Source organism: Citromicrobium bathyomarinum (genome assembly GCA_001306305.2).
Classification (GTDB): domain Bacteria; phylum Pseudomonadota; class Alphaproteobacteria; order Sphingomonadales; family Sphingomonadaceae; genus Alteriqipengyuania; species Alteriqipengyuania bathyomarina.
On record CP155577.1, the window covers coordinates 2,305,977 to 2,415,759 of the forward strand.

Here is a 109,783-nt window from a genome sequence, read left to right on the forward strand (position 1 = left end):
AAGCGCGCTGCCGACAGCGCGGCAGCGCACGGGCTCGATCCGCTGGGTCACCGCTAGACCGGGTCCTGCGCCGTCCCGTCGACGGTCCAGGTCTGGCCACCGCTGAGCAGCTTGGCGAGGTTGGCTTCCTTGCCGCTCACCGAAGCTTCACGCTCCGCAATCACCGCGCTTTCGTAAGTCGGCGCGGGATCGTCGTAGAGCACGCCGAGCGGCATGGGGAATTCGCCGAAGGGCAGCTCCGCAAGCAAGTGCGCCATCACGCGGTTCTTCACGTTGTGCACGCGCACGCCTGCCGCCTGCCAGTCACCGTCGACGACATCGACCACGGTGAAGTGAAGGTTCTCGGCATCGAAGGCGAGGCCCTTCTCCCCCTTGTCGAACAGCATCGGCTCGCCATCGGCCAGCCACAGCTGCTGGCCTTCTGCACCCTTGGGCGCGGCGAAGGCGTCGAATACGTCCTTGTTGTAGACGATGCAGTTCTGGAAGATCTCGACGAACGCCGCACCCTGGTGGGCGTGCGCGGCCTTAAGGACATCGGGCAGGTTCTTCGACACGTCGATCCCGCGCCCGACGAAGCGCGCACCGCTGCCCAGCGCGAAGGCGCATGGATTGGCGGGATGGTCGACCGAGCCGATCGGGCTGGTCGGCGTGCGCGTGCCTTCGCGGCTGGTGGGCGAGTACTGGCCCTTGGTCAGGCCGTAAATCTCGTTGTTGAACAGCATGATCTGCATGTTCACGTTGCGGCGAAGCACATGCATCATGTGGTTGCCGCCGATGCTCAGGCCATCGCCGTCGCCGGTCACGAGCCATACGTCGAGGTCCGGATTGGCAAGCTTCACGCCCGTCGCCACCGCCGGCGCGCGACCGTGGATCGTGTGGAAACCGTAGCTCTCGATGTAATAAGGGAAGCGGCTGGAGCAGCCGATGCCGGAGATGAACACCGTGTTCGCCGGATCGCTGCCAAGCTGCGGCAGCGTGCGCTGCACCGCCTTGAGGATCGCATAGTCCCCGCAACCGGGGCACCAGCGGACCTCCTGGTCGGTTTCCCAGTCCTTGAGCGTGGTTTCGATTTTAACGGGTGCGTTCATTCTTTACCTCCGAAATCCTTCAGAGAGGACGCAAGCGCCATCGTATCGAAGGGCGGTCCAAGCGGAGCCGGTCCAGCATCGACCACACTTTGTCCGCGTGGTACTAAGCGTTCCTGCATCGGGCTGAAGCGAGGCTTGGGGGGGCTGAGCAACTGAAGCTCGGGATCGCTCCCTACAGCCACCGGTTGCCGCTCGTTGTTGTAGAGAACACCAGCAATGAAGGTACCCAGCGGGCCGCTTCCGTTCGCACGGAACAGGTGTTGCTCAAAGAGGTGACCCACTGGCTCCCCTTCTTCGTCGAAAAGCCAGCGCCCTTCCCTAGTACCGACTATGGTGCCGTTTTTCCCGCGAAGATAATCCATCACTCGCTCTCCACCGGACTCGGCAGCTGCTGTTCGTTGGGCTCGACCTCGCCGCCGGTGTTGCCGGGGACGCCATCGAAGTAGGCGCAGATCGCCTCTTCGAGTTCGGCGATCTGGAACGGCTGGCCGCTGGTCTTGGTCAGGCTTTCGGCATCGACCAGCAGCTGGTCGCGCAGCACGGTCTTGAGCTGGCCGGTGTTCATCTCGGGCACCAGCACGCGCTCGAACCCGCTCAGCAGCTCGCCGAGGTTCTTCGGCAGCGGCCAGATGTGGCGGATGTGGATGTGCGAGACCGAGCAGCCCTTGTCGATGCTGCGGCGCACCGCCTGTTTGATCGGGCCGTAGGTCGAACCCCAGCCGACAACCGCCAGCTTGCCGGTCGTCTCACCGAAAGCCACTTCCTGATCGGGCACGGGGATATTCGCGATCTTGTCGCGCCGCGTGTCGGTCATCAGCTGATGGTTGGCCGGATCGTAGGAGATGTTGCCGGTGGTGGCGTCCTTCTCGATCCCGCCGATGCGGTGCATCATGTGCGGCGTGCCGGGCTTGATCCACGGGCGCGAACCGTTTTCGTTGCGCTTGTACGGCTCCAGCACCTCGCCGCGCGGTTCGGTTAGGAACTTGGCGGGGAACGGCTCGAAGCTGCTCGGATCGGGCACCTTCCACGGCTCGGCGGCATTGGCGATGTAGCCATCGGTCAGCAACATCACCGGGGTCATGTATTTGACCGCCAATCGGCACGCTTCGATGGCGACCTCGAACGCGTCGCCGGGGCTGCGCGCGGCGATCACCGGCATCGGCGCATCGCCGTTGCGGCCATAGACCGCCTGATAGAGGTCGCTCTGCTCGGTCTTGGTCGGAAGGCCCGTCGACGGGCCGCCACGCTGCGAATTGACCACCACAAGCGGCAGCTCGGTCATGATGCCGAGGCCCAGCGCCTCAGTCTTCAAGGCGATGCCCGGACCGCTCGAACTGGTGACGCCCAACTGGCCCGCGTAGCTCGCGCCGATCGCGGCGCACACGGCGGCGATCTCGTCTTCCGCCTGGAAGGTCGTAACGCCGAACTCTTTCAGCCGCGCGAGGTGGTGCAGGATCGCCGAGGCGGGCGTGATCGGATAGCCGCCGAAGAACATCGGCAGCTCGGCCAGCTGCGCACCGGCCACCAGGCCGAGCGAGACGGCTTCGGCACCCGTGATGGTACGATAAAGTCCCGGCTCGGAGGGCGCAGGCGGCAGGTGGACCTGTTTGAGCGGCGCGGAAAGCTCCGCCGTCTCGCCATAGGCGTGGCCTGCGTCGAGCGCGGCGATGTTGGCCGCGGCAATGTCGGGCGCCTTGGCGAACTTCCTGTTCAGCCAGTCGTGGAGCGGCTCGCGCGGACGGTCGAACATCCACAGCGCGAGGCCAAGCGTCCACATGTTCTTGCAGCGCAGGCCATCTTTCTTGCCAAGGCCGAAGGGCTCCACGGCTTCCAGCGTGCGCGCGGAAATGTCGAACGCGAGCACATCGAACGGCGCAAGAGTATCGTCGTCGAGCGGATTGGCGTCGTACTTCGCCTTGTCGAGGTTGCGCTTGGTGAACTCGCCCGTGTCGACGATCACCAGCCCGCCGGGCTTGAGCGCGGGCAAGTTCACCTTCAGCGCCGCCGGGTTCATCGCCACCAGCACATCGGGCGCGTCACCCGCGGTGTTGATTGCCCTCGATCCGAAATTGATCTGGAAGGCGGAGACGCCGAACAGCGTGCCCTGCGGCGCGCGGATCTCCGCCGGGAAGTCCGGGAAGGTCGCAAGGTCGTTGCCCGCCAGCGCGGTCGACAGCGTGAACTGCCCGCCGGTGAGCTGCATGCCGTCGCCGGAGTCGCCGGCGAAGCGGACCACGATCGCATCGGGAACGTCGGTTTGCGTAGTGGTGGAAGCGGGAGGCGCTTGAGTCGCCATTTTCTAACTATCCTTCGGGTCTTCGTGGCGCTTTGGAGACGCGCCTTGAACCGCCGCCTACGTGGCCGTCCGCAGCCGAGCAATCAAGTTTTTCTAGTCCGGGGTAAGCAGATCGGTGGACAGGTTCATGTGCGAAAGCCTATCCAGCCCGGCCCGATTGATCGAAGGATACGACCATGGCCGACGCTCCCAGCCCCAATGTCGATGGCGAACCTTTCGTGCGGCCCGATACACGCGCCCTGCTCGATATGCTGAAGGCGATGAACCGCCCTCCGGTGGAAGAAGCGGGCGCAGTCGCAGGGCGCGAAGGCATGCGCGCGATGGCGCAGATCGGCGAGGCTCCGGCGCGAGAGATGGCGGTGGTGAAGGATGTAAGCGTGCCCGGTCCGGCAGGCGATATCCCCTGCCGTTTCTACGACACGCGCGAATCGCGCGAGGCTGGGCCTGTGGTGCTGTTCCTTCATGGCGGTGGCTTCGTGATCGGCGATCTGGAAGTCTACAATGCGATCTGTACCGAATTTGCCGCGCGGCTCGACCTGCCGGTGCTCTCGGTCGATTACCGACTCGCACCCGAACACCCCTTCCCCGCCGCGCCCGACGATTGCGAGGCCGCGGCCCGCTGGCTGGCCTCCTCGCCAGAAGAGCTTGGCCGCGAGATCACCGGGCTGGTCATCACCGGCGACAGTGCGGGCGGAAACCTGACGATCGTCACCACCAATGCGCTGCGCGACAAGCCGGCGGATGTGCCCGTGCTGGTCCAAGCGCCGATCTATCCGGTCGCGGACGAGGCCGGGCAGCACGAGAGCTTCCGCCTCTTCAGCGACGGATACTTCCTCACCGGATCGACGATGGCGTGGTTCACCAAGAGCTATGCCGCCGATCCTCAGAGCCCGCGCAATCTGCCCATGCTGGGCGACTGCAGCGATGCCCCGGCAACCGTGCTGTGCACCGCCGGGCTCGATCCGCTGCGCGATTCGGGTCGGAGCTATGCGGCCTCTATATTGAAGAATGGGACCGAGGTTACCTATCTGGAGTTTCCCGGCATCATCCACGGATTCTTCACCATGAGAAAGGCAATCCCCAGCGGCCAGGCCGACGTCGAGGCCTTTATCGATGCGGTTGGCGCAGCACTGGAACGACGCAAATGACCATGACTCAGGACCGCGACATCAACCAGCTCGGCTATCGCCTCTGCGTAGGGGTAATGCTGGTCAATTCAGCAGGCGACGCCTTTGTCGGCCGGCGGATCGACACCAAGGAAGGCGACTTCTGGCAGATGCCGCAGGGCGGCGTCGACGAGGGTGAAGACCTGCGCGAGGCCGCATTGCGCGAACTGTGGGAAGAGACCGGCGTCATCGCGGACAAGATCGCAATCATCGGCCAGACCCGCGAACCGCTGCGTTACGACCTGCCGGACGAGCTGATCGGCAAGCTGTGGGGCGGCCTCTATCGCGGGCAGGAGCAGCACTGGTTCCTCGCCCGGTTCGAAGGGACCGACGACGACGTCGATCTGGAAGCGCACGAAACGCCGGAGTTCTGCGAGTTCCGCTGGGTTCCTGCATCCACGCTGCCCGACCTGATCGTCCCCTTCAAGAAGCGCGTCTACCGCGCCATCGTGACCGAGTTCGCCGATCTGATCTGAGGGCCCTTCCCGCTCCGCCCCGGCGGCGGGGCGGGAGGTCCGAGCCCTGTAATACCCTACCGCGCGCCGCCGTCCGGCTTGGCGAGGTTCTGCGTCACCACCGCATCGGGCATCACCGCTTCGGCGGTCAGCACCTTGCTGCTGCGCGGACCCTGCGCGATCGCGGTCGCGAGCGCGCGGGTCTCGGGGCAGCTGCCGCCACACAGCGATTCGAGCTGCGCGAGATTGCGCTGTGCCCGCTCGATCGCGCCCTTTTCCACCATCGCCGCACCTTCGCCCGCGATCGCGGCGTAATTGCCCGGATCGCGGGTCAGCGCTTCGCGGTAATAGCGGATCGCCTTGCCCTGCAGCCCTTCACGACGCGCGGCCTCGGCCAGCGAGAGCAGGATCGGGGTGTATTGCGGATCGACCGCGAAGGCGGCCTCCAGCAGGTCGACCGCGCGCTGCGGCTGGCCGTCTTCCAGCGCGGTCTGCGCCTGAGCGATCAGCATGCCCGCACGCGGATCGACCTGAGCCTCTCTGGCCGAGCCAACACTCGCGGTCACCGCGACCAGCAGCGAAAGGGCGGCGGCGGCGGGTGCGAAACGCATGGCGGTCTCCTTCAGGGATGCCGGAAAAGTGGGCGACGGTTCGTCCATAGAACCGCAGGCTATCACGGCAAACGGCCCCTTGCGACGAAAAATCCGTCCGTGCCGTCGTGGAACGGGGACATGCGGATTCCCTGCGCATTCTCGCCCCCGCGCGGCCTCCCCAGAGGCAGCGGCGGGAGGTCCGCGCGCCAGCCATCGTGGCTATCCAGAAAGCGCGCGAATCGATCCGCGCCCTCTTCGTCGAGCAGCGAGCAGGTGATGAACACCAGCCGCCCGCCCGGCTTCACCAGCTTTGCACCCAGCGCCAGCAGCGCGTCCTGCGTTGCGGAGAAGCGCGCCAGCCGGTCGGGCGTCAGCCGCCACTTGGCCTCCGGCTTGCGCCGCCAAGTGCCGGTGCCAGAGCATGGCGCGTCGATCAGCACGCAGTCCGCCTGCCCCGCCAGATCGCCCAGCGCCTCCATCTCCTTGCCAGGATCGAGCAGACGCTGTTCCACATTGCTCGCCCCGGCACGCTCGGCCCGGGGACCGAGCTGCGAGAGGCGGCGCTTGTCCGTGTCCGACGCGATCAGTCGTCCGCGGTTCTCCATCGCCGCGGCGAGCGCCAGCGTCTTGCCGCCCGCACCTGCACACAGATCGATCACCGTCTCGCCCGCGCGCGCCTCTGCCGCAAGGCAGGCGATCTGGCTGCCGTGGTCCTGCACCTCGATCCGCCCTTCGCGATAGGCGGGCCACTGCTCGATCTGCGTGCCTGCCTCGAACCTGAGCGCGTGCGGCGCGGCGAGCGGCTCGCCCGGCTCGGGCAGGTCGATCGATGCGCGATCTGCCTTCAGCGCGTTGACCCGCACGTCCAGCGGTGCACGGCCCATCAGCGCGGCCCCTTCCGCGCCCTTCACATCCGAGGCGGAGAGGCGCTTGGCCAGCCAGGCCGGTGCGAACCCGCTTTTAGCCACAGGCTCCTCGGGCTGGATCGCTGCGGGGCCATATTGCGACCCATCGAACAGTGCGGAGATCGTGGTGTCCCGCTTCGCCAGCGCAAGCATCGCCGCCCGCCCGCTTTCGGGCACCGGGCCGCAATGGCGGATCGCGTCATAGACCAGCTCGCGCACCGCGCGGCGGTCCTTCGATCCGGCATAGCGGTTGGCCTTGGCCCAGTCGGCGACGATGCGATCGGCCGGAGCGCCCTGCCCCTTTGCAGCTTCGATCACCTTGTCGAGGATCGCAATCGCCGCCTGAACGCGCGCTGCGGGCGTCATGCCCGGCCACCGATACGCGATGCGCCTGACACACCTGACACACAGTCCAGAGGGAGAAAAATCGCGGGGCCGGAGAGCGGGGGATGCTGGGTTTCGCGAGCGGACGGATGGGGCACGTTCATGCGCCCTCCTTGGCACGGTGCGCCCCGGTAGGAAACGTCTAAGCCCGCGTGGATAACCGGTCTTGTGAGAGATTGGCGGAAGATGTTGGCAGGGGAAACCCTATGGTCTCGTCGCCCCCGCGCAGGCGGGGGCCCAGATAACGCGGGATTTCTGGTCTGATATCTCTGGGTTCCCGCCTTAGCGGGAATGACGAAGAGGGGGGCGGGGCGGGCGTTGCCCCTCCCCCTCTCCAACTGTTCAGGGTTCGAGGGACCTCAGTCGGGAGCGCGCTCGCGCCTCAATGCGGTGGCATAAGGCGACACCACTTCCCATCCAAGCGATAGATAGAGCAGCCGCCCCTCCTCTGTAGCGACCAGCAATTGGGGCAGGTCGTCCCCGTGCCGGTTTCGACCGATCAACCCCATCAGCGCTTTCCCGAGCCCGCGGCGTCGGAAGGCAGCTTCGACCACGATGCGATCATAGACAAACGCCTCGGCACCCCGCCCCCAGAACCCGCGTGCGGCGAGTACTCCGTCCGTAGTCGCGATGTCGATCCTGCCCGAGTCACCGCCTTGCTCGGTACGTGCCACGAATCCATCGGGAAGGTCGGGCAGCGCAGGGGTGCACCGGCAATGCATGAAGTACCCGGTATCCTGCACATCCCAGCCGGACGGCAGGAACCCGGCCAGATCGCGTGCGGGAATGCACGCCTTGATCGGTTCACGCGGACTGTCGATCTTCCCCGCCAGCTCGCCGATCCGCATATCGGCAGTGGGGAACACCCACCGGCGCAACTCGGCCGCGCCGTTCGTATCGACCCGAAAGCCGCCGTGCGATGCGACTGGCAGCGGCAGACCGCGGGCAAGCGAGCGCCCGGTCAGCCAGGCTTCGAGGAGCGCCGGTGCCACTCCGCCTTCCGGCATCAGCGGGTCGGGTAGTTCGGCGCCTCGCGGGTGATCGCGACGTCGTGGACGTGGCTTTCGGTCAGGCCGGCATTGGTGATCTGGACGAACTGGGCGCCCTTGCGCAGATCCTCGATCGTGCGGCTGCCGGTGTAGCCCATCGCCGCCTTGATCCCGCCGACCAGCTGGTGGATCACCGCGCTGGCCGGGCCTTTATACGGCACCTGCCCCTCGATCCCTTCGGGGACCAGCTTCATCGCGGAGACGTCCTGCTGGAAATAGCGGTCGGCACTGCCGCGCGCCATCGCGCTGACGGAGCCCATGCCGCGATAGCTCTTGAAGCTGCGACCCTGGTATATGAAGGTTTCGCCCGGTGCCTCTTCAGTGCCCGCCAGCATCGAGCCGACCATCACGCAACTCGCCCCGGCGGCCAGCGCCTTGGCCGCATCGCCGCTGGTGCGCAGGCCACCATCGCCGATCACCGGAACGCCCGATTTCTCGGCTTCCTCGGCGGCATCCATGATCGCGGTCAGCTGCGGCACGCCCACGCCCGCAACAACGCGCGTGGTGCAGATCGAGCCCGGGCCGATGCCGACCTTGACCGCATCCGCGCCCGCATCGATCAGCGCGCGCGTCGCCTCCGCCGTGGCGACGTTTCCGGCGATGACCTGGACCGAATTGCTCAGCGTCTTGGCCCGTTCGACCGCTTTCAAAACGTCGCGATTATGGCCGTGTGCGGTGTCGATGATGATGACGTCGACTTCCGCATCGACCAGCGCCTGCGACCGTTCGAAACCCTTGTCGCCGGTGGTGGTGGCCGCCGCGACACGCAGGCGGCCCGCCGCGTCCTTGGTCGCGTTGGGATAGGTCACCGCCTTTTCGATGTCCTTGACCGTGATCAGGCCGATGCAGCGATATTCGTCGTCGACCACGATCAGCTTTTCGATCCGCCGCTGGTGCAGCGTGCGCCGCGCCTCTTCCTGCCCGGTGCCCAGCGGCACGGTGGCGAGGTTATCGGTGGTCATCAGCTCACGGATGGGCTGCGCGGGGTTTTCCGCAAAGCGCACGTCGCGGTTGGTCAGGATGCCGACCAGCTTGCCGCCGCGATCGGTCACCGGGATGCCGCTGATGCGATTGGCGCTCATGATCGCCTGCGCTTCGCCCAGGGTCGCGTCGGGATGGATCGTGATAGGGTTGACCACCATCCCGCTTTCGAACCGCTTGACCGCGCGCACCGCAGCGACCTGTTCCTCGATATCGAGATTGCGGTGGAGCACGCCCATCCCGCCCAGCTGGGCCATCGCGATCGCCATGTCCGCCTCGGTCACGGTGTCCATCGCGGAGGAGATGACCGGAATGTTGAGCGCGATCTCGCGCGTCAGCCGGGTGCGCGTGTCGGCCATGCTGGGCAGCACCTCGCTCGCGGCGGGGCGCAGCAGCACGTCATCGAAGGTCAGGGCGAGGGGGATTTCCTTGAAGGCCACGGGGGGGCACCTTTCGCAAGCTGGTCTGCGATTTCGAGCCCCGGCCTATGGCGGGCGACTCGGAGAATCGCGGGAAGTTCGAACCACTGTCTTGCAGGCGGCCCTTAGCGAGCCCGTCGGCAATCCGCCAGTGGGCGCAGAGCAACTATCAGCCGCCCTCTTCCATCAACCCGTGCTTCTTGATGCAATGGCGCAGCTGATCGTAGCTGAGGCCCAGCGCCTTGGCGGTCTGCCGCTGGTTCCAGCGATGCTTGCCAAGCGCATGTTCCACGATCGCGCGTTCGTGGCTGTCGACCGCGGCGCGCAGGTCGGCAATGTCGTCGAAATCGAGGCGCTGCGCGGGTTGTGGCGCAGCCGCGGCACCCTCTTCACGGCGGGCGGATGCGGGCATGGAGGCGGGCTTCCACGGGCTGTCGAACGGATCGTACACGATATGCGCGACCGGGCGTTCGGGATCGTCCCAGCGATAGATCGCGCGTTCGACCACGTTGCGCAGTTCGCGCACATTGCCGGGCCAGGCGTATTCCTCCAGCTCCGTCTGGACATGCTCGGCATAGCCAGGCCACGCGTCCCACCCCAGCTCGGCCGCCATGCGCCGCCCGAAATAGTCGGCCAGCACCAGCACATCGCCCTCGCGCGCGCGCAGCGGCGGCAGGGTGATAACCTCGAAGCTGAGCCGGTCGAGCAGGTCGGCGCGAAACTCGCCCCGCTCCGCCTTCGCGGGCAGATCCTCGTTGGTCGCCGCGACGATCCGGCAGTCGACTCTGACGGGGCGGCTGGAGCCGATCCGGGTGACCTCACCATATTCGACCGCGCGCAGCAGCCGCTCCTGCGCGGCCATGGAAAGCGTCGCGAGCTCGTCGAGGAACAGCGTGCCGCCGTCAGCCTCCTCGAACCGGCCCTCGCGCGCGCGGGTCGCGCCGGTGAAAGCGCCCGCTTCGTGGCCGAACAGCTCGGCCTCGATCAGCGTTTCGGGCAGCGCGGCGCAGTTCATGGTGATCAGCGGCTCGCCCCAGCGCGGGGACAGGCGGTGCAGGCGTTCGGCAATCAGTTCCTTGCCCGTGCCGCGCTCGCCGATGACCAGCACCGGGCGCTGCAGCGCGGCCGCGCGGCTGGTCCGCTCGACCGCATCGAGAAAGGCGAGCGATTGCCCGACGAACTGGTTCTCCCGCTCCATGCCCCGCAATATAGTGCCACAGCCCAAGCCTTGGCAATTATTCCCAACATGCTGTTCGTCGAATTTTGCGACATCGGCGGAAAACCGCGTTTTTCATAACTTGGCACGCCGGTTGCAAAGTGTGGGGCAACGGATCGAAACACCCCGGCAGGAGGCCACTAACATGACCGAACAGACCCAATCGCAGCGCCACTTCGGCAAGGCCGTGCTGGTCACCATCCTCGGCATCGGGGCGCTCGTCCTGCTGAATCCGCAGTCCAACGATGCGCCGCACGTGGGCAGCGGGTATATGGTATAGGTGGTGGAAATCGCATGACCGACCACACCGATCCCCCCGGCCGCGACCGCCGCCTCTCGCGCCTCGACACCGAGGTGGAGCAGCTGCGCCGCAGCCCGACCCCCACGCAGAGCGGCCGGTCGAGCGCCGAACGCGCTGCCGACTGGACAAACCCGGACAAGGTCAACGAGAAGCTCAACACCTTCATCTCATACGGAGCACCCTTCATGGGCATCTTCAGCCGCACCCGCGACATCATCGCGGCCAATTTCAACGAAATGCTGGATAAGGCAGACGATCCGTCGAAGATGATCCGGATGATCATCCTCGAAATGGAGGAAACCCTGGTCGAAGTGCGCGCCAGTGCCGCGCGCACCATCGCCGATCAGAAGGAAATGCACCGCCACACGGTCAAGCTGGACAAGCTGCAGGCCGACTGGGGCGAGAAGGCGCAGCTGGCGCTGAGCAAGGACCGTGAAGACCTCGCCCGCGCCGCGCTGGTCGAGCGCAAGAAAGCCGCCGACATGAGCGAACAGCTCAAGGCGGAAATCAGCGTGCTCGACGATTCGCTGCGGGCTTACGAGGAAGACATCCACAAGCTGCAGAGCCGCCTGCGCGAAGCGCGCAGCCGCCAGTCGCAGATCGCGGCCCGGCTCGAAAGCGCGGAAAACCGCGTGAAGCTGCGCAGCCTGATGACGACCGAGCGGGTCGACGAGGCGCTGACCCGCTTCGACGCGCTCGAGCGCCGGGTCGATTACGCGGAAGGCCGCGCCGACCAGCTCAAGATGGAAAGCGAGAGCGGCAAGCTGTCGCTGTCCGACGAAATCGCCGCCCTCGCAGGATCGGACAAGGTCGACGAGGAACTGGAAGAAATGAAACGCGCGCTCGGCAAGGGAGCCGACGACGCCAAAAAGGGGGATTGAGCCATGGGAGACTTTTTCTTTCCCATCATCATTTGCAGCATTCTCTTCATCGGTCTGCCGTGGGTCATCCTGCACTACGTGACCAAGTGGAAGACCGCGGGCGGTGGCATCACCACCGATGACGAGGCCCTGCTGGAAGAGCTCTACGCGCTCACCAAGCGGCTCGACGACCGGATGGATACGGTCGAGCGACTGGTCGCCCACGACCACGCCGACTTCAAGCCCGCCCGCCTGATCGCCGACAACAAGGCCGACAACGAGGAACTCGACGAACTGGAAGCGCTGCTCGCCCGCAAGCGCGCCGAACACAGGGAGACCCGCGCATGAACACGTCCCGCACCACGCTCTACAAGGACAAGCACAACGCCAAGCTGATGGGCGTCTGCGCAGGGCTCGCCGACTATACCGGGATCGATGCGCTGTGGTGGCGGCTCGCCTGGGCGGTTTCGACCATCGCCGGTGCCGCCCCGGTTACCCTGCCCGCCTACCTCATCATGGGCCTGCTGCTGAACCACAAGCCCGAGCAGTTCTACACCGCCGACCGGCAGGAGCAGAAATACTGGCAGGGCGTGCGCGCCAATCCGAAGCGCACCGCGCGGGAAATCCGCGGCAAGCTGCGCGAGATCGACCGTCGTCTGGCGAATGTGGAGGAGCACTATGTGAGCTCCAACCCGCGCCTCGACGCCGAGATCGAACGCCTGCGCTGACACCAACCGAATTAGGGGAGATTACCAATGGGAGAACTGATCGGCCTTGCTGCGGTCGTACTGATCTTCGGCATCCCACTGCTCGCGATATGGACGTCGCACCAGCAAAAGATCGCCAAGATGCAGGTCGAATCCACCGCCGAAACCACCGCGGAAAAGGCTGCGCAATACGCCACCCAGATCCAGCGGCTCGAAGACCGGGTCCAGGTGCTCGAACGAATCGTCACCGATCGCGGATACGACGTCGCCACCCAGATCGAAGCGCTGCGTGACAGCCGCTCGGTCGAGGATCGCGACAGCGGCATGCCGCTGACCTCCGGTTCGCGGGAGCGTGTGTGATGGGTGAGTTCTTTAGCGGCCCGGGCATGATCGTCGCCATCATCGCGCTGACCACCGGCGGATGGCTGATCAACAACTGGATCCGCGCCAAGCATGGCTACGATCTGGAAGACGAATGGGGCGGCAAGACCTCCCGCGCGGACAGATCCGCCGAACTGGACGGGCTGCGCGGCGAAAACGCGAAGCTGGTCGAACGGCTCAATGCGCACGAAGACCGGCTCAAGGTGCTCGAACGCATCGTGACCGACCGCGGCTATTCGCTGTCCGACGAGATCGAAGCCCTGCGCCATGACGACAGCAGCGGCGTACCGCTGAACACCGGCAAGAAGGAACGCGTGTGATGCCTTTCGAAGTGACCGATGAAGTGATCGTCCTGGTCGGCATGGCCGTCGTCGCAGCCTGGGTCCTCACCACCTGGATGCGGATCAAGCACGGCTACCCGCTCGAAAACAGCTGGGGCAAGGCGGTCTATCCCAAGGACAGCGAAGAGCGCGTGAAGCTGCTGACGCAGGAAAACGCCCAGCTGCGCGCCGAACTGGGATCGATCAAGGACCGGCTCGGCAATGTCGAGCGGATCGTGACCGATAGCGGCTACCACCTGACCCACGAGATCGAGACGCTGCGCGAGAAGCAGGAGACCAACTGATGAGCTGGGCCGCCGCCATCGTCCTGATCGTACTGATCGGTGCCGCCGCGAGTGTTCTGCGGTCGCGCAACAATGCACGCAACGGCATCACCGAAGACATGATGGGCAATCAGACGATCACCCACCGGCCCGATCCTACGCCGCAGGCCGACGAGGAGGCCCAGCGCGAGATCGCCGAACTGAAAAAGCGGATCGCAGTGCTCGAACGCATTGCCTACGACAAGAACACCAGCACCGCGCGCGAGCGGGAGCGGATTTCCGCCGAGATCGACGCGCTGCGCGACAGCCAGGACTGACGCCGCCCCTGATTTTACCGGGCGCCCCAACGAGAGCACGACAGGAGGATTGAAGTTATGGAGCCGACACTCGTCATTGCCGCCACCTCGCTTCTCGGCCTCGGGCTGGTCGCTGCCGCGCTGCTGCGCGCTTGGGAAGGCTGGCTGGCGCTAAAGCGCCGCGAGCTGGACGCGATCGCCGCCGGACACGACGCGGGCGAGGAGACGCGCGGCGCGGGCCGCATCGCGCTCGCCGACCTGCGCGAACGCATCCGCAAGCTGGAAGCCATCGCGAACGGTATGGACCTGTGAGCGGCGCGAAAAGCCAGGCCGCACAGGCCGGCATCGGCCTCGGCAGCGCGATCGCGGTCGCAATCTCGTGGTCGCTGCACAAGTCGATCGTATGGGCGATCATCCACGGCTTTCTCAGCTGGTTCTATGTGATCTACTACGCGCTCACCCGGCCCGGCGGGCTGAGCGGATAATATCCCTCTCCCCGTTCGGGGAGAGGATAGCGCAGATTGCTCCGCAAGGAGCTAGCGAAGCTTGGAGAGGGGCCCTGCCCTCGCCAACACGGCACACCCCTCTCCAACTGCGACCGCGACGCCTGACGGCGCCGGGTCTGCGTATCCTCTCCCCTTGAGGGGAGAGGGTTTATCGCTACATGCGACCGCATGCGCAGCCTCGACGACATCCGCGAAGAATACGAATTTCTCGAAGGGGACGAACGCTATCGTCTGCTGATCGAGCTGGGCCGCGATCTGGAAGAGATGCCCGACGCGCTCAAGACCGACGCCACGCTGGTGCGGGGCTGTTCTGCGGCGGTATGGGTCTATCCCACAGGGGAAGGCGACAAGCTGCATTTTCTGGCGGACAGCAACGCAGCGATCACCAAGGGGATCGTCGCGCTGGTGATCGCCGCCGTGCAGGACCGCCCGGCCGCCGAAGTTGCGCAGATGGACGTGACCGCCGCGCTCGAACCCTTCGATCTGAAAAACCAGCTTTCCAGCAACCGGACGCAAGGGGTGCCAAACATGATCGCGCTGGTTCAGGAACACGCACAAAGGATCGCCGCGCAATGACCCGCATGTTGTTCGCCATTGCCGGGGCCCTCGCGCTGGTCGCGTGCGGCTCTGGCCAGGATGCCTATTCCCCCTCCCCCGGCAGCGATTCGGGCGACGGTTCTGCCGGCGAGACCGCGCAGCAATTGCCCTTCGGCTTCAGGCTGTTCCCCGACGCGCGCGTGCTCAACAGTTTCCAGCAGGGGCTGACCGTCACCATTGGCTCCGACGCAAGCCAGCAGGAAATCGCCGCCTTCTACGAGAGCGAGCTGGAACGGCTCGGCTGGAGCGAGGTGTCACAAAGGGGTGGCGAAGAAAGCGCGACCATCATGCTGGAAGGCCGCGACCCGACCCGGCCCGGCAAGGTGCTGGGCGTGGGGATCACGCGCAGCGGCGAAGGTGCGGACCAGACCGCACTCAGCTTCATCGAATCCGATGTGCCGGTTGCCCCCGAGCCTCCGCCGGAAGAGCCGCTCGACCCGCTGGCGGAAGGCTAGCGCCCCGGCTCAGCGCCGATCGGTATAGTCGATCCGGATACGTACCCAGCTGCCGACCAGCGACTTGCCTCCACGCCGCGGCGGGCGCACCCGGAACTGCCATGCGGCGGCCAGGATCGCGCGGTTTATCATCGAGCCTTGCGGATATTCGCTGAGCGCGACGCAGTCGACAACGCGAAATTCGGGCGCGGTCTTGCATGCGATCAGGCCCCAGCCCGGGCCGGATGCGGTGGAGAGATAGCCTGCCAGCTCGCTGTCGTCCGGCTCGCGATACCAGCGCGCCGCGTAGAGCGGCTGCCCGTCGGGCGCGGTGCCGACCACTTCGGAATCCGCGACGCCCGACCGCGAACCAGTGTCGACCGGCCCGTACACCTGCTTGGGCGCAGCGGGCTGTGCCGGGCGCGCGGGAGCCTGGCGGGACGGCAACTGGAACGGCGTCGGAATGACGGGCTGCGGCACCGGCTGGGTGGGCGCTATGTCCGGCTGCACCGCCTCGGGGCGCTCGATTTGCGGGTCCGAGGGCTTGGAGCGCTGCTCGGGCTGCGGGGCGCTCTCGCTCGGCTCCTGCTCGGCCTGTTCGCTCTCATTCGGGGAATCGTCCTGCGCCTTCAGGTCCACCACGGTGAGGCTGCCCGGCGCCGCGTCCGGCTCGTCGTGAATGTTCAGGGTGAGCAGGACGATCAGCAGGATCGCCTCGATCAGTAGCGCGGCGATCAGCCCGACCACCCGTCGCCCGCGCTCGCTGCGCAGGGGCTCGAACAGCGGGTGGTCGCGAAGGGACTGTGCTTGGGGCAACGGGCCTCGGGGGAATGAGTCGGGCGGAAGTCGGTCGCAAGCCTAAGGCGGCTGAATAGGTTCCCCGCGCCGGAGGGGCAAGCGCGCAGGTATGCGTGACGAGATCAGTCAGACGGTGGGCACTTCGGTGCGAACTGAAGACAGCTAGCGGGTCAAAGGGGCATGCTCGACGACGCTGACTTCCTCCGGCGACGCCCAGCTCACTTCACGATGCATCTCGAAGGTACCGTATAATTCCGCCAAAAACCAAGTTCCAGAGATTGACTGGCCATCATCACTCAGATGTCCGCTGTAATCGACGGGAGTGTTGTAAGCAGGTCCGGCGGATAGATAGGTTTTGATAAAATCGATTGCCTTGCCCGATCTTATCCCTTCCACCAGCGCTCGCGCAGTCATCGGGCGAAACTCGTTGGGCTCAATGATCTCACCTGAAAAACGGGCCCCAGTTTCGGAAAAGACTGCCACAAATGGGGTTTCCGGACCAAGATTGTCCGAATAACGATAAGTCCCATCCCAGCGTCCCGTCACGTCCAGCGGAGCCGCCATGACAAAACGAGGCGCCTAAGCCCCCGCGCTCTCGCGCACCACCGCTTCGCCCGCTTCGCGCTGGCGTTTGAGTTCCGCCTTCAGCTTGGTCGGGTCCTGCGGCCAGACGAAGCCGAAGCTCACCCCGCCCTCCTTGCCGATGGTCGCGTGGTGCAGCTTGTGCGCTTGCACCAGCCGCTTGGCGTAGCCGCGCTTGGGCACGTATTTGAAGTAGCGCTGGTGGACGAGCCCGTCGTGCACCAGCGTGTAGATGATCCCGTAGCCAAGGATGCCCAGCCCGATCCACGTCGCGGGGGGCCAGGCATAGTCACCCGCAACCAGCGGACTGCCGAGCATGAACATCGAAATGCTCATCCCCGCGCCGACCACGCCATACAGGTCGTTCTTCTCGAAGCGGTTATTATGCGGCTCGTGATGGTCGCGATGCCAGCCCCAGCCCCAGCCGTGCATGATGTACTTGTGGCTCGCCCACGCGACCCATTCCATGAAGGCGATGGTCGCGATGACGATTGCGATGGGGATCAGCACCTGCATGGAACCGATGTAGTCCAGCATTTATCGAAATGCGAGCGCGAGGCTCACTCCTCCGGATCGATCAACCGCGCCCGGGGCTGTCCGCCGCTGACTTCCACCGCCCAGGTGCGCTTGGGTTCGATCGTGCTCACGAAGATCGGCAGGCCACCCGCGAAGGCCGAGAATACGTGGATCTCGGTCGGCACGGGGTCGAGAATGTGGACGATCCCCACAGCTGCGGGCGTCTTCCCGTCAGCGCCGCCCTGCGCCGTCGGCAGATCGATGCAGCTTTTCGAGAATGCGCGCTGGTCTACCACTTCACCGCCGCGAACCTCGTACCGGTAATGGCCACCCAGCGGCATGGCGGAGAGCGTTTCCTGCGGTGTCAGCCAGTAGACATAGGCGCTGCCGTCCCCCTTCCCGGTGGGCATGACCACCGAGTTGAACGGCTTGGCGCTGCACCGGGCGACGTCCTTGGGAAATGCAATCTGGCGCGCCTTCACAAGCGCGGACTGCGCCTGGTCGAGTGCAGGCGCATTGTCGGGGTGAAGCGTGCGCGAAGACACGCCATCTGCGGAATAATCGGCCGAATAGACCGGGAAGAACGCATCCGCGTCCTGCCGCCAATAGATGACGCGCAAACCGTCCCCGACCGGCTCGACGATCCACCCGCCGATCGTGCGGAGCCGATCCTCGGGCACGTCTTCCAGCATCGTGTCGGTGGTCTGCCACGCCGCCTGATCATACTGGTACAGCGTCAGCCCGCGATTGAGAGAGCCTTGCAGCGCCTCGCGTTCCGCATCCGAAACCCCCGGCATTGCGGGCTCTTGAGCGGCTAGTGGTGAGAGCGTCGCTGCGAACAGAAGCACAGCCGCGAAAACGAAACGCATCATGCTCCCCCGGCTACAACCTATTCCGCGGGCGGGAAAAAGTGGCGGGCGATCTCTTCGCCGATGCGTGCGGGGCGCAGGCTCTTGGCGTCGATGCAGCACCAGCTGGACTTGACCTCGGCCAGCACTTCCCCACCCCGTTCGATCACGGTGTGGTAGAATGCGCGGGCACCGCGCGTGCTTTCCAGCACGGTGCGCGCGATCACGTCGTCTTCGAGGAAGGCGGGCTTGCGGTAAGTTATCTCGTGCTTGAGCGCGACCCACGCACGCTCCGCCACGGCTTCCGCAGGCGCGAATTTCTGCCAGTGCGCCAGCACGGCGTCCTGCACCCAGCCGAGGTAGCGCGCGTTGTTCACGTGCCCCATGAAGTCGATATCGGAGGGCTGGATATCGATAGGATGAGCATATGGCTTTGCTGACATAACTGTAAGTTAGCCCCTAATGCCTTACATTACCATGACCGGAGCGTGCTTTCGGCAGGATTTTTTCCAGCCCGTGCCCGCGCGGCTTGCAACGATTTGGCGGCCCATGCACTAGGAAAGGCATGAGCAAGAGCAACAAGAGCCTGACCGGCGTCGCCATCGCGACCGGTGCCGCCATCGGATCCGCCGCTATCGCCGCCGCCCTGCTATACGCGGGCAAGCGCCGCAAATCGGGCGATGGAGAGGCTGAGCCCAAGCAGCTGCCGCCGATCCCCTCGGGCGAAGATCCGCAGACAGACTGATCCAACGCAATTAGCCAGAAACTGGGAGGAGAGACCCGATGAAAGCCGTGCTTACCAAGGAAGTGGGCGGGCCCGAAACGCTCGTCGTGGAACAGATCGATGCAGTGCAGCCCGGGAAGGGCGAGGTGCTGGTCGATATTGCCGCGTGCGCGATCAATTTCCCCGACACGCTGATGATCCGCGACATGTACCAGTTCAAGCCGGAGCGCCCCTATTCGCCCGGCGGCGAGATTTCGGGCACGATCGCGGCGGTCGGCGAAGGCGTTGACGGCTGGCAGGTCGGGGACCGGGTGCTCGCCGGTATCGGCAGCGGTGGCCTGCGCGAACAGGTCGCGATCGACGCCGCCAAGCTGTTCAAGGTGCCCGAAGGGGTCGATCTGGTCGAAGCCTCCGCCCTGCTGATGACCTACGGCACCATGATCCACGCGCTCAAGGATCGCGGCGACATCAAGCCGGGCGATACCGTGCTGGTGCTCGGCGCGGCAGGCGGCGTCGGGCTCGCCTCGATCGAGCTGGCCAAGGCCTATGGCGCGCGCGTAGTCGCGGCGGTCTCCAGCGATGAGAAAGCCAAGGTCGCCAAGGATGCAGGCGCGGACGAAACCGTGGTCTATCCGCGCGCGCCGTTCGACAAGGACCAGTCCAAGGCGCTGGCTGGCGCGTTCAAGGAAGCGGTCGGTGCGAATGGCGCCGACATCGTGGTCGACATCGTCGGCGGCGACTATTCCGAGCCCGCGCTGCGCTCCATCGCCTGGGAAGGCCGCTTCCTGGTGATCGGCTTCCCCGCAGGCATCGCGAAAATGCCGCTCAACCTCACCCTGCTCAAGAGCTGCGACATTCGCGGCGTCTTCTGGGGTGCGTTCGCCGCGCGCGAACCGCAGCGCAATGCGCAGAACATCGCCGAGCTGTTCGAGATGTGGAAGGACGGCAAGATCGCCCCTCAGGTGAGCGAGACCTTCAGCCTCGACGACGCAGCCCGCGCGATCGAAAAGCTCGAAAACCGGCAGGCCATCGGCAAGCTGGTGGTGGTAATGGACAAATAGCAGCTCGCTTGCGGCTTCGGCCGCCCACGACTATCTGCGAGACAAGATCTCCGGCCCCTGAGGGGGCGCTTATCAACAGGCAACGACACACATGACCAGCTTCAAGGATCGGGAACGCGGCGAGGAAGCCAAGTACGCGTTCGATGAGGAAACCTCTTTCAAGATCGCCGCGCGGCGCAACCGGCTGCTCGGCGAGTGGGCCGCCGACCTCATGAATCTGACCGAGGAAGAGGCCGACAGCTACAAGAAGGCTGTCGTTCAGGCCGATTTCGAGGAAGCGGGCGAAGAAGACGTGATCCGCAAGGTTCTCGGCGATCTCACCGCAGCCAGCTGCGATGTCGACGAAGCCGCAGTGCGCGCCAAGCTCGCCGAGTGCGAAGTCGAGGCACGCCGCCAGCTGATCAGCGGGACGTAAGCGTCATGCCGATGGCAGCCGACGAAATCGAAGCGATGATCAAGGACGCGCTGCCCGGTGCCGAGGTCGAGATGCGAGACCTTGCCGGGGATAACGACCATTGGGCAGCCAAGGTCGTCGCGCCCCAATTCGCGGGGAAAAGCCGCGTTCAGCAGCATAAGCTGGTGTACGAGGCGCTCGACGGGAAGATGGGCGGCGTGCTCCACGCCTTGCAACTGACCACCGAGCCTCCCAAGTGACCCCCAAGAGCTAAAGCAAACGGCGGTTTACAATCATGGCAGATACCAAAGAACGCATCTCCGGCATTGTCGGTGAAAACGAGGTCGTCCTCTTCATGAAGGGCACGCCTCTGTTCCCCCAGTGCGGCTTTTCCAGCCGCGCGGTTCACATCCTCGATCATTGCGGCGTGACGTATGAAAGCGTCGACGTGCTGCAGGACATGGAAATCCGCCAAGGGATCAAGGCCTATTCCGACTGGCCGACCATCCCCCAGCTTTATGTGAAGGGCGAGTTCGTGGGCGGCAGCGACATCATGACCGAGATGTTCGAAGCCGGCGAACTCCAGCAGATGTTCACCGACAAGGGCGTGAAGACGGCCGATTGAACCGGCATGACCTGCCTTTCGGCGGGCCGCGCCTGTCGGCGCACCATATGGAAAACTTCGGGGAGGCGGGGCCGGGAGACCATCGGCCCCGCCTCTTGTACGAAGTACAGGGACGCATATTCCTATGCACCTCCCGTGCCAGTTTTACCCGATGCAGCCCGCCTGCGGTATGCGGTGGTTAACGCATCTGGCACCACCAGGGGCATTGTAAGAAATCCCGACAGCAGGTTAGGCAACGGATCATGGCTGGCAGCGTAGAACAAGATGCCCCGCGCGATGGCATCCCCGCCGCAACGGTGGTGATCTTCCGCCATGCGCCCGATGGCGGCGCGCCGCAGATCCTGATGCAGGTTCGCTCCCGCTCGCTCGCCTTTGCGGGCGGCATGGCGGTGTTTCCCGGCGGCCGCGTCGACCCCAGCGATTACGACCTCGCGCGTGAGGCTGGCTACGTCGACATCGATGAAGCCGCGCATCAGATCGCCGCGATCCGCGAAACGCTGGAGGAAACCGGCCTTGCACTGGGCCTGCGCGGCACGATCGACGCACAATCCGCTGCCGAGGCGCGCGCGATCCTGCTGGAAGAGAAAAGCCTCCTTGCGGTGCTGGAGCGCATGGGCTGGAGCATCGCGCTCAACGATCTCGTCCCCTTCGCGCGCTGGTTTCCAAAGAACGAGCGCCTGCCCCGCATTTTCGACACGCGCTTCTATATCGCCGATCTGGGCACCGGCGCGGTCGATATCGCGGTCGATGCGCAGGAGAACACGCGCCTGTTCTGGACCAGCGCGCGCGATGCGCTGGCAGGTGCCGATCGCGGCGAGATCGACGTCATCTTTCCCACCCGCCGCAACCTTGAACGGCTGGCGCAGTTCGACGATTTCGGACAGGCCAGGGACCACGCACAGACGACGCCGCTCCCCACGATCGTCCCATGGATCGAAGAACGGCCGGAAGGCCGCAGCCTGTGCATTCCAGAGGGTTGCGGCTATCCGGTGACCTCCGTTCCGCTGGACGACGCCAAACGGGGCTGAGGCTCGGTCGAGGGCGGGCCTTCACGCACTTAGAGAACATTCTTGAAAGATTGCCGCGGGCCTGCGGCTGCCGGTGCACCCTGCGCACCGGCAGGCAGCACCATGCGGGGCAACGCAGCCTCAATCGGCGCATATCAAAAAAGGCCCAGTTCCGATGAAGGAACTGGGCCTTTTTAATGGCGCGCCCGAAAGGATTCGAACCTCTGACCCCCAGATTCGTAGTCTGGTGCTCTATCCAGCTGAGCTACGGGCGCCCGTGAGGCGCCGCACATAGCAGGGCAGACCGGCTTGGCAATGGTTTTGTGACGAAAATCCGGAATGTTTTCCCACAGGGCGGGTCAGACGAACAATTGCGCGGCGAGAACCCGGTCGAGAGGCGGCATGGCGAGCCCCTCGATCTCGCCCCGTGTACACCAGCGCCACTGCCCTCCTTCGCGCGAGGTCGCCTCCCCTGCCCATGCAGGACAGCGGAACAGCAGCAGCAGGATCGGTCTGCCGCCCTTGCCCTGCGCCGTCTCCTGCGCGGCAAAGCCCGCCTCGACCATCTGCGCCGGATCGACCTCCAGCCCGCACTCCTCTGCAATCTCGCGCACCAGCGCCGCACGGGCGCCCTCGCCCGCCTCTATCTTGCCGCCGGGAAATTCCCACAGGCCGCCATGCGCCTTGTCCTCGGGCCGACGGTGCATCAGCCACCGACCCTCCTGCGGACCGATCGCGGCAGCCACTACGGGCAGGTATGTCGGAATATTTGCCACCTTGGTGCCCTGCTTTACGGTGCCTTAACCCTGGTGCGCCATGAATGCGCCTATTCTCGGCTCAATGCGAGCGGAGGGTGTGCTCGAGGGCACATATTCGTGGGGGCTGCACAATGAACCGCTTCTGGTACCGGCTGACCCGCGACGAACGTGGCGCAACCGCAGTGGAATACGGCCTGATCCTCGCCCTCGTGTTCCTCGCGATGGTCGGCGCGATCGGCACCTTTTCCGACGGTGTCATCGGCACGTGGGACACCGTGCGCACGACCTCGGCCGACGCGGTCGCCCGCAGCGACAGCTAAACCGCGCGCTCTTAGCTCTTTTTCAACGAATGATCCCTAGACCGGCACCTGCTCTTTCCAAGGGGACGTGGGCAGAGCCGGGTAACGAAGACGATAACAGGAGACCGATCATGAAATTCTTCCGTGAACTGATGAATGACGACCAGGGCGCGACCGCCATCGAGTATGGCCTTATCGCAGCCCTTATCGCCGTCGCCGCGATCACCGCGATGGGCAGCCTCGGCAACCAGCTGAGCAACACCTTCACGACCGTGTCGACCGACATGGCGCCGAAGGCTGACTAAGCCTTCTCGCGAAAGCGAACAGACAAAGGAAACGGCGGGGAGCGATCCCCGCCGTTTTCTTTTGTGCGCTGCATATCTGCGGCCACGGACGCGCTCAGCGCCCGCGCACCACCAGCTTGACCTGCTGCCCGGCCTGCAGGCCTTCAACGCTGCCCAGCGCATTGAGCACCCGGAAGCGCGCCTCCTGCCCGGTGCTGTAAGCCATCCGGCGCGAGAGCGAGGCAACCGTGTCGCCACGCTGCACGGTGACCACGTCGATCACCCGCGGGACCACCTGGTTCGCCTCTGCCGTGCTGATCCGGCGGAAGGATTCGAACATCGGGGTAAACACGCCCGACCGGCCCGCCGGGGCGATCGCCTGGTAATAGTAGGTCTGCCCGCCGCCCATGTCGTAGGCAAACACCATCACATCCAGCTGGTTGCCGCCCGAATTGGCGCGCGCGATCCCGTAGGCTGCAGGCAACCCGTTGACCGTGGTGGTCTGGATCTGCGGACTGATCGACTGGCCCTGCCCGGCAAGCGACTGAAACGCGCGGCTGACGAACTGCGTCAGGCTGCCACTCGACTGCGCGACCCGCAGCTCCGCCTGGCCCGACTGGCCGTTGATCGAGACCGAGTCCGACCCGTTGACCAGATAGAAGCCCTGCGGCGCGGTGAAGGCGAAGCGCAGGTCGGGATGGATGAACTCGCGCCCTTCGACCACACCCTGCGCCGGATCGTCGCCGTAGGTCAGGCCATCGATATTTCGCAGGAAGACATCGCGGTTGAGCGTCGCCCCCGGCAGGCCCGCGGCCATCGCTGCGGCCTCGCGCACGCGCGACGCAGGGTCCGGATGGGTGGAGGCCCATTCGGGCAGGCTGGCATTGTCGCGCCCCTGCAACTGCGCATCGAGCGCGGACTGACGCGCAAGGCTTTCGAGCACGGTGCTCATCGCCATCGGATCATAGCCCGCCTGCGAGAGGTAGCGAACGCCGAGCTGGTCTGCCTGCTCTTCCTGCGAGCGCGAAAAGCTGAGCGTCAGCAGCTGCGAGCCCTGTAAGGCCGCACGACCCAGCGTGGAGCCGAGCTGGCTGTCGCCCAGAAGGATGCCCGACAGAATCGCTATCGCGGCGCCCCCGAGCGTGTTCTGCTGCTGCGTCTGCTGGCGGCGCTGTGCATGGCGCGCGGCAACGTGGCCGACTTCATGCCCCAGCACCCCGGCCAGTTCCGCCTCGTTGTTCATCAGCGTAACCAGCTGGCGGGTGGTGTAGACATAGCCGCCGGTGGTCGCGAAGGCATTGTTGACCGAGCTGTTGAGCAGCGACACGGTGAACGCGTCGGGCGTGCGCGCCAGACCCGATTCCACCGCAATCCGCTGGCCCACACCGCGCACGTAATTGGCGGTGTTGCCCTGCATGGCACCGCCGAATTCTTGCAGCAACTGCGTGTGATATTCGCGCCCCTGCTGCGCCTCGCTCTGCGTGATCGGGGTGTTGGCGGCAGGGATATTGCCCCCGCCCACTGCCGCGCAGCCGGACAGGCCGATCGCGAGGGCAATGGGCGAAACGAGTGCGAGCGTCTTGCGGCGGATCATGCGGTATTCTCTCCCCTGTCGGTGGCATGTCGCGCGTGCGCTGGATGCGCTCACGCGAGTTAACTGCCTCAACTTTCAGGGTTGCCGCACGGTTCCCGGTCGGCTGGCAGGCCAACCGGATGCCGCCGCTTCAGGTACCGATGGCGAGGAAGCGGTCCGCGCGCCGTTCCTGCAGATAAGTGACGTCCTGCCGTGCGAGCGTCGTCAGCTCGTCGTCGATCGTGTCGGCAAGATTGCGGATCGCGGCCTTGGGATCGCGATGCGCGCCGCCAACCGGCTCGGGCACGATCCGGTCGATCACGCCCAGTTCCTTCAGATCCTGCGCAGTCACCTTCATCGCCTCGGCAGCGTCGGCCGCCTTTTCGGCGGTGCGCCACAGGATCGAGGCGCAGCCTTCGGGCGAGATCACGGAATAGATCGCATGTTCGAACATCAGCACCCGTTCCGCGCTGGCCAGCGCCACCGCGCCGCCTGAGCCGCCCTCGCCCACGATCGTAGCGACCATCGGCACGGGCAACGCAAGGCACGCCTCGGTCGAACGGGCGATCGCTTCGGCCTGGCCGCGCTCTTCGGCCTCGATCCCCGGAAACGCGCCCGAAGTATCGACCAGCGTGACCACCGGCAGGCCGAATCGCCCGGCAAGGTCCATCAGGCGGATCGCCTTGCGATAGCCTTCCGGCTTGCCCATCCCGAAATTGTGCTTGATCCGGCTCTGCGTGTCGTGGCCCTTCTCGTGCCCGATCAGCATCACCGAGCGCCCGCGCAGAGTCGCGAAGCCGCCGATGATCGCGTGATCCTCACCGAAATAGCGATCCCCGCCGAGCGGCATGAAGTCGGTGAAGGCGTGTTCCACATAGTCGCGGAAATGCGGGCGCTGCGGGTGGCGAGCGACCTGCGTCTTCTGCCACGGGCTGAGCGAGGCGTAGAGCCCCTTGAGCATGTCCGCGCTCTTCGCCTCGAGCTTGGCAAGCTCGTCGCCCATGTCGATCTGATCGCCCCCGTCGGCACCCTGATTGGCGGCGCGAAGTTCGGCGATCTGCGCCTGCAGCTGGGCCACAGGCTTCTCGAAATCCAGAAAAGTCAGCATTCGCGGCTGCTATCCCCCTGTCGCCCGCCGCGCAAGCGCCCTTGATCGGCAAGCGGGTGCCTTTCGTTCACCAGCGCGACCAGCCGGGCGGATTCGACATGGGTATAAATCTGCGTGGTCGCGATATCCGCATGGCCCAATAGCGTCTGCAAGGCGCGCAAATCCGCCCCGCCTTCGAGCAGGTGCGTGGCAAAGGCATGGCGCAGCACGTGCGGGCTGATCTTCGCCGGATCGATTCCCGACCGCTCGGCAAGCGCCTTGAGCAATTGATACAGGCGGATGCGGGTGAGGTGCTTGCCGCGCGAGGGGAACAGCCATGGCGACCCTTCGGGGCGCACCGCCAACCAGCGCGACAGCACGGCGCGCGCGCGGGTGCCCAGCGGCACCAGCCGTTCCTTCCCGCCCTTGCCGGTGATGGTCAGAAAAGGCGCATCGCGCGGCACCGCGGAGAGCGGCAGGGTGACCAGCTCGCTCGCGCGTAGGCCCGATCCATAGAGCAGTTCGATCATCGCCAGCAGGCGCAGCGCCGCCGGATCGCCCTCCTCCGCCTCGCGCTCGGCCTGAGCGAACAGCGCCTCGACCTGCGCATGGTCGAGGATTTTGGGCAGCGAGCGGCGTTTCGTCGGGCTCGGCAGTGCGGCGGATGGGTTGTCGCTGCGCAGCCCCTCGTCTTCCAGAAAGCCGAAGAACTGGCGCAGCGCGGAGGCTTTGCGCGCTACGGTCGCGGGCGCGAGATCGGCCCAGGCGGCGCCCAGTCTGGCAAGGTCGGTGCGGGTGGCATCCTCCAGCGGGCCGACGATCCCCACCGCGCCTTCCAGATCGCGGCGATAGGCGGCCAGCGTGTTGGCCGCCGCCCCGCGATCGACCGCCAGTGCGGCAAGGAAATCCTCTATCGCCCGCGCGCCCATGTCAGGTGCGCGCAAGCGCCTCCGCCGCGATCATCCGCGCTTCGGCTTCCATCCCGCTGCGGCGCAATGCGGAGACGATGTGATAGAGGTGGCGCGGGGTCATCCGGCTCCAGTCGTCGCCCTGCATCCCCACGCCCATCAGCATGGTGACCAGCGCGGCATTGCGCACCTCGCCCGCGCGGTCGATCAGCGCGCTCCAGCGGGTTTCGCGGCCCAGCTCCAGGTCCAGATCGCGGTTCCACGCATTGCGGGTGCCGTCCGAAATCCGGCCCAGCCCGGCGAGCCCGGCAACCAGCATCCGCGTGCGCCGCGTGCCCGTGGTCGCATCATTGTCGCGATAGGAATCGATCGCGCCGCTCGAAACCTGCCCGCTCCTGCCCGGCAGGCCGACGGCAAGCAGGCCCCAGCCCGCATCGCCTTCATCGACGATCTCGCGCCAGCGCGCGGCATCGCGATCGAGCCCGGCGGTAAGCATCGAGGCGATTAGCGGCCCGGCGTCGGCGGCGAAACCATCGTTCGCCGGGATGCGTGCGGCGGCATAGGCGGTCAGCACCTGCCGGTCGTAGGGAATCGTCTCCGCATCGCCCCACAGGGTCCGGATCGCGGTCATCCGCGCGGCCGGATCGGGGTCGACATAGGCCGCGCGCAGCAGCGCCGCATCGGTACCCAGAGAGCCTTCATTACCGGTAGCGGCATAGCCCTGCGCGTAGACATCGATCAGCGCGGCGGAGGAGAAGATACCCTCGCGCGCGGCGCGGCGCGCACCTTCGAGCCGCTGCGACAGGGGCAATGCGGGCAAGGAGGCGGAGACGCGCTGATAATAAGGCCCTGCGCCGTCGATCAGGCGGTCGGGTATGTCGATCCCAAGCGCTGCGGCGAGGCCATAGCGCCACGGGGTCAGTTCATCGACATCGTCCCATTCGATGGTGACCGCGCTGTTCCCCAGCCCCGCCGCGCCGGCGAAGCGCTGCGCCAGCAGCACGTCGATCACGTTGCCATCTTCGCCGCTCTGGCGATCGCGCAGCCGCAGCAGGTTGTTGCGCGCCCGCGCTGCTTCGCCGGCATAGGCGCTGCAGATCGAACGCAGCATCTGCCACTCGACATCGTCGCGATATCCCGCGCGCAGCATGGTCAGCGGACACGCCCCCACGATATCGCCGGTCGCGATATAGGCGTCGATCGCGGCATTGGAGAGCCGCGCGTTCCACACATCGACATCGACATCCTGCGCGATCGCGCGGGCCACACCGAACTCGCCCATCCGGTTGAGCAGCTGGGCGCGCAGGCCGGCGAATTCGACTCCGCTCATGCCCTCCGGCGCTGCGAGACGGCTGGCGAGCGCACGGCGCAGCGCAATATGGCCCCAGCGCGAGACGAGCCGCCCCTGTGTTCCGGTCAATGCGGCCCGAACGATCGACTGCGGTTGCCGCGCCAGCGAGGTCGCAGGCAGACCGCCCTCGTCCTCGGCCAGAATGCCGACCCGGGTGGTCGCGCGGCGCTGCGCACTAGGAATGTCGTAGGTGGGTTTGAGGCCGAACAGCTCGTCCAGCTCGTCGGTATCGAGGGCTTCGAGCTCTTCCAGCGTGGGCAGACGGCGGCTGTCGGAGCTGCTGGAGGAGCCCGCCTCGCTATCCGCGTCCGCTCCATCGCTGGCACTTTCCCCCGCAGGCGCAGCGGTTTCTGCCGGTGCGGGTGCAGCAGTGGGTGCGGGAGCGGGCGCGGGCGCGACGGGCGCAACCACCGCTGCCGGATTGGCCGCGACCAGTGCGATCGGTGCCGCGAGCACGAGCAGGCCCGCGCCAGCCAGCAAAGCAGCCTTGCGTTGCAGCATCATTGGGCGGTCCCCGGCAGTTCTATGGTTTGCGTGATCGGTCGCATCGGCTGTTCGCCGCCATCCCACCAGGCCCAGGCGAGAATCGCGATGATCGCCAGCGCACCCACGCCGATACGCCGCCGTGCGGTCTGCGAAATGTCTATCTGCACGCGTCCGATACCCTTTGTTGCCATCGCCCTAGCCCATCTCTACGCCACCGGGCAATGGACCGAGTGCCTTCCCCTGCCGACCGGGCGCGGCTCCGCGCGCTCAAGGAACGCCTCGACCGGCCGATCACCCTGGTGGGCTTGATGGGCGCGGGCAAATCGACCGTGGGCAGGCGGCTGGCGACCCTGCTGGAATGCAATTTCGTCGACGCGGACGACGCGATCGAGGATGCCGCCCGGCTCTCCATCGCAGAAATCTTCAGCGAATTCGGCGAAGACTATTTCCGCGATGGAGAGCGCCGGGTGATCGCCCGCCTGATCGAGGAAGGGCACGGCGTGATCGCGACCGGCGGCGGGGCCTTCGTCAATGCGGAAACGCGCGCGCTGGTGCTGGAAAAGGCGGTCGCGGTGTGGATCGATTGCGACATCGCCACGCTGGTCGAGCGGACCGGACGCCGCAACACGCGCCCGCTGCTGCGCGACGGCGACCCGGAGGCGATTCTCAAACGCTTGCTGGCCGAACGCGCCCCGCATTATGCGCAGGCGCAGATTCGCGTCGAGGGCCAGCAAGGCCCCCACACCCGCACCGCGTGGACGATTATCGAGGAGCTTGAGAAGTGGCTGTCGTAAATGTCGCGCTCGCCGGTCGCAGCTACGAGGTACGGGTTGGCGCCGGGCTGCTCGACGACGCGATCGTTCAGGCACGCGACTTAATCGCGCCATGGTCAGGCCGCAAGGTGCCGGTCGTTGCCGACGCCAATGCGCGTCGGTTGCACGGCGAACGGCTGGCGCATTCGCTCGAGTCAGATGGCTACCAGATCGACTGGTACGAGGTCTCGCCCGGCGAAGGCTCGAAAAGCTGGGCCGAGCTGGAGCGGCTGACCGACTGGCTGCTGGCGCGCGGCGTCACCCGGTCCGATCATGTCTTCGCATTGGGCGGCGGAGTGGTCGGCGACCTCGTCGGCTTCGCCTGCGCGATCCTGAAGCGGGGCTGCGGCTTCGTCCAGCTGCCGACCACGCTGCTGGCGCAGGTCGATTCGAGCGTCGGCGGCAAGACCGCGATCAATGCCAGCGCGGGCAAGAACCTCATCGGCGCGTTCCACCAGCCCTCGCTGGTGCTCGCCGACACAGCCTGCCTCGCCACCCTCCCCCAGCGCGAAATGCGCGCCGGGCTGGCCGAGGTGTTCAAATACGGACTGCTGGGCGATGCGGAGTTCTTCGCGCGCGTCGATAAAGACAGCGCCGCGATCCTCGCCTGCGACAACGCGGTGCTGGAAGCGACGATCGCGCATTGCGTGGACATGAAAGCGCGGATCGTCGCGGAGGACGAGCGCGAGACGAAGGACGCCCGCGCGCTCCTGAACCTCGGCCACACCTTCGGTCATGCGCTGGAGGCGGAGACGGGCTTCGGCGACAGACTCCTCCATGGCGAGGCGGTGGCGCTCGGCATGGTGCTCGCGGCGCGATTCTCCGCCCGGCGCGATCTGATCTCGCTGGCAGACGCGGAAAGTGTGACCGATGCGCTGGCCCGTGCAGGCCTGCCGACCGAGATTTCCGCGCTGGGGCTCGACTGCGACGGCGCAGGTCTGGCCGATCATATGCGGCACGACAAGAAGGCGGGCGGCGGCACCGTCCCCTTCATCCTGCTGCGCGCTCTCGGCGAGGCCTATGTCGCGCGCGATGTAGAGCTGGCGGACGTGGCCGCCTTCATGGACGAGCAGCTACAGGCACATTGAGGCGCACGGCGTGGAAGCGGCCTAGAACAGCCGCGAACCGTCGGGCACTGCCTTATCGGGCGAGAACAGCACGACCTCGCCCGCCTCGTCCGCGAAGCCCAGCGTCAGCACTTCGGACATGACCGGGCCGATCTGGCGCGGCGGGAAGTTGACCACCGCCGCCACCTGCCGCCCGACCAGTTCTTCCCGCGCGTAGTTCGCCGTGATCTGAGCGCTGGTCTTCTTCACGCCGATCGCTGGCCCGAAGTCGATTTCCAGCCGGTAGGCAGGCTTGCGCGCCTCGGGGAACTCATGCGCCGCGACCACCGTGCCGACTCGAATATCGACCTTCAGGAAGTCATCGAAAGCAATCTGCTCCCCCGCAGGCGCGTCGGGTTCGTGCGAGAGATGCACTATTCCAGCTCCAGGATCACCTCGTCGACCGCCAGGCTGTCGCCCTCGGCGGCGTTGATGCTGGAGATCGTGCCTTCCTTCTCGGCGCGCAGGATGTTTTCCATCTTCATCGCCTCGACCGTGGCGAGCGGCTGGCCCGGCTGGACCTCGTCACCCTCGGCCACGTGCAGTTTCACCAGCAGGCCCGGCATCGGGCAGATGAGCATCTTGGAAAGATCGGGCGGCTCCTTCTCGATCATGTGATCGAGCAGCGGGGCGAGCCGTGCGGGCACGGCAAGGCCCTTGTGCGTCTTGCCGCGCGTGGTCAGCGCCCAGATCGCGCTGCTTTCGCGCCGGAGCTGGATCGCCAGGTTCTCGCCATTGCCGTTGGCCGCGGCGAGGACCATGCCCGGCTGCCAGTCGGTCGTGCCGGTGATCCACTCGCCGTCGACGGTTGCCCCACCTTCGCCCAGAACGACGTCGAACTGGCGACCGTCGATCTTCACCACCCAGTCGGACGGCACCTTGGGCGCGCCATCGAGGCGGCCCGAGATCTGCCCTTCGTGCGCCATCACGGAGCATTGCGCCCCAGCGATCAGCGCCGCGACCAGCTTGAGCCGGGGTTCGTCGACCGCCGCGCCCTGGAAGCCGTCGGGATATTCCTCGGCAATGAAGCCGGTGGTCAGCTCGCCCGAGCGGAAGCGCGGATGCTGCATGATCGCGCTGAGGAAATCGATATTGTGCCCCGGCCCTTCGACCCGGAAGGCGTCGAGCGCTTCGACCTGCAGGTCCGCCGCGGCATCGCGGGTCGGGCCCCAGGTAATCAGCTTGGCGATCATCGGGTCGTAGAAGATCGAGACTTCGCCGCCTTCGAACACGCCGTCATCCACGCGGATGCCGCCGCCGCCCATCTCATGCCCGCGCCTCCCGGCGGGGCCGCTCGCGCCGGTCCAGCCCGGAACCGGCGGTTCGTAGCGGACCAGCCGCCCGATGCTGGGCAGGAAGTTGCGATAGGGGTCTTCGGCATAGACGCGCGTTTCAATCGACCAGCCGTCGATTTTGATATCGTCCTGCTTGAAGGGAAGCTCTTCGCCCGCCGCCACGCGGATCATCCATTCGACCAGATCGACGCCGGTGATCGCCTCGGTCACCGGGTGTTCCACCTGCAGGCGCGTGTTCATTTCGAGGAAGTAGAAGCTCTCCCCCGTCTTGTCCGCGCCGCTGACGATCAGCTCGACCGTCCCGGCGGAGAAGTACCCGACGGCCTGCGACAGCGCGACCGCCTGCTCGCCCATTGCTTTACGCATTTCGGGCGTGACGAAGGGCGACGGTGCTTCCTCGACCACCTTCTGGTGGCGGCGCTGGATCGAGCATTCGCGCTCGTTCAGGTAGAGCGTGTTGCCCTGCCGGTCGGCGAGGATCTGGATCTCGATATGGCGCGGGTCTTCGATGAACTTCTCGATAAACACGCGGTCGTCGCCAAACGAGTTGAGGCCTTCGCGCTTGGTCGCCTCGAACCCTTCCTCGACATCCTTGTCGTTCCAGGCGAGGCGCATCCCCTTGCCGCCGCCGCCTGCCGAGGCCTTCATCATCACCGGATAGCCGATCTCGTTCGAGATCTTGAGCGCTTCCTCGGTGGTGTCGATCGCGTCCTTGGAGCCGGGCACGGTGTTGACGCCGGCTTCCTTGGCCAGCTTCTTCGATTCGATCTTGTCGCCCATCGCGGCGATCGCCTTGGCCGGCGGGCCGATGAAGACGATGCCTTCCTTGTCGAGCGCTTCGACGAAGCTCGCCCGTTCGGACAGGAAACCATAGCCCGGGTGAACCGCCTCGGCACCGGTCTGCTTGCAAGCCTCGATGATCTTGTCGGCCAGCAGGTAACTTTCAGCAGCGGGAGCAGCACCGATATGGACCGCCTCGTCAGCCATCTTCACGAAGGGCGCGCGCGCATCGGCATCGGAATAGACCGCCACGGTGGCGATCCCCATCCGCTTGCACGTCTGGATCACGCGGCAGGCAATCTCACCGCGGTTCGCAATCAGGATTTTGGAAAACACTAGCCCGGAAACTCCAGATATTCACGTAGTTGCTTGGTGCGCGCCTCGGTCAGCGCGGTGAGGCAGGTCGACCGGATCAGCGGCATGATCGAACCGCCGCGATACTGGTTCGCCTCGAACGAACATTGTGCGTCGCGAAAGGTCAGCCACGCGCGTTGCGCGGCCAGCAGCTCGCGATGCTGGGTGCCGTCGCCGACATCCTTGTCGACCGACTTGGCGCGCTGCGACGCCTTCTTCCACACCGCGTTGAGCTCGCGGTCGGCGGCCTGATATTCGCGGCCTGCGCAGACGTTCATCTCCATCTGCGTCATCGCGTTGTCGCAATCGACCTGCGGCTGCGCGGCTTGCGCGCTCGCCTGCATCAGCAGCAATGCGGTCAGGATCATGCGTCCGTCTCCTCTTCTCGTGCCTTCGCATAGCCGATAAGTGCCCTAGCGTAAGCCCCCACGCCCCTGCGCTCCACCTCACCATTGAGCAAGGTTGCCAGCCCGCCCGCCAGCCTGCCGACATTGGCGGTGGAAAGCTGGCCCAGCGGGGCGACGTAGATCCCGATGGTGAACAGGATCGCGCCAGTGCGCGGCAGGCGGCGCAGCGTCTGCCGTTCGGAGCGCACGAACAGCGTGCTGGCGGCGTTCTCTGCCGTCACATGCGCGAAGGCCTGTTCGGGCGGCTGCGCGACCCAGCGCATGTCGGGCGTGGCGGCGATGAACCAGTTGGCGCGGCCATAGATCGGGCCGGGTCGCAGCTTTTCCATGAAGCGGTCGACCCCGGTGGCGAGCTGTTCCTCATAGCCCTGAATCGGCGCGTGGAGCGCACGCAACGGCAGCCCCATCTTGTCCGCAGGCGTCCAGTCGGATGGCCACGCAACTGCCGCCCCGACGAGGCGATAGTGCTCCTCGTCATCGCGGCGGGTGAGCAGGCACATATCCTCGTGATGCGCATGGGCCGCTTCGGCCAGCCCGCTCGACACGCCAAGCCCGGTGGCAAGCTCGCGCCCCGCCGCGTCCCCCTCGGGCGTCAGTTGGATGCCCTCGGGGAATTGCGCAAAACCCTCCGCACGCGCGGCCAGGTCGGGATCGGACTGCAGCCACTCGTTCCCGCCCAGCTTGACCAGCCCCATCTTGAGCTGCCCGCCGCCGCGCGCACGGGGCAGCAGCTCGTCGACGGAGAAGCCGAGGCTCACTGCGCGGAAAGCGCCGGCCCACCCCGGTCGCAGCGAAGGCGCAGCCCGTATTCCTCCAGCCAGTCCGCATCGGTCGGCAGAAGGTATTGCAGCGCCTCGGGCATCAGAGCGTGCAGGCTGTTGGAGTGATGCAGGTCGGCGCGCCGGTCGGAGAAACAGTAGGCTTGCCCCTGCCCCAGCTTGCCGAGGAGTGCGAACATGCCCTGCTCGGTCTCCCCACCCTCGTCGGCGAGCGACAGGTATAGCGGCGGACGCCCTGCCACAGGGGCGCTCGCGGTCAGGGCAAGCGACTGGCCATCCCACTGCAGGCTGGGAGAAATCGCCGCATAGCCGCTGAAAAGATCGGGCCGCTCCAGCCAGGTTTCGAGCACGAAATGGCCCGCCGCGCTTTCGCCCAACAGGATGATCCTGCCGTCATTGCGATAGCGCTCACGCAGGAGCGGGAGAACTGTGTCCGCCAGCCATTTACGAAAGGCCTCGCTCTCGCCTGCGGTGGGATATTCCGCTTTTTCACTAGCAATAGACGTAGGGGGTAACAGCTCGCGCTGGCGATCCACGGTCTGGATGCCGACCAGGATTGCAGGCTGGCTGCGGCCCCACAGGCGGTTCCATTTCTCCAACCCGTTGCCCAGAAACAGGTCCTGATCCACACCGCCATCGAGCTGAACCACAATCGGCCAGCTTGTGTCGGGCTGGCCAGCATAATCGGGCGGCAGGATGACGTTGACCGCGCGGTCCTCCCCCAATGCCTCAAGCGTATAGCTCTCGCCCACCACGATCGGCTCAGGCTCCGGCACAGCCGCAGGCTGACCGGAGGCGAGCAGCAGCGCGGCGAGCGCGCCGATCACTCGGCAGCCTCCGCCACCTTGCAGGCGCGTGCGGGCTCTTCCTGCATCAGCGGGGTGAGCCCCAGCTTGGCGAACAGCGCGCCATCGCTGTCGTCGCCCGCATTGGGCGCGGTCAGCAGCTTGTCGCCGGTGAAGATCGAGTTCGCCCCCGCGAGGAAGCACAGCGCCTGCGTCGCCTCGGACATCGACTCCCGCCCTGCGGAGAGCCGCACCATGCTCATCGGCATGCAGATGCGCGCCACCGCGACGGTGCGGACGAATTCGATATCGTCGATCTTGGCGAGCGGCGTGTCGGCCAGCATGTCGCCCAGTACCGTGCCCTTGACCGGCACCAGAGCGTTGACCGGCACGCTCTCGGGATGCCGTTCCAGCGTGGCGAGCGTGTGGACGAAGCCCACGCGATCCTCGCGCGTCTCACCCATCCCCACGATCCCGCCGCTGCACACGTTGATCCCGGCATCGCGCACGTTCTGCAGCGTATCGAGCCGGTCCTGATAATTCCGGGTCGAGATCACGCGCTCGTAATATTCCGGCCCGGTGTCGACATTGTGGTTATAGTAATCGAGCCCCGCCTCTTTCAGCATATCCGCCTGCTTGGGCGTCAGCATGCCCAGCGTCATGCAGGTCTCCAGTCCCATGGCGCGCACGCCCTTCACGATCTCGACGATCGCGGGCATGTCGCGGTCCTTCGGATTGCGCCACGCGGCGCCCATGCAGAAGCGCTGGCTGCCGGCATCCTTCGCCTGCGCCGCGGTTTGCAGTACGGCGCGCACATCCATCAGCTTGCTCGCCTCGACGCCGCTGTCGGCCTTCACCGACTGCGAGCAATAACCGCAATCCTCCGGACACCCGCCGGTCTTGATGCTGAGCAGCGTGCACAGCTGGACCTGTTCGGGCGGATGGTTCTCGCGGTGGACCGACGCCGCGCGGAACAGCAGTTCGGTGAAGGGAAGGTCGAACAGCCCTGCGATTTCTTCGCGGGTCCAGTCGGTGCGGATTTTTGAGAGATTTTGCAATTCAGCGGCTCCAGCGTTTCGCGAGTTTCGCGGTAAGGACATTGGATAGAAAAATAGACGATATCAGCCACACCGCTCCAAGCAGGATCATCGCAATGAAGTCGGAGACAGGTTGAAAAACTTGCGCAATCAAAATTCCGAATCCGAAGACGACCGGGATCAGTAATGCTCCCGTCGCCCCCCAAACCGCGAATTCCAGTAGCTTAAAGCGCCAAAAGCTCACACCATCGTGTCCTCAACTTCGTCACCCCCGCGAAGGCGGGGGTCCCGCTTGCTTCCGCGCCGCACCAAAGAAGAAGCGGGGCCCCGGATCAAGTCCGGGGTGACGGGTGAGGTGTTGGTCACTCCCCCCGCCTCACCGGTCCAGTCGGCGCGGATGTGGCTCATACGGGTTTCCTGGCGAGATAGAGGCCCACGGCCATCACGGCGATGCCCAGGATGCGCTTGGGCGTCAGCGAAGTCTGGATCACGCCGAGCAGGCCGAAATGGTCGATGGTGGCAGCCGCGATCAGCTGGCCGGTGAGGACGAAGAAGATCGCGTTGCCGAGCCCGATCTTGGGCGCGGAGAACGCAATCGCGGTCGCGTAGAACAGCATGAAGACCGAGGCACCGTAGAGCCACGGCCTGTCGAGCGTGAAGTCCGACGCGCTCGGGAAGCCGACGAAGACGAGGACGGTCGTCGAGATCACCAGACCAATGCCGAAGGTGACCGCAGTCGCGGCAATGGGGCTGCCGAGCTGCTGATTCAGCCCGGCGTTGAGCGAGGCGAAGACGGGAATGCCCAGCCCCGCCGCGAACATCATCGCGGCGATGGGCAGGAAGCTCGCACCGCTCTGGGGGGCGCTCATTGTACGGCCTCGCAGGTCGAGTGGGTGCGGGTCTTGGTCACTTCGATACCTCGAATCTGGAGAGAACTCGTTTCGTCACCCCGCGCAGGCGGGGGTAACGTTTGAGGTGGCAGTCATTCCACCAACTCACTCGTCATTGCGAGGAGCCGCAGGCGACGCGGCAATCCATGGAACTGCGCCATGGATTGCTTCGCTCCGCTCGCAATGACGAGTTGATGGACCATCACCAAGCCCCCTCAGCCCGCCGCCGCGAGCGCCTGGTCGAGGTCAGCCTTGATATCCTCGATATTCTCGATCCCGACCGACACGCGGACCACATCCGGCCCTGCCCCCGCCGCGATCAGCTCGGTTTCGCCAAGCTGGCTGTGCGTGGTCGACGCGGGGTGGATGATGAGCGAGCGGGTGTCGCCGATATTGGCGAGGTGGCTCAACAGCTTGACGTTGGAGACCAGCGCCCGGCCTGCCTCGTATCCGCCCTTCAGCCCGAAGGTGAACACCGCACCGCCGCGCCCGCCCAGATACTTGTTCGCGAGGCTGTGATAGTCGCTGTCCCGCAGCCCGGCGTAGGAAACCCACGCGACCTTCTCGTGCCCCTTGAGCCATTCGGCCAGCTCCAGCGCGTTGTCGCAATGCCGGTCCATCCGCAGGTGCAGCGTTTCCATGCCGGTCAGCGCGAGGAAGGCGTTCATCGGCGCGAGCGCCGGGCCGAGATCGCGCAGGCCCAGCACCCGGCAGGCGATGATGAAGGCGATCGGGCCGACCGGCTCCAGCGCATCGACCAGCACCGCACCGTGGTACGATCCGTTGGGCCGGGTGAGCGAGGCGAACTTGTCGCCTCGCGCCTTCCAGTCGAACTTGCCGCTGTCGACGATCACGCCGCCCACCGCATTCCCGTGCCCGTTGAGGAACTTGGTGGTCGAGTGTGTGACGATGTCCGCACCGAAATCGAACGGCCTGCACAGCGCAGGCGTCGCCATGGTGTTGTCCACGATCAGCGGCACGCCGCCCGCATGGGCGACGTCCGCAATCGGGGAAATATCGCTGACCACGCCGCCCGGATTGGCGAGGCTTTCGATGAAGACGCAGCGCGTCTTGTCGTCCATCGCGGCGCGGATGTTCTCGGGGTCGTCGGCATCGACGAAGCGCGTCTCCCAGCCGAACTTGAGGAACGCCTCGCCCATCTGGTTGAGCGATCCGCCATACAGCTTCCTCGCCGCGACGATGTTGCACCCCGGCTCCATCAGCGTGTGGAACGCGATCAGCTGCGCGGCATGGCCCGAGGCGACGCCCAGCGCGCCCACGCCGCCTTCCAGCGCCGCGACCTTCTTCTCCAGCGCGTCGTTGGTGGGGTTCATGATCCGCGAATAGATGTTCCCGAATTCGGAGAGCGAGAACAGGTTGGCCGCGTGATCCGGGCTGTCGAACACATAGCTCGCCGTCTGGTAGATCGGCGTGATCCGTGCGTTCGTGGTCGGATCGGGCTCGCACCCGGCGTGGACGGCAAGGGTTTCGGGGTGGAGATCGGTCATCGAGAGAGTTCCGTTTGGTCGGTGTGGGTAGGTGCTGAGGGGAGCGCTATTGCGAGGCTTGGCGGGCCGGGTGGGGGCGAGTTGTTCTCAACGATCGCACAGCACTTGCAGATTTCGAAATCCGACGAGCGAACCAAATGCAGAATGGAAGTCCGATTATGGCTGCAACAGCACCGTGAAAAATGAGCTCGAACCAGAAGCGTGCATCGCTATCCCAAGAGATGATGTTCAAGTCGTAGAGGTACGGCCAAAGCAGCCCGTATGCGAGCGTGATCAGAAGATTTAGAGCGATGAAGAACGCCAATCCGAGAGCGATGGACCTCTTCATTTAGCAACCTCCCCCACTTCATCACCCCCGCGGAGGCGGGGGTCCCGCTTCCATTCTGCCATCGGAAAGGAACCGGGCCCCCGGATCAAGTCCGGGGTGACGAGGGAGGCAAAGGTCACTCTGCCGCCTCGTCCAGCTCGTCATCGGGCGGGGGCATGTTGTGCCCCAAGAGCCGCAACATGTCCGCCGCGCATTCGACCACGTTGGAACCGGGGCCGTAGATGCCCTGCACGCCTGCATCGCGCAGGAACTGGTAGTCGCTCTGCGGGATCACCCCACCGGCGGTCACCTTGATGTCCGCGCGGCCAGCATCCTTCAGCAGGCGGATCAGCTCGGGGATCAGCGTCTTGTGGCCTGCCGCCAGCGAAGACGCGCCGATCGCGTCGACACCCTCGGCCAGCGCCATTTCGAGCGTTTCCTGCGGGGTCTGGAACAGCGGGCCGGAGACGACATCGAAGCCCATGTCGGCGAAGGCACTCGCGATCACGTTGGCGCCGCGATCATGCCCGTCCTGGCCCATCTTGGCGATCATGATCTTGGGCTTGCGGCCGAGGCGCTGCTCGACCGCGTCGACACCCTGCACGACCTGCTGATAGCGGTTATCCGCCGCATAGGCCTTGGAATAGACGCCCTTCACCGGGGTCGGCTTGGTGTCGTAGCGGCCGAAGACGTCTTCCATCGCGCTGGAAATCTCGCCCAGCGTCGCGTCGTGACGCGCGGCCTCGACTGCCAGCGCCAGCAGGTTGCCTTCCTTCTGCCCCGCGCCGCGTGCCAGCGCGTCGAGCGCGGCCTGACAGGCCATCTCGTCGCGCTGCGAGCGAACCTTCTCCAGCCGCGCGATCTGCGACTGGCGGACCTTGTGGTTGTCGATATCGAGCGTCTCGATCTCGTCTTCCTTGTCACGCCGGTACTTGTTGACGCCGACGATCACCGTCTCGCCCCGGTCGACATTGGTCTGCTTCTCCGCAGCCGCCTGCTCGATCCGCCGCTTGGGTTCACCCGTGGCGACGAAGGCGGTCATTCCGCCCGCAGCGTCCACCTCGTCGATGATCTTCTTGGCTTCTTCAACCAGCTTGGCGGTCAGCGCCTCGACATAATACGAGCCGCCCAGCGGATCGGCGACATTGGTGATGCCGGTCTCTTCCTCCAGCACCAGCTGCGTGTTGCGCGCGATGCGGGCGGAGAAGTCGGTCGGCAGCGCGATCGCTTCGTCGAGCGCGTTGGTGTGAAGCGACTGCGTGCCGCCCAGCACCGCCGCCATCGCCTCGATCGTGGTGCGGATGACGTTGTTGTAGGGGTCCTGCTCCTGCAAAGACACGCCGCTGGTCTGGCAGTGCGTGCGCAGCATCTTGGACTTGGGGTTCTGCGCGCCCAGCCCTTCCATCACGTCGTGCCACAGATGGCGCGCGGCGCGCATCTTGGCGACTTCCATGAAGAAGTTCATCCCGATGCCCCAGAAGAAGCTTAGGCGCGGGGCGAAGGCGTCGATATCGAGGCCGGTATCCATCGCACGCTGGGCGTATTCCTTGCCGTCGGCGATGGTGAAGGCGAGCTCCTGCACCGCCGTCGCGCCCGCTTCGTGCATGTGATAGCCGCTGATCGAAATCGAATTGAAGCGCGGCATGTGGTCGGAGGTGTAAGCGATAATGTCGCTGATGATCCGCATGCTTGGCTCGGGCGGGTAGATGTAGGTGTTGCGGACCATGAACTCCTTGAGGATGTCGTTTTGGATGGTCCCGGAAAGCTTGTCCTGCGACACGCCCGACCGCTCCGCCGCGACGATGTAGAACGCCAGCACGGGGATCACCGCGCCGTTCATCGTCATAGACACGCTCATCGTGTCGAGCGGGATCTGGTCGAACAGGATCTGCATGTCCGCCACGGTGTCGATCGCGACGCCCGCCTTGCCGACATCGCCGACTACGCGCGGATGGTCTGAATCATAGCCCCGGTGCGTGGCGAGGTCGAAGGCGACGCTCAGCCCCTTCTGCCCGGCGGCGAGGTTGCGGCGGTAGAAGGCGTTCGATTCCTCGGCCGTCGAAAAGCCCGCATACTGGCGGATGGTCCACGGGCGGCCGGTGTACATGCTGGCATAGGGCCCGCGCGTAAACGGCTCGAAGCCCGGTAGGCCGGGGTCGATGTCTGCCGTGTCTTCCGCCGTGTAGAGCGGCTTCACATCGAAGCCTTCCAGCGTGTGCCAGGTCAGGTCGCGGCCCTTCACTTCCTTGTCGGCCTTGGCCTGCCAGTCAGCGTAGGATGCCGTGGGGGTCGGGGTCTTGTCGGTCATAATTCCACTCAGGCTTGTGCACTTGGTCGGGCGGACACACGCTGGTGCCAGTCACGCAGGTTTTCGCAATCCTGCGGCATTCCACAACCTATGAATTCTGCGAAATCGGCGGTGGTCAGCAGCAGTATGTCGGCCACGCTGTAACCATCCGTGGCGAGGAAGTCCCGCCCCGCGAGCGACTGGTCGAAGAAACGGAACGCGTCGGCGACGCGGGGCCGGTTGGCCTCGCCCCACGCCTCGTTCCGGCCGGGCAGCGCGGCGGTGAAGCGATGCGTGTGGACCCACACCGCGCCCACTGCGGTCATCAGGATCATCTCGACCCGGCGGCTCCACATCTCGACCTGCGCGCTTTCCAGCGGGGTCGTGCCGAACAGCGGCGGTTCGGGATGCAGCCCTTCGAGATAGCGCATGATCGCGACGCTTTCGGCGATCACCGTGCCATCATCGAGTTCGAGGATCGGCGTCTGCCCGCGCGGATTCTTGGCGAGAAAATCGGGCGCCTTCTGCTCGCGCTGCGGGATCGAGACTTGCTTGGAGGGTAACTCGATGCCCTTCTCCGCCGCGAAGATGCGCACGCGGCGCGGATTGGGTGCGGGCATGGCGCTGTCGTAGAAAAGCATCGCGATTTCCTCTCTCTTATCCCTCTCCCCGCGCCGGGGAGAGAATAGCATAGCTTGGTCGCGAAGCGATCTAGCGGCGCTTGGAGAGGGGCGCAAAACCCTCGCTGCGTAGAACTCCCCTCGCCCAACCCTTTCCCCACATGGGGAGAGAGCTATCCGGTCAGTTCGACCAGTGCGCGCCCTCCTTGGGCGTCTCCATGATCTCGGTCAGCTGGCCCATCATGTCCTTGGGGTGGAGGAAGAAGATCGGCGTGCCGTGCGCACCGATGCGCGTGGGGCCGAGGATGCGCTTGCCCTTCCCCTCGAACCACTCGCGCGCCGCCTCGATGTCTTCCACCTCGTAGCAGACATGGTGCTGGCCGCCGGCGGGGTTCTTGGCGAGAAAGCCGTTGATCGGGCTCGCCTCGTCGAACGGCTCGATCAGCTCGATCTGCGTGCCCTTGCCGACTTCACCCGTGCTGTCGGGCGTATCGACGAAGCAGACCTTCACGCCCTGTTCGGGCAGGTCGAAAGGCTCGTTGATCCGCACCGCACCCATCGTGTCGCGGTAATAGGCGATGGAGTCCGCGATCGAAGGCGTCGCGACGCCGATATGGTTGAGACGGCCGAGTTTCATGCGTCTGCTCCTGTCAATTCGTCATGCTGAACTTGTTTCAGCATCCAGTCTTCCTCCCGCAACGCCCGCCGCTTCGTAATGCTGGATCCTGAAACAAGTTCAGGGTAACGGAATTCGGGGCCTCCGGCAGATCCCAAAGACCGTTGAAGAGGAAGACGATCAACGATTGTCCTCGCTCAGAAAAGCGGACTCGACTTCGCTTAGCCACTCAGGCCCAAGTGACCGTTCAACGCTTGATGTCGTCATCCCGGGATATCCAAAAAACTGCTTTGCCCCTTCGCGCATCATGTCGGCATCTGTCTCGGTCAGTTCGCTGCTCAGATTATCCAGCTTCAGCTTAAGCGCACGATACTCTGCAAACTCGAACCCGGTGATCGTCTGCAATTCGCCGGGCCAATCTGCCCATTCGGTGACAATATCCTCGAGCATCGCTCTCGCTACGTCACAACGGGATATTGTCATGCTTCTTCCACGGGTTGCTCAGAGCCTGACTCAGAAGTTTATGCGATCTGGCAGTGGCTTGCGATGAGGCGGGTGAGGCGGCGGATGTGGGCGATGGTAGTCCATGCGGTGGAACTTTCGATAGTTCTTTCCCAGTCCTTTGCGAGCCGTCGACATCTGCCGAGCCAGGCGAAGGTGCGCTCGACCACCCAGCGGCGCGGGAGCAGAACAAAGCCCCTGGCGGTGTCGCAGCGGCGCACGATCTCGAGCGTCCATTGCCCATGCCCTTGAAGCGCGCCGATGAGCTTGTCGCCTGCGTAGCCCCCATCGGCGAAGAGGTGGCGCAGCCACGGGAAGCGGTAGCGGATTGCCTTGATGAGATCGACCGCCCCGTCGCGATCCTGAATGCTGGCAGCGTGGATGGTGACGAACAACATCAGTCCGAGCGTATCGGTGATGATGTGACGCTTGCGTCCCATGATCTTCTTGCCCGCATCGTAGCCCCGTGGGCCGCCACTCTCGGTGGTCTTGACGCTCTGGCTATCGATCACCCCGGCGCTGGGGCTGGCCTCGCGCCCTTCGATCTGGCGCGCAGCCATCACCAGCAGGTGATTGATCGTCTGCCATAGGCCGCTGTCGCGCCAGGCATAGAAATAGCGTTGAACCGTCGAGAGCGGAGGGAAATCCTTGGGCAGCATCCGCCATTGGCAACCGCTTGTTGCCAGATAGAGGATCGCGTTCATCACCTCGCGCAGGTCGGCGCAGCGCGGCCTGCCGCCAGGTTTCGCGGGCGGCAACAGAGGCTCGATCAAGGCCCACTCGGCATCGCGCAAATCGCTTGGATAACGTAGACCCGGGCGGCTATGCTGCTGCCGGGAGGTATCGGTCCACATCGCTTATTCCTCGGTCGTTTCTGGCGAAACCCCGGAATCAGCGATGCACCAGCGCGTCAAGCGCAACCAGCTGATATCTCCCAACTACTTTTGAAGACAGGCTCTCAGCTCTTTCCCGCGCAGCTTGCGCAGCCCCAGCGCGATCCGCCGCCGCGTCGAGTGCGGGTAGATGACCTCGTCGATATAGCCGCGTGAGGCGGCGACGAAGGGGTTGGCGAAGCGGTCTTCGTATTCCTTGGTCTTCTCGGCGATCTTTTCGGGATCGTCGCGGTTCTGGCGGAAGATGATCTCCACCGCGCCTTTCGCACCCATCACCGCGATCTCGGCGGTGGGCCAGGCGTAGTTGAGGTCGCCGCGCAGGTGCTTGGACGCCATCACGTCATACGCGCCGCCATAGGCCTTCCGGGTGATGACGGTGATCTTGGGCACGGTCGCCTCGGCATAGGCGAACAGCAGCTTGGCACCGTGCTTGATGATGCCGCCCAGCTCCTGGCTGGTGCCGGGGAGGAAGCCGGGCACGTCGACGAAGGTCACGATCGGAATGTCGAACGCATCGCAGAAGCGCACGAAGCGCGCGGCTTTCTTGGACGAGTTGATGTCGAGCACGCCCGCCAGCACCATCGGCTGGTTGGCGACCACGCCCACGGTGCGACCCTCGACCCGCCCGAAGCCGCAGATGATGTTCGCCGCATGCTTGGGCTGGACCTCGAAGAAGTCGCCATCGTCGAGCGTCTTCGCGATCACCTCGTGCATGTCGTAGGGCTGGTTCGCATTGTCGGGGATCAGCGTGTCGAGGCTGTCCTCGCGCCGGTCCCACGGGTCGTTGCTCGGCATTTCGGGCACCGGCTCGCGGTTCGACAGCGGCAGGAAATCGAAGAAGCGGCGCGTCGCCATCAGCGTTTCGATGTCGTTCTCGAACGCGTCATCGGCCACGCTGGTCTTGGTGGTGTGCGTCACCGCGCCGCCCAGCTCTTCCTGTGTGACGACTTCGTTGGTGACGGTCTTCACCACCTCGGGCCCGGTGACGAACATGTAGGAGCTGTCCTTCACCATGAAGATGAAGTCGGTCATCGCAGGGCTGTAGACCGCGCCGCCCGCGCACGGGCCCATGATGACGCTGATCTGCGGGATGACGCCGCTGGCGAGCACGTTGCGCTGGAACACCTCGGCATAGCCGCCAAGGCTGGCCACGCCCTCCTGAATGCGCGCGCCGCCCGAATCGTTCAGGCCGATCACCGGCGCGCCGACCTTCATCGCGGTGTCCATCACCTTGCAGATCTTCTCCGCATGGCGTTTCGACAGCGAACCACCGAAGACGGTGAAATCCTGGCTGAAGACATAGACCAGCCGGCCGTTGATCGTGCCAGACCCGGTGACGACGCCGTCGCCCATGATCTGCTGGTCTTCCATGCCGAAATCGGTGCAGTCGTGGACGACGTAGGTGTCGAGCTCCTCGAAGCTCCCTTCGTCCAGCAGCACATCGAGCCGCTCGCGCGCGGTCAGCTTGCCCTTGGCATGCTGTGCATCGATCCGCTTCTGACCGCCACCCATGCGGGCGGCTTCGCGGCGCTTTTCCATTTCGGCAATATTGGCTGACATACGCGCGTGCGCTCCTGTGTTCCGCTTTGCCCAAGCGGTTAGGCATGGAGGTAACGCAGCGTCAAGCTGGGCGGCCCCGCAAGGCCGCTTCCCTGTCGAAACAGACAGTTCGATGAGGGAAGCGGACTTGCGGGCCGGATCAGCGCATCAGGACCAGTTCTTCGGCCATGGTCGGGTGGATCGCGACGGTCGAATCGAAGTCCGCCTTGGTCAGCCCGGCCTTCACCGCGATCGCGGCGGCCTGCATCATTTCTGGCGCTTCGGGCGCGATCATGTGGATGCCGACGATGCGGCCGGAATCGCCGTCGCAGACCATCTTCATCAGGCTGCGCTCGTTGCGGCCCGCCAGGACGTTCTTCATCGGGCGGAAGTCCGACAGGTAGACCTTTACGCTACCCAGCTGGTTTTTCGCCTCACCCTCGGTCATCCCGACAGCGGCGATCGGCGGGTGGCTGAACACCGCGCTGGGGACGCAGGAATGGTCGACCGCGACCGGCTCTCCGCCGCCGAACACGGTGTCGGCAAAGGCTTGGCCCTCGCGGATCGCCACGGGGGTCAGCTGCACGCGGTCGGTCACGTCGCCCACGGCATAGATATGGTCGACATTGGTCTTGCTGAACCGGTCGACCTTGATCTCGCCGCCCTCGCCCAGCTCGACGCCGGCGTTTTCCAGCCCCAGACCTTCGGTGTTGGGAATGCGACCGACGGCGAACATCACCAGGTCCGCCTTCTCCTCGTCGCAGTCGGACAGTTTCACGAAATAGCCGCCTTCGTCGCACGGCTTGATATATTCGAAGTGCGTGTTGAAGCGGAACTTGATCCCCTTCATCGTGCTGATCTGCAGCAGCCGATCGCGCACCGCCTCGTCATAGCTGCGCAGCAGCCGGTCGCCGCGGTTCACGATGTGAACATCGCAGCCGAACTCGTTGAAAATGCCCGCGAACTCGTTGGCGATATAGCCGCCGCCCGCGATGATGATCTTCTTGGGCAGTTCGTCGAGATGAAACGCCTCGTTGGAGGAGATCGCGTGCTCCGCGCCCTGGCATTCGGGCATGCGCGGGCGCGCGCCGGTTGCGATCAGGATGTGTTTCGCGGTGACCTGCCGCCCGCTCGCCAGCGTGATCTCGTGCGGGCCGGTAATCTCGGCGCGCTCCTTGAAAATCTCCACGTCGTGGCTTTCGAGCGTGTTGGTATAGGCCCCCTCGATCCGGGTGACGTCCTCCAACACGTTGTCGCGCAGCTTGATCCAGTCGAAGCTGCGCTCGCCGATGTCCCAGCCAAAGCGCTGGCAGTCTTCCAGATCTTCCGCGAAATGCGCACCGTAGACGAGCATCTTCTTGGGCACGCAGCCGCGGATCACGCAGGTGCCGCCAACGCGGTGCTCCTCCGCAATCGCCACCTTCGCGCCATGCGCCGCGCTGACCCGCGATGCGCGGACCCCGCCAGAGCCTGCGCCGATGGTGAAGAGGTCGTAATCATATTGGGTGTCGGGCATGTGCGCTCCTGCTTGCAAGAGCGCGGGATATGGCCCTGCGGATGGCGATTGCCAACCGGCAGCGTCCTGCGTTTGCCTACCGGGGGTATCGAACCGGCGGTTCTTCCAGCGCGAGCTTGCGCGCGGTGGAGGCGGTCTGCGCCGCGAACAGGCCGATCAGCAGCACTCCCACTGCCCCCACGAACATGTCGAACCCCGTGAACACGCCGATCAGCGGGGTCGGCCCCAGCACGATCATGGCAAGCGTCAGCCCGATCAGGATCAGCCGCAGCTCGGTCGGCCCGGCCTTGAGATAGGACAGGCGCAGTTCGCCCATAACCCTGACCGAAAGGAACGCGTGGATCGACATCAGCAGATACCCCGCCGGTGCCACCAGCGCCACTTCCAGCTGAACATAGCCCGACGCACCCAGCCCCAGCACGACCAGCGTGGTCGCCAGCCCGTCACAACTATGGTCGAGAAAATAGCCGTAACGTGGCCGCTCGATCCGGCGAAAGCGCGCCAGACTCCCGTCGAGCGAGTCGCCGAACCAGTGGACCACGTATCCGGCGATGGACAGCCACAGCCAGCCATCGCCAAGATTGCTGGCGGCATAGCCGGCAAAGATCGCCAGCGCGCCAACCATCCCGGTGAAGGTCAGCATGTCGGGCGTGACCCACCGGGGCATGCGGGCGCACAGGCGGTTGAGCACCCACCGCTCGCCGCGCGCGAGCATGTTTTGCTGCACACGCTCGATCGGCTGCGCGTCGGCGGGAAGTCCGTTATTCTCTGGGTTCATCCCGAACGCCTATCAGCCAGCCGCGTGGCGCGTGCAAGCCTCGCAGCTTAGCCCTGCCCGCCCGAGCGTGCTCCGCCCGAACGGTTGTTGCGGCGGCGCTGGCCACCACGGTTCTCGCCACCCGGACCGCCACGGCCCTGGCCGGCGCCCTGCGGCTTGCCCTTGCGTGCGGGATGCTTGGCCTTGGGCTTGCGCGCGCCGTCGCCGATCGGACGGGGCGTCACGCGCTGGCCGCGCTGCTGCTTGGGCGCAGGCTTGGTCGGGCCGACGCCTTCGACCACCGCGCGGAAATTGTCCGGCAGCGGCAGACGCTCGAACTCGGCGTCGGTCGTCTTGCGGATATCCTTGAGATACTGGCGCTCGTCCTCGGCGCAGAACGCGATGGCGATGCCATCGGCACCCGCACGCGCGGTGCGACCGATGCGGTGGACATACTGTTCCGGCACGTTGGGCAGTTCGTAGTTGATGACGTGGGACACGCCCGGAATGTCGATCCCGCGCGCGGCGACATCGGTCGCCACAAGAACCGGAGTCTTGGCACGCTTGAACTCGTCGAGCGCGCGTTCGCGCTGCGGCTGGCTCTTGTTGCCGTGGATCGCGTTGGCGGGGATGCCGACCTGCGCCAGCTTCTTCACCACACGGTCGCAGCCATGCTTGGTGCGCGCGAAGACGAGGACACGCTCGAGCTTGCCAGGGATTTCATGGCGGCCCGACAGGATCAGTTCGAGCAGGCTCTGCTTCTCGTCCTGCTGGACCATGAACAGGAACTGCTCGATCCGCTCCGCCGTGGTGCTTTCGGGCGTGACCGAAACCTGCGCCGGGTTACGGCAATACTGGCTGACCAGATCCTTGATCGCCTTGGGCATCGTGGCACTGAAGAACAGCGTCTGGCGCGTCTTGGGCGTCAGTTCGTTGATCTTGCGCAGCGCGTGGATGAAGCCGAGGTCCAGCATCTGGTCCGCTTCGTCGAGCACCAGGATCTCGACCTTGTCGAGGGTGAAGGCGCGCTGGTCGATCAGGTCGAGCAGGCGGCCCGGCGTCGCGACGAGGATGTCGGTCCCGCGGTGCAGCTTGTTGCGGTCCTTGTTGACCGAGGTGCCGCCTACGATCGACTGCACCTTGAGGCCCGCGAGCGCGCCGTAATCCTTGGCGCTCTGGGCGATCTGCCCGGCCAGTTCACGCGTCGGTGCCAGCACCAGCATGCGGCACGACTTGAACGGGGTCTGGTTTTCGGCCTCGCGCAGCCGGTCGATGCTGGGCAGCATGAACGCAGCGGTCTTGCCGGTGCCGGTCTGCGCGATACCAAGCAGGTCGCGGCCTTCGAGAACGGGGGGAATGGCCTGCGCCTGGATCGGCGTCGGCTCGGAATAGCCCTTCATGTCGAGGGCCTGGAGTACGGGCTGCGACAGCCCGAGGTCTGTGAACTTGGTCATGTAAGGTATGTGACTCGCATTAAATGCGTTTCGCGCCGCACACCCGATACAAACGGAGTCCGCGCGCGATCGCAGGGGTTGTAACCGCCCGCGTGAAAAGGGAAGTCTGGAAACAATCGAGGCGCTGCCGGGGCCGCTCGCATCGCGCGGCGGACGCTTCACGCTGGCAGTTGCGCTTCGGTCTTGCGGCAGATGGTGCATCGCGGCAAAAAAGTCAATCGAAGACGTTGCCCGCGCGAAACGCTCGCACTGGCACCGCGTTGACAGGTCGAGACGCATCGAGGGAGGCGGGAGCCATCGGATCCATCACCGACAGCATCGAGAACACGGTAGAGCAAAGCGCCGGCCTGCTTGCCAATCCGCTCCACGCGGCACTCGCCGCAGGCATTGCGGTCGCCGCAGCGCTGGGCCTGCACGCCCTGCTGTTCTTCCTGCTGCGCCGGATCGCTCGCCGGACCGACCAGTCGAGCGACGATATCGTGGTGCGGCATCTCTACCGCCCCACCCGGCTCGCCATCGTCGTTCTCGCGCTGATGGGCGCGGCGCGCTACGTCCCCGAATTGCGCGAGGTGTGGGCCGACATCGCGACCTTCGTGCTGCCCGCAGTGGTCGGCTGGATGGTGCTGGCGATCGTGCGAGCGCTGGTCGAGGCGGCGAAGCTGAAGGCGGATATTTCGGTCGCGGACAACCTCAAGGCCCGGCGCAAGCGCACCAAGCTGACGATGTTCAACCGCATCGCGACCTTCATCATCGTGTTCGTCACCGTGGGCCTGATGCTCCTCGCCATCCCCGGCGTGCGCGATATCGGGGTAACGCTGGTTGCCTCGGCGGGTCTTGCAGGCCTCGCGGTGGGTGCTGCTGCCCAGCCAGCGCTCAAATCGCTGATCGCGGGCGTACAGATGGCGCTGACCGAGCCGATCAATATCGACGATGCCGTGGTCCTCGAAGGCGAATGGGGCTGGATCGAGGATATTCGCACCACCTACGTGGTGGTGAAGATCTGGGACGAGCGGCGGCTGGTGGTGCCCACGTCCTACTTCCTCGAAAAACCCTTCCAGAACTGGACCAAGCAGACCGCCAACCTGCTCGGCACAGTGTTCCTTCACCTCGACCCGAAGGCCAAGATCGGCCCGATCCGCGAGGAATTCTTCCGCCAGGTCGAGGCGAACGAGCGCTGGGATGGCCGCGTAAAGGTGGTGCAGGTGACCGAGACAACGCGCGATTCCAAGGAAGTGCGCCTGCTGATGAGCGCGAAGAACTCGCCCACCCTGTTCGACCTTCGCTGCGATATCCGCGAAGGCATGATGGAGTGGCTGGCGGACAACCGCCCGCAGGATTTCGCCAAATTGCGGCTGGTGGAGGCCGCCGACGACGCAGAGAACGCCTAAGCGGCAGCCTTGCGCCCGAACGGCCCGTTCAGCTTCACGATCTTCCAGTTGAGGATCGCCGCAAAGCTGACCCACGCCAGATAGGGCACGATCATCCAGCTCGCCGCGACCGACCATTCACGCAGGACAATGGTCAGCGCGAGGACGGAGAGCCACAGGAACGGCACTTCGATCAGCGCCCAGTCCGGCCGCTTGGCGGTGAAGAACAGCGGCGACCAGAGGAAATGGAACAGCCCGTTGGCAAGGTAGAGCCCGATCAGCAGCGGGCGATCCCCCTCGGGCGCGCCGTTCCAGCTGAGCACGAAAGCCCATGCGGCCAACGCGAGAATGATCGTCCACGCCGGGCCGAACAGCCAGTCGGGCGGCTGCCAGCTGGGCTTTTCGAGGTTGCGATACCACTCGCCGATCATGGTCAGCAGCCCGCCGCCGCCAGCAAGGATCAGCGCCCAGACGACGGCGAAGATGATCGGGAAGGTCATGGACGCCAGCCTACGCCACATGGCGCAGGTTTGAAACCAAATGCGATGCAGCACGCTGGATAATCGTCATGGAGCTCAATCCCCCCGTTCCCCTCGCCCTGCTCGACGCAGAGATCGTTCTGCGTCTTGGCGTCGCCGCGCTGCTTGGCCTGGTCGTCGGGTTCGACCGCGAATGGCGCGGTCATGCCGCTGGAATGCGCACGCACGGGCTGGTTTGCGTGGCCGCCGCCGGGATGGCGGTTTCGGTGATGGCGCTGCACAACCAGCTGGGCGGATTGCGGATCGATCCGCTCCGCATGTTCGAGGCCGCAGCAGGCTTCATCGGCATCGTCGGCGCGGGGCTGATCGTGTTCAGCCGGGGCAAGGTGCACAACCTCACCACTGCGGCGCACCTGTGGCTGGCGACCGTCATCGGGCTTGCCTGCGGGCTCGGCCAATGGCCGCTGGTCGCGGTGCTGGCGATCATCAGCCTGGTGATGATCACGATCATGCGCTTCGTCGAAGGCTGGTTCGGCCATAGCGACCGCACGCTCGACGGGGACTAGCCACCGCCACTCCCGCGGCCGGACCAGGCAACCCGCCCCATGCAAAAAGGGCGCAGGTCATGAACCCTGCGCCCTCCTGTGTGGCCCGATGCGCCCGGTCGAAACCGAACTCACCGGACCCGGGGAAGCCCGTTATCGCATATCGCTTACGGCGTGCGCGCCGAATTACGGGCGGCCTGGAATTCCGATTGCGAGAGGTAGCTGTCGCCGTCCTCATCGAAATAGAAGAAGGTCTGCCCCGCCTCGTTGATCTGGCTCTGCGTCAGATAGGGCGCCTTGGCGTCGTTGCGCGCAGGCTCGCTCGGGTCGGTCGGCAGGGCCCAGATCGCGTATTCCGCGACGGAGAGTTCGCCATCATCGTTGCGGTCGAGGAAGGCGAAGTCCATCCGGCTGCGCGGCATCATCATCGACGCGCCATCCGAACTGCCCGTCATTGCGTCGCCGCCGGTCCCGGAGGAGCCTGCATCGGCCATGTCGCCGGTGTTCTCGTCCATGCCGCCCGCAGACTGATCAGCAGCGGAACTCTCGCTCATGCCGCCGGCTGCCATTTCTTCCATCATCGCATCGCGATTGCGGTCGTACTCGGCGCTGGCCGCTTCGCGATCCATGGCGTCGAAACGGGACTGCTGATCAGTGTCGAGGTCGCCGCCAACCGGATAAGCATCGTCGCCCATGCCCTGATTGGCATCATCGTCGACAAGCTCATCGACGTCGTCGACCGGCGTGTTCTCGACATCCTCCGAACCGCAGGCGGCAAGCGCCAGCGCGGCGGTCGAAATCAGTGTGGTCATCGCAAGACGATGCTTCATCGTGTCATCCTTCAAATTCGCGTGGGATCACTTACCCAATGCACCAACTCGCGAATGTTTCAGAAGATGACAATCATTATGTTTGGGCGAAAAAATGTAGCGCTCAGCACATTACGCGATTCGTCATTTTCCTACTTTGCAGCCCTGCGATAGAATTTGCGCCGCTCTTTCCATTGTCCACCAAGCACCAGATTCCCACTCAGGAAGCCGGCGTGTTTTGACCCTCTGGACTGTGTGTCAGGTGTGTCATGCCTCGATCGCGGGCGAATGCGATGTGAGACGGGGCTGACGCGCCCCGGCCCGCGTTCACCCCAACCCGCTCGCTTCCAGCAGCGCCTTGGTGCTTGCATCGAAGTCTGCCGCGCCGCCTTCGATGTCCTTGGCCATCTTCTTGCCCAGCTCGACGCCGAACTGGTCGAAGGGGTTGATGCCCATCAGCACGGCATTCGCAAAAGTGCGGTGTTCGTGGAAGGCGATCAGGGCGCCCAGCGTGGCGGCGTCGAGATCGTCGCACAGCATCGTCGCGCTGGGCCGGTCGCCGGGGAACTCGCGCGCCGGGTCCTTGCCGTCGGCGCTCATATTGCCACCCGCCATCAGCGCCGCACCTTGCGCGAAGCAGTTCGTCAGCAGGATGCGGTGATGTGCGGGGTTGAGCGCGTCTCCCGGCGCGATGCTGGCGATGAAGTCGACCGGGACCATGTGCGTACCCTGATGCAGCAGCTGGAACACCGCGTGCTGCGCGTCGGTGCCCACCCCGCCCCATGTGATCGGCGCCGTGGGCCCATCGACAGGCTCGCCTTGCGAGGTCACCCGCTTGCCGTTGCTCTCCATCTCCAGCTGCTGGAGATAGCTGGGGAACAGCGCCAGCCGTTCGTCATAGGCGAACACGGCGCGGGTCTGGCACCCGCGCACACGGGCGTAGTACTGGTCTGCAAACGCCGCACGCAGGCACAGGTTGTCGCGCCCGTCGGTATTGGCGAAATGCTCGTCGACCGCCGCCGCGCCGTCCAGCATCGCGGCAAACTCGTCCAGCCCCGCGGCCAGCGCGACGGGGAAGCCGATGCTCGACCATAGCGAGTAGCGCCCGCCGACAGATTCCATGAACGGCAGCACGCGCGTTTCATCGACGCCCCATTCCACCGCCCGCTCCGGATTGGCGGTCAGCGCGACCACCCGCCCGTGCGGGTCGGTGACGCCGTTCTCGCGCAGCCAGGTGAGCGCGCTGTCGGCATTGGTCATCGTCTCGATCGTGGTGAAGGTCTTGCTGGCGACCGCGATCAGCGTGGTCGCCGGGTCGCACGCCTCGAACGCGGCCTCCAGCGCCACCCCGTCGATATTCGAGACCACGTGGCAATCGACATAGGACAGGTCGCGGGTGAGCGCATTGATCGCCAGTGCGGGGCCGAGCGCGGAGCCGCCGATGCCGATATGGATCAGGTGTTCGATCTGGCCCAGCGCGCCCTCGCGGATCGCCTCGACCAGCATCTGCATCCGCGCGAGCAGCGCCTGCGCCTCCTCAACGCTCGCCTCGCTGCCGAAGCCGCGCTGCGCAGTATGTTCGGCGGCGCGGCCTTCGGTGACGTTGATCGGATCGCCCGCAAACAGCGCGGCGCGCTTGCCGGTGAAGTCGCTTGCTTCGGCCAGCGCCTCGAACCCGGCAATCAGATCGTCGGTCAGGTGCGTCTTTGACCAGTCGAAACGGATGCCCGCCGCGTCTTCGCCCTCGCCCCAGCCGATCCGGCCCGACAGGCGATCGACCCGCGTGTCATCACCCGCGAACAGATCGCCCAGAGTTTCCTGCGGCAATGCCTCGATCTGCTGCCACGCTGCTGTCCTGCTATCGCTCATGTGCTCAAAATCCTGTTGCCTGCCTGCCGCTAGCGCCTAGGTGCTGCGCCGATGGATGAAAAGGGCGAAGCAGGCGAGCCGCACCGGGATGCGGACGACGCGCGCGGGCTCGATCGCGCGTCTGGTGGCGGCATCGTCAACCTGCTGCAATTCGTGCTGCTGGCGGTGATCCTGGCACTCGCACTGCGCACCTTCGCATTCTCGCTGTTCACGATTCCCAGCGAGAGCATGATGCCCGGCCTGCTGCCGGGCGACACGATCGTCGCGAAGAAATGGCCTTACGGCTATTCGAGCAACTCGCTGCCCTTCGACCTGCCGCTGATCCCCGGGCGCTGGTTCGCGCACCAGCCGCAGCGCGGCGATGTGGTGATCTTCAAGCACCCGGTCGACGGCAGCGATTACGTCAAGCGCGTGATCGGCCTGCCGGGCGACGAGGTGGAGCTGCGCAATGGCTACGTCGTCCTCAACGGCCAGATCCTGAGCCAGTCGGCAACCGATGATGCAATCATCCCGGTCACCCCCGATGCGCCATGCGGCTGGGGCGGACGCGAGGCGGCGAGGCCTGCCGGCGGCGCAGACTGCCGCTATCGCCGCAACCGCGAATATCTGCCGTCGGGCGTCAGCTACGAGGTGCTCGATTTCGGCCCCACCCCGCAGGACAACTGGGGCCCGCGCACCGTACCCGCAGGATCGCTGTTCCTGCTGGGCGACAACCGCGACAATTCGATGGACAGCCGCTTCCCCGCCCTGCCCGGCGGTGGGGTCGGCTTCGTCCGGCAGGATCTCCTGATCGGCCAGCCCGGCGCGGTGCTTTGGTCGACCGATGGCAGCGCGCGGTGGGCCGATCCGGCCAGCTGGTTCTCCAGCCTGCGAAGCAACAGGACCGCGCAAGCCCTATGAGCGTTGAGGCCGAATGACTGACTGGAAAGAGACAAAGGCGTGGCTGATCGCGCACGGTTTTGCCGCGCGCGACGAGGCCCTGTGGAACGAGGCGCTCACCCACGGCAGCCTGGGCGAAGGCCGCGATTACCAGCGGCTGGAGTTTCTCGGCGACCGCGTGCTCGGCCTCGCGATCGCCGAGTGGCTGTTCGAGAACCAGAACAGCGCGAGCGAAGGCACGCTGGCTCAGCGGCTGAACGCGCTGGTAAGCAAGGGTGCCTGCGCAAAGGTCGCCCGCAGCATCGGCGTGCCCGACCACCTGCGGCTGGGCCGGCAGGCGCGCGAGGATGGCGGGGCACAAAGCAGCAATATCCTGGGCGATGTGATGGAATCCCTCCTCGGCGCGCAACTGCGCGAGGACGGGTTCGAGAGTGCACGGGCGCTGGTTCGCGCGCTGTGGCGCGACGCGGTCGAAGGCGATGCCGGCCGGGCCAAGCATCCCAAGTCCGCGCTACAGGAATGGGCTGCGGGCAACCGCCGCCGCCCTCCCGAATACGCGCTGATCGACCGCTCCGGCCCCGATCACGCGGCGCGCTTTACCGTGCGCGTCTCGGTGAAGAATGTCGGCGATGCGGAAGCGACCGCCAACAGCAAGCAGGAAGCCGAGACGGCGGCGGCAAAAGCGTTTATGGAGCAGTATGGCTGACCGCTTCGACTCCCCTGTCTGTGCAGGAGATTGGCGGGGGTGGATATACCACCCCGCGAAGTGTGGGGCCCACCTCCACCCAACCTCCCCTGAAGGGGAGCAGAAAAGGTTCTATGACTGATACATCTACCAAATGCGGCGTCGTCGCCGTGCTGGGCGCTCCGAACGCCGGCAAGTCCACGCTGGTCAACGCGCTGGTCGGCCAGAAGGTCGCAATCGTCAGCGCCAAGGCGCAGACCACCCGCGCGCGGATGCTCGGCATCGCCTTGCACGAGAACGACGACGCCAACACGCAGATGATCTTGGTCGACACGCCGGGCATCTTTGCGCCCCGGCGGCGGCTCGACCGCGCGATGGTCAGCGCGGCATGGGAAGGCGCGGAAAGCGCGGATGCCGTGCTGCTGCTGGTCGACCCGATCAAGCAGCGCCGGCACGAGCTGGAGCCGCTGATCGAACAGCTTGCCCAGCGGCCCGAGAAGAAGATTCTAGTCCTCAACAAAGTCGACATCGCGAAGAAGGAACCGCTGCTGGCGCTGGCACAGGAGCTGTCCACCAAAGTCGACTTCGCGGAGATCTATTTCATTTCCGCTCTGAGCGGCGACGGGGTGACCGAGCTGAAAGACGCGCTCGCCGCCGAGATGCCCGAAGGCGAGTGGATGTATCCGGAAGATCAGGTCTCCGACGCCTCCGAACGCCTGCTCGCCACGGAAATCACCCGCGAACAGCTCTATCGCCAGCTGCACGAGGAACTGCCCTACGACTCCATGGTGCGGCCGGAGAAATATGTCGAACGCAAGGACGGCAGCGTAGAGATCCACCAGCAGATCATCGTCGCGCGCGACAACCAGCGGATGATCGTGCTCGGCAAGGGTGGCAGCAAGATCAAGTCGATCGGTCAGGCGGCGCGCGAGGAACTCAGTGAGTTGCTTGGTCGCAAGGTCCACCTGTTCCTGCACGTCAAGGCGACGGAAAACTGGGCTGAGGACAAGGAAATGTTCGAGGAAATGGGGCTCGACTGGGTGCGTTAGCTACTTCACGCACACCTTGTATTCCAGGCGCTCGAAGCTTGCCGGTGGCGAACCGGTATCCTTGTCGATGATCTCCAGTTCGCAGGGACCGGCGTTCTTGCGTCTCTGAATGACATCGTATTTCCCGAAGGGTTTCGGAACGAAAGCAACCTTGTTTGCGCACACTGAGGTGTCGTAGACCGGGCCGACCCCAGCCGCGAATCCGCCTCCCCGAATATTATTGGTGAGGGCGTAGATGATCGTTCGTCTGTTCGCCTCGAGCAGGACGGTCTTTTCCGATCCGGTCATCGAGAAGAATTTCGCACCTCCGGAGAGCGAAGCGCAGGAATCGTCGTAGGCCTTGGTATAGAACTGGTTGCTCGCATTGCTAAATCCCGAGTTCTCGTAACCCTTGAAATAGGTCGCCTGCGCGTAGCTTTCGCCAAAGGATGCAGCCTTCGGAATATCCGTTCCAACAGAACAACTTGTCATGACCAGAGCAGCGATTGCGCAGCCCGCACGTTTAACGCCCATTATACTCGCCCCTCCGAGCCTTCCCACGGGCGCTGATGTTAATCCGCGACGAATTGCATTCACAACGGAAAACTGCGCCGAATTCACGGAAATGTTCGAGGAAATAGGGCTCGACTGGACCAGGTGAAGCAGCCCCGCGCCTTGCCCGCGCGGAACAAAGGCATTCAGCTCTCGTCTCCGTCAGATCGGTATGAAAGCCATGACGTCTCGACCGGATGGACCGGACGGGATAGCCATTGCTGCAATCCAGTTATTGGAGATCTGACCTTGCGCACCCTTGCTAGTCTCACCGGCGTTGCCGCCGCCACACTCTCGCTGTCGGCCTGTGCGCCCTACCCCGATGAGCCGGGCGATACGCCCCCGGCTGCGGGCTGCCCCGCCTACAAGGCGCGCGACTTCAAGGCATGGATCGATACCATGCCCGGACCCGGCGCACGCCCGACGCTGCACATCACCGGCGAAGTCGACATGCCGACGCCCGGCTATTCGGTGAAGCTGGTGGCAGGCCCCGCCGACCGCATGCAGCCGCCCGGCTGGCGCTTCCAGCTGGATGCAAAGAAGCCCGACGGCATGGTTACGCAGGTCATCACCCCCACCCCCGTGCGCTTCGACGGCCCGACCCCCTACCCGCAGATTCGCGAGATTATCATCACCTGCGGCGGTGAGGCACTGGCGACGATCAAGGACGTCCCGGTGGTGCAGTAAGACGTATCGGTCGCTCCGATTATCGGGGCGACCGGTCCTGCGCGTCTATGCGCGCTAAAAAAGCTTCAATTTCTGGATTGGTGAATTCCGCCACCGGATCTTCGGATCGACCGAAGTGATCAAATTCGCCAGCATCGAATGCATCATACACCTCCTGCCAAGCTTGGGGGGTATCGATGGTGGATGCGCCCGGCTGAAGTTGAATCATCAGCTCCAGCATATCGGTATCGATAGCGTTTGCGATCCAATCCGCAGTCTCGTAGTCGAGTTCGCCAGCGTGGTAGGGCCTCGCCAACAGTACCGCGACGGCATCGAAAGCAGCAATCGCAAAGTCTTTGGATTTCCTTAGAGCCTGTCTTCAAAAGTAGTTGGGAGATATCAGCTGGTTGCGCTTGACGCGCTGGTGCATCGCTGATTCCGGGGTTTCGCCAGAAACGACCGAGGAATAAGCGATGTGGACCGATACCTCCCGGCAGCAGCATAGCCGCCCGGGTCTACGTTATCCAAGCGATTTGCGCGATGCCGAGTGGGCCTTGATCGAGCCTCTGTTGCCGCCCGCGAAACCTGGCGGCAGGCCGCGCTGCGCCGACCTGCGCGAGGTGATGAACGCGATCCTCTATCTGGCAACAAGCGGTTGCCAATGGCGGATGCTGCCCAAGGATTTCCCTCCGCTCTCGACGGTTCAACGCTATTTCTATGCCTGGCGCGACAGCGGCCTATGGCAGACGATCAATCACCTGCTGGTGATGGCTGCGCGCCAGATCGAAGGGCGCGAGGCCAGCCCCAGCGCCGGGGTGATCGATAGCCAGAGCGTCAAGACCACCGAGAGTGGCGGCCCACGGGGCTACGATGCGGGCAAGAAGATCATGGGACGCAAGCGTCACATCATCACCGATACGCTCGGACTGATGTTGTTCGTCACCATCCACGCTGCCAGCATTCAGGATCGCGACGGGGCGGTCGATCTCATCAAGGCAATCCGCTACCGCTTCCCGTGGCTGCGCCACCTCTTCGCCGATGGGGGCTACGCAGGCGACAAGCTCATCGGCGCGCTTCAAGGGCATGGGCAATGGACGCTCGAGATCGTGCGCCGCTGCGACACCGCCAGGGGCTTTGTTCTGCTCCCGCGCCGCTGGGTGGTCGAGCGCACCTTCGCCTGGCTCGGCAGATGTCGACGGCTCGCAAAGGACTGGGAAAGAACTATCGAAAGTTCCACCGCATGGACTACCATCGCCCACATCCGCCGCCTCACCCGCCTCATCGCAAGCCACTGCCAGATCGCATAAACTTCTGAGTCAGGCTCTTAGTGGTTCGATCCGTCCCACATCGACGCCTCCGAACGCCGCGAGGTCACTTTGGACGCCAGCGAGGTACTCTTCCGCGACCGCTGTTGCTTCAGGGACCAGCACGACCACCCCACCTCACCACGTTACCGCTTCTTCGCGATCGCGATCTTGTTCTTCTTCGCGAAATCCTTGGTCGATTCCTCGCTGCGGTTCAGCGCCTTGGCGATCTGCTTGAGGCCCTGCCCCTTGGCGGCCAGCGTTTTGAGCTGGCCCGCCTCCTCGCCCGTCCAGGGCTGTTTGTGCCGCTCGAACTTGTCCTTCGCCATCAGTCCTCCGCCTTCTTGGCGGCGGGTTTCTTGGCAGGCGCTTTCTTCGCGGCAGGCTTCTTGGCCGCAGGCTTCTTGGCCGGGGCCTTCTTCTTGGGCGCGGCCTTTTTCTTTTTCTTGGCCGGGCCCTTGGCGGCGCGGGCGTTGATCAGTTCGATCGCCTGCTCCTCGGTCACATCCTCGGGCTTCACGTCCTTGGGGATGGTCGCGTTGGTCGTGCCGTCGGTGACGTAGGGGCCGTAGCGGCCGGGCATCACCTTCATCTCGGCCTCGGAGGTCGGGTGCTTGCCGAGCACCTTGATCGGCTCCGCCTTGGCGCGTCCGCGACCGCCCTTTTGCGCCGCTTCGGCGAGCATCGTCACCGCCGCGTTCATGCCGGTCTCAAAGACATCGGCCGTGCTGGTGAGCTTGGCGTACTTGCCATCGTGCCGCAGGTACGGGCCGTAACGTCCTATCGACGCTTCAATATCATTGCCCGTCTCGGGGTGCTGGCCGACGATGCGCGGCAGGCTGAGCAGCTTGAGCGCCATCTCGAGGTCCAGCTCGGGCACGTCCTTGGGAATGCTCGCGCGCTTGGCTTCCTTGCCCTCGCCCAGCTGCAGGTACGGCCCGAAGCGGCCCGTCTTGCGCTCGACCGGCAGGCCGGTGTCGGGATCTTCGCCCAGCACCGCATTCTCGGCCACCTCGTCCGCGTCCGAACCCGGCTGCGCGAAGCGGCGGGTGAACTTGCACTCGGGATAGTTCTCGCATGCCACGAACGCACCAAAGCGCCCACCACGCAGGTGCAGGCGTCCACCGGCACGCCCTTCCTGGTCGCACAGCGGGCAGAAGCGCGGGTCTTTACCGTCCGCGCGTTCGGGGAAGAGGTAGTCGGAGAGGAAGGTGTCGAGCACCGCCGTGATGTCCGACGGTTTCTGCTCCATCACCTCGTCGGACTTCGGCTTGAAGTCCTTCCAGAACGCCTCGAGGATCGCCTTCCACTCGGCGCGCCCGCCGGAGACGTCGTCGAGCTCTTCCTCCATCCCCGCCGTGAAGTCGTAGGCGACATAGGTGGGGAAGAAGCGTTCGAGGAAGGCGGTCAGCAGGCGGCCCGATTCCTCGGCGAAGAAGCGGTTCTTCTCGATCCGCACATATTCGCGGTCGCGCAGCGTCTGGATGGTGGATGCGTAGGTCGACGGACGCCCGATGCCCAGCTCCTCCAGCTGCTTGACCAGCGAGGCTTCGGAATAGCGCGGCGGCGGCTGGGTGAAGTGCTGGTTCGCCTCGACAGACTTGCGCGCCGGGGCATCGCCTTCGCGCATGTGCGGCAGCAGGCCGCCGTCTTCGTCATCCTTGTCGTCGAAGCTTTCCTGATAGACCGCGAGGAAGCCGGGGAACTTCACCACCTGGCCGGTCGCGCGAAGCGAGTGCTGCCCGCTGCCTTCGGTCAGCGTGACGGTGGTGCGTTCGAGCTGCGCGGTCGCCATCTGGCTTGCCAGCGCGCGCTTGAAGATCAGGTCGTACAGCCGCGCCTCGTCGCCCGATCCCGCCTTGTCCTTGCGGAAATCGGTCGGCCGGATCGCTTCGTGCGCTTCCTGAGCATTCTTCGCCTTGGTCTTGTAATAGCGCGGTTTTTCCGGGCGATACTCGGCAGAGTAGCGATCGGTGATCGCGTCGCGGCAGGCGTCGATCGCGCTCTGGTCCATGCTCACGCCGTCGGTACGCATGTAGGTGATCGCGCCCGCTTCGTAGAGCGACTGCGCGCACCGCATCGTGTGGCTGGCGGAGAAGCCGAGCTTGCGCGCCGCCTCCTGCTGCAAGGTCGAGGTGGTGAACGGCGGCGCGGGGTTGCGCTTGACCGGCTTGGTCTCGATCCCCTCGACCGTGAAGCGCCCGTCTTCGACCGCCTGCTTGGCGGCCATCGCGCTGCCCTCGTCGCCCAAGGTCATCTTGTCGAGCTTCTTGCCGTCGAGCGTCACCAGCCGCGCGGTGAACGGCGTGCCGTCCTGCTCGAAATTGGCGATGATCGACCAGTATTCCTCGGCCTTGAACGCCTCGATCTCGCGCTCGCGGTCGACGATGATGCGCAGCGCGACCGACTGCACGCGGCCCGCCGACTTGGCACCCGGCAGCTTGCGCCACAGCACCGGCGAAAGCGTGAAGCCGAACAGGTAGTCGAGCGCGCGGCGCGCCAGATAGGCGTCGATCAGGTCCTGGTCGAGCGCGCGCGGCTTCTTCATCGCCTCGGTCACGGCGCCCTTGGTGATCGCGTTGAAGGTCACCCGGTCGACATTGGTCGGCAGCGCCTTGCGCTTCTTGAGCATGTCCAGAACGTGCCAGCTGATCGCTTCCCCCTCGCGATCGGGGTCGGTTGCGAGGACGAGGCGGTCGGCATTCTTGGCCGCATCGGCGATCGCCTTGACCTGGCTACGCTTGCGCTGGTCGGAGTAGATCTCCCAATCCATCGCGAAATCCTCGTCCGGCCGCACGCTGCCGTCCTTGGGCGGCAGGTCGCGGATGTGGCCGTAGGAGGCGAGAACCTTGAAGTCCTTGCCGAGATATTTCTCGATGGTTTTCGCCTTTGCGGGCGATTCGACGATGACCAGTTGCATAAGAGTGGGGGCGTTCCTTCACGTGTACGTACGCGCGAGAGTGGGAATCGGGGATGCGGTTCGTCAAGCGGGATCGCTCGGACCGGTGTGATTTATTCGAACACCTCTGCCAGTCCGCTGTCCCCGCGAGCCAAAAGTGAGAAGACCGCCAGACCAATCGATATGCCGGTCGCTTGGGAGCCGTAGATCAGCGCATTGGCGATGAGCGAAGACCACCAAATCGCTGGCCCGGAGCCTTCTGCGGTAAAAATCACCGCCAGGGCTCCACCTGTGCCGATGATGAAGGGCAGCAGGATCGAACCGATGATCGGGCCGAGATGTCCGCTGGTCGCCTCCCAGCTGTCAGAAAGGGCTTCCGTCGCTCCGCGCCCCTCCCCAAGGCCATAGCCGTAGGCGGGTAACCAGCGTGCCCAGAGGATCAATCCCGGCACGATCAGCAGCAGCAGGCCCAGGACGATGGCGATTCCGGACAAGAAAGAAATTCCGAAATAGGTCGAAAAACCACTATTCCCCCGTTGGCCGCCTTCCACGCCTTTCCTGACGATCCTGAGGGTAAGAGCGTAAGCGGCGGCAAGCGAGCCGATACTCACCGCAAGCGTCCCGCCCGCTTCGGGGGCGAAGAGGTCGGCAAGCGTGGACCCGATGATGGTCACGAGCAGATAGATCGCGACATCCATCGGTACTGCCCTCAGCAGCCACCAAGCCTCGCTCCAGATGATGCCGACCCGATCGCCGAACGACGCATCGCGTTCCATGCTCATGCCCCTCGCTCAGGATCTACTCGAACACATCCGCCACGCTGGTGTCGGCGGGCGCAACGAGGTGGAACACCGCAATGCTGAAAGCGAAGCTGGCCGCGTTGTTGAATGCCTCGATCAGGCCGGACACGGTCATCGCAACTCCGAAGAGTGGCGAGAATCCGCCCGACGCCGTGAAGCCTGTCGCTGCGACGATGCCGACCACGATACTGCTCAGCACCGCGAGCCCGACCCACAGGACCAGCCCCGCGCCGAAGATCGACCAGCCGCGCCTGCCGGTCGCCTCCCAGCTGGTGCCCAGCGCGCCGGTAATGCCCTTGTCGCCGCTCAGCAGAAAGCCGTTCGCGGCCGACCAGCGGACCAGCAGGATCAGCCCGGGGATGACCAGCAGCACAAAGCCGATCATCAGCCCGATCATCGCGAGGACCGACATCGCAACATAGCTCAGCAGGTTGCCGCCGCGCGCCGGTCGTCCGATCTGCTCCAGCATCTGCCGCAACAGGAAAAACGCCGCGACGACGTAGAGAACCAGCCCGAGCAGTTGATAAAGCGTCGCTGCAAGGCCGAGTGTTTCGGCATTCAGCACTCCGCTGCGGATGCCGACGGAGAAGACATTGTCGTCCATCTCGGCCAGCCCCGCGAGCCCGCCGATCCCGTTGAACAGCCCCAGCACCACCACGTAGATCAGCACCGCGCGGCCCGCCGCGCCGATCACGTCGACCGTCTGGCTCAAAATTCCACTTACGTCGGCTTCCCGTTCCATCGTCGCGTGCCCCCTTTCGCCCGATTCCGCCCGGGGCTTACCGCGAGGGGGAATGCTAGGAAAGGCTGACCTTGCCCCCGGCGTGCCTTTCCAGCCGTCCGGCGATCTCCAGCTCCAGCAGCGCGAGCTGCACGGCGGCGGAGCCTGCGCCGGACTGGCGGATCAGCTCGTCCACCGAAACCGGCGCGCTGGTCAGCAGCTGCGCGATTTCGACAGGCTCTGCCTCGGCCAGATCCTCGGGCACGGCCTCGAACGCGGCGGAAGGTTCGCGGAAGGTGCTGCGCGGCGCGCCGTCGAATGTGCTGAGCAGCTCGACCACGTCGGATGGCTCCTGCACGAGGACGGCACCTTCACGGATCAGGTGGTTGCATCCGTGGCTGCGCGCGTCGAGCGGGCTGCCGGGGATCGCCATCACCTCGCGCCCGTATTCGCCCGCCAGCCGCGCGGTGATGAGGCTGCCGGACTTCACCGCCGCCTCCACCACCAGCGTGCCCAGCGCGAGGCCGGCGATGATCCGGTTGCGGCTGGGGAAGTGGCTCCCGCGAGGCTCGGTGCCCGGCGGCTGTTCCGCGATAAGCAGGCCTTCGCTGGCGATGCGTTTCTGCAACTCGGCGTGCTGCGGCGGATAGGCGATCTCGATCCCGCTCGCGATTACGCCGATCGTGTGCGGCATCGCGCCTTCATGCGCCGCGCCGTCGATCCCGCGTGCGAGCCCCGAGACCACGACGAACCCTTCCGCAGACAGCGCTGAGGCGAAATCGCGCGCCAGCTTCACCGCCGCCGCACTCGCGTTGCGCGCGCCGACCATCGCCACCACCGGCTTGCTCGCCAGCGACAGGTCGCCCTTGTAGGTGATGATCGGCGGCGCGCCGTCGCATGCGGCGAGCGCTTGCGGATAGTCCGGCTGGTCGTGGAACAGGTAACGCGCACCGTGGCGCTTCACCGCGTCGATCTCGCTTCGGACGGCGTCCTGCTTCGCGAGCGTATAGTGCCCGCCGCCCTTCTTCGCGATGCCGGGCAGAGCCTCGACCGCCGCCTCTCCGCTGCCATAGCGGGCGAGGAGTTGCGCGAAGGAAACCGGGCCTATGCGCGGGGATCGCAGCAGGCGGATGCGCGCGAACGCTTCTGCCTGCGACAGCGCGCTCATTTCTTGGCGCCGACCTTGGGTTCCTCACCCTTGGCGAGCCGCGCGATGTTTGCGCGGTGGAGCCAGATCACCAGCAGCGCGATCAGTACCAGCACCGGCACGAAGGCGGTGTAGCCCAGCAACGCGGCGGCGATCGCGGCGCAGACCACCGCGCTCATCCCGGCGAGCGAGCTGATCCGCAAGGTCGCGAGCACGCCGATCCAGACCAGCGCGTAGGTCAGCCCCAGCGGCCAGGCGAGGCCGAAGCACACGCCCGCATTGGTCGCCACGCCCTTCCCGCCCTTGAACTTGAGCCAGACGGGGAAGCAGTGGCCAAGAACTGCGCCTGCGGCGGCAAACGACTGCGACACGGGATTTGCAACGATGTAATCCACGACCAAACCCGGTTCTGGTTCAGCGACCGCCAAATCATACCAAATTTGACCCGCAAGCCACACAGGTATGAACCCCTTCGCCAGATCGAGCAGCAGCGTCGCCGCCGCCAGCTTCTTGCTGCCGGTACGCAAGACGTTGGTAGCACCGATATTGCCGCTGCCCTGCGCGCGCACATCGCCCAGCCCCGCCGCGCGAGTGAGCAGGTAGCCGAAGGGAATCGAACCGAGGAGGTAGCCGAGCGCGGCAGCGAGCAAAACGTCCATGCCGGTTCCATAGCCCCTCGGCGCCGCTTGTCGAAGCCCACACCGCAACCACACCGGATAAATTCGGCGGTACCAGCAGACCGTACCTTGTCCTGAGCATCTCCAGCGGCAATCCTTCGCCCGATGCCAGCCAATCAGCCCCCCATCTCGACTTCCGCCATTGAGCGGCTGACCGAAAAGGAGCGCGAGTGCCTGTGGCTCTGGCTCGAACACAAGACGGCCAAGGAAATCGCACTGCAACTCGATGTCTCGCATCATGCCGTCGAGAAACGCCTGAAAATGGCGCGCACCAAGCTGAACGTGGCGACATCGCTGGAAGCGGCGCGCGTTCTGGCCCGGGCCGAAGGGTACGACCGGCCCGTAACCGGCTCACCGGACCTTCCTCCGCCGCCCGTCACGCGCAAATCGAGGCAACTCCCAACCATTGTTTTTGGAGCTATTGCCATGTTTGTCACACTCGTAGCCGCGCTCGCCCTCGCCCCGACCACCCCCGCTCCAGAAACCGTGGATCAGACCCGCGAGATCGAGCTGAACGGCAACTCGGAGAAGATTTTCGACGAGCTCGACAAGAACGGCAGTGGCTTTCTGGAAAAGCCCGAGTCGCCGTTCGTCACCCTCGTCTTCGAGGACCGGGATACGATGTCCGATGGCGGAGAGAGCACGACGGATGCAGCCGTTTTCACCGATGCCGAGCAGGGCGAGATGCTGACTGGCACAGCGACCTTGGGCGATGCGAGCGATCCGGTGCAGCTTGCCGAATTCTACGACGCTGCAGACACTGACAAAGACGGACGCATTTCCTTTCGCGAGTATACCAGCTGGAGCCGGGCGCGCCTGGCGGAACTCGGCATCGAGATCTCCACCGTGCTGAAGATCCAGAAACCTTCGGAGAATTGACCAAGAGGGCACGCGGGGCCATGCGATCCAGCGCATGAACCCCGCCGCCCCCATCCTGATCTTCGATTCCGGCGTCGGCGGGCTGACGATCCTGGCCGAGCTACGCAAAACCCTGCCGCAGGCGCCGGTGATCTACGCCGCCGATTTCGCCGGCCTTCCCTACGGCACCAAGAGCGAGGCCGAGGTCGCCGCGCGCGTGTGCGGACTGCTGGGGCGCATGGCGGAGCGTTACCAGCCGCGCCTGATCTGCATCGCGTGCAACACCGCCAGCACCATCGCGCTGTCGATGGTGCGCGACGTGCTGGAGGTGCCGATCGTCGGCACCGTCCCCGCGATCAAGCCCGCCGCGCTGGCGACGCAAACCGGCGTGATCGGCCTGCTCGGCACAGGCGCGACCGTGCGCCAGCCCTATGTCGACCGGCTGGAGGCGGAGTTCGCCGCCGACAAGCGCCTGATCCGCCACGCATCAGACGCGCTGGTCCCGCTGGCCGAAGCGAAGATGCGCGGCGAGACGCTGGCCGAAGGTGCGGTGGCGGAAGCGGTCGCTGGCCTACGTGATGACCCGCAGGCGCAAGATCTCGACACACTGGTGCTCGCCTGCACGCACTTTCCGCTCCTGGCGGACGAGCTGCGCGCGGTGTTCGGGCAGGACATCCAGCTGGTCGACGGCGCACAGGGGATTGCGCGACGGATCGCCTCGCTGACGCAGGGACAGGATTTCGCCCGCGAGGGCAGCGATTTCGCAGTGGCGACTGGCAGCGCGGAAAGCCTGACCACGCTCACCCCCATGCTCGAACGCCACGGACTGATGCACGCAGCGCAATTCTGATTGCAATATAACCGTCACCTTTGCGAATCACTCGCAAAGATCGCGCTGGAAACTGCCGTTTTTGACCATTAAACGGTGCCCACCGTGACGAACTACAGCCATATATTCGACAAGGCGATCGATCGCCTGCACGAAGAGGGCCGGTATCGGGTCTTCATCGATATCCTGCGCAACAAGGGTGCCTACCCCAATGCGCGCTGCTTCCATGGCCATAACGGCCCGAAGCCGATCACCGTGTGGTGCTCCAACGACTATCTCGCGATGGGCCAGCATCCCAAGGTGACCGAAGCGATGGAGCAGGCGCTGCACGATGTCGGCGCGGGTTCGGGCGGCACGCGCAATATCGGCGGCAACACGCATTACCATATCGAGCTGGAGGCGGAGCTCGCCGACCTGCACGGCAAGGAAGCGGCGCTGATCTTCACCAGCGGCTATGTCTCCAACGACGCGACGCTCTCCACGCTGGCCAAGCTGCTGCCCGGCTGCGTGATCTTTTCCGACGCGCTCAACCACGCCAGCATGATCGCGGGCATCCGCAACTCGGGCTGCGCCAAGCGCGTGTTCCGGCACAACGACCTCGAGCATCTCGAGGAACTGCTGGCGGCGGAAGATCCCGACGTGCCCAAGGTGATCGCCTTCGAAAGCGTCTATTCGATGGATGGCGACGTCGCCCCGCTGCACGCGATCTGCGACCTTGCGGAAAAGTACAACGCGCTGACCTACTGCGACGAAGTCCACGCGGTCGGCATGTACGGCGCACGCGGTGGCGGGATTTCCGAACGCGACGAGGCCGCGCACCGGATCGACATTCTCGAAGGGACGCTGGGCAAGGCGTTCGGCGTGATGGGCGGCTACATCGCGGCGGACAAGCGGATCGTCGACTGCATCCGCAGCTATGCGCCCGGCTTCATCTTCACCACCTCGCTTTCGCCAGTGCTGGTCGCGGGCGTGCTCGCCTCGGTCAAGCACCTCAAGGCCAGCAGCGAGGAACGCGACGCGCAGCAGGCGGCTGCCGCCATGCTCAAGCAGATCATGCGCGATGCGGGCCTGCCGGTGATGGATTCCACCACGCATATCGTTCCGCTGATGGTCGGCGATCCGGTCAAGGCGAAGCGGATCAGCGACATCCTGCTCGCCGAATACGGCGTCTACGTACAGCCGATCAATTTCCCCACCGTGCCCCGCGGAACGGAGCGCCTGCGCTTCACCCCCGGCCCCGCGCACACCGAGGAAATGATGCGCGAACTGGTCGATGCCCTGGCCGAGATCTGGGACCGGCTGGAGCTGGAGCTGCTCAAGGCGGCGTAGCTGCGGGCTGATTGCTGCATTGCGGAACCGAGCGGTTGTTTGATCGCTTGGCTACCATGGCAGAGATAACAAAAGTGAAGCCCGGAACTCTCACCGATTTCGGGAACGGTTTTCATCACATCCGCGGATCGTTCAAGCTGGGCGGCGTGGTCGACCTCGGCACGCATTGCGCGCTGGTCGAGCTGCCCGACGGGCGCTTCGTCTTCCTCGATAGCTACACGCTGGACGATGACCTGAAAGCGAAGGTCGACGCGCTGACCGATGGCGGCAAGAAGGTCGCCGCAATCATCAACGTTCACCCCTTCCACACGCTGCATATCGAGTGGATGGCAAATGCCTACCCCGAAGCGAAGCTGTACGGCACCCGCCGCCATCACGAGAAGTTTCCCGGCCTGAACTGGGAAAGCGACTTCTGCGAGGCAGGCGCGCTCGACGGGCTGTTCGGCGATGCGCTGACCTTCTCCGTCCCCGAGGGCGTGCAGATGGTCTGCGACGACGAGAACGTGCATTTCTCGTCCGTGCTGGCCTACCACCGTCCCAGCAAGACGATCTTCGTCGACGACACGCTGTCGTGCATCAAGGCGCCCTTCCCGCTCTCGCTGCTGCCGTTTACCGGCAAGCTGGCCTTCCACCCGACGCTGGCCAAGGCGCTGGAACCCAACCCCTACGCCGCAGACGCATTCCGCGAATGGGCGATCGGCATGGCGCAGGACTGGGCCGATGCCCGCCGCGTCGGCACCGCGCACAACACCACGGTCGATTTCGCTCCGGGCGAGTTTCCCGAAAGGGTCGGTGCGGCGCTTGGCCAAGTGGCAGGCACGTTGCAGAAGCACCGGGACCGGCCTGCGCACAGCTAGGCAGATCGGCGCGGCTGGCGACGAAGTTCGTCGATGGATCGCGCAGGTTCGCACCATCGGCGATGGTATTGCCGCGGGCGCACTCTAAATAGGCGCAATGGATTTGCTGCGATCGGCCTGGTTTCGGGAGAATGTTCCGCTGGTCGGCGTACTGGCGGTGCTGCTGGCGACCTTTGCCGGTCTGGCGCTGGCAGGTGGCCCTTCGGCTGAGCAGCCGCATACGGTCGCACAAGCAGATGCCCCGCCGCCCGAGAGCGTTGAGGCGCTTCCCGCCAGTGGCGAGGAGGCGGACACGCTGAAATCGCAGCTCGCGCCCGACGATGCGCAGGCGCAGAATGCTGCGGTCGACATCGTCGAGGGCGGCCCGGGCATCGCCCCGCCCTTCCGCTTCACCGGCAGCGCCGCCGACCGCACGCGTGCGCGCGACTGCCTCGCGCTCGCCGCGATGGCGGAGGCGGGCTATGGCGATGCGGACCAGCGCGCGGTGATGCAGGTCATCCTCAACCGCACGCGCCACCCCGCCTTTGCCAACACGGTGTGCGGCGTGGTCTATCAGGGGGCGGAGCGGCGCACCGGGTGCCAGTTCACCTTCACCTGCGACGGATCGCTCGCCCGCAGCTACCCCGAAAGCCAGTGGCGCGCGGCGCGGCAGCGGGCGGAGGAAGCGCTTGGCGGGCGGGTCGACAAGACCGTCGGCATCGCGACCCATTACCACGCGAACTACGTCTATCCCTGGTGGAGTCCCAAGCTGGACAAGATCGCCACGGTAGGCCCGCACCTGTTCTTCCGCTGGCGCGGCTTCTGGGGCACCGGCACCGCGCTCAACGCGACCTATCGCGGGGGCGAGCCCGATCCGATGGCGCTGCGCAGCACCGCGCAGGCGGTCGTGCGCGACGAGACGCTGCTGCCCCACCTGCTGGGTGACGAGCGCGCGGTGCGCAGCATTACCGCCACACAGGATGTGGGCGGGCAGGACAAGACAGAGCTTTCCGCGAGCACCTCCGCCGCATCCGCGCCAGCGGCCCCGCAAGGCCCCGGCCCGGGCGCGCATTTCGTGCTGGTCGGCGCGGGCGACGATCCTGCGGCGATCGTCGCGCAGGCACGCACTTTGTGCCCCGGCTCGCGCTTCTGCCAGGTCTATGGCTGGAGCGAGGCGAGCGCGATCCCGAGCGAACTGCCGATTTCGAACGAGGCACGCCGCCAGCTGCGCTTCAGCTACCTCGCGCCGCGCGATGGCAATCCGGAGGCGGTGTTCTTCGATTGCCGCCTGTTCGCCCAGCCCGCGCCCGGTCGCTGCCTGCCCGCCGCGCGTCCCTGACCCGCGCTTCCGTAACGGATTTGCCGCGTCCTCACACCCGCGCTACCCGGTCGGCCTGAAACAGGGAGAGACACGCGTGGCCGGCAATCGCAATCAGACGTATGACGAGGTCGTCACCGGCCGCAGGAGCATTCGCGGCTTTCTGGAAAAGCCGGTCCCGCGCGAGCTGATCGAGGAGATTATCGAACTCGCGACCCGCGCGCCGTCCAGCTACAACAACCAGTGCTGGAACTTCACCGTGGTCACCGGCGATCCGCTCGACGCGATCCGCCGGGGCAATACCGAGGGCATCCTCGCCGGCAATCCCGACACGCGCGAATTCCGCCGGCCCGAGGGCGACCCGCCCGAGCACCACCGCCGCCGCCAGATCGACGTTGCCAAGCAGCTGTTCGGCGCGATGGGGATCGAGCGTGAAAACAAGGAGCGCAGGCAGGACTGGACTCTGCGCGGCTTCCGCCAGTTCGATGCGCCCGTCTCCATCGTCGTAACCTATGATCGCGACATTCTCGGCAGCGACATTGCGCCGTTCGATTGCGGTGCGATCACCAATGCGCTGGTCAACGCGGCATGGTCGCGCGGGCTGGGCTGCGTGATCAACTCGCAGGGGATCATGCAGAGCCCGGTGGTGCGCGAGCACGCGGGCATCCCCGAGGATCAGGTGATCATGATCTGCGTCGCGATGGGCTGGCCCGACCCGGACTTCCCCGCCAATGCGGTGGTCTCCGAACGCAAGCCGCTGGACGAAACCGTCCGCTTCGTCGGGTTCGACGGTTAAGGGGAGAGCCTGCCCGGCCCTCCCCCAACGATCCTACGCGGTAACTTCGGCCATCTCGGCGGCGCAGCGCTCCACCCAGCTCTTCACCTCCGGCCCTGCGGGCAGCGCATCGCCGAACCACTGGAACGGAGAGCTCAGCAGCATGTCCACCGCGCTGAACCGTTCGCCCAGCAGCCACGGGCCGCTGCGCAGGGGCACGCTCAGCGTCTCCAGCATCCGCTCCATGTCGCCCAGCCCGTCGGTGACGACCGGATTTTCGATCCCTGCCCACTGGAGGATCAGCAGCGGCTCCATGATGCCCTGATAATAGGACAGCCACGATAGATAAGCACCGCGCCCCGCCTCGCCCGGCAGCGGGCCCAGCTTGGCCTGCGGGTAGTTGTCGGTCAGGTAGAGCATGATCGCCCCGCGCTCGCGCACATGCTCGTCGCCATCGACCAGGTAAGGCACCTTCTTTTCCGGGTGCGGATTGTCCGGGTCCGGCGCGCCCGAGCCATCCTGCCGGCGTATCGTGACTTCGTGAATGTCCACGTTCGCGCCCAGCATGTGGACCAGATTGACGACCGTGTCCGAGCGTGAGTTGGGCGAATGATAAAGCGTCGGCATGCGATTTTCCTTTCCGTTTGCGATGGCACAGGGATATGCCCGCCCTCCTGACAGAAAGAGGCAGCAGCAATGGCACGGCAGGACAGGTTGATGCGACTGCTCGCCGCGCTCAGGCGGCTGCCCTCGCCCGTCACGGCGGAGCGGCTGGCGGCGGAAACCGAGATCTCGCAGCGCCAGCTCTATCGCGACATCGCCACGCTGCGCGCAGGCGGCGTGCTGATCGATGGCGCAGCGGGCTACGGCTACACGCTGACCGAAGACCCCGCGCTGCCGCCGCAGAGCTTTTCCCGCCTCGAAACAGAGGCGCTGATGCTGGCGGTGGGCAGTCTGGACGAGCTGGGTGACGAGCGACTCGCCAAGGCCGGGCGCGACGCGATGGCGCGGATCATCGCCACCCTGCCCGACCGTCAGGCGCGCCAGTCCATGCACGCGATCATGCGATCGTGGCGCATGCCCGCAGAGCGCCCGCAAATCGCGGTCGATGTCGACCTGCTACGCCAGGCCTGCTGGGACGAGACGAGCGTGACAATTACCTATCGCGATCGGCAGGAGCAGGTCACGCAGCGCGAAATCCTGCCGCTGGGCCTGTCCTACAGCCCGACCACGCTGATGGTCGTCGGCTGGTGCCTGCTGCGCGAAGGATACCGCACCTTCGAGGTCGCGCGGATGGACCGGCTGGAGCTGGGCGAGACGAGCTTCCGCCCCCGCAGGGTCGAGCTGCTGCGCCGCTATCAGGCGATGCGCATGGCCGAATGGGAAGCGCAGAAGGCGGCGCGGAAAGAAGCGACGCCTTGATGGCCGTCCGCTACTCGCCCTCGACTGCCAGCCGCACCTGGTCGGCATCGACCTCGCCAGTCAGCAGCCAGACAAGCATCGCGTCCACCAGCGCCTTCTGGCGCGCTTCGGGCAGGTTGCGCCAGGAATGCTCCATCCCGCGCACTTCCCAGTAGGTGAAAGCGGGATTGCCTGCCGCCTCAAGATCCGCGACCAGTTTCCGGGCGCTTGCGACCGGTGTGCTTTCGAAATCGCGATCGCCATGAACGATCAGGATCGGAACGCGGTTGTCGATCAGCGGGGCCGACAAGCGCGTGCGCAGGCGCGAGGCCCAGGTGGCGTAGCTCTCCCCATTCCACATGTCGGTGCCGTTCGGGTTGGCCTCGATCGCCGCGAAGTCGCTGCGCAGATCGGCAAGGCACGCTTCGCGATCCCCGGCCATGTCTTCGGGGCAGACCCAGAAGCGTTCGAAATGCTCGGCCATCGTCAGACCGCCGCCCATCGCGCCCAGCACCGCACGGTCGATATCGGGCCGGTAGGTGAGGATCTGCGCGGCCACGTCTCCGCCATCGGACCAGCTCCAGACATAGACCTCACCGTTCCACCAGTCTGCATTCGCGTTCAGATGCTGGAGCACGCGCAGGTGATCGAGCACACGGTTCTGGATGGTGTAGTAACGGTGGAAGGCAGCGGAGCACTCGGCCCCGTGCGGGGTCTCGGCAGCGACGCCAGGCTTTTCCACCATCACGCGCGCATAAGGCACCGGATCATCGGCGCCGGGCGCATACGTCCCCCAATCGGTCTCGCGCAGCTGACCCGCGCAGCCCGATCCGTCGACCACCAGCAGCATCGGAAGCTTGCCGTCGGTGGCCGGTCTATCGACGTAGAAGGTAATCGGCCGCTCGTCCGTCGCGGGGATCGAACGTTCTTCGTGGATCAGGTCGCGCGCCAGCAGGGACTGCGGCAGCGCAAGTATAAGCAACGCCAGCCACAGTCCGATCTGCTTCATTAGCGCAGGTTGACCACGTTGTCCGTCTCGGGGCGTTCGCGGCGACCATCGTAGAGCGTCTGCATCGGATCGTCGCCGACCACGATCGCCATATTCGCGCCGAAGCCGTTGAAGTCGGTCTTCATCGCCGCGCCATAGGCACCCAGCATGCCGATCTCGACATAGTCGCCCGCCTTGATATCGGCCGGAAGCGCGAAGGGCCCTTCCATGTAGTCCGCATCGTCGCAGGTCGGGCCGTAGAGGGAGAAATCCTCGCTCGCGGCATGCTCGTCATGGCCGAGCGCGCGGACCGGGAATTTCCAGCCCAGATGCGCCGCATCGTACAGCGCGCCATAGGCGCCGTCGTTGATGTACAGCTCCGTCCCGCGGCGCTTTTCGACCTTTGCCAGCAGCGAGGAATATTCCGCGCACAGCGCCCGGCCGGGCTCGCACCACAGCTCCGCCGAATAGGAAATCGGCAGCGATTCGGACGCGCGGAAGATGACGTCGAAATAGTCTTCGAGCGGCGGCGGCTCCATGCCCGGGTAGATGCTCGGGAAGCCCCCGCCCACGTCGATGATGTCGATCACCACGCTGGACGAAGCAATCGCGGCGCGCGCACGCTCGAGCGCCTGCACATAGGCGAACGGCGTCATCGCCTGGCTGCCGACATGGAAGCACACGCCCAGCCAGTCGCAATGCTGGCGGGTCTGCTGCAGCAGCACGGGCGCGTCGATCAGATCGGTGCCGAACTTGCTGGCGAGCGACAGCTCGGAAAATTCGGAGGAAACGCGCAGGCGCACCAACAGCTTGAGGTCTTTTGCCGGGCTGCCGTCGGGCGCGCGGCAGGCGTCGACGATCTTGGCGAGCTCTTCTTCGCTATCGAGGCTGAAGGTGCGGCAGCCGTGCTGGTGATACGCCTCGGCAATCGCGCTGCGCGGCTTGACCGGGTGCATGAAGCACAGTTCCGCATCGGGCAGCAGCCCGCGCACCAGCCGGACCTCGGCGATCGAGGCGACGTCGTAATGGGTGATCCCGTTGTCCCACAGGATGCGGATCAGGTCGGGCGAAGGATTCGCTTTGACCGCGTAGAGTGCACGCCCGCGAAAGCCGTCCACGAAGAAACGCGCAGCGCGTGCCGCAGCGTGCGGACGGTTCAGGATGACCGGTTCGTCAGGCGAAAGCGCCGCAACTACGGATCGAGCGTCGGGATAAGTGGCCAATTCAAGGGACCCCCAAAACGGTTAGGTTTCAGACAAGGGCTGCCTTGCGGTTAGAGTCCCCTTGGGGCAGCGGAGGCGCGCAAATAGGCGTTCCGCAGCATGATGCAAGAGAAATCGGTATGCGCAGCATCTGATGATTCAACGCTGCCCAGCCTAGGAGTTCCGGAGAGGGTTCCGCAACCCCCGTCACCCCCGGCATGAGCGGGCAGGAAACCGCCCTTTTCGCGTTACGACAGGCGGTTGCGGAATTCCTCGTACCCGAAGCGTTTCACGCATTCGAGCACGTCGGTTTCGCTGTCCCACAGCCAGATCGAGGGGAGCGGGACGCCGTTGAAGGTGTTGGTCTTCACCATCGAATAATGCGCCTGGTCGAGGAAGGCGATCCGCTGGCCCGCTTCGTTTGGCACGGGCAGCGAATATTCGCCGATCACGTCTCCGGCGAGGCATGACGGGCCGCCGAGGCGCACCGGCGGTTCGCCCGCCTTCTCGTGCAGCATTGCGGGCCGGTACGGCGCTTCAATCACGTCGGGCATGTGGCAGGTGGCGGAGATGTCGGTGATCGCAATCGGGCCGTCGTTCTCTCCGGTATCGAGGATCGTGCCCACGAGAATGCCGGCATCGAGCGCGACCGCCTCGCCCGGTTCGAGGTAGATTTCCGCGCCGGTATCGTCCTTCGCATCGCGCAGGAACTCGATCAGCTCCTCGCGCTCGTAATCCGCCCGCGTGATGTGATGCCCGCCGCCCATGTTGATCCATTTGAGCTGGCCGAAATAGGGCTCGATCGCGTCGAACACCCGGTCCCACGTGCGGTGCAGCGGCTCGAACCCCTGTTCGCACAGGTTGTGGAAGTGGATGCCCTCCACGCCCTCCATATGCTCCTCGGTAAGCTGGCTGAGCGGGAAGCCGAGGCGGCTGCCGGGCGAAGAGGGGTCGTAGCGCGGCACTTCGCCGGTGGGCACCTGCGGATTGATACGCAGGCCGACGTCGAACGCCCCGCCGCTTGCCTTCGCCTGCTCCAGGATCAGCGCGGCGCGCCGCATCTGGCCGGGCGAGTTGAAGATCACATGGTCGGAAAGCCGCGCGACCTCCTCCAGCTCCTCGGGCTTGTAGGCGGCACAATAGGTGCTGATCTCGCCATCGTAGAACTCGCTCGCCAGCCGCGCTTCCCACAGGCCCGAGGTGCACACGCCATCGAGATATTCGCCGATGATCGGCGCGGTGCTCCACATGCTGAAGGCCTTCAGCGCGCTGAGCATCTTGATCTCCGCCTCGTCGCGGATTTCGGCAAGGATACGGCAATTCTCGCGCAGCTTCGCCGCATCCACCACGAAGGCGGGCGTATCCACGCGGGAAAGATCGAATTGGGCGAAGGCGCCCGGGTCACCGGCTTTTGTTTCCATGATCACCAGATAGGGAAGCTGTCGGGTGCTGTCATCGGGCGGCGTCATGCATCGGTCGAGGATTTGTGACGCGCGCGCCGTGTGGTGCTAGACCAGCCTGGCTTTGGGGACCTGCGGGGGACGCGAGATGCTGCGCTTTTCGGCAATGCTGTTTTGCCTGCTGGCGCTGGTGGCAGCGGCGGGCGCGAGCGCGGGCGAACTCGACACGTTCGTCGATGCGCAGATGGAGCGCACGCCCCTGCCGGGCGTGGCGTGGGGCGTGGTCGACGGCGATGCAATCACCGCCGGCGCACGCGGCACACTGGAATCGGGCGGCAGCGCCGCGGTGACCGAGGACACGCCGTTCCTGCTCGGCTCGATCTCGAAAAGCTTCACCGCGCTGGCGGTGATGCAGCTGGTCGAGGCAGGAAAGGTCGATCTCGACGCGCCGATCGCGCGCTATCTGCCAGAGTTTGCGGGCAAGCCTGCGGGGGCGATCACCGTGCGTCAGCTGCTCGGTCACATCAGCGGATACTCGACCCTGCAAGGCAACAGCACGCCGGATGACAGCGGCACAGGGGCCGCTACGATTGCCCACCGCGCGGCATGGTATGCAGACCAGTCGCCAGCCTACGCGCCGGGAGCGCGATGGGCCTATTCCAACGCCAACTACCTGATCCTCGGCCGTTTGATCGAGGTTGTCGGCGGCATGCCCTACCCCGACTATATCACCACGAAGATCTTCGGGCCGCTGGGGATGGAGCACAGCTTCGTATCGGGTGCCGGAGAGCGCCGCGCGATGGCCCGGGGGCATACGCCGTGGTTCGGGTCGATGCGCCCGGTTGCCGCGCAAGGCGCAACGCTGGCCTCGGCCCCGCAAGGCGGGATCGTCTCCACCGCAGGCGACACGGCGCGCTATCTGCGGATGATGATGAATGGGCGGGACGATATTCTGAGCGCGGCGGGTAAGGCGCGGATGTTGCAACCCGCGAGCGAGGCAACGCCCGGTTATGGCCTCGGCTGGATGCTCGATGGCGCGGAGGGCACCGCCTATCACACCGGCACCAGCCCCGGCTTCGATACGATCGCGGCGATGATCCCGGCCAAGCGCCGCGCCGTGGTGGTGTTGACCAATGGCAGCAGCGGGATGGGGTTCGCCGAGAGCACCGACCTGCGCCTCGGCCTGATCGCCCGCGCGCTCGACCTGCCGCAGGCCGAGGATACCGGCGCCACAATGCGCAAGGCCAATTTCCTCGCCCTCGCCGCCGCGCCGGTGATCTTCCTGCTGGCGATCATCTGGGCGTGGTGGAAACGCGGCGCACTGCGGACGAAGCGAGCGAACCGCTTCGGCCTGTTCAGCCTGTGGTTCCCGCTGCCCGCGATGGCGGCGCTGGCGTGGGTCTGCATCGCGCTGATCCCGCAGCTATTCGGCGTCTCGCTATCGACACTGCGGGAGTACCAGCCGGATATGGCACTGCTGCTGCTGGCAACCGCGGTTCTCGGGCTGGTGTGGGCGGTGGCACGGCTGGCAATAGCCTATAGCGGGCGTCCGCCAACCGGCTGACCAGTGGCCAGCGTCACCGCTTCTCCAGAACCTCCAGCGCACGTGTAATCGCGGGGTCCGAGCCATCGGCAGCCGTGCTGGCGGGCTCAATCGCAATGTCCGCGACGTAATCCTCTCGCGGGGTTCCGTCGACGTGGAACAGCGCCTCGCCGCCCAGATCGACGCGCGCGCCGCTCAGTTCGAGCTGCTCGTTCCACAGCCCGCCCAGCAGATCGCCCATGTTGGAGCCGATCGTGGTCGCATCGCTCGCCGCGTCCATCCCGATGACGATCCCCTCGCCCATGCTGCCAGTCCAGCGACCGTGCAGCACGACGACGGGGCCATCGAAGCGCGGTTCGCGCGGGAAGACATATTCGACGAACTGGCGCGGCACGGTGAACTCGCGCTCCAGCGCAGGGATTCGGTGCATCTGGTACGGGCTGACCCGGTCGGTGAAGTGCCCGATGATCGAACGGCCGACCTCGGTGTTCCCGCCGCTGGGCGTCTCGCGCATGTCGAGGATGATCGCCCGCGCGCCGGCCCCGATGGCCTCCTTCATCGCCGTGTCGAAGGCGGTGATCGTGCCATTGTCGCCCAGCGAATTGAGCGGCGTGAGCACCGCGACATCGCCGCCAGTGCCGACGAAGGAGAGGTCGACCAGTTTCCGCTCGCGCAGCGAATTGGTCCAGTCCCGCGTCGATGCCAGCTCGAAGCTGCGAACCTGCCCCTTGGCCGACCGGACCTTCAGCGTGCGATCGCCCTTGCGCTGTCCATTGACTGCCAGCGTCAGCCCGTAGTCGAGCTGCGCGGCGGTGGGATCGGGGAGCACTTCGCCGAACGGAGCCTGCGCGGCAGCTTTCGCCGGTTTGCCGCCGATGGAAAGCACTTCGTCGCCCGGCCGCAACCCCGCATCGAATGCAGGCGATCCGCGCCGGACATCGACGATCACCGCCTTGCCATCCGCGAACCGGGCATCGAGATCGGCAGCGGTCATCACGATCGCATAGTCGTCATCCTCGAACGGGCCGACGATCAGGTGCGGGTCCATGAAGGTCAGGGCGGTGCGGTGCATGATCCGCCGCAGCGCCGCCTTGTCGGGTGCCTTCGCTGCCAGCGCGCGGGAGCGCTCAAGCTGCGCCTCGACGTCGATGTCGTCGCGCTCGATATAGGCGTATTTGTCACGCAGCAGCTGCTCGAACTCGTCCCACGCCGCAGCCGCATCGAAGGCCGCTGCATTCGGCGCGGACTCGCTCGCAGCGTCCCGCGCGGCAGCGGGCATGGACGCCCCAAGCGAAGCGAGAAGCAGGCACCCGAGGGCAATCTTGCGCATGGTCTGAAAGTCTCCGGCTGTTTCGTTCGTTCGACGGTCAGCCAAACGCAGCCGCGTGCGCGTGTGTCAACCGGCCCGAACCGCCCGGCCCACCGATTGCGCCATCAGGGCTTGAAGATGAAGAACGACCCCGCGCCGATCAGCGCAAACCCGATCAGCTGGTTGAGACCGGGCTTCTCGCCGAACATGAAGAAAGCGACGATGACGAAGCCGACTAGCGAGAAGAGAGTGGTGATCGTCTTGAGCTCGGCCAGCGAATAGGCGGCAATGCCGATCCGGTTGGCGGGCACGGCAAACACATATTCGCCCAGCGCGATCAGCCACGACACACCGATCGCCCACACCAGCGTCTTCTCCGGCGCCTTGAGGTTGGCATACCACGCAACGTTCATCACGATGTTGGACAGGGCCAGCAGGGCGATCGGGGCCAGCAGCGCAAGTTTCGGGCTCACTGCACATTCTCCAGAGCAGCCTCGAATGCAGCCAGCGCCTCGTCGTCGAAACACACCAGCGCGATGCGGTCGAAGGCGTCGGGATTCTCCGCCACCACATCCGCAACCGTTTGCGCCGCAACCTGCGCCGCGCGATCGAGCGGATAGCCATAGATCCCGGTCGAGATGGCGGGAATGCCGACGCTGCGCGCGCCGATCTCCGCCGCACGGGCTAGCGACTCCCGGTAACAGCTCGCCAGCTGCTCGGGCTCGCCATGATCGCCGCCGCGCCAGACCGGGCCGACGGTGTGGATGACGTGCGATGCGGGCAGGCGATAGCCCTTGGTGACTTTCGCCTGTCCTGTTTCGCACCCACCTAGCGAGCGGCATTCCTCCAGAAGGTCCGGCCCCGCCGCCCGGTGGATCGCGCCATCCACGCCGCCCCCGCCCAGCAGCGAGGAATTGGCAGCATTGACGATGGCATCGAATTGCATCGTGGTAATATCGCCCGCTTCAACGTCGATAGCGGTCAGACCCATAGCTCCGCCCATTGCAATTGCTCCCGTGCGAAGAGAGCAGGTTACCGGATTCGATCTGCGCGATCCATCCGCCGACCGGGTCAGCGAATGGTGTGTGCGTCACATCGCGCAGATCTCGCCGGACTGTTTCCCTTCATGCACGAGGTTGAAGCATCCCTGTGAAAAACCGTCAGAGGTGCAATAGCCATCGACCTCCTCGCCTATCTCCGCCGACGGATCGCGCGACCGACAAAAATGCTCGCAATCCGAACGGGATCGGCAACTCTTGTTAAAATCGGATGCCAGTCCAGCGCCAGGCATAGGTTCACCGGCCGGCGCCTGCGATGCTGGCGCCTGCTCGCTGAAGGTGGATGGCTGGTCAGGTGGATCGCAGGCCGCCAGCAGAAGAACCAGAAAAGCCGCTACTGCCGACCTGCTGACCATCAGAATTTCACAGGCCCGTCGAGCTCCTTCACGTTCCACGGCAGGCCGTGCTGGTTCAGCATCTCCATGAAGGGATCGGGATCGAACTGCTCCATGTTGAATACGCCGTCGCCATCCCACGTGCCCTGCACCATCATCGCAGAACCGATCATCGCGGGCACGCCGGTGGTGTAGCTGACCGCCTGGTTGCCGGTTTCCTCGTAAGCGGCTTCGTGGCTGCAGATATTGTTGATGTAGAACGTCTTCTCGCCGCTGCCGTCGAGCGCTTCGCCGGTCGCGATGACGCCGATATTGGTCTTGCCCTTGGTCGTTTCACCCAGGCTTTCGGGCTTGGGCAGCACGGCGGCGAGGAACTGCAGCGGGATGATGTCGCGGCCCTGGTACTTGACCGGCTCGATGCTGGTCATGCCCACGGCCTGCAGCACGCTGAGGTGCTTGATGTACTCATCGCCGAAGGTCATCCAGAAGCGGGCGCGCTCCAACTCCGGGACGAACTTCGCGAGGCTTTCCAGCTCCTCGTGATACATCATGTAGGCGTTCTTGGGGCCGACTTCCTCGAAGTCGAACTCGGTCTTCACCTGCATCGCGGGCGTTTCCACCCACTCGCCGTTTTCCCAGTGACGCGCGGGCGCGGTCACTTCGCGGATGTTGATTTCCGGGTTGAAATTGGTCGCAAACGCCTGCCCGTGGTCGCCGCCATTGCAGTCGAGAATGTCGAGCTGGCGGATGGTCTTGAGCTTGTGCTTCTTGAGCCACATCGTGAACACGCTGGTCACGCCCGGATCGAAGCCCGAGCCGAGCAGTGCGGTGAGCCCGGCGTCCTTGAACCGGTCCTGATAGGCCCACTGCCAGTGATATTCGAACTTCGCCTCGTCCTTGGGCTCGTAGTTCGCGGTGTCGAGGTAATCGACGCCCGCCTCGAGACAGGCATCCATGATCGGCAGGTCCTGATAGGGAAGCGCGAGGTTCACCACCAGCTTAGGCCCGATCTTCTTGATCAGGTTGACCATCGCGGGGACTTCTTCCGCGTCGATCTCGTAAGTCGAAATCTCTACGCCCGTGCGATCCTTCACCGAAGCGGCAATCGCATCGCACTTCGACTTCGTGCGGCTGGCAAGGTGAATGTCGCTGAAGATGTCCTTGTTCATCGCCATCTTGTGGACGCAGACCGAGCTCACGCCCCCTGCCCCGATCACCAGAACCTTCGCCATGTGTGTCTTCCTTTCGAATACGAATCTTTGCGCGCGCCCTTAGCCAAACGGACGCGCGCCTCCAAACGATCCGGCGCGCATTGCGGCAAAGCGTGCTTTCCTAACCCGGTCGGGGGTTCTAACGGGGGCGCATGAGCGCGCCAAACCCCATCATCGAACTGCATCAACCGGATGGCCGCGACCCAGCCGGATTTTTCACCTCAGGACACTGTGTCAGGTGTGTCAGCCGCCCCGCAGGAGCGACGAACTGATGCCCGACATGCGCACCCCGACTCGCGATGGCGTGATCGCCGCTGCGCGCAGCATCGCGCAGATCCTGCCCCCTACCCCGCTGCTGCCGGTCGAGATCGGCGGCGTGCGTTGCTGGATCAAGGCGGAAAGCCTGCAACCGATCGGCGCGTTCAAGATTCGTGGCGGCTGGTGGCGGCTTTCGTGCCTGAACGAAGAGGAACGCGCGCGCGGCGTGGTTGCGGTCTCCTCCGGCAACCATGCGCAGGGCGTGGCGTGGGCGGCGAGGAAGCTGGGCATCAAGGCCGCGATCGTGATGCCGCGCAATGCACCCAGAGTGAAGCTTGAAGCGACCAAAGCGCTGGGCGCGGAGATCATCCTCTATGATCGCCCCGGCGAGGATCGTGACGAGGTTGCCGCGCGCGAGATCGAAAAGCGCGGCGCAGTACTGGTCCACGCCTTTGCCGATACCTGGGTGATCGAAGGGCAAGGCAGCGCCGGAATCGAGTTTACCGAACAACTGGGCAAACAACCCCCGATGATCCTCGCCTGTTGCGGCGGCGGCGGGCTGACCGCGGGGCTCGCCCTCGCCTGCCCGGACAGCAAGGTCGTGCCGGTCGAGCCCGACGGGTGGGACATGGTCGGCCAGGCGCTCGCCAAGGGCGAGATCGTGCAGGTCGCGCCCGATGCTCCCGCAACCATCTGCGATGCGCTCCAGCCGCCCGCGACCCAGCAGATCAACCTCGATGTGCTGCGCGGTCGTGCGCAGCCCGGCGTGATCGTTTCCGACGAGGACGTGCGCGCCGCACAGCGCTTTGCCTTCGCGAAACTCGGCCTTGTGGCAGAGCCCGGCGGCTCGGCGGCCCTTGCGGCAGCCCTTGCCGGTAAGCTAGCGCTGGAAGATGATACCGTCATCATGCTGACCGGACGCAATGTCGACCCCACGGCCTACGCCGCAACCATCGCACCCGACGCAGCCTGAACACCGCAACCGGAGACTACCCCCCATGCCGCAAGGCGATACCCACATCATCGACCGTTCGGTGGTCCGCAAGAGCTCGGGCCTCAAGGACACGCTGCTCGACAAGGCCTTCGCCACCGCGTTTCGCGGGCTGGTCTATGCGCAGATCTGGGAAGACCCGGTGGTCGACATGGAAGGCCTGCAGATCAACGAGGACAGCCGCGTGCTGTGCATCGCCAGCGGCAGCTGCAACGCGTTGAGCTACCTCACCGCAAACCCCGCCGCGATCACTGCGGTCGATCTCAACCGCGCGCACATCGCGCTGGGCCGCCTGAAGATCGCCGCGATCAACGCGCTGCCCAATTACGACCTGTTCCGCCGCTTCTTCGCGCATTCCGATTACAAGGAAAACGTGTCGATCTACGAAGACCGGATCGCCCCGCTGCTGGATGCGGAAAGCCGCAAGTACTGGGAGGGGCGCGACATTCGCGGCCGCCGCCGGATCACCCAGTTCCAGCGCGGCATCTACAAGCAGGGCCTGCTGGGCAACTTCATCGGCATGGCCCACCTGTTCGCCAAGCTTTACGGTGTGGACCTGCGCAAGGTGCTGGAAGCGCCCAGCGTGGAAGAGCAGCGCGAGGTGTTCGAGAATGAACTGGCCCCGGTGTTCGACAAGAAGTTCGTCCGCTGGGTGACCAACCAGCCCGCCTCTCTGTTCGGCCTCGGCATTCCGCCCGCGCAGTACGACGCGCTGGCGGGCGACGAGAAGATGGCGGAGGTGCTGCGCAAGCGGCTGGAAAAGCTGGCCTGCGATTTCGACGTGAAAGACAACTACTTCGCGTGGCAGGCGTTCAATCGCGGCTATTCGAAGGACGAAAACGCCTCGCTGCCGCCCTATCTCCAGCGCGAGAACTATGCCGATCTGCGTGAGCGGGTCGCGCGGCTGAGCGTGCAGCGCGCCAACCTTTCCGAATTCCTCTCCTCGCAACCCGCGATGAGCCTCGATCGCTACGTCTTCCTCGACGCGCAGGACTGGATGGACGATCACCAGCTGACCGATCTGTGGCGCGAAGTGACCCGCACCGCGCGCAAGGGCGCGCGCGTGCTGTTCCGCACCGCCGCCGAGCCCAGCCTGCTGCCGGGCCGCGTACCGAACGAGATCCTCGACCAGTGGACCTATCACGACGAGCTGTCGAAGGACCTGACCCAGCGCGACCGCAGCTCGATCTACGGCGGCGTGCACCTTTACGAGCTGACGTGATGGCAGACGCGGGGGGCAACCACGATCACGCCGCGCTGATGGATTCGATCTATCGCGGGCAGAAGTACATCTACGACGTCACGCGCAAGTACTACCTGTTCGGGCGCGACGATCTGATCCGTGGGTTGAATTGCGCGTCCGGCGACGGCGTGCTGGAAATCGCCTGCGGCACGGGGCGCAACCTTGCCAAGGTGCAGCACGCCTACCCCGGCACGAAGCTGTTCGGGATCGATATTTCGTCGGAAATGCTCAGCAGTGCGCAGGCCAAGCTGGGTACCAGCGCGATCCTCGCACCGGCCGATGCGCGCCAGTTCGATGCGCGCGCGATGCTGGGCCGCCCGACATTCGAGCGGGTGATCCTGTCCTATTCGATCTCCATGATCCCCGACTGGGAACGCGCGATGCGCCATGCGGCCACGCTGGTCGCGCCGGGCGGGTCGCTGCACGTGGTCGACTTCGGCAGCTACAGCGCGCGCGACACGCTGGGCGCGCGTATCCTCAAGTGGTGGCTCAAGCAGTTCCACGTCTCCCCCCGGCTCAACCTGCCCGAGGTCGCGGAAGAGATCGGCGCGCAGCCCGGCTGGCGGCGCGAGGGGCGCGATGGAATGGGCGGTTACTACCGGCTGGAGCGGCTGTACCGCGACGCCGGGGCCACGGATTGACAGGTCCGCTGCCCAGCGCCACGCTCGGCGCAAAATTTCAGGGGGAATGAATGCAGGCTCAAATGCTCGCTCCGGGCGCGGTGCTCGTCGCTTGGTCGCTCGTCGTGCTGCTGTGGATGGCAGCGGTGCGCCTTCCCGCGATGGCGAAGATCGCGGACCAGGTGCAAGGTGCCAAGCGCGGTGGCCGGGGACAGGACCTGGAAGGGGTGATCCCCGACAAGGTCAACTGGAAGGCGCATAACTACAGCCACCTGATGGAACAGCCCACGCTGTTCTACGCCACCATCGTGATCCTCTCGATCCTCGCCCCCAGCCCGCTCGCGATCCTGCTGGCGTGGATCTACGTGGGGCTGCGGATCGTTCACTCGGTCTGGCAGGCGACCGTCAACATCGTGGCGGTTCGCTTCCTGCTGTTCATCACCTCTACCCTCGCCCTGATCGCGCTCGCGGTCATGGCCCTCATTGCAACTCTCGGAGCGCCCTCATGATCGGCATGGATATCCTGCAACCCGTCGTCGCGCTGATGATCTGGACCATGATCATGTGGGTCTGGATGTACGCGACCCGCATTCCGGCGATGCAGAAGAACCCCGATATCGACGCGAACCGGCTGGTCGGCGCGACGGGTGCCAGCCTGCGGGCGATGCTGCCCGAAAGGGTCAACTGGAAGGCGGACAACTACAACCACCTGCACGAACAGCCGACCGTCTTCTACGCAGTGGGGATCGTGCTCGCCATTATCGGCGCGGGCGACGGCGTCCCGGCGCTGCTGGCATGGATCTACGCCGGTCTGCGGGTGATCCACACGATCGTGCAGGTCACCGCCAACCGCGTGCTGGTCCGCTTCGTGCTCTTCGCGGTGTCCAGCATCGTGCTGATGGCCCTGATCGGGATCGCCGCCGCACGGGTGTTTGCGGGATAAGAAGCGCGAGCCTGCCGGGTGCGATCCGCTTCAGGAAGGCACCCGACCCGCGCTCTATTCCGCCGCTTCGGCTTCCTCGACGTGGCCGTGCAGGTCGATCTCGATCCCTGACAGAAACCGCTCCGCATCCAGCGCGGCCATGCACCCGGTGCCCGCCGCAGTCACTGCCTGCCGATAGGTGTGGTCCATCACGTCGCCGCAGGCGAAGACGCCGGGGATCTCGGTCTTGGGCGTGCCCGGCTCCACTTTCAGGTAACCGCCGTCTTCCAGCGGCAGCTGGCCCTGGAACAGCTCGGTCGCCGGCGCATGGCCGATCGCGACGAAGGCACCGTCTACCTCCAGCGTCGATTCCTCGCCGGTTACAGTGTCTTTCAGCACGAGGTGGTCCAGCGCGCCGTTCTCGCCCGCTTCGAACCGCTCGACCGCCTTGTTCCACAGCGGGGTGATCTTGTCCGAAGCGAACAGGCGTTCCTGAAGGATCTTCTCCGCGCGCAGCTCGTCGCGGCGGTGGATCAGCGTCACGTCGTCGGAGTGGTTGGTGAGGTACAGCGCTTCTTCGACCGCGGTGTTGCCGCCGCCGATCACCGCGACTTTCTTGCCGCGGTAGAAGAAGCCGTCGCAGGTCGCGCAGGCGGATACGCCCTTGCCGCCCAGTTCCTGCTCGCCCGGCACGCCGAGCCACTTGGCCGAGGCGCCGGTCGCGATCACCACCGTGCTCGCGATATACTCGTCGCCGCTGTCACCCTTGGCGCGGAAGGGCGGGCCCGACTTGAGATCGATCTCCACGATCGTGTCCCAGATCATCTGCGTGCCGACATGCTCGGCCTGCGCGCGCATCTGTTCCATCAGCCACGGGCCCTGGATCACGTCGGCGAAGCCGGGATAGTTCTCGACATCGGTGGTGATGGTCAGCTGCCCGCCCGGTTGCAGGCCCTGGACCATGATCGGCTGGAGCATCGCGCGCGCGCCGTAGATGGCTGCGCTGTAGCCCGCCGGGCCGGAACCGATGATGAGCATCTTGGTGCGGTGCGTCGCCATGTGCGAAGCGTCTCCTGTCAGTCTAAAGTCTTGCGGCGAATATGGGGATCATGGCGCGCAGAGTCACGCCACGAAGCGCGCCTGAAGCTGGTCGCGCAGCGCGTCATCCACACCAATCGCCTGCCCCAGAAACGCATCGAGCGATCCCCAGCGCCGATCCACCGTCCCGATGAAGCGCTCGAAGTAACTCTCGCGCACCTGCATCAGCGCGTCGATCGTCGGCCGGTCGAGCGGGCCGAGCCGCGCCTCGATCCCCGGCAGGGACTGCCTCTCGAGGATGTCGTAGGTGGGCGCGTCGTTGGTGCGCAGAAACTCGGTGACCATGTCGGCCCGCGATACGCCAAGGATGTGGTGCAGCAGCGCAGCCGCTATCCCCGTGCGGTCCTTGCCCGCGAAGCAATGGACCAGGCTGGCCCCGTCGCGATCCGCCAGGGTGCGCAGGTACTGACCGAAAATCACCTGCATCGCCGGGTTCTCGGGCATACGGGTGTACAGCGTCAGCATCCGCTCCTGCGCGGTCTCAGGCGTAAGCTCGCGCCTTTCCTGCGGGACGTGCGGCGGGCTGGAGCTGGTTTCGCCGTCGTAGAACACGACCTCGCCATCCCACAGATCGGGGCGACGGCATGGGTGGCGTTCCCGCTCTCCATTGCCGCGCAGGTCGATCACCGTGCGGATCCCCAGATCGGCGAAGGTCCGCAGGTCGGCGTCGCTCGCTTCGACATGCTGGCCGGAGCGATAGAGCAGCCCGCTCACCACGCGCCCCCCGCCCCGTGTCGGATAGCCGCCATAATCGCGGAAATTGTGAATTCCCTCGGTGGCGAGGAAGGTGGCGTCGCTCTCTGTGCTCATGCAGGATCGGTTGGCAGGAGCGCCGGGCGCGCGCAACCACCGACGACAAATTGCAAACCGCAACCCTTGCCAAATCCGCTCATTTGCCCGAACCGATGGCCCAAACGAAAGCGGGATCGAGGAGCAAAGCATGGCAGACTACCAGACCATTCGCGTTGAACAGACCGACGGGATCGTGACCCTGACGCTGAACAAGCCGGACAAGCTCAATGCGATGGGGCCGGAGATGGTCGGCGAAATGCTCAAGGCGTTCGACGCGCTGCCCGCGATGCACGCGCGCGCGCTGATCATCACCGGAGAGGGACGCGGGTTCAGTTCGGGCGCGGAACTGGGCGGGCGCACCTTCGATGGCGGCAATCCGGGCGATGCCTCGCGCCGGTCGCTGCAGACCAGTTTCAACCCGCTGATGCTGAGCCTCGCCGGGCTCGACATTCCGGTGGTGACCGCGATCAACGGCGCGGCGGCAGGGATCGGCTGCACGCTGGCGCTGTCGGGCGACCTCATCGTGGCGGGCAAGTCCGCCTATTTCCTGCAGGCCTTCGTCAATATCGGCCTGGTGCCCGATGGCGGCGCGACTTGGGTGCTGCCCAAGGCGGCGGGCATTCCGGCAGCGATGGAAGCTATGCTGCTGGGCGAGCGCATTCCCGCAGAGCGCGCTTACGAACTGGGCATGATCAACCGCTGCGTCGAGGATGCGGCTGTGATGGACGAGGCGCAGGCGCTGGCCACCAGGCTGGCCAATGGCCCGACCGTTGCGATGGGGCAGATCCGGCGGCTGGTCCGCAATGCGCAGTCGCAAAGCCTGTCCGACGCGATTAATGCGGAGGCCGAGGCGCAGCGGATTGCGGGCAACAGCGAGGATTTCAAGGAAGGCGTTCAGGCCTTCCTCGGCAAGCGCGAGGCGCAGTTCAAGGGACGCTAGTCGCCGCGCGAGATATGCCGCGCGAGGCGGGCGTCTATTCGCCCGCCTGCGCCAGCAGCCCGCGCGCCTGTTTCAGGTGCGGGATATCGACCATTTCGCCATCGAGCTGAAGCGCGCCTGCATCGGGGTTCTCCTCGAACAGGGCGACGATCCGGCGTGCCCGCTCAAGGTCTTCGTCCGAGGGCGTGAAGGCGCGGTTGGTCGGCCCGATCTGCGCGGGATGAATGCACATCATGCCCCGAAAGCCGAGCGTGCGGGCCGCCTGCGCGGTGCGGTGCATCCGTTCCTCATCGCGGAAATTGGGGTCGATCGTCTCGATCGGAGCAATGCCCGCCGCGCTTGCCCCCGCGAGGCACAGCGTGCGCGCCAGTGCGAAGGGTTCCAGCAGATTGCCCTGCGCATCGCGGTTGGCCGCCGCGCCGAAGGCCGCCGCGAGGTCTTCCGCGCCCCAGGTCAGCGCGTCGAGCCGGGGCACGCCTGCGTAGTCACCCAGCCGGAACAGCGCGGGCGCGGTTTCGGTCGCGACCACGATAAGGCGAATACTCTCCGCCTCCAGCCCGGCGGCGGCCTCCAGCGCGGTGAGGTAGTGGCCCAGCAGGCGCGTTTCGTCCGGCGTCGCCTTGGGCAGCATGATGCCGTCGGGGCGATGCTTCACGATCGCGACCAGATCGGTCAGCGCGTGGGCCGTATCCATCGGGTTGATCCGCACCCATAGCGGCTTGCCCCGCTCGCCCTGCTCCGCCAGCGCCCCGGCGACATGTTCGCGCGCGGCAGGCTTGGCGCTCTCGGCGACCGAATCTTCCAGGTCGAGGATGATGAGGTCGGCTTCGCCCGCCAGCGCCTTTTCAAGCTTGCGCGGCGAATCTCCGGGCACAAACAGGAGCGAACGTGCGGTCCACGGGCGGATGGTCGCGGCGGGCACTGCCGCCGCCTTCAGTGCATGCGTGTTCATCCGCACGGCTCTAGCGCGGCCACGCCCGAGTAACCAGAGCGCCCGCTAGAGGCGACAGCGCACGCTGATATTGCGCGCGATCGCCTTGCGCTTGTCCGGATGCGCACGGTCGCCCTCCGACCAGTCGACCTGATAATCGATCGATTCGTAGATCGTGGTACGCGGCGTCCACGAATCCGCGCAGGCCATGCGCGCAGCCATCTCCACCTTCGCCGCCAGCTCTCGCCGCGCCTCGCTGGTGTCGCTGAAAAAAGCGCTCTCCACCCCGCGCTCGACCCGGACCAGCTCGGCCCTCTGTGGTTGTTGCGCCATCGACGGGCAGGCGCATAGCGCCGCCAGCACCGCAGCCGGTGCGATCTTGTGAGCCATTCCCCTTCCCCCTTCGCGGCGGTTCGCAGCCCCCCGCGCAGGAGAAAGTTTGCAACCCGCGCGCCGACCGTCAAGTCGCGACACCGATAGAGATGGGACCGGTCGAAGGGAGTTTGAGCGCGGCAGAACGAAACGACCCCACCGGTCGGCCTGCGCCAACCGGTGGGGTCGCCCCGAGAAATGGGATGCGGCTTTAGTAGATCAACACCGGATCGGGATCGATCATCCCGCCCCGGCCGCCGCCCATGAACATCATGCCTGGTGCCGCGAAATTGCCATCGGCAAACATAATGCCTTCGACCGCCTGCGAGGGCACATAATCTGCCACAGGGTAGAAGACGTCTGCGGGGTTCTCCGCCACGAAGGCACCGTCACCCTCGCCCAGGTTCTGCAACGCGCCCACCGCATCGTCGTAACCATGGCTGCAGGAACCCGCACCACAGGGGCAACCGCTATATTGTTCGACCGGGATGGTGAGATCGGGCTCGATCTCAACTCCGCGATTGGCAAGGTTTGCGGCATTCGCCGCCGCCTCGGCAGCGAATTGCAATTCACCAGAGGTCGCTTGGACCTGGGTGAAGTCGGACCCGCCGTAGGAGACATAGGTGTAGTCACCCCCAAAGCCGACAATGTCGCCCAGACCGTCACCATCCACATCCGCGATGGTGCGCACGAAGCGATCATTGGAGGTCCAGCCACCTGCGGCATCGCTGGCCCCGTAAGAGGCGATCGCGAGGACCGGAGAGGCGAAGGTACCGTCGCCCTGCGACAGCGAAACAAAGGCACCGCCCGAACCGAAGCCGACAATGTCGGCATATCCGTCACCATTCACGTCGGCCACGCGGCGCGGATAGGTGTCGTCGCTGGCCCAGCCACCACCGGCAGCGGAATAACCGAAGCCGGCAATGCCCAGGATCGTGGAGCCGAACGTGCCGTCGGCCTGACCCAGCGATACGTAGGCACCATTGCCGCCGAAGCCGACGATGTCGGCGCGGCCATCGCCGTTGACGTCGGCGATCTGCCGCGGGAAGCGATCGACCGACGACCAGCCGCCGCCGCTATCGCTCGCACCAAAGCCGTTGAGCGCCAGATTGGTTGCGCCGAAAGTGCCATTGGCCTGGCCGAGCGAGACGTAAACGCCCGCGGCGCCAAAGCCGATCAGATCCGCGCGACCATCGCCGTTCACGTCCGCGACCGTACGGGGATAGGTAGAGTCATTGGTCCACCCGCCGGCCGCATCGCTCGCACCGAAGCCGTTATAGACCAGCGCGACGTCACCGAAGGCAAGCTGTTGCCCACCCGACGGCGCTTGGCCGAGCGCCACGTACACGCCCGCCGAACCGAAGCCGATCAGGTCGACACGGCCATCGCCATTCACGTCGGCAATGGTGCGCGGATAGACGTCGTTGCTGCTCCAGCCGCCACCGGTCTGGCTGGCACCGAAGCTGTTATAGGCGAGGAAGGCATTTCCGAAGCCGCCCGAACCGTTCGACAAGGCGACGTACACGCCATCTCCGCCGAACCCGACCAGGTCGGCCCGGCCATCGCCGTTCATATCCTGCGCGATGCGCGGATAGGTGGTGTCATCGGACCAGGCACCGGCCGACTGGCTGTAGCCGAAGCCGGCATAGGCCTGGGTAGCGTTGCCGAAGCTGGCACCGCTGCGTCCGAGCACCATGTCGTTGAACATCAGCCGTTCGATACTGCTCAGCGTATCGGTCCCGTCGGGTCCGGACACCTGCACGCGGCCACCGCTCAGGTTGGTGATCGTGTAGTCCGCCCTGTTGCCGGAGAACACTGCCGTATCGGTTCCTACGCCACCGTCGATCGTGTCGTTGCCCGCATTGCCGCGCAGGATGTTGTCCGCGATGTTACCGATCAGCGTGTCAGATCCGGCCCCGCCGATCGCGTTCTCGATCACGGTACCGCGCGCAATCACGAGGTTGCCGACGCGCCCGCGGGTGTTGCCGAAGACCTCAGGATTGAGGTTGATCAGCTGGGTGTAGGAAGCATTGGTGAAGGAGTAGTCGAGCGTATCGATCCCGCCATGGTCGATGATCGCCACGGTCGCGTTGGCATTGACCGATGCGTCATAGACCGCACGACCCGAGGTGTTGTTGAACCCGTAGGTCGTGTCGCCGGTGCGAGTGCCAGAATAGCTCGCGTAGAGCCCACCATTGGTAGAGATGATATCGGCCACCATCGGCGTGATGGTGTACTGATAGGTAAAGCCCTGCTGGCTGAAATAGGTGTTCTCGCCCGGCGAGAAGTACGACATGATCGTCGTGTTCCAGCTGTCGTTCTGGTACAGGGCGTCGGCCGGATAGTCGGCCGATCCGTTATAGTTGCCACCGTGACCAAGCCCCAGCGCATGGCCGATCTCGTGAATATAGGTCTGGAACGAATAGGTGTTCAGCGTGGTGCCGTAATTCGTCAGCCAATCGGTCGAGACATTGACCCTGCTGTTGCCGGTGAAGAACCCGTTGGACGTCGAGCCGCCGGCGAAGGCACCGGACTCGTTGTCGTCGAAGGTGATCTGCGCGCTGGTCGTGATCTCGCTGAAATTGATCCCGGTGACGTCGGTCCACAGGTTGAGCGCTTCGCGGGCAAGGAACTGCCCTTCGGTGGTCAGACCGGTCAGGTTGACGGTAATCGTACCGCCCGGGGCAACGTTCCAGCGGCGGGTGCTACCGCCCCAGTAACCCGAGGTCAGCTGGTCCGAAATCTGGTCGTTGGTGAAGATCGGCAGCGCTTCGGCAAGCGCGGTCGTGAGGGTATAGCCGCCGGTGCCGGTGCTGTAGGCGCCGACATCGAGATAATATCCGCCCGAAGTGGTCGCGGTAAACCTGATCTGCGAATAGGTATTTCCGGGATAGGCGATGTCGTCGTTGGTCGCGATCTGGTTGCCGTTGGCATCGCGCAGGGTCAGGATCGTATCGACACCGCTTCCGCTCTGCGGCGCGCTGGTGGTGAAGGAGTACGTCTGTCCCGCAGTCAGAAAGACCCGATACCAGTCGTGGTCACCCGAAGTGTCGATCGCTTCCCCAGTATAAGACCCGGGCACCGAAACGTTGGTTGTCGTCGCACTGGACCCTTGCACACCATCGGGCATCTTACTCTCCCCTCAAAGAAAAACTGACCGTGGATAACACGGTTATCGATTCGCCGAAATGGCGTTGGCCCCCTGATCGGCCAGCTGATCGATCAGGTACCCGTCCGCCGGGCGATCCATTAACATGTACTCTATTTCCGGCAATTCGGTTCTGTCGCCGTCTTGGGACAGAACGATATTCAATCTGGAGATCCCGTTGGGAAAAAAGCTCGCGCTCGCCTGAACCCAGTTACCGCCGCCTGCGGCGGGCGCGCTGCCTTCGGCCATAACCGTCTGACGACCGAGCGCGGCATCCAGCCGATCCTTCAGCCGGGCGCAGACCTGGTCGCGGGTCATCCGCTGTTCGAACAGCTTGGCCCCCTCGACTGTGCAATAGAAGCGGGTATCGCCCGGAATGGTCGCGGCAGAGCAGCCGGTCGTCATCAGCAAAATCCCTCCCAGAAGCCCTGCGGCGTAAAAACGCGGCCGGACGAGCCCCATGGGTCGCTGGCTTGGCCGCAATGTCCGCATAACTATCCCACTCCCCGGGCCGATATCCGCCAATCAGACGAGCGCTGGTGCCTCGAGTCTATTCGCGGAACGCGCGGTCTCTCAGCCGCGTGATCGGGGTAAGGATATAGGACAGAACCGATCGCTTGTCGCCGAGTAAGTTTACGGAGGCAGTCATACCCGCAGTCAATGGCTGCTCGCGTCCCGTCTTCTCGCGCAGTTCGTCGAGATCGGCACGCAGCTGCACCGCGTAGAAACTCTCGCCCGTCCGCTCGTTGACGGTGGCGTCCGGAGAGATCGAGATCACCTCTCCGTGGATCGAGCCGTATACCGCCGAATCATAGGCACTTATGTCGATCGTCGCACGCTGGCCGAGCCGCACGGAGGCAATGTCCTGCGGTGCCACGCTCGCCTCGATCGCGAGCTGTTCGCTCGATGCGACCACCTCGACGATTTCGGCCCCGGGAGCGACCGCGGCGCCGATCGTGGTCACCAGCACGCGGTTGACCCGTCCGCGCACCGGCGATGTGATGGTCGAGCGTTCGACGCGGGCGACCAGCGCGGGCATCACCTCTTGCCGGCTCGCCAGTTCCGCCTGCGCGGTGGCGAGTTCGTCGCCTGCCTGCGCGCGCCACGAATTGCGCACCTGGGTAAGCCCGGCGCGCGCTTCGGACACCGCGTCGCGCGCCTGCGTGACCGCGGCCAGCGCCTGCTCCGCCTCGCTCTGCGCCATCGACGCCTGTGCTTCCGCCTGCTGCCCGGCGAGGCGCGGCTCGATGCCCTTGGCAACCAGCCCGGCGATCGTATCCGCCTCGCTGCGGGCGAGCTGCGCCGCGGTGCGCCGCCCCGCCAGTGCCGCCTCGGCCTGCGTCACGGAGCGCTGTGCCTGGCCGATCCGCGCGCGCGCCACGGACTCGGCATCGGCCAGCTCTGCCAACCGCGCGGCATGGAGCGATTGCTCGATCCGGATCTGGGCTGCGGTTTCGGGATTGTCCGCCACCGGATAGACCGGCCGCCGCCCGGCGATCTCCGCCTCCAACCGCGCGATCTTGGCGTTGAGCGCGTCCAGCGTTGCCTGCTTGCTTTGCAGATCGGACCCCGCTTCGGTCAGGTCGAGCAGCACCATCGGCTGCCCCTTGTCGACCAGGTCGCCGGTTTCGACCAGAATTTCCGAAACGATCCCGCCCTCCTGATTGGAGACGACCTGCAACCGGCCCAGCGGGATGACGCGACCGGTGGCCCGCACGGTACGGTCGAGTTCGGTCACCGCAGCCCATGTCACCGCGGCGACGGTGAACAGCAGGATCATCACCAGCAGCAGGTTGGCCGCACCTCCCGGCCTGAACCGTTCGATCAGCGTTTCCAGCCCGCTCGGTTCCTGATCTTCAGGCGGCGCTGCGCCCACCTCGCGCACCTCGGGTCCGGGTGCAAAGGGCGAACGCAGCAGCTGTGCCGGCTCGGCTGCCGCGCGATTCTGGCCCGAGCCGTCTGCGGGAGGAGGAGTGATATTCGCGTTCACGATGCAGGGACCGTCGCCGACTTGGGCCGTTGCAGTTCTTTCAGGACAGCATCGCGCGGACCATCGACCGCGACCCGCCCGTTCTCGATCACCGCGACCCTGTTCACCAGCCGCAGCAGTGCGGGTCGGTGGGTGATGAGGATGAAGGTACGCCCTTTGATTTCCTGCTCCAGCCGGACGATCATCTCGTATTCGGTGGCATTGTCCATCGCGCTGGTCGGCTCGTCGAACACCAGCACCGGCGGCTTGCCCGCCAGCGCGCGGGCGATCGCGATCGACTGGCGCTGCCCGCCCGACAGGCTGTCGCCGCGATCGGCCAGCCGCAGATCGTAGCCATTCGCCATCCGGCCGAGGAAGTCGTGCGCACCCGATACCTTGCACGCACGCAGCACCTCTTCCATGTCGACCTCGGGCCGGCCCAGCGCGATATTCTCGCGCACGGTGCCGGTCAGCAGCGATGGGTCCTGCAGCACCACGCCGACATGGCGGCGCGCAGCCTTGGCATCGTACTGGCGCACGTCCGTTCCATCGACCAGCACGAGGCCTTCCTGCGGATCGTAGAGATTGAGCAGCAGCTTCGCGATGGTCGACTTGCCCGATCCCACGCGCCCCAGCAGCGCGATGTGATCGCCCGGCTGGACCGTCAGCGACAGCCCGTCGAGCGTCTTTTCCGCAGCCCCCGGATAGGTGAAGGTGACATTGCGCAACTCCACCCTGCCATCCAGCCGGGCGGGCTGGAGCGCATCGTCCCCACCCGCCTCCGATTTCTGCTCCATCATCTCGTCGATCTGGCGATAGGCCAGCCGCGTGGTCGAGATGCGCGAAAGCAGCGAGGCGATCTGCGCCAGCGGCTGCATTGCTCGACCGCCGAGGATAGAGCACGCGATCAGCGCGCCCATCGTCATCTTGTCGTCCGCGATCTGGAACACGCCCACGATGACCACCCCGGCATAGGAGATGGTGTTGGCCGAGGCCGCGACGGTCACCGACATGGTCGAGATCAGGCGCTGGCGCGAGGAATAGTCGCCATGCATCTGGAGCGAGCGCAGCCAGCGTTCGGTCAGCAGGCCGCCTGCGCCAGCGCTCTTGACCATTTCAAGCGAGCCGACCGTCTCGACCAGCACGGTCTGCTTGTCGAGCGCCTGGCCCAGCGAACGCGCGGCGAGCCGGTCGAGCGCCGGGCTGGTGATCCAGCCGGCCAAAATCACGATCGGGATCAGCACCAGCGGCACGAACACCACCACTCCGCCGATCATCGCGATAATCACCAGCGTCAGCAGGATGAAGGGAATATCGACCAGCGCGGTCATCGTGGCCGAGGCGAAGAAATCGCGCAGCGTTTCCAGCTCGCGCATCACCCCGGTGATCGCACCCGTCGAGCGGCGTTTGCCGTCGAGCCGCATCGTCAGCAGCTTGTCGAACACCTGCGCGCCGACCTTGGCATCGATATCGACGCCCGCGAAATCGATGAAATAGGCGCGCAGCACCCGCAGCACGAAATCGAACACGATCACTATGCCCAGGCCGATCGACAGCGCGAGCAGCGAATTGAACGCGTTGTTGGGCAGCACCCGGTCGTAGACCGTCATGGTGTAGAGCGAGGTGACGATCCCGAACAGGTTGATCATCGTCGCCGCCAGGCCGACCTTTATGTAGATCGCCTTGTTGGCCAGCATCGGCTCCATCAGCCAGCGCGCAAAACGCGGCTTGGGATCGGGGATCGCACTGTCGGTCATGGTGTGTCCGCGATCATCGCGCTGTCGATACCCAGTGCATCCTGAAGGCTACCGGTCCGGGCGAGAAAAACATAGCGCGCAACATCAAGCTCGGTGACGGTCTGCAGATAGCGCGTGGCGACATCGAAATAGTTCGACTCGGCGACCAGTACATCAAGCAATGCTGCGCGCGCCACCTGAAACCGCTCGAAAACAGCGCCCTTTGCGCGGCGACTGGACAGGTAGCTCATCCGTACCGCCGCTTCGGCCTTTTCCAGCGCGGCCACGTCGGTCGCGGCAATTCGCGCATTGCGCAGCGCTTCGTCGCGCAGCCGGTCGAGCCGCGCCTGCGCCCCGGCCTGCCGTGCCTCGGCCTGGTCGGCGCGCTGCTTCTCACCCCCGAACAGCCGGAAATTGAGGTTGACGGTGGCGCGGATGTCGTAGTCCCGCGTGCTCTCGATAATGTCGTAGCGTCCCGCATCGACCGACAGCGTGACCTTGGGCAGGATGTCGGCCCGGGCCGCCTTCGCCTCCCGCTCGGCAGCGCGCAGGCCCGCGCTGGCGGCGCGTACCTGGGGCAATGTGTCGAGCAGCGCGGCGGTCTGCCCACCCTCTGCGGTGACCGATCCGGCGAGCACGAAGGGCACCGGGGGCCGCCCCAGCCCGGGCGGCGCAGGGGTGCCGACCAGCTCGAAATAGGCAGCCTCGGCGGCGGCCAGCCCGCGCTCGAAATCAGCCTGCTGCGCCTCGGCCTGCGCGATGTAGCCATCGACCTGCGCCAGATCGACTTCGGAGGACACGCCTTCGTCGACCCGCTCGACCATCTTGGCGCGCAGGTCGTACAGGCTCGCGATGAAAGCGCTGCCCAGCTGCACCAGCGTGCGCCGGCCATGGACATCGCTCTGGACAGAAACCGCGCGCAGGGCGGTCTGGTTGGCAGTGTCGTCGATCTGCGCGATGGCGACCTCGATACGCGCATTGGCCGCCTCGATCCGCTGCACCGTCGCGCCAAAATCGAACAGGAGCTGGCTCGCGCGCAGCGTGGCGTCGGTCCGCTTGGACGGACGCGAACGCTCGAGGAAGTTCTGCGGATCGTTGGAAAAATCGCGCGAGATCACGCGGAAGGAACTGACGCCGAGTTCGAGGGTCGGCGTCTCCTGCGTGCGCACCTCGTTGCGGCGCGCCTCCGCCTCGTCCCGCGCAGCCCGCGCCTCGCCCAGCGAACCGCTGCGCTCGATCGCGGAAAGCACCGCTGCGCGCAGTTCCTCAAGGTCCGATGCTTCGCGGGCAAAGGCAAGCACGGGATCGTCGGAATCGTCTGCAGCCGGCCCGACGATCGCGTCCTGCGCCGCTGCGGGCAGCGGTATGAACGCCACCAGCGCACAAGTCGCCAGCCACATGGCCGCGCCCCGCACCCTGCGGCACGTGCGTGGCGAATTGCCGCCCCGCCCTGCCTGGCGCCAGCGCACCCCTCGTCTCATTAACCGCTCCCGTCCGATGGAGGCCCTTGATTCAATGGCATCCGTCGAGTGCGGACGAATACAGCACCCTACAGACCGGTAAACCCCCGGTGAGCCTACTTAGGTGAAGTGAGACCACCCCTGTGTGCGTTTGTGCGCACCGGTGAAGACGCACCTGACAGGCTAGCGATGCAGGTCAGAGCGCGCGCATCAGTCGCAGGAGCTTGGAAACCGGGCGCGGCACGCCGACCCGCCCGTCGAGCCACAGGCTGATCGTCGAACGGTCGACCCCGATCGTGGCGGCCAGCGCCGATTGCGTGGTGCATCCCAACGCCTCCATCGTCTCGCGCAGTTCCTCCGGATGCATCGACACGAGCATGGCGTCGCGTCCGCCCGTTAACTTCGCACCCGCAGCGATTTGTGCACTGCAATCGGGTCGTGTGAACATTTCACGCGGGTTTGGCGCTGCACTCATGCTCGATTTCCCCTTTTGTATCAGCCTTCTCGGCGCATTTACTCGACCGCTCATGAGCGATTGACGATCCACGCCCTGTTGTGCGATGCACCATAAATGACAAAGGAGTTACGTTTCAAGCAAGCTTTTTAGCTTTGTGAGAGCGGACACGAGGTTTTGTTGCGGAGGGAATCGATGAAGCTGATCATAGCAATCGTGAAACCGTTCAAGCTCGACGAGGTCGTCGAAGCTTTGACCGGTGTGGGGGTACAGGGATTGACCGTTACCGAAGCCAAGGGCTTCGGGCGACAGAAAGGCCACACGGAAGTCTATCGCGGGGCCGAATACTCGACCAGTTTCGTGCCCAAGGTGCGGATCGAAACCGTGGTCGACGACGCAGTCGCCCCCAAGGCGGTCGAAGCGATCTCCGCCGCTGCCAAGACCGACGCCATCGGCGACGGCAAGATCTTCACCATCGACGTTTCGTCTGCGCTGCGCATCCGCACCGGCGAAACCGACGACACCGCGCTTTGAGGGGGCCAGACATGATGGATAAGATAAAGTACTTTGCTGCAGCGGGGCTTACCGCGCTCGCTGCCTCTCCCGTCTTCGCGCTCGAAGCACCGGCACCGACCGGACCTGCGATGGCCGCGGCCGAGGCTGCCACGACCATCGCCAAGGGCGATACCGCATTCATGATCATCGCCACCGTGCTGGTGATGCTCATGATCGTGCCCGGCCTTGCGCTGTTCTACGGCGGGCTTGCCCGGACCAAGAACATGGCCTCGGTCCTCACCCAAGTGCTCGGCGTCGCATGCCTCGCGATGATTATCTGGGTCACCTACGGCTATTCGATGGCGTTCGGTGACACCGGCAACGCCTTCATCGCCGATTTCGGCAAGGTCTTCCTGAAGGGCGTTACGGCTGATTCGGGCGCGGCGACCTTCAGCGACGGCGTCGAGATTCCCGAATATATCTTCATCGCCTTCCAGATGACCTTCGCCGCGATCACCGCGGGGCTGGTCGTGGGCGGCACGATGGAGCGGGCCAAGTTCTCGACCATGATGGTGTTCACCGCCATCTGGCTGACGATCGTGTACTTCCCGATCGCGCATATGGTGTGGGCGACCGGCGGCCTGATCTTCGACTGGGGCGCACTCGACTTCGCAGGCGGCACCGTCGTCCACATCAACGCGGGCGTTTCCGCGCTGGTCGGCTGCCTGATCCTGGGCAAGCGTATCGGTTATCCGAAAGAGCCGATGCCGCCGCACTCGCTGACCATGACGCTGATCGGCACCGGCCTGCTGTGGGTGGGCTGGTTCGGCTTCAACGGCGGTTCGGAGCTGGAAGCCGACGGGGTTGCCTCGCTCGCAGTGCTCAACACCTTTGTGGCAACCGCTTCGGGCGTGCTGTTCTGGATGCTGGGCGAGAAGGTGACCGGGCACAAGGGTTCGCTGCTGGGTGGCTGCTCGGGCGCCATTGCGGGGCTGGTCGCAGTCACTCCGGCGGCGGGCAACAGCGGGCCGTTCGGGGCGATCCTGATCGGTGCGGCTGCCGCGCTGGTGTGCTTCTGGTTCGTGACCATGCTGAAGCCCAAGCTGGGGCTGGACGATACTGCCGACGTCTTCGGCATCCACGGGATCGGCGGCATCGTCGGCTCGCTCGGCACCGCCTTCACCATGATGCCCGCGATCGGCGGACCGGGTGATGCGGACTACAACGCGATCGCGCAGCTGATCATCCAGGCCAAGGCCGTGGGTGTGGCGATCGTGTGGGCCGCCGTCGGTGCAGCAATCGCGTGGTTCATCGCCAAGCTGGTGACCGGCGGGCGCGTCTCCGAAGAGAAGGAACGCGACGGCCTCGACCTCAGCGAACACGGCGAACGCGCCTATAATTACTGAGAGTGACTTAGGACCGGAGGGGTCCGTGATCCCGGCAAACCAGATCGGGACGCGGCCCCCACCGGATGAGGGGGGAGAGGGCGATTGTTCAAGGAGAAAAAGAAAATGCGTTTTTCCAGAATTGCCCCGGTGGCGCTGCTCGCCACCACGATGTTCGCCAGTCCTGCGCTGGCGCAGGACGACGAGGCAGAAGCCGAGGAAAGCGGCCCGATCGAAATCAGCGCCAACGTCGCGCTGACCACCGACTACCGGTTCCGCGGCGTTTCCTTCAGCGGTGAAGACATCGCGATCCAGGGCGGTTTCGACGTCGCCCACGAGAGCGGTTTCTACGTCGGCGCATGGGCTTCCTCGCTCGAGGATAGCGCGCTGTACGGCAACTCGGAGCTGGACATCTATGCCGGGTGGTCGGGCGATGTCGCCACCGGGCTGAGCATCGATGCCGGTGTGCTCTACTACATCTATCCCAACGGCAACGACCTTGTCGGCGACAGCGACTACTTCGAACCCTATGCCTCGATCACTGCGGCGCTGGGTCCGGTCGAAGCAACCGTCGGCGCGGCCTACGCGCCCGAACAGGGCAGCGCACTGACCGACGACAATATCTACGTCTACGGCGATCTGGGCGCGGGCATTCCTGATACCCCGATCAGCCTCTCGGCGCATCTGGGCTACTCGGACGGCAGCCTGGACTATGGATCGGGCGGCTATCTCGACTGGTCGCTGGGGGCGAGCGTGTCTTACGACATCCTCACCTTCGGGGTTGCCTATGTCGACACGGACCTGCCCGACATTGCGGGCCAGGATGGGGCCGTGGTGTTCACTCTGGCCGCGGCGTTCTGATCGGTTCGATCTGAATACACAGACCACTTTGCAGGGGGCGTGTGCGGGACCGTGCGCGCCCCCTCTTCTATGAGACGAAGGCAGCGCGGCCCGCACATTCAGGGCTGGCCGACCAGCAGCCCCCGCCCAATCACCTGCGCCTGAATTTCCGCCGCGCCTTCGAAGATATTGAGAATCCGCGCATCGCACAGCACCCGGCTGATCGGGTATTCCAGCGCATAGCCATTCCCGCCGTGGATCTGCACGCCGTTATCGGCAGCGCTCCACGCAACCCTCGCGGCGAGCAGCTTGGCCTGCCCCGCTTCGATATCGCAGCGCTTGCCCGCATCCTTGTGGCGCGCGGCGGAATAGGTCAGCTCTCGCGCCATCACCAGTTCCGCGACCATCATTGCCAGCTTGTCCGCCACGCGCGGAAAGGCGATCAGCGGCTTGCCGAACTGCCTGCGCTCCAGCGCGTAACCCAGCGCGAGATCGAAGGCGTTCCACCCCACCCCCACGGCGCGCGCCGCGGTCTGGATCCGGGCGCTTTCGAAGGTCCGCATCAGCTGCTTGAAACCACGCCCCTGCGCACCGCCGAGCAGACCGTCCGCAGCGACCGCGAACCCGTCGAACCCCAGCGCATATTCCTTCATCCCGCGATAGCCGAGCACCTCGATCTCGCTGCCCGAGAGCCCTTCGTCGGGGAACGGATCGTCCTCGGTCCCGCGCGTCTTGTGCGCGAGCAGCATCGAGAGGCCGCCATAGCCGGGTGTGTCGGGATCGGTCCGGCACAGCACGGTCATCAGATCGGCGCGCGCGGCGTGGGTGATCCAAGTCTTCGCGCCAGTGATCTGCCAGCTTCCGTCATTCTGCATGCGTGCGCGCGTCGCAACCGATGCCAGGTCGGAGCCGGTATCCGGCTCCGTGAAAACAGCGGTGGGCAGGATCGATCCATCGGCGAGCCTGGGCAACAGCGCGGCCTTCTGCTCCGGCGTGCCGTTCTCTCCGATCAACTCGCCCGCGATTTCCGACCGGGTGCCGAGCGAGCCTGCGCATATCCACCCGCGCGACAGCTCTTCGGAGACGAGACACATCGCGGTTTTCCCAAGCCCGAGGCCGCCATATTCCTCCGCGATGCACACGCCGAAGACGCCCAGATCGGCCATCTGCTGAACCACCTCGATCGGGATCAGCTCATCCGCCAGATGCCATTGATGCGCGTGCGGCGCGATCCGCTCCGACGTGAAGGTGCGGAACTGGGCGCGGATCATGTCGAGCGTTTCGTCGCCGAAAGCCTCATCGGGCAACGCGCCCTCGGCGAGCAGCGCAGCCAGCTCGGCGCGAGTGTCAGCTGTGTTGCCGTGGGTCAGGAAATGCATGACCGCCGGTTCGGCGCGCATTGCGTCGGCAGCGGTGCCCGCGTCCATATCGACCGGGCGCACGAACTCGCCCTGCCCCATCGGCAGGGCAGACGTCAGCTGGTGCAGATATTCGCCAAAGCCGATCCGCAGCGTCAGTTCCTCGATCGCACCGAAACGCCCAGCGCGCCGGGCCCGCGCGGCCCAGTCGGCAAGCGCCTCCAATGCAGCGAGCGTGGTTGCAGCCCATGCCAGACCGTGCACCCGGCGCTGCTCGCGCTCAACCAGCGATGGGTCGGGCGAGCCATCCGGCGCGACGATCCCGGCGGTCGCAGCGCGCGCCGCTTCGATATAGCGCTGGCCTGCCGCACACGCCTCTCGCGAAAGGTCGATAATGTCGCTCACCCGACGATCCCCCGATCATGCAGCCGCGCAATCTCGCCGCTACCAAGGCCGAGATGCTCGGCAAGAACCTGGTCGGTGTCGGCACCGATCGTGGGCGCGGGCCTCGCAGGCTCGGGCGGTACACCGGGATCATGCGCCGCCGCACCTGGCGTCGGATAGGCTGCGCCACCGGCATGCTCGACCGTCGAGAAAGCAGGATTGTCCGCCACCAGCCGTGCATCCTGCGTTACCGCCTCGTGCAGGCTGCGGTAGCGCGACCAGGTGACCCCGGCGCGATCGAACCGCGCCTCCAGTTCGGACGAAGCGAACCGCGCACATCCTTGCTCTACGATGGGATCGAGCCTGTCCCGATGGGTAAATCGCGCACCTTCATCCGCAGTGAAGTCGACGCCGAGGGCGTGCTCCAGCTGCGCGATATCCTCGGCGATCTCAAGCGCATCGACCATCCCGCGCCACTGTTTCGGTGTAATTGCCACCAGCATGAAACGCGCGCCGTCGCTGGCGGAGAAATCGCGGCCGAAGGCACCGAACAGGTTGTTGCCCGTCTTCTCGCGATCATGCCCGGAAAGCATCACTTCGGCCACATTGCCCAGATGCGCGAGGCTGGTCGCGGCGATATCCGACAGCGCGACGCGCACTTCCCGACCCTGGCCGCTCGCCCGCCGCTCCCGCTCGGCGGCGAGCAGTGCGAAGGCGGCGTAGGCTCCGGCGAGAAGATCCCACGCAGGCAGGACGTGGTTGACCGGTCGGTCGTCGTCCGGATGGCCTGTCATCAGCGGCAGGCCGACGGCGGCATTGACCGTGTAGTCCACCGCAGGCGAGCCATCGGGCCAGCCCATCACGCGCAGGGTGATCTGGTCCGCGCGCAATGCCTGCAGCGCCTCGTGTGCGAAGAAGCCGTCGACCGGGAAATTGGTCACGAACAGGCCCTCCCCTCCCGTGGCAATTCGCTGGGCAAGCTCGCGCCCCTCTGAGCTACGATAGTCGAGCGCGATCGACAGCTTGCCCTTGTTGAGACCCTGCCAATAGAGACTCTCCCCCTGAGGGCCGAGCGGCCAGCGGCGCGCGTCGGGCCCTCCGCCGATCTGGTCGATACGAATAACCCGCGCGCCCATCTGCGCGAGGTAAAGCGCACATGACGGGCCGGCGACGAAGGCCGCACCCTCGACCACGGTCATTCCGGCGAGCAGAGACATCATACCCCGGCCCTATCGCGATCTGCGTGCGCCCGCCAGACCCGCATGTGGCGCGCACCACGAAATTGGAATGGCAGCCGGAATTCGCCGGATGACCCTCCATCCTGACACTTTGCTATGTCCGTTTATATTTACACCCGAGTAGGGGTAGAGTATATCCGAGGCATGGAAAGCAACGTCGTCGGCAATCTCGATGTCGCCATCTTGTGCGTCATCGCCTTCGTGACCTTCTTTGTCGGTCTGGTCGTGTACCTGCGACGCGAGGACAAGCGAGAGGGATATCCTGTCGAGGTATCGGGCTTAATGGGCCGCACGCACTCCGCAGAAGGCTTTCCGGCAGTGCCCAGGCCCAAGCTTTTCTTCCGCCCGCATGGCCGCGGCGTGGCACAGGCCCCGCGGGTGGAGGAACCGGAAACGGTCCGCCCCGGGCAGACGCTGCCGCCGATGGCCTTCCCGCTCGATCCCGGGCCCGACCCGCTCGAAGAAGGGATAGGCGCTGCCGCCTATACGACCCTGCGCGAGGACGAGCCCGATCTCGACGTCGAGGGCGAGCCCAAGCTGATCTCTCTCAACGATCACCCTGAATATTACATCCCGACCGGCGATCCCGATCCGCGCGGGTGGGTGCTGGTTTCCGCCGACGAGAAGGTTGTCGGCAAGGTCCATGATCTGTGGTTCAACCGCGCCGAGTTCTTCCTGCGCTATTTCGAGGTCTCGATCGACGGAGCAGAGGGACGGCGGCTGATCCCATCCTTCTTCGCGGAGGCCCTGCCGCGCGACAGCGCCGTTCGGGCAACGACGCTGATCGCGCGCGATCTGCGGCGCGCGCCGATACGCGCCGACGACAGCTGCATCACCATGCGCGAGGAAGACCGGCTCAACGGTTTCTTCGCCGGTGGCCTCCGGTTCTCCACCGGGCATGGCCAGATCCACGATCCGGCCTGATGGCAACGGCGATGCCCCTTGCGACGGCCACCAGTGGTACGCGGGAAACCGAGCTTTCGCTCAGTGACGATCCGAACGATCTGCCGATCGACATTGCTCTGGGCCTGCCCGGGCCGCTGCCCGATGGCGAGCATATCCTGTGGCATGGAAAACCCGATCGCGCCGCGCTGGCGCGTTACCTCTTTCGCTGGCCATGGCTAACCGGCTACTTCGCGCTGTTCGCCTTGCTGCCGATTGCCGCCACTGCCCGCGCGGGCGCCAGCGTCGCGCAGATCGCGTTCAGCCCGCTGCTGCTCTTGCCTGTCGCACTGCCCATCGCGGGCTTGGTACTGCTGTTCGCCTGGCTCATGTCGCGGACCACCACCTATGTCATCACCGACAGGCGGGTCGTCTTCCAGGTAGGCGTGGCCTTTACCCGCACGATCAACATTCCGCTGGCTCTGGTGACAGACGTATCCTCGCGGGAGCGCAAGCGTGGAATCGACATCGCGCTGACGCTGCGCCGGCCCAACAAGATCGCGTGGCTTGCCCTGTGGCCCCACGCGCGTAGCACGAAGTTGTCAGCACCGGTGCCGATGCTGCGCGCACTACCACCCGCAAGCCCGGCAGCAGCGATCCTTGCCGACGCAGTCAGGCGGGCGGCCGCAGGCGCTGTCCACGCTCCCCGCATTGAGCGAAGCCCCGTCGGGATAAGCGCAAGGCCGGAGCATGTCTGAGATCACCGTTCCGCGCGGCGCGCTGATCGGTGCGGCGCTTCTGATCGGCTTTACCGTGACCGCGATCAGCACCTCGCGGCATTACGATGTCGGACGACTGACCGTGCAGACGGCACAGGCAGGCGAACGCCGCATGCTGATCTTCGAGCCGCTTCCCAACGGCGAAATGATGGTTTTGAGCGAGCGCCGGAAGCCGGTCGCACATCTCGTGATCGAGGGAGACACCTTCGCGATGGCAGCCGTCCGCGCCCTCGCCATGCAGCGCGACGATCGGGAATTCGCGCACGATTTTCGCCTGCTCGTCCAGCGTGATGCTGCCGGGCATGTCGAGCTGGCCGATCCCGATACCGGGCGCACGGTCAAGCTGCAGGGCTTCGGCCAAGCGAGCGCCAAGGCCTTCGCCCGCTATCTCGACACCGGTGACGGGCAGTACACACCCGGCTGAGCGTGCCTGATCACTGTGGCTGGGCTCAGGTAACGACCCTCATCTCTCCAACTCGCTATACGCCCATGCCGTATTCGCGGCACTTGGCCGAGGGTTGGGCCGCTACTCGCCGCCCTGCTGCAAACCGGCGGGCGTTGGCGCGGGTTCGCTAATTTCGGCCTCGTACGGCAGTCGGGTTTCAAACGCCGTCTCCCGTGTGATCGCACTGCCCGAACCCGGACCCCGCAATCCCTCGTAACCGCGTGCCATTGGTGCCCCACCCAGCGGGCGCGACATGCCGTTATGGCAGGTGCCGCAATCGACCTTGGCGACGTCGCCGAGCGGACCGAGCCGATCGGCAGGAAACAGGTCATGCATCTGGACCAGGTAGTCGCGGTTGATCCCCCGCGTCATGCGGATGCCGTACCACGCGGTAATCCGCTTCGGCGTGCTCTGCGACCAGTCGGCGAAGGCGCGGCTGTTGTGGCAGAAGTTGCAATTGACCCCCAGCCCGTCGGACATCTGCATCATGAGTATGTAGATGTTCTCCAGATCCGCCAGATCGGTAACTTCGCCGGATACAGAGCGCGCCTGCGCCCCCATGATCTGCTGATCGTCCAGCAGATAGTTTTCGAACGCAGCGCGCGGGAAGAAATCGCGCATGGTCTTTGCCGTTCGGTTCCATGGCGGCGGCTTGCCGACGATACCACCCATCGGCGGCTTGGGCGCGACTGCCTTGAACCAGTGACGAGGCGGCACGCCCTGCCCGCGGTGGCAGGTATAGCAGGTGACCCCGACATCGCCGACGTGCCTGGAATTCGCATTGATATCGCGGACCATCGTCAGCATCCGCCGGGCGACTTTCTTGGTGTACATGTCGTCCGCCGCGAAGCTCGCGTCAGGGTTGTGGCAATAGGCGCAGCCTTCCTCGGGCGCGACCCATTCGGTGATCGACAGCATCAGGTGATCGAATTGCGCAGCGTCCAGATCGCCCAATACCTGGACGTTCTCATACGCCTCTCCGGCGGATACTCCGCGTGCCTCGAACGGTTCGATCGATGCCGGGACGAGATTGAGCGGGTCGCTGCGGGTCCGTTCGGAGGTGAAGGTGTTCATCGCGATACCGCGCCAGCCCCATTCGCGCGATTCGATCGTATCCCAAGGCGCATCCCAGGTCGGCACCAGCACGACGAACAGCAGCGTCGCGAATGCCGCAGCGAGCGCGAAGATGCCGAGGAGGCTAGACCGCGGGCGCTTTTCCAGAGGAGTCATTGGGATACCTCCGGCGAAGGAGCGGGCGCAGGTGCTGCGGACAGATCAAGCGAGGCGCTCGTTCCGCCGGTGGCCGCGCGAACCTGCTCTGCAATCTCGGGCGGAAGAGTCATGTCGGGATAGGTCGCAGGGTACTCGGGCGCGAGACCCCATTTGACGCCCCACAGATACCAGTTATCGACCACGGTCCCGGTCAGCAGGATGCCGATCGCGCCCGAGAATGTCGTCAGGATGGCGAACCAGTAGGCCCAGCGATGGACGGACTCGAAGGTCGCGTTGAAGCCCATGGTCCAGCGCCAGAACAGCGCGCCGCGCTCCGCCGCAGTGCCGCGATCGACGATTTCCTCCGTCTCCCGCTCGCCCCCGAAGCGCGACACTGCGAGGATCGTGCCGCCGTGCATCGCGAACAGCAGCACAGATCCGTACAGGAATACGATCGAGAAACAGTGGAACGGGTTGTAGTAGAAATTGCCGTAGAGGACGGAGAAAGACGGGGTCCAGTTGAGGTGCGGGATGATCCCGAAAGGCGGTGCCTCGTGCCACGATCCCATCAGCATCGGGCGAATGAAGCCGAGGCTAAGATAGAGGAAAATCGCACTGGCGAAGGCCCACGCGACATGCGTGCTCATCCCCAGTGCCTTGGCGCGAAGATACATCCGGCACCACCACAGCAGGATCGAGGCGGTCAGGAAGAAACCCGCCCAGATCCACCAGCCCCCCTCCGTCAGCGGAACGAAGGGGGTGAAGCCCCACTTCGCCTCCGGCGGATCAAGCCGGTGCCACGCCATCCCTTCGATGAAGGCGACCGGGTTCCAGTGGACCGATGCCCAGAAGTTGAGGCCGATGATCTCGATCGCGATAAAGCCGCAGATCAGCGAGGCGATACCGCAGAATCCCAGATAGGTCGGGCCGATCTGCGGGTCGCCGATCTTGCCGATCCATCGGTTGAGGACCGGCTTGATAATGCGCGGAGGCTCATGGCCCTTCAGCGGCAGCCCAGGGTCGTAAGGCCCGTGGATCTGGATCTGCGAATAGAGAGAGTGAAACGAAGCCATCAACCGAGCCCCCCCAGCCCCATGTCGTTCCAGAAGGGCAGCTGCAGATACCAGTCGTAGAAATAGGGCCAGCCGCTGACCCAGAAGGGGCCGCTGATCAGGATGCAGATCGCACTCCAGAACCCGGCGTTGATCGCAGCGAACCAGCCGAGCCTGTGAATGCCGAGCGGCCCGATGGAATAGGCGATGGTGTCGCGAAAATACTGGTTTTCATGCTGGCCGTGCTTCACGTCTTCACCCTCTGGCGGGTTGACAGCGGACAGGATGACCCCGCCATGCATCGCGAGCATCAGCGTGGTGCCGAAGAAGAACGTCACCGCCAGCATGTGCGCCGGGTTGTAATGGAAATGCAGGCCTTGGTAGCCGACGTTGGAGACCCAATCGAGATGGCTGAAAATGCCGTAGGGAAAGGCGTGGCCCCAGGCGCCCAGCATGATCGGGCGGAACACTTCGAGGCTGAGATAGGCGAAAATCGCGAAGGAAAACGCGATCGGGATATGGAAGCCCATGCCCAGCTTGCGGGAGATTTCCACCTGCCGCAGCGCCCATGAAACGAACGCCCCGATCGCGCAGACGGTGATGATCTGCCACAGCCCCCCTTCGCGTAAGGGAGCGAGGCCGAGGCCATATTCGATCGCGGGCGGCGCGATGTCGATCTGCCAGATATTCCACGTGCCGCCGATAGCCGCACCATAGACGATCAGACTGGTGCCGAGCAGTGCGAAGAACGCGGTCGTGACACCGAAGAAGCCGACGTAGAACGGCCCGACCCAGAAGTCGAAGAGATCGCCGCCAACCAGCGTGCCCCCCGCGACGCGATATTTCCGCTCGAAACTGAGCATCGACACGGCACGACCCCTCGGCAAATGTACAACATACAAGACACAATATAGTGTCCATTTACATTTACGTCGCACAATATCGCGAGCGCCGCAAGGTGAAAGCATCCGGGCCACCGGACAGATGCTCGCCCTTTCCTCGCCGCCGAAGGCGAACCCAGCGACAGAGCGTCACCGGATGTCCGAATGACGATGCGATGGATTATTGCGACCGGCCGGGCAGTGTCTGCCCACCCTGTCGGAGCGACTCGGCGCGCATCGTCTCAGCCCTCTTGGCGTCGGCATCGGCGCTCGCCCACTGCCTGACCACGTGGGTCA

Annotated in this window: 124 protein-coding genes and 1 tRNA gene (2 of these 125 only partly in view); 52 read left to right on the forward strand and 73 right to left on the reverse strand. The window is 65.2% G+C overall.

Going from position 1 to position 109,783, the window contains the following annotated elements:
* Positions 1–57, forward strand: partial view of a phosphatase PAP2 family protein gene (locus VO57_011520; protein XBL68760.1) — the final stretch only. Its footprint begins 717 nt before the window's first position; the window shows 57 of its 774 coding nt (coding positions 718–774); the start codon falls outside the window, past its left edge; the stop codon is at positions 55–57.
* Here VO57_011520 and VO57_011525 read toward each other — a convergent pair.
* The 3 genes from VO57_011525 to VO57_011535 are packed head-to-tail and all read right to left on the reverse strand — an operon-like array spanning position 54 to position 3,384.
* Positions 54–1,088: a 2-oxoacid:ferredoxin oxidoreductase subunit beta gene (locus tag VO57_011525; protein ID XBL68761.1), complete on the reverse strand. Its 1,035-nt coding sequence runs from the start codon at positions 1,086–1,088 to the stop codon at positions 54–56. The two genes, VO57_011520 and VO57_011525, sit on opposite strands and share 4 nt — an antisense overlap.
* Positions 1,085–1,450 carry a 4-fold beta flower protein gene (locus VO57_011530; protein ID XBL68762.1) on the reverse strand — a complete coding sequence of 122 codons (366 nt, stop codon included), beginning with the start codon at positions 1,448–1,450 and terminating at the stop codon, positions 1,085–1,087. Before VO57_011530 ends, VO57_011525 begins: the two co-directional genes overlap by 4 nt.
* Positions 1,450–3,384 (reverse strand): 2-oxoacid:acceptor oxidoreductase subunit alpha, encoded by a 1,935-nt coding sequence (locus VO57_011535; GenBank protein XBL68763.1) that lies wholly within the window; start codon positions 3,382–3,384, stop codon positions 1,450–1,452. The genes VO57_011530 and VO57_011535 overlap by 1 nt, the downstream gene beginning before the upstream one ends.
* 176 nt (positions 3,385–3,560) lie before the next feature.
* Between VO57_011535 and VO57_011540 the strand changes: the two genes are divergently transcribed.
* A complete protein-coding gene (locus VO57_011540; GenBank protein ID XBL68764.1) occupies positions 3,561–4,532 on the forward strand; it encodes an alpha/beta hydrolase in 972 nt (323 codons plus the stop codon).
* Positions 4,529–5,026 (forward strand): RNA pyrophosphohydrolase, encoded by a 498-nt coding sequence (locus VO57_011545; protein XBL68765.1) that lies wholly within the window; start codon positions 4,529–4,531, stop codon positions 5,024–5,026. The genes VO57_011540 and VO57_011545 overlap by 4 nt, the downstream gene beginning before the upstream one ends.
* A 56-nt stretch (positions 5,027–5,082) precedes the next feature.
* Here the strand turns inward: VO57_011545 and VO57_011550 are convergent, their stop codons facing one another.
* The 5 genes from VO57_011550 to pspF form a co-directional block, all read right to left on the reverse strand.
* Entirely contained in the window at positions 5,083–5,616 is a 534-nt protein-coding gene (locus tag VO57_011550) for a hypothetical protein (protein XBL68766.1), read from the reverse strand.
* 62 nt (positions 5,617–5,678) lie between these two features.
* Complete coding sequence (locus VO57_011555) at positions 5,679–6,869, reverse strand: RsmB/NOP family class I SAM-dependent RNA methyltransferase (protein ID XBL68767.1); 1,191 nt, start codon at positions 6,867–6,869, stop codon at positions 5,679–5,681.
* A gap of 377 nt (positions 6,870–7,246) precedes the next feature.
* Positions 7,247–7,879: a GNAT family N-acetyltransferase gene (locus tag VO57_011560; protein XBL68768.1), complete on the reverse strand. Its 633-nt coding sequence runs from the start codon at positions 7,877–7,879 to the stop codon at positions 7,247–7,249.
* A 14-nt stretch (positions 7,880–7,893) separates the two neighbouring features.
* Positions 7,894–9,357, reverse strand: coding sequence for an IMP dehydrogenase (guaB, locus tag VO57_011565; GenBank protein ID XBL68769.1), 1,464 nt, complete (start codon positions 9,355–9,357; stop codon positions 7,894–7,896).
* Between the two features lie 148 nt (positions 9,358–9,505).
* Positions 9,506–10,534, reverse strand: coding sequence for a phage shock protein operon transcriptional activator (gene pspF / locus VO57_011570; protein XBL68770.1), 1,029 nt, complete (start codon positions 10,532–10,534; stop codon positions 9,506–9,508).
* Between the two features lie 163 nt (positions 10,535–10,697).
* On the opposite strand from pspF, the gene VO57_011575 reads away from it, so the two are divergent.
* The 12 genes from VO57_011575 to VO57_011630 all read left to right on the forward strand — a co-directional run bounded on the left by VO57_011575 (position 10,698) and on the right by VO57_011630 (position 15,259).
* Positions 10,698–10,832 (forward strand): hypothetical protein, encoded by a 135-nt coding sequence (locus tag VO57_011575; protein XBL68771.1) that lies wholly within the window; start codon positions 10,698–10,700, stop codon positions 10,830–10,832.
* Positions 10,833–10,846: 14 nt separating this feature from the next.
* Positions 10,847–11,734 carry a phage shock protein PspA gene (gene pspA, locus VO57_011580; GenBank protein ID XBL68772.1) on the forward strand — a complete coding sequence of 296 codons (888 nt, stop codon included), beginning with the start codon at positions 10,847–10,849 and terminating at the stop codon, positions 11,732–11,734.
* Between the two features lie 3 nt (positions 11,735–11,737).
* Positions 11,738–12,061 (forward strand): envelope stress response membrane protein PspB, encoded by a 324-nt coding sequence (gene pspB / locus VO57_011585; protein XBL68773.1) that lies wholly within the window; start codon positions 11,738–11,740, stop codon positions 12,059–12,061.
* The gene (gene pspC / locus VO57_011590; GenBank protein ID XBL68774.1) at positions 12,058–12,441 is read left to right on the forward strand and encodes an envelope stress response membrane protein PspC; all 384 of its coding nucleotides are present in this window, start codon (positions 12,058–12,060) and stop codon (positions 12,439–12,441) included. The genes pspB and pspC overlap by 4 nt, the downstream gene beginning before the upstream one ends.
* A gap of 27 nt (positions 12,442–12,468) precedes the next feature.
* Positions 12,469–12,780 carry a hypothetical protein gene (locus VO57_011595; protein ID XBL68775.1) on the forward strand — a complete coding sequence of 104 codons (312 nt, stop codon included), beginning with the start codon at positions 12,469–12,471 and terminating at the stop codon, positions 12,778–12,780.
* A complete protein-coding gene (locus VO57_011600; GenBank protein XBL68776.1) occupies positions 12,780–13,121 on the forward strand; it encodes a hypothetical protein in 342 nt (113 codons plus the stop codon). Before VO57_011595 ends, VO57_011600 begins: the two co-directional genes overlap by 1 nt.
* Positions 13,121–13,426 carry a hypothetical protein gene (locus VO57_011605; GenBank protein ID XBL68777.1) on the forward strand — a complete coding sequence of 102 codons (306 nt, stop codon included), beginning with the start codon at positions 13,121–13,123 and terminating at the stop codon, positions 13,424–13,426. The genes VO57_011600 and VO57_011605 overlap by 1 nt, the downstream gene beginning before the upstream one ends.
* Positions 13,426–13,722, forward strand: coding sequence for a hypothetical protein (locus tag VO57_011610; protein ID XBL68778.1), 297 nt, complete (start codon positions 13,426–13,428; stop codon positions 13,720–13,722). Before VO57_011605 ends, VO57_011610 begins: the two co-directional genes overlap by 1 nt.
* Before the next feature lie 57 nt (positions 13,723–13,779).
* A complete protein-coding gene (locus VO57_011615) occupies positions 13,780–14,013 on the forward strand; it encodes a hypothetical protein (GenBank protein ID XBL68779.1) in 234 nt (77 codons plus the stop codon).
* Complete coding sequence (locus VO57_011620) at positions 14,010–14,186, forward strand: hypothetical protein (protein ID XBL68780.1); 177 nt, start codon at positions 14,010–14,012, stop codon at positions 14,184–14,186. Before VO57_011615 ends, VO57_011620 begins: the two co-directional genes overlap by 4 nt.
* Before the next feature lie 189 nt (positions 14,187–14,375).
* On the forward strand, positions 14,376–14,783 hold the full coding sequence (locus tag VO57_011625; GenBank protein ID XBL68781.1) for a SufE family protein: 408 nt from the start codon (positions 14,376–14,378) through the stop codon (positions 14,781–14,783).
* A complete protein-coding gene (locus VO57_011630) occupies positions 14,780–15,259 on the forward strand; it encodes a hypothetical protein (protein ID XBL68782.1) in 480 nt (159 codons plus the stop codon). Before VO57_011625 ends, VO57_011630 begins: the two co-directional genes overlap by 4 nt.
* Positions 15,260–15,268: 9 nt before the next feature.
* Here VO57_011630 and VO57_011635 read toward each other — a convergent pair whose 3' ends face one another.
* The 5 genes from VO57_011635 to VO57_011655 form a co-directional block, all read right to left on the reverse strand.
* On the reverse strand, positions 15,269–16,054 hold the full coding sequence (locus VO57_011635) for a hypothetical protein (protein XBL68783.1): 786 nt from the start codon (positions 16,052–16,054) through the stop codon (positions 15,269–15,271).
* Positions 16,055–16,198: 144 nt separating this feature from the next.
* Positions 16,199–16,600 (reverse strand): hypothetical protein, encoded by a 402-nt coding sequence (locus VO57_011640; GenBank protein XBL68784.1) that lies wholly within the window; start codon positions 16,598–16,600, stop codon positions 16,199–16,201.
* Between the two features lie 15 nt (positions 16,601–16,615).
* Entirely contained in the window at positions 16,616–17,155 is a 540-nt protein-coding gene (locus VO57_011645) for a sterol desaturase family protein (GenBank protein ID XBL68785.1), read from the reverse strand.
* Between the two features lie 23 nt (positions 17,156–17,178).
* Positions 17,179–17,931, reverse strand: coding sequence for a hypothetical protein (locus VO57_011650; GenBank protein XBL68786.1), 753 nt, complete (start codon positions 17,929–17,931; stop codon positions 17,179–17,181).
* A 92-nt stretch (positions 17,932–18,023) separates the two neighbouring features.
* Positions 18,024–18,425 (reverse strand): thioesterase family protein, encoded by a 402-nt coding sequence (locus VO57_011655; GenBank protein XBL68787.1) that lies wholly within the window; start codon positions 18,423–18,425, stop codon positions 18,024–18,026.
* 122 nt (positions 18,426–18,547) lie between these two features.
* Between VO57_011655 and VO57_011660 the strand changes: the two genes are divergently transcribed.
* The 6 genes from VO57_011660 (at position 18,548) to VO57_011685 (ending at position 21,814) form a co-directional block, all read left to right on the forward strand.
* Entirely contained in the window at positions 18,548–18,727 is a 180-nt protein-coding gene (locus tag VO57_011660) for a hypothetical protein (GenBank protein XBL68788.1), read from the forward strand.
* Between the two features lie 38 nt (positions 18,728–18,765).
* Positions 18,766–19,767, forward strand: a complete 1,002-nt coding sequence (locus tag VO57_011665; GenBank protein ID XBL68789.1) for an NADPH:quinone oxidoreductase family protein — start codon at positions 18,766–18,768, stop codon at positions 19,765–19,767.
* 91 nt (positions 19,768–19,858) lie between these two features.
* Entirely contained in the window at positions 19,859–20,182 is a 324-nt protein-coding gene (locus tag VO57_011670) for a DUF1476 domain-containing protein (protein ID XBL68790.1), read from the forward strand.
* Between the two features lie 5 nt (positions 20,183–20,187).
* Positions 20,188–20,421 carry a BolA family transcriptional regulator gene (locus VO57_011675; GenBank protein XBL68791.1) on the forward strand — a complete coding sequence of 78 codons (234 nt, stop codon included), beginning with the start codon at positions 20,188–20,190 and terminating at the stop codon, positions 20,419–20,421.
* 35 nt (positions 20,422–20,456) lie between these two features.
* On the forward strand, positions 20,457–20,786 hold the full coding sequence (grxD, locus tag VO57_011680; protein ID XBL68792.1) for a Grx4 family monothiol glutaredoxin: 330 nt from the start codon (positions 20,457–20,459) through the stop codon (positions 20,784–20,786).
* A gap of 242 nt (positions 20,787–21,028) precedes the next feature.
* The gene (locus tag VO57_011685; protein XBL68793.1) at positions 21,029–21,814 is read left to right on the forward strand and encodes an NUDIX domain-containing protein; all 786 of its coding nucleotides are present in this window, start codon (positions 21,029–21,031) and stop codon (positions 21,812–21,814) included.
* A gap of 177 nt (positions 21,815–21,991) precedes the next feature.
* Here VO57_011685 and VO57_011690 read toward each other — a convergent pair.
* Positions 21,992–22,068, reverse strand: a tRNA-Arg gene (locus tag VO57_011690).
* Positions 22,069–22,152: 84 nt separating this feature from the next.
* On the reverse strand, positions 22,153–22,569 hold the full coding sequence (locus tag VO57_011695) for a (deoxy)nucleoside triphosphate pyrophosphohydrolase (protein XBL68794.1): 417 nt from the start codon (positions 22,567–22,569) through the stop codon (positions 22,153–22,155).
* Between the two features lie 113 nt (positions 22,570–22,682).
* Here VO57_011695 and VO57_011700 point away from each other — a divergent pair, with 113 nt between their 5' ends.
* Complete coding sequence (locus tag VO57_011700) at positions 22,683–22,871, forward strand: Flp family type IVb pilin (GenBank protein ID XBL68795.1); 189 nt, start codon at positions 22,683–22,685, stop codon at positions 22,869–22,871.
* Between the two features lie 110 nt (positions 22,872–22,981).
* Complete coding sequence (locus tag VO57_011705) at positions 22,982–23,155, forward strand: Flp family type IVb pilin (protein ID XBL68796.1); 174 nt, start codon at positions 22,982–22,984, stop codon at positions 23,153–23,155.
* Positions 23,156–23,249: 94 nt separating this feature from the next.
* Here VO57_011705 and VO57_011710 read toward each other — a convergent pair whose 3' ends face one another.
* The 5 genes from VO57_011710 to VO57_011730 all read right to left on the reverse strand — a co-directional run bounded on the left by VO57_011710 (position 23,250) and on the right by VO57_011730 (position 28,730).
* Positions 23,250–24,728, reverse strand: a complete 1,479-nt coding sequence (locus VO57_011710) for a M48 family metalloprotease (protein XBL68797.1) — start codon at positions 24,726–24,728, stop codon at positions 23,250–23,252.
* Between the two features lie 130 nt (positions 24,729–24,858).
* Positions 24,859–25,815, reverse strand: a complete 957-nt coding sequence (locus VO57_011715; protein ID XBL68798.1) for an acetyl-CoA carboxylase carboxyltransferase subunit alpha — start codon at positions 25,813–25,815, stop codon at positions 24,859–24,861.
* The gene (locus VO57_011720) at positions 25,809–26,723 is read right to left on the reverse strand and encodes a tyrosine recombinase (protein XBL71331.1); all 915 of its coding nucleotides are present in this window, start codon (positions 26,721–26,723) and stop codon (positions 25,809–25,811) included. The genes VO57_011715 and VO57_011720 overlap by 7 nt, the downstream gene beginning before the upstream one ends.
* Position 26,724: 1 nt before the next feature.
* On the reverse strand, positions 26,725–28,557 hold the full coding sequence (locus VO57_011725; protein ID XBL68799.1) for a hypothetical protein: 1,833 nt from the start codon (positions 28,555–28,557) through the stop codon (positions 26,725–26,727).
* The gene (locus VO57_011730; protein ID XBL68800.1) at positions 28,554–28,730 is read right to left on the reverse strand and encodes a hypothetical protein; all 177 of its coding nucleotides are present in this window, start codon (positions 28,728–28,730) and stop codon (positions 28,554–28,556) included. The genes VO57_011725 and VO57_011730 overlap by 4 nt, the downstream gene beginning before the upstream one ends.
* A gap of 30 nt (positions 28,731–28,760) precedes the next feature.
* Between VO57_011730 and VO57_011735 the strand changes: the two genes are divergently transcribed.
* A complete protein-coding gene (locus tag VO57_011735; GenBank protein ID XBL68801.1) occupies positions 28,761–29,333 on the forward strand; it encodes a shikimate kinase in 573 nt (190 codons plus the stop codon).
* Entirely contained in the window at positions 29,321–30,439 is a 1,119-nt protein-coding gene (aroB, locus tag VO57_011740) for a 3-dehydroquinate synthase (protein ID XBL68802.1), read from the forward strand. Before VO57_011735 ends, aroB begins: the two co-directional genes overlap by 13 nt.
* Before the next feature lie 21 nt (positions 30,440–30,460).
* Here the strand turns inward: aroB and VO57_011745 are convergent, their stop codons facing one another.
* The 18 genes from VO57_011745 to VO57_011830 all read right to left on the reverse strand — a co-directional run bounded on the left by VO57_011745 (position 30,461) and on the right by VO57_011830 (position 48,782).
* A complete protein-coding gene (locus VO57_011745; protein ID XBL68803.1) occupies positions 30,461–30,832 on the reverse strand; it encodes a tRNA-binding protein in 372 nt (123 codons plus the stop codon).
* Positions 30,832–32,868: an acetyl/propionyl/methylcrotonyl-CoA carboxylase subunit alpha gene (locus tag VO57_011750; GenBank protein ID XBL68804.1), complete on the reverse strand. Its 2,037-nt coding sequence runs from the start codon at positions 32,866–32,868 to the stop codon at positions 30,832–30,834. The genes VO57_011745 and VO57_011750 overlap by 1 nt, the downstream gene beginning before the upstream one ends.
* Entirely contained in the window at positions 32,868–33,254 is a 387-nt protein-coding gene (locus VO57_011755) for a lysozyme inhibitor LprI family protein (GenBank protein XBL68805.1), read from the reverse strand. The genes VO57_011750 and VO57_011755 overlap by 1 nt, the downstream gene beginning before the upstream one ends.
* Entirely contained in the window at positions 33,251–34,051 is an 801-nt protein-coding gene (locus VO57_011760) for a DUF3445 domain-containing protein (GenBank protein ID XBL68806.1), read from the reverse strand. The genes VO57_011755 and VO57_011760 overlap by 4 nt, the downstream gene beginning before the upstream one ends.
* The gene (locus tag VO57_011765; protein ID XBL68807.1) at positions 34,048–34,899 is read right to left on the reverse strand and encodes an alpha/beta hydrolase-fold protein; all 852 of its coding nucleotides are present in this window, start codon (positions 34,897–34,899) and stop codon (positions 34,048–34,050) included. Before VO57_011765 ends, VO57_011760 begins: the two co-directional genes overlap by 4 nt.
* A complete protein-coding gene (bioB, locus tag VO57_011770) occupies positions 34,896–35,915 on the reverse strand; it encodes a biotin synthase BioB (GenBank protein ID XBL68808.1) in 1,020 nt (339 codons plus the stop codon). Before bioB ends, VO57_011765 begins: the two co-directional genes overlap by 4 nt.
* Position 35,916: 1 nt before the next feature.
* Entirely contained in the window at positions 35,917–36,138 is a 222-nt protein-coding gene (locus tag VO57_011775; protein XBL68809.1) for a hypothetical protein, read from the reverse strand.
* Positions 36,139–36,298: 160 nt separating this feature from the next.
* Positions 36,299–36,763: a DMT family transporter gene (locus VO57_011780; GenBank protein XBL68810.1), complete on the reverse strand. Its 465-nt coding sequence runs from the start codon at positions 36,761–36,763 to the stop codon at positions 36,299–36,301.
* 236 nt (positions 36,764–36,999) lie between these two features.
* Entirely contained in the window at positions 37,000–38,292 is a 1,293-nt protein-coding gene (locus VO57_011785) for an O-acetylhomoserine aminocarboxypropyltransferase (GenBank protein ID XBL68811.1), read from the reverse strand.
* A 443-nt stretch (positions 38,293–38,735) separates the two neighbouring features.
* Positions 38,736–40,907, reverse strand: a complete 2,172-nt coding sequence (gene scpA / locus VO57_011790) for a methylmalonyl-CoA mutase (protein XBL68812.1) — start codon at positions 40,905–40,907, stop codon at positions 38,736–38,738.
* Positions 40,908–40,915: 8 nt separating this feature from the next.
* Positions 40,916–41,527 (reverse strand): glutathione S-transferase family protein, encoded by a 612-nt coding sequence (locus VO57_011795; protein ID XBL68813.1) that lies wholly within the window; start codon positions 41,525–41,527, stop codon positions 40,916–40,918.
* 160 nt (positions 41,528–41,687) lie between these two features.
* Entirely contained in the window at positions 41,688–42,143 is a 456-nt protein-coding gene (gene mce / locus VO57_011800; GenBank protein ID XBL68814.1) for a methylmalonyl-CoA epimerase, read from the reverse strand.
* A gap of 159 nt (positions 42,144–42,302) precedes the next feature.
* Positions 42,303–42,572 carry a hypothetical protein gene (locus VO57_011805; protein ID XBL68815.1) on the reverse strand — a complete coding sequence of 90 codons (270 nt, stop codon included), beginning with the start codon at positions 42,570–42,572 and terminating at the stop codon, positions 42,303–42,305.
* Between the two features lie 71 nt (positions 42,573–42,643).
* A complete protein-coding gene (locus VO57_011810) occupies positions 42,644–43,477 on the reverse strand; it encodes an IS5 family transposase (GenBank protein ID XBL68816.1) in 834 nt (277 codons plus the stop codon).
* A gap of 84 nt (positions 43,478–43,561) precedes the next feature.
* Positions 43,562–45,076, reverse strand: a complete 1,515-nt coding sequence (locus tag VO57_011815) for an acyl-CoA carboxylase subunit beta (GenBank protein ID XBL68817.1) — start codon at positions 45,074–45,076, stop codon at positions 43,562–43,564.
* A 139-nt stretch (positions 45,077–45,215) separates the two neighbouring features.
* Positions 45,216–46,571: a glutathione-disulfide reductase gene (gene gorA / locus VO57_011820; GenBank protein ID XBL68818.1), complete on the reverse strand. Its 1,356-nt coding sequence runs from the start codon at positions 46,569–46,571 to the stop codon at positions 45,216–45,218.
* Positions 46,572–46,647: 76 nt separating this feature from the next.
* Positions 46,648–47,349 carry a CDP-alcohol phosphatidyltransferase family protein gene (locus tag VO57_011825; protein XBL68819.1) on the reverse strand — a complete coding sequence of 234 codons (702 nt, stop codon included), beginning with the start codon at positions 47,347–47,349 and terminating at the stop codon, positions 46,648–46,650.
* A 47-nt stretch (positions 47,350–47,396) separates the two neighbouring features.
* Positions 47,397–48,782: a DEAD/DEAH box helicase gene (locus VO57_011830; protein XBL68820.1), complete on the reverse strand. Its 1,386-nt coding sequence runs from the start codon at positions 48,780–48,782 to the stop codon at positions 47,397–47,399.
* A gap of 260 nt (positions 48,783–49,042) precedes the next feature.
* Between VO57_011830 and VO57_011835 the strand changes: the two genes are divergently transcribed.
* A complete protein-coding gene (locus VO57_011835) occupies positions 49,043–50,170 on the forward strand; it encodes a mechanosensitive ion channel family protein (protein XBL68821.1) in 1,128 nt (375 codons plus the stop codon).
* Here VO57_011835 and VO57_011840 read toward each other — a convergent pair.
* A complete protein-coding gene (locus VO57_011840) occupies positions 50,167–50,649 on the reverse strand; it encodes a TspO/MBR family protein (protein XBL68822.1) in 483 nt (160 codons plus the stop codon). The genes VO57_011835 and VO57_011840 overlap by 4 nt on opposite strands.
* A gap of 68 nt (positions 50,650–50,717) precedes the next feature.
* Here VO57_011840 and VO57_011845 point away from each other — a divergent pair, with 68 nt between their 5' ends.
* Entirely contained in the window at positions 50,718–51,194 is a 477-nt protein-coding gene (locus VO57_011845; GenBank protein XBL68823.1) for an MgtC/SapB family protein, read from the forward strand.
* Positions 51,195–51,340: 146 nt separating this feature from the next.
* Here VO57_011845 and VO57_011850 read toward each other — a convergent pair whose 3' ends face one another.
* Positions 51,341–52,003, reverse strand: a complete 663-nt coding sequence (locus VO57_011850; GenBank protein ID XBL68824.1) for a hypothetical protein — start codon at positions 52,001–52,003, stop codon at positions 51,341–51,343.
* 306 nt (positions 52,004–52,309) lie between these two features.
* Positions 52,310–53,851 (reverse strand): glucose-6-phosphate isomerase, encoded by a 1,542-nt coding sequence (gene pgi, locus VO57_011855; GenBank protein XBL68825.1) that lies wholly within the window; start codon positions 53,849–53,851, stop codon positions 52,310–52,312.
* A 51-nt stretch (positions 53,852–53,902) separates the two neighbouring features.
* Between pgi and lepB the strand changes: the two genes are divergently transcribed.
* From lepB to era, 3 genes are all read left to right on the forward strand, one after another.
* On the forward strand, positions 53,903–54,751 hold the full coding sequence (lepB, locus tag VO57_011860; GenBank protein ID XBL68826.1) for a signal peptidase I: 849 nt from the start codon (positions 53,903–53,905) through the stop codon (positions 54,749–54,751).
* A gap of 13 nt (positions 54,752–54,764) precedes the next feature.
* Positions 54,765–55,436: a ribonuclease III gene (rnc, locus tag VO57_011865; GenBank protein ID XBL68827.1), complete on the forward strand. Its 672-nt coding sequence runs from the start codon at positions 54,765–54,767 to the stop codon at positions 55,434–55,436.
* Positions 55,437–55,549: 113 nt separating this feature from the next.
* Entirely contained in the window at positions 55,550–56,464 is a 915-nt protein-coding gene (gene era / locus VO57_011870) for a GTPase Era (GenBank protein XBL68828.1), read from the forward strand.
* On the opposite strand, the gene VO57_011875 is transcribed toward era, so the two are convergent.
* On the reverse strand, positions 56,465–56,977 hold the full coding sequence (locus VO57_011875; protein XBL68829.1) for a hypothetical protein: 513 nt from the start codon (positions 56,975–56,977) through the stop codon (positions 56,465–56,467).
* Positions 56,978–57,244: 267 nt separating this feature from the next.
* Here VO57_011875 and VO57_011880 point away from each other — a divergent pair, with 267 nt between their 5' ends.
* A complete protein-coding gene (locus VO57_011880; protein XBL68830.1) occupies positions 57,245–57,682 on the forward strand; it encodes a hypothetical protein in 438 nt (145 codons plus the stop codon).
* A gap of 19 nt (positions 57,683–57,701) precedes the next feature.
* On the opposite strand, the gene VO57_011885 is transcribed toward VO57_011880, so the two are convergent.
* On the reverse strand, positions 57,702–57,977 hold the full coding sequence (locus tag VO57_011885) for a hypothetical protein (GenBank protein XBL68831.1): 276 nt from the start codon (positions 57,975–57,977) through the stop codon (positions 57,702–57,704).
* A gap of 157 nt (positions 57,978–58,134) precedes the next feature.
* Here VO57_011885 and VO57_011890 point away from each other — a divergent pair, with 157 nt between their 5' ends.
* Positions 58,135–58,968 (forward strand): IS5 family transposase, encoded by an 834-nt coding sequence (locus tag VO57_011890; protein XBL68832.1) that lies wholly within the window; start codon positions 58,135–58,137, stop codon positions 58,966–58,968.
* A 143-nt stretch (positions 58,969–59,111) separates the two neighbouring features.
* Here the strand turns inward: VO57_011890 and VO57_011895 are convergent, their stop codons facing one another.
* The 6 genes from VO57_011895 to plsY form a co-directional block, all read right to left on the reverse strand.
* Positions 59,112–59,294 carry a hypothetical protein gene (locus VO57_011895; GenBank protein XBL68833.1) on the reverse strand — a complete coding sequence of 61 codons (183 nt, stop codon included), beginning with the start codon at positions 59,292–59,294 and terminating at the stop codon, positions 59,112–59,114.
* Positions 59,294–61,885: a type I DNA topoisomerase gene (gene topA / locus VO57_011900; GenBank protein XBL68834.1), complete on the reverse strand. Its 2,592-nt coding sequence runs from the start codon at positions 61,883–61,885 to the stop codon at positions 59,294–59,296. The genes VO57_011895 and topA overlap by 1 nt, the downstream gene beginning before the upstream one ends.
* A 92-nt stretch (positions 61,886–61,977) precedes the next feature.
* Positions 61,978–62,640 carry a hypothetical protein gene (locus VO57_011905; GenBank protein XBL68835.1) on the reverse strand — a complete coding sequence of 221 codons (663 nt, stop codon included), beginning with the start codon at positions 62,638–62,640 and terminating at the stop codon, positions 61,978–61,980.
* Between the two features lie 22 nt (positions 62,641–62,662).
* Positions 62,663–63,406 carry a hypothetical protein gene (locus tag VO57_011910; protein ID XBL68836.1) on the reverse strand — a complete coding sequence of 248 codons (744 nt, stop codon included), beginning with the start codon at positions 63,404–63,406 and terminating at the stop codon, positions 62,663–62,665.
* Between the two features lie 55 nt (positions 63,407–63,461).
* Entirely contained in the window at positions 63,462–64,553 is a 1,092-nt protein-coding gene (gene dprA / locus VO57_011915; protein ID XBL68837.1) for a DNA-processing protein DprA, read from the reverse strand.
* Positions 64,550–65,191, reverse strand: a complete 642-nt coding sequence (gene plsY / locus VO57_011920; protein XBL68838.1) for a glycerol-3-phosphate 1-O-acyltransferase PlsY — start codon at positions 65,189–65,191, stop codon at positions 64,550–64,552. Before plsY ends, dprA begins: the two co-directional genes overlap by 4 nt.
* Positions 65,192–65,314: 123 nt before the next feature.
* On the opposite strand from plsY, the gene VO57_011925 reads away from it, so the two are divergent.
* From VO57_011925 to VO57_011950, 6 genes are all read left to right on the forward strand, one after another.
* Positions 65,315–66,088 (forward strand): sigma factor-like helix-turn-helix DNA-binding protein, encoded by a 774-nt coding sequence (locus VO57_011925; GenBank protein ID XBL68839.1) that lies wholly within the window; start codon positions 65,315–65,317, stop codon positions 66,086–66,088.
* Positions 66,089–66,122: 34 nt separating this feature from the next.
* Positions 66,123–66,917 carry a glutamate racemase gene (gene murI, locus VO57_011930; GenBank protein XBL68840.1) on the forward strand — a complete coding sequence of 265 codons (795 nt, stop codon included), beginning with the start codon at positions 66,123–66,125 and terminating at the stop codon, positions 66,915–66,917.
* Positions 66,918–67,001: 84 nt separating this feature from the next.
* Entirely contained in the window at positions 67,002–68,225 is a 1,224-nt protein-coding gene (gene hemA / locus VO57_011935) for a 5-aminolevulinate synthase (GenBank protein ID XBL71332.1), read from the forward strand.
* A 74-nt stretch (positions 68,226–68,299) separates the two neighbouring features.
* Positions 68,300–69,082 carry a hypothetical protein gene (locus tag VO57_011940; GenBank protein XBL68841.1) on the forward strand — a complete coding sequence of 261 codons (783 nt, stop codon included), beginning with the start codon at positions 68,300–68,302 and terminating at the stop codon, positions 69,080–69,082.
* A 97-nt stretch (positions 69,083–69,179) separates the two neighbouring features.
* Positions 69,180–70,400, forward strand: a complete 1,221-nt coding sequence (locus VO57_011945) for a cell wall hydrolase (GenBank protein XBL68842.1) — start codon at positions 69,180–69,182, stop codon at positions 70,398–70,400.
* A gap of 76 nt (positions 70,401–70,476) precedes the next feature.
* Positions 70,477–71,175 carry a nitroreductase gene (locus VO57_011950; GenBank protein XBL68843.1) on the forward strand — a complete coding sequence of 233 codons (699 nt, stop codon included), beginning with the start codon at positions 70,477–70,479 and terminating at the stop codon, positions 71,173–71,175.
* A gap of 33 nt (positions 71,176–71,208) precedes the next feature.
* Here the strand turns inward: VO57_011950 and VO57_011955 are convergent, their stop codons facing one another.
* Positions 71,209–71,781, reverse strand: a complete 573-nt coding sequence (locus VO57_011955) for a glutathione S-transferase family protein (protein XBL68844.1) — start codon at positions 71,779–71,781, stop codon at positions 71,209–71,211.
* A 90-nt stretch (positions 71,782–71,871) separates the two neighbouring features.
* On the opposite strand from VO57_011955, the gene VO57_011960 reads away from it, so the two are divergent.
* Entirely contained in the window at positions 71,872–72,576 is a 705-nt protein-coding gene (locus VO57_011960; protein XBL68845.1) for a WYL domain-containing protein, read from the forward strand.
* 10 nt (positions 72,577–72,586) lie between these two features.
* Here the strand turns inward: VO57_011960 and VO57_011965 are convergent, their stop codons facing one another.
* The 3 genes from VO57_011965 to VO57_011975 all read right to left on the reverse strand — a co-directional run bounded on the left by VO57_011965 (position 72,587) and on the right by VO57_011975 (position 76,166).
* Positions 72,587–73,564, reverse strand: a complete 978-nt coding sequence (locus VO57_011965; GenBank protein ID XBL68846.1) for an alpha/beta hydrolase — start codon at positions 73,562–73,564, stop codon at positions 72,587–72,589.
* A complete protein-coding gene (locus VO57_011970; protein ID XBL68847.1) occupies positions 73,564–74,766 on the reverse strand; it encodes a type III PLP-dependent enzyme in 1,203 nt (400 codons plus the stop codon). Before VO57_011970 ends, VO57_011965 begins: the two co-directional genes overlap by 1 nt.
* A 227-nt stretch (positions 74,767–74,993) precedes the next feature.
* Complete coding sequence (locus VO57_011975) at positions 74,994–76,166, reverse strand: carboxynorspermidine decarboxylase (GenBank protein XBL71333.1); 1,173 nt, start codon at positions 76,164–76,166, stop codon at positions 74,994–74,996.
* A 127-nt stretch (positions 76,167–76,293) separates the two neighbouring features.
* On the opposite strand from VO57_011975, the gene VO57_011980 reads away from it, so the two are divergent.
* Positions 76,294–77,709, forward strand: coding sequence for a serine hydrolase domain-containing protein (locus VO57_011980; protein XBL68848.1), 1,416 nt, complete (start codon positions 76,294–76,296; stop codon positions 77,707–77,709).
* A gap of 13 nt (positions 77,710–77,722) precedes the next feature.
* On the opposite strand, the gene VO57_011985 is transcribed toward VO57_011980, so the two are convergent.
* The 4 genes from VO57_011985 to VO57_012000 form a co-directional block, all read right to left on the reverse strand.
* On the reverse strand, positions 77,723–79,018 hold the full coding sequence (locus tag VO57_011985; GenBank protein XBL68849.1) for a PDZ domain-containing protein: 1,296 nt from the start codon (positions 79,016–79,018) through the stop codon (positions 77,723–77,725).
* A gap of 104 nt (positions 79,019–79,122) precedes the next feature.
* The gene (locus tag VO57_011990; protein ID XBL68850.1) at positions 79,123–79,470 is read right to left on the reverse strand and encodes a DMT family protein; all 348 of its coding nucleotides are present in this window, start codon (positions 79,468–79,470) and stop codon (positions 79,123–79,125) included.
* Complete coding sequence (locus VO57_011995; GenBank protein XBL68851.1) at positions 79,467–79,988, reverse strand: O-acetyl-ADP-ribose deacetylase; 522 nt, start codon at positions 79,986–79,988, stop codon at positions 79,467–79,469. Before VO57_011995 ends, VO57_011990 begins: the two co-directional genes overlap by 4 nt.
* A gap of 422 nt (positions 79,989–80,410) precedes the next feature.
* Positions 80,411–81,622, reverse strand: coding sequence for a saccharopine dehydrogenase family protein (locus VO57_012000; protein XBL68852.1), 1,212 nt, complete (start codon positions 81,620–81,622; stop codon positions 80,411–80,413).
* 250 nt (positions 81,623–81,872) lie between these two features.
* Here VO57_012000 and VO57_012005 point away from each other — a divergent pair, with 250 nt between their 5' ends.
* Genes VO57_012005 through VO57_012025 form a run of 5 tightly spaced genes read left to right on the forward strand, consistent with a single transcriptional unit; the run spans position 81,873 to position 85,656 of the window.
* Positions 81,873–82,832, forward strand: a complete 960-nt coding sequence (locus tag VO57_012005; GenBank protein ID XBL68853.1) for a threonine/serine dehydratase — start codon at positions 81,873–81,875, stop codon at positions 82,830–82,832.
* 25 nt (positions 82,833–82,857) lie between these two features.
* Positions 82,858–84,072, forward strand: a complete 1,215-nt coding sequence (locus VO57_012010; GenBank protein XBL68854.1) for a BtaA family protein — start codon at positions 82,858–82,860, stop codon at positions 84,070–84,072.
* Entirely contained in the window at positions 84,072–84,734 is a 663-nt protein-coding gene (locus VO57_012015) for a class I SAM-dependent methyltransferase (protein ID XBL68855.1), read from the forward strand. Before VO57_012010 ends, VO57_012015 begins: the two co-directional genes overlap by 1 nt.
* 50 nt (positions 84,735–84,784) lie before the next feature.
* Positions 84,785–85,222, forward strand: a complete 438-nt coding sequence (locus tag VO57_012020; protein XBL68856.1) for an MAPEG family protein — start codon at positions 84,785–84,787, stop codon at positions 85,220–85,222.
* The gene (locus VO57_012025) at positions 85,219–85,656 is read left to right on the forward strand and encodes an MAPEG family protein (GenBank protein ID XBL68857.1); all 438 of its coding nucleotides are present in this window, start codon (positions 85,219–85,221) and stop codon (positions 85,654–85,656) included. The genes VO57_012020 and VO57_012025 overlap by 4 nt, the downstream gene beginning before the upstream one ends.
* Positions 85,657–85,710: 54 nt before the next feature.
* On the opposite strand, the gene trxB is transcribed toward VO57_012025, so the two are convergent.
* Positions 85,711–86,694, reverse strand: a complete 984-nt coding sequence (gene trxB / locus VO57_012030; GenBank protein XBL68858.1) for a thioredoxin-disulfide reductase — start codon at positions 86,692–86,694, stop codon at positions 85,711–85,713.
* A gap of 63 nt (positions 86,695–86,757) precedes the next feature.
* Positions 86,758–87,543 (reverse strand): tyrosine-protein phosphatase, encoded by a 786-nt coding sequence (locus VO57_012035; GenBank protein ID XBL68859.1) that lies wholly within the window; start codon positions 87,541–87,543, stop codon positions 86,758–86,760.
* 130 nt (positions 87,544–87,673) lie between these two features.
* On the opposite strand from VO57_012035, the gene VO57_012040 reads away from it, so the two are divergent.
* Positions 87,674–88,465 (forward strand): enoyl-CoA hydratase-related protein, encoded by a 792-nt coding sequence (locus VO57_012040; GenBank protein ID XBL68860.1) that lies wholly within the window; start codon positions 87,674–87,676, stop codon positions 88,463–88,465.
* Between the two features lie 34 nt (positions 88,466–88,499).
* Here the strand turns inward: VO57_012040 and VO57_012045 are convergent, their stop codons facing one another.
* From VO57_012045 to VO57_012080, 8 genes are all read right to left on the reverse strand, one after another.
* The gene (locus VO57_012045) at positions 88,500–89,417 is read right to left on the reverse strand and encodes a CoA ester lyase (GenBank protein XBL68861.1); all 918 of its coding nucleotides are present in this window, start codon (positions 89,415–89,417) and stop codon (positions 88,500–88,502) included.
* Between the two features lie 45 nt (positions 89,418–89,462).
* On the reverse strand, positions 89,463–89,786 hold the full coding sequence (locus VO57_012050; protein ID XBL68862.1) for a hypothetical protein: 324 nt from the start codon (positions 89,784–89,786) through the stop codon (positions 89,463–89,465).
* A gap of 193 nt (positions 89,787–89,979) precedes the next feature.
* A complete protein-coding gene (locus VO57_012055) occupies positions 89,980–92,850 on the reverse strand; it encodes an FG-GAP-like repeat-containing protein (GenBank protein ID XBL68863.1) in 2,871 nt (956 codons plus the stop codon).
* Between the two features lie 90 nt (positions 92,851–92,940).
* Positions 92,941–93,378, reverse strand: coding sequence for a hypothetical protein (locus tag VO57_012060; protein ID XBL68864.1), 438 nt, complete (start codon positions 93,376–93,378; stop codon positions 92,941–92,943).
* Positions 93,379–93,466: 88 nt separating this feature from the next.
* Complete coding sequence (locus tag VO57_012065; protein XBL68865.1) at positions 93,467–94,906, reverse strand: HlyD family type I secretion periplasmic adaptor subunit; 1,440 nt, start codon at positions 94,904–94,906, stop codon at positions 93,467–93,469.
* The gene (locus VO57_012070) at positions 94,903–96,642 is read right to left on the reverse strand and encodes a type I secretion system permease/ATPase (GenBank protein XBL68866.1); all 1,740 of its coding nucleotides are present in this window, start codon (positions 96,640–96,642) and stop codon (positions 94,903–94,905) included. Before VO57_012070 ends, VO57_012065 begins: the two co-directional genes overlap by 4 nt.
* Positions 96,639–98,021 (reverse strand): TolC family protein, encoded by a 1,383-nt coding sequence (locus tag VO57_012075; protein ID XBL68867.1) that lies wholly within the window; start codon positions 98,019–98,021, stop codon positions 96,639–96,641. The genes VO57_012070 and VO57_012075 overlap by 4 nt, the downstream gene beginning before the upstream one ends.
* Before the next feature lie 256 nt (positions 98,022–98,277).
* Positions 98,278–98,460, reverse strand: coding sequence for a helix-turn-helix domain-containing protein (locus VO57_012080; GenBank protein ID XBL68868.1), 183 nt, complete (start codon positions 98,458–98,460; stop codon positions 98,278–98,280).
* Between the two features lie 270 nt (positions 98,461–98,730).
* On the opposite strand from VO57_012080, the gene VO57_012085 reads away from it, so the two are divergent.
* The 3 genes from VO57_012085 to VO57_012095 all read left to right on the forward strand — a co-directional run bounded on the left by VO57_012085 (position 98,731) and on the right by VO57_012095 (position 101,276).
* Positions 98,731–99,069: a P-II family nitrogen regulator gene (locus VO57_012085; GenBank protein XBL68869.1), complete on the forward strand. Its 339-nt coding sequence runs from the start codon at positions 98,731–98,733 to the stop codon at positions 99,067–99,069.
* An 11-nt stretch (positions 99,070–99,080) separates the two neighbouring features.
* A complete protein-coding gene (locus tag VO57_012090; GenBank protein ID XBL68870.1) occupies positions 99,081–100,436 on the forward strand; it encodes an ammonium transporter in 1,356 nt (451 codons plus the stop codon).
* Positions 100,437–100,541: 105 nt separating this feature from the next.
* The gene (locus tag VO57_012095; protein XBL68871.1) at positions 100,542–101,276 is read left to right on the forward strand and encodes a TorF family putative porin; all 735 of its coding nucleotides are present in this window, start codon (positions 100,542–100,544) and stop codon (positions 101,274–101,276) included.
* 98 nt (positions 101,277–101,374) lie between these two features.
* On the opposite strand, the gene VO57_012100 is transcribed toward VO57_012095, so the two are convergent.
* Both VO57_012100 and VO57_012105 read right to left on the reverse strand, forming a co-directional pair.
* Positions 101,375–103,018: an acyl-CoA dehydrogenase family protein gene (locus tag VO57_012100; GenBank protein ID XBL68872.1), complete on the reverse strand. Its 1,644-nt coding sequence runs from the start codon at positions 103,016–103,018 to the stop codon at positions 101,375–101,377.
* The gene (locus tag VO57_012105) at positions 103,015–104,217 is read right to left on the reverse strand and encodes a CoA transferase (protein XBL68873.1); all 1,203 of its coding nucleotides are present in this window, start codon (positions 104,215–104,217) and stop codon (positions 103,015–103,017) included. Before VO57_012105 ends, VO57_012100 begins: the two co-directional genes overlap by 4 nt.
* Before the next feature lie 162 nt (positions 104,218–104,379).
* Here VO57_012105 and puhA point away from each other — a divergent pair, with 162 nt between their 5' ends.
* The 3 genes from puhA to puhC are packed head-to-tail and all read left to right on the forward strand — an operon-like array spanning position 104,380 to position 106,320.
* On the forward strand, positions 104,380–105,159 hold the full coding sequence (puhA, locus tag VO57_012110; protein ID XBL68874.1) for a photosynthetic reaction center subunit H: 780 nt from the start codon (positions 104,380–104,382) through the stop codon (positions 105,157–105,159).
* Positions 105,159–105,875, forward strand: a complete 717-nt coding sequence (puhB, locus tag VO57_012115; GenBank protein XBL68875.1) for a photosynthetic complex putative assembly protein PuhB — start codon at positions 105,159–105,161, stop codon at positions 105,873–105,875. Before puhA ends, puhB begins: the two co-directional genes overlap by 1 nt.
* Positions 105,868–106,320 carry a photosynthetic complex assembly protein PuhC gene (gene puhC, locus VO57_012120; GenBank protein ID XBL68876.1) on the forward strand — a complete coding sequence of 151 codons (453 nt, stop codon included), beginning with the start codon at positions 105,868–105,870 and terminating at the stop codon, positions 106,318–106,320. The genes puhB and puhC overlap by 8 nt, the downstream gene beginning before the upstream one ends.
* 102 nt (positions 106,321–106,422) lie before the next feature.
* Here puhC and pufC read toward each other — a convergent pair whose 3' ends face one another.
* From pufC to VO57_012140, 4 genes are all read right to left on the reverse strand, one after another.
* On the reverse strand, positions 106,423–107,571 hold the full coding sequence (gene pufC, locus VO57_012125; GenBank protein ID XBL68877.1) for a photosynthetic reaction center cytochrome PufC: 1,149 nt from the start codon (positions 107,569–107,571) through the stop codon (positions 106,423–106,425).
* On the reverse strand, positions 107,568–108,626 hold the full coding sequence (pufM, locus tag VO57_012130; protein ID XBL68878.1) for a photosynthetic reaction center subunit M: 1,059 nt from the start codon (positions 108,624–108,626) through the stop codon (positions 107,568–107,570). Before pufM ends, pufC begins: the two co-directional genes overlap by 4 nt.
* Complete coding sequence (gene pufL, locus VO57_012135; GenBank protein ID XBL68879.1) at positions 108,626–109,474, reverse strand: photosynthetic reaction center subunit L; 849 nt, start codon at positions 109,472–109,474, stop codon at positions 108,626–108,628. The genes pufM and pufL overlap by 1 nt, the downstream gene beginning before the upstream one ends.
* 193 nt (positions 109,475–109,667) lie before the next feature.
* Positions 109,668–109,783, reverse strand: the 3' end of a protein-coding gene (locus tag VO57_012140) for a hypothetical protein (protein XBL68880.1). 154 nt of this gene lie beyond the right edge of the window; the window shows 116 of its 270 coding nt (coding positions 155–270); its start codon lies off the right edge, out of view; the stop codon is at positions 109,668–109,670.

Excerpts from the sequence above, each read along its gene's own strand:
- VO57_012040 (XBL68860.1), top strand. The coding sequence starts at position 87,674 with ATGGCAGACTACCAGACCATTCGCGTTGAACAGACCGACGGGATCGTG.
- lepB (XBL68826.1), top strand. The coding sequence starts at position 53,903 with ATGGATGAAAAGGGCGAAGCAGGCGAGCCGCACCGGGATGCGGACGAC.
- VO57_011965 (XBL68846.1), bottom strand. The coding sequence starts at position 73,564 with ATGAAGCAGATCGGACTGTGGCTGGCGTTGCTTATACTTGCGCTGCCG.
- VO57_011825 (XBL68819.1), bottom strand. The coding sequence starts at position 47,349 with ATGAACCCAGAGAATAACGGACTTCCCGCCGACGCGCAGCCGATCGAG.
- VO57_011595 (XBL68775.1), top strand. The coding sequence starts at position 12,469 with ATGGGAGAACTGATCGGCCTTGCTGCGGTCGTACTGATCTTCGGCATC.
- era (XBL68828.1), top strand. The coding sequence starts at position 55,550 with ATGACTGATACATCTACCAAATGCGGCGTCGTCGCCGTGCTGGGCGCT.
- VO57_012000 (XBL68852.1), bottom strand. The coding sequence starts at position 81,622 with ATGGCGAAGGTTCTGGTGATCGGGGCAGGGGGCGTGAGCTCGGTCTGC.
- VO57_011810 (XBL68816.1), bottom strand. The coding sequence starts at position 43,477 with ATGTGGACCGATACCTCCCGGCAGCAGCATAGCCGCCCGGGTCTACGT.
- VO57_011985 (XBL68849.1), bottom strand. The coding sequence starts at position 79,018 with ATGCGCAAGATTGCCCTCGGGTGCCTGCTTCTCGCTTCGCTTGGGGCG.
- VO57_011815 (XBL68817.1), bottom strand. The coding sequence starts at position 45,076 with ATGTCAGCCAATATTGCCGAAATGGAAAAGCGCCGCGAAGCCGCCCGC.
- VO57_011535 (XBL68763.1), bottom strand. The coding sequence starts at position 3,384 with ATGGCGACTCAAGCGCCTCCCGCTTCCACCACTACGCAAACCGACGTT.
- scpA (XBL68812.1), bottom strand. The coding sequence starts at position 40,907 with ATGACCGACAAGACCCCGACCCCCACGGCATCCTACGCTGACTGGCAG.
- VO57_011550 (XBL68766.1), bottom strand. The coding sequence starts at position 5,616 with ATGCGTTTCGCACCCGCCGCCGCCGCCCTTTCGCTGCTGGTCGCGGTG.
- VO57_011600 (XBL68776.1), top strand. The coding sequence starts at position 12,780 with ATGGGTGAGTTCTTTAGCGGCCCGGGCATGATCGTCGCCATCATCGCG.
- VO57_012050 (XBL68862.1), bottom strand. The coding sequence starts at position 89,786 with ATGGCTCACAAGATCGCACCGGCTGCGGTGCTGGCGGCGCTATGCGCC.
- VO57_011715 (XBL68798.1), bottom strand. The coding sequence starts at position 25,815 with ATGCTGACTTTTCTGGATTTCGAGAAGCCTGTGGCCCAGCTGCAGGCG.
- puhC (XBL68876.1), top strand. The coding sequence starts at position 105,868 with ATGTCTGAGATCACCGTTCCGCGCGGCGCGCTGATCGGTGCGGCGCTT.
- VO57_012095 (XBL68871.1), top strand. The coding sequence starts at position 100,542 with ATGCGTTTTTCCAGAATTGCCCCGGTGGCGCTGCTCGCCACCACGATG.
- VO57_011615 (XBL68779.1), top strand. The coding sequence starts at position 13,780 with ATGGAGCCGACACTCGTCATTGCCGCCACCTCGCTTCTCGGCCTCGGG.
- VO57_011875 (XBL68829.1), bottom strand. The coding sequence starts at position 56,977 with ATGGGCGTTAAACGTGCGGGCTGCGCAATCGCTGCTCTGGTCATGACA.
- VO57_011710 (XBL68797.1), bottom strand. The coding sequence starts at position 24,728 with ATGATCCGCCGCAAGACGCTCGCACTCGTTTCGCCCATTGCCCTCGCG.
- VO57_011665 (XBL68789.1), top strand. The coding sequence starts at position 18,766 with ATGAAAGCCGTGCTTACCAAGGAAGTGGGCGGGCCCGAAACGCTCGTC.
- VO57_011955 (XBL68844.1), bottom strand. The coding sequence starts at position 71,781 with ATGCCGACGCTTTATCATTCGCCCAACTCACGCTCGGACACGGTCGTC.
- topA (XBL68834.1), bottom strand. The coding sequence starts at position 61,885 with ATGCAACTGGTCATCGTCGAATCGCCCGCAAAGGCGAAAACCATCGAG.
- VO57_011685 (XBL68793.1), top strand. The coding sequence starts at position 21,029 with ATGGCTGGCAGCGTAGAACAAGATGCCCCGCGCGATGGCATCCCCGCC.
- VO57_011785 (XBL68811.1), bottom strand. The coding sequence starts at position 38,292 with ATGACCGATCTCCACCCCGAAACCCTTGCCGTCCACGCCGGGTGCGAG.
- pufC (XBL68877.1), bottom strand. The coding sequence starts at position 107,571 with ATGACTCCTCTGGAAAAGCGCCCGCGGTCTAGCCTCCTCGGCATCTTC.
- VO57_012045 (XBL68861.1), bottom strand. The coding sequence starts at position 89,417 with ATGAACACGCATGCACTGAAGGCGGCGGCAGTGCCCGCCGCGACCATC.
- VO57_011555 (XBL68767.1), bottom strand. The coding sequence starts at position 6,869 with ATGACGCCCGCAGCGCGCGTTCAGGCGGCGATTGCGATCCTCGACAAG.
- VO57_011890 (XBL68832.1), top strand. The coding sequence starts at position 58,135 with ATGTGGACCGATACCTCCCGGCAGCAGCATAGCCGCCCGGGTCTACGT.
- VO57_011545 (XBL68765.1), top strand. The coding sequence starts at position 4,529 with ATGACCATGACTCAGGACCGCGACATCAACCAGCTCGGCTATCGCCTC.
- VO57_011805 (XBL68815.1), bottom strand. The coding sequence starts at position 42,572 with ATGCTCGAGGATATTGTCACCGAATGGGCAGATTGGCCCGGCGAATTG.
- VO57_011625 (XBL68781.1), top strand. The coding sequence starts at position 14,376 with ATGCGCAGCCTCGACGACATCCGCGAAGAATACGAATTTCTCGAAGGG.
- mce (XBL68814.1), bottom strand. The coding sequence starts at position 42,143 with ATGAAACTCGGCCGTCTCAACCATATCGGCGTCGCGACGCCTTCGATC.
- VO57_011975 (XBL71333.1), bottom strand. The coding sequence starts at position 76,166 with ATGGAAACAAAAGCCGGTGACCCGGGCGCCTTCGCCCAATTCGATCTT.
- VO57_011705 (XBL68796.1), top strand. The coding sequence starts at position 22,982 with ATGAAATTCTTCCGTGAACTGATGAATGACGACCAGGGCGCGACCGCC.
- VO57_011735 (XBL68801.1), top strand. The coding sequence starts at position 28,761 with ATGGACCGAGTGCCTTCCCCTGCCGACCGGGCGCGGCTCCGCGCGCTC.
- VO57_012070 (XBL68866.1), bottom strand. The coding sequence starts at position 96,642 with ATGACCGACAGTGCGATCCCCGATCCCAAGCCGCGTTTTGCGCGCTGG.
- plsY (XBL68838.1), bottom strand. The coding sequence starts at position 65,191 with ATGGACGTTTTGCTCGCTGCCGCGCTCGGCTACCTCCTCGGTTCGATT.
- VO57_011925 (XBL68839.1), top strand. The coding sequence starts at position 65,315 with ATGCCAGCCAATCAGCCCCCCATCTCGACTTCCGCCATTGAGCGGCTG.
- VO57_011995 (XBL68851.1), bottom strand. The coding sequence starts at position 79,988 with ATGGGTCTGACCGCTATCGACGTTGAAGCGGGCGATATTACCACGATG.
- VO57_011830 (XBL68820.1), bottom strand. The coding sequence starts at position 48,782 with ATGACCAAGTTCACAGACCTCGGGCTGTCGCAGCCCGTACTCCAGGCC.
- VO57_011660 (XBL68788.1), top strand. The coding sequence starts at position 18,548 with ATGAGCAAGAGCAACAAGAGCCTGACCGGCGTCGCCATCGCGACCGGT.
- VO57_011725 (XBL68799.1), bottom strand. The coding sequence starts at position 28,557 with ATGATGCTGCAACGCAAGGCTGCTTTGCTGGCTGGCGCGGGCCTGCTC.
- rnc (XBL68827.1), top strand. The coding sequence starts at position 54,765 with ATGACTGACTGGAAAGAGACAAAGGCGTGGCTGATCGCGCACGGTTTT.
- puhA (XBL68874.1), top strand. The coding sequence starts at position 104,380 with ATGGAAAGCAACGTCGTCGGCAATCTCGATGTCGCCATCTTGTGCGTC.
- dprA (XBL68837.1), bottom strand. The coding sequence starts at position 64,553 with ATGAGCGCGCTGTCGCAGGCAGAAGCGTTCGCGCGCATCCGCCTGCTG.
- VO57_012025 (XBL68857.1), top strand. The coding sequence starts at position 85,219 with ATGATCGGCATGGATATCCTGCAACCCGTCGTCGCGCTGATGATCTGG.
- VO57_011525 (XBL68761.1), bottom strand. The coding sequence starts at position 1,088 with ATGAACGCACCCGTTAAAATCGAAACCACGCTCAAGGACTGGGAAACC.
- VO57_011755 (XBL68805.1), bottom strand. The coding sequence starts at position 33,254 with ATGATCCTGACCGCATTGCTGCTGATGCAGGCGAGCGCGCAAGCCGCG.
- gorA (XBL68818.1), bottom strand. The coding sequence starts at position 46,571 with ATGCCCGACACCCAATATGATTACGACCTCTTCACCATCGGCGCAGGC.
- VO57_011850 (XBL68824.1), bottom strand. The coding sequence starts at position 52,003 with ATGAAGCATCGTCTTGCGATGACCACACTGATTTCGACCGCCGCGCTG.
- VO57_011630 (XBL68782.1), top strand. The coding sequence starts at position 14,780 with ATGACCCGCATGTTGTTCGCCATTGCCGGGGCCCTCGCGCTGGTCGCG.
- VO57_012015 (XBL68855.1), top strand. The coding sequence starts at position 84,072 with ATGGCAGACGCGGGGGGCAACCACGATCACGCCGCGCTGATGGATTCG.
- VO57_012075 (XBL68867.1), bottom strand. The coding sequence starts at position 98,021 with ATGTGGCTGGCGACTTGTGCGCTGGTGGCGTTCATACCGCTGCCCGCA.
- VO57_011650 (XBL68786.1), bottom strand. The coding sequence starts at position 17,931 with ATGCCGGGGGTTTCGGATGCGGAACGCGAGGCGCTGCAAGGCTCTCTC.
- pspF (XBL68770.1), bottom strand. The coding sequence starts at position 10,534 with ATGGAGCGGGAGAACCAGTTCGTCGGGCAATCGCTCGCCTTTCTCGAT.
- VO57_011675 (XBL68791.1), top strand. The coding sequence starts at position 20,188 with ATGCCGATGGCAGCCGACGAAATCGAAGCGATGATCAAGGACGCGCTG.
- VO57_011700 (XBL68795.1), top strand. The coding sequence starts at position 22,683 with ATGAACCGCTTCTGGTACCGGCTGACCCGCGACGAACGTGGCGCAACC.
- VO57_011905 (XBL68835.1), bottom strand. The coding sequence starts at position 62,640 with ATGGAACGCGATGCGTCGTTCGGCGATCGGGTCGGCATCATCTGGAGC.
- VO57_011645 (XBL68785.1), bottom strand. The coding sequence starts at position 17,155 with ATGCTGGACTACATCGGTTCCATGCAGGTGCTGATCCCCATCGCAATC.
- VO57_012010 (XBL68854.1), top strand. The coding sequence starts at position 82,858 with ATGCCGCAAGGCGATACCCACATCATCGACCGTTCGGTGGTCCGCAAG.
- VO57_011895 (XBL68833.1), bottom strand. The coding sequence starts at position 59,294 with ATGGCGAAGGACAAGTTCGAGCGGCACAAACAGCCCTGGACGGGCGAG.
- VO57_012060 (XBL68864.1), bottom strand. The coding sequence starts at position 93,378 with ATGGGGCTCGTCCGGCCGCGTTTTTACGCCGCAGGGCTTCTGGGAGGG.
- VO57_012005 (XBL68853.1), top strand. The coding sequence starts at position 81,873 with ATGCCCGACATGCGCACCCCGACTCGCGATGGCGTGATCGCCGCTGCG.
- VO57_011605 (XBL68777.1), top strand. The coding sequence starts at position 13,121 with ATGCCTTTCGAAGTGACCGATGAAGTGATCGTCCTGGTCGGCATGGCC.
- VO57_012080 (XBL68868.1), bottom strand. The coding sequence starts at position 98,460 with ATGCTCGTGTCGATGCATCCGGAGGAACTGCGCGAGACGATGGAGGCG.
- pgi (XBL68825.1), bottom strand. The coding sequence starts at position 53,851 with ATGAGCGATAGCAGGACAGCAGCGTGGCAGCAGATCGAGGCATTGCCG.
- VO57_011780 (XBL68810.1), bottom strand. The coding sequence starts at position 36,763 with ATGAGCGCCCCCCAGAGCGGTGCGAGCTTCCTGCCCATCGCCGCGATG.
- VO57_011840 (XBL68822.1), bottom strand. The coding sequence starts at position 50,649 with ATGACCTTCCCGATCATCTTCGCCGTCGTCTGGGCGCTGATCCTTGCT.
- VO57_011845 (XBL68823.1), top strand. The coding sequence starts at position 50,718 with ATGGAGCTCAATCCCCCCGTTCCCCTCGCCCTGCTCGACGCAGAGATC.
- VO57_011795 (XBL68813.1), bottom strand. The coding sequence starts at position 41,527 with ATGCTTTTCTACGACAGCGCCATGCCCGCACCCAATCCGCGCCGCGTG.
- VO57_011575 (XBL68771.1), top strand. The coding sequence starts at position 10,698 with ATGACCGAACAGACCCAATCGCAGCGCCACTTCGGCAAGGCCGTGCTG.
- pspC (XBL68774.1), top strand. The coding sequence starts at position 12,058 with ATGAACACGTCCCGCACCACGCTCTACAAGGACAAGCACAACGCCAAG.
- VO57_012090 (XBL68870.1), top strand. The coding sequence starts at position 99,081 with ATGATGGATAAGATAAAGTACTTTGCTGCAGCGGGGCTTACCGCGCTC.
- VO57_011670 (XBL68790.1), top strand. The coding sequence starts at position 19,859 with ATGACCAGCTTCAAGGATCGGGAACGCGGCGAGGAAGCCAAGTACGCG.
- VO57_011730 (XBL68800.1), bottom strand. The coding sequence starts at position 28,730 with ATGGCAACAAAGGGTATCGGACGCGTGCAGATAGACATTTCGCAGACC.
- VO57_011945 (XBL68842.1), top strand. The coding sequence starts at position 69,180 with ATGGATTTGCTGCGATCGGCCTGGTTTCGGGAGAATGTTCCGCTGGTC.
- pufM (XBL68878.1), bottom strand. The coding sequence starts at position 108,626 with ATGGCTTCGTTTCACTCTCTCTATTCGCAGATCCAGATCCACGGGCCT.
- VO57_012085 (XBL68869.1), top strand. The coding sequence starts at position 98,731 with ATGAAGCTGATCATAGCAATCGTGAAACCGTTCAAGCTCGACGAGGTC.
- puhB (XBL68875.1), top strand. The coding sequence starts at position 105,159 with ATGGCAACGGCGATGCCCCTTGCGACGGCCACCAGTGGTACGCGGGAA.
- VO57_011610 (XBL68778.1), top strand. The coding sequence starts at position 13,426 with ATGAGCTGGGCCGCCGCCATCGTCCTGATCGTACTGATCGGTGCCGCC.
- pspA (XBL68772.1), top strand. The coding sequence starts at position 10,847 with ATGACCGACCACACCGATCCCCCCGGCCGCGACCGCCGCCTCTCGCGC.
- VO57_012035 (XBL68859.1), bottom strand. The coding sequence starts at position 87,543 with ATGAGCACAGAGAGCGACGCCACCTTCCTCGCCACCGAGGGAATTCAC.
- VO57_012105 (XBL68873.1), bottom strand. The coding sequence starts at position 104,217 with ATGATGTCTCTGCTCGCCGGAATGACCGTGGTCGAGGGTGCGGCCTTC.
- pspB (XBL68773.1), top strand. The coding sequence starts at position 11,738 with ATGGGAGACTTTTTCTTTCCCATCATCATTTGCAGCATTCTCTTCATC.
- grxD (XBL68792.1), top strand. The coding sequence starts at position 20,457 with ATGGCAGATACCAAAGAACGCATCTCCGGCATTGTCGGTGAAAACGAG.
- trxB (XBL68858.1), bottom strand. The coding sequence starts at position 86,694 with ATGGCGACGCACCGCACCAAGATGCTCATCATCGGTTCCGGCCCGGCG.
- VO57_011910 (XBL68836.1), bottom strand. The coding sequence starts at position 63,406 with ATGGAACGGGAAGCCGACGTAAGTGGAATTTTGAGCCAGACGGTCGAC.
- VO57_011540 (XBL68764.1), top strand. The coding sequence starts at position 3,561 with ATGGCCGACGCTCCCAGCCCCAATGTCGATGGCGAACCTTTCGTGCGG.
- VO57_011720 (XBL71331.1), bottom strand. The coding sequence starts at position 26,723 with ATGGGCGCGCGGGCGATAGAGGATTTCCTTGCCGCACTGGCGGTCGAT.
- murI (XBL68840.1), top strand. The coding sequence starts at position 66,123 with ATGAACCCCGCCGCCCCCATCCTGATCTTCGATTCCGGCGTCGGCGGG.
- VO57_011960 (XBL68845.1), top strand. The coding sequence starts at position 71,872 with ATGCGACTGCTCGCCGCGCTCAGGCGGCTGCCCTCGCCCGTCACGGCG.
- VO57_011980 (XBL68848.1), top strand. The coding sequence starts at position 76,294 with ATGCTGCGCTTTTCGGCAATGCTGTTTTGCCTGCTGGCGCTGGTGGCA.
- VO57_011655 (XBL68787.1), bottom strand. The coding sequence starts at position 18,425 with ATGTCAGCAAAGCCATATGCTCATCCTATCGATATCCAGCCCTCCGAT.
- VO57_011530 (XBL68762.1), bottom strand. The coding sequence starts at position 1,450 with ATGGATTATCTTCGCGGGAAAAACGGCACCATAGTCGGTACTAGGGAA.
- VO57_011640 (XBL68784.1), bottom strand. The coding sequence starts at position 16,600 with ATGGCGGCTCCGCTGGACGTGACGGGACGCTGGGATGGGACTTATCGT.
- VO57_012020 (XBL68856.1), top strand. The coding sequence starts at position 84,785 with ATGCAGGCTCAAATGCTCGCTCCGGGCGCGGTGCTCGTCGCTTGGTCG.